Source organism: Bradyrhizobium sp. USDA 4451 (genome assembly GCF_054822585.1).
Genome location: NZ_JBTRCH010000001.1, coordinates 573,222 through 685,924 on the forward strand (window position 1 = coordinate 573,222; position 112,703 = coordinate 685,924).

The window sequence follows — 112,703 nt, forward strand, 5'->3', positions numbered from 1 at the left end:
CGCCTTGACGAGGCGATTCATCTCGGCGATCACGACCTCCGATTTCGACGTATCTCCCGTAATAGATCAGCACTCCGTCATCGATCGAGAGCAATCGTCGCCGAAGCTCCCTCGCGCCCACGAGGATACTTTGAGGGGGCCCCACACAGCACCCCTCAATTAATGGGCCGGCTAAGTTCTCTCCCCTCTGTCCGATGATTTCGAGCACGTTAGCCGGCTGCCTTGCAGACCACCCCGAAACTTCAAGAATGTACCTACCAGCAGGCGGGGGACTATTTTTGGACAGGTCTTCGACGAATGGTCCTGCCGCGAAATTCCCGTTGACCACGGTGGCGTTCACGCTTGCCACTGTCTCTGCTGAATCCGCTGGTGACATTAGCGGCCAGCAGTCGTCTCCGCAGGCTGCAAGTCCGGCAGCAAGTCGTCGCGATGCATCAGGACGCCATGCCTTTCGAACCCAAACATGCAAGTTTGTGCCGTCGGGGAGGTTTGTGGTCCCGCGGACCCAAGGTCGGGGCTCATCGGTCAAAGAGACATTAATCCGCACATTAAGCAGTGGGTGGGCTTTCTCATCTTGCTGCGACGGTGCCGGCGCGCGGGAGCCCGCCATCTGTCCAGCTCCGATATTCGGCTCCTGCGCTGGCTTGCCCGTTGGAGCCAAAGCGAGATGGGCAATGCGACTACGAATTGCATCGGCCATGCAAGTTCTGGCCGTCACCAGAACATCTGTTGCCAAGGTTTCTTTGCCATCGAGGCCGCAACGCGCGTTTCTGTCCCTGATCCAAGAAAGTTGATCGGCAACTAACTGCGACTGATCGGGTTCCGGAAGCTGTGCCTTCTGCCTCTGAAACGCAGCACCAAGCGCGCCGTCGAGGCGGGTCAATTCAACATCTGCGCAAATGAGCCGGGCAGCCGCCGTCCTCGCTGTTGCGCAATCGAAACTCGGCTGGTCGGTCCCGCGCGGCAACTGTCCCCGCTCCTGCGTTGCCCCGGTGCGGACCCCAACGACCGCCGTCACTAAAACCAGGGTGAGGCAGCCGATTCTGCTGCGCGCCGGTTGGCTAGCTGCACTCGCGATGACCAGGGCCAGAATGGACCAAACGAACACAATGAAAAACATGATTGCCTGCGAAATATGCGGTGCAATTCACCGGGGAAAGGCACAATCAGAAGGACACAACGGAGCCGATTTTCTCCTGTTTTGGGAGAATCCGCCAGCCTGATGTTCATCGGAAGCCCGGGCTCCTGGGGCTTCCGAGTTGCCAAAATCGATTTACACCGCGCGTCACATGAAGCTGTGCGAGCTGCTGAAGCAGCAGCGCAAGGCAGCTGGGTTGACGCAAACGATCGTTGCGGAGCGGCTTGGCAAGCCGCCGTCGTATGTCGCAAAATACGAGGGTGGGGATCGCCGGCTTGACGTCCTAGAGCTGATCGACGTCGCGGCAGCGATCGGCTTCGATCCTTGCAAGCTGATACGAGCCCTGCGCTAGCGGGCCAAAGCGAAATGCAGCCCCGTGGTTCCTCGGTGGTTCCGCGGATACCGACCTTCTCGAGAAGGCATCTGCCCGCTCAAGAGAAGTAACGCCTTTTCAGTTGCTTAGCTGGTACAGTTGGGTGGGCTCGAACCACCGACCTCCTGTTCCACAGACAGGCGCTCTAACCAACTGAGCTACAACTGCATCCTGACGCGCGGCCCGCTCAAGCGGGGCGGCGATTTCGGGCGGAAACTAGGTGCAACGCCCGCCTTTGGCAAGCGCTTAACACGCCGATTTCCGCTCTTATCTCGGGCCGCTTAACGGTCCCCGTCCAGCAAAAAGGCCCGGACCGTCAAGGGCCGGGCCTTTCGCTGAGATCCTGCAGACCGCGATCAGGCGGCGGGCTTGTAGAACTTCGAGGCGCTGGCCTTGATCGGCTCGGCGGTCTCGCTGGCGACCTTCTGGCCGAGCTCGGCCAGTTCCTTGGCCTGCGCAGTGTAGGTCTCGAACTGCTTGCGGGCGTGCGAGGTCCACAGCTCGACCGCTTCGGTCGGCGACTTCACGCTGAACAGTTCCTGGGCGAAGTCGAGCGACGAGGTGGTGTTGGCCTTGAAGAACTCGATCAGCTTGGCCGAGTAGGCGCTGGCGCCCTTGCTCACCGAGGTGAACACGGCTTCGACCGTCGAGTTGTGGGTCTCGGCAGCGTCCTTGAACTTGGCGTAACTGTCGCGAGCCTGCAGCACGCCCTTTTCGGCGAACGCGCGCATCTGCTCGGGAACCTCGAACGGGATAATGGAGGCGGAGAACGGATCGGACGGGTTGGTCATACGTGTAATCCTTCGCAACGGGTGAGTAGATGTGACCATTGCGAACGTCCCGGAGCCAGCAGGCCGGGAACGTTGAAATGGATCACGCTGCCTTGATTCACGGGATTGCCCTTCGTCGGGCGCGCCTAATAAACACCCATATCATGTCAATATTGTGCAACGCAACGTGAGATCGCGTGCGACGCCACATTTTTTACGTGACGGAATATGGGGTTACCGCACCCAACCAGGATTGGGGGCCAAAATCAGCCTGAGTTTGGCCCCCGGGCCAGTCCTTCCCAGTTCGTGCCTCAGCTCTTGGGTTTGACCGCATCCATCGCCGCGCGGCTGACCGCCTGGCCCATTTCGCTGGCCTGCTCGGCGAGCGAGCGCATCTGGCCCTGCACATATTCGCTGTGCAGCCGCATCACCTCGGTGAGGTCCTTCGCCTTGAGCAGCGACTGGGCGTAGTCGAGCGACGACTGCACGTTCTTTTCCGCATAGGACAACGCCTTGGCCGACAGGTCCTTGGCGCCGGCGCGCATCGTGGCGTTGCGCTCCTCGATCTTGCCGGCGGTGTCCCTGGCGTTGGTCACGAATTGCTCGAAAGCCTTGCGTGCCTGATCGAAGCTTGCTTCCGCCATCGACCGCATATCCTTGGGGATCTCGAACTTGGGGATCTCGAAATGGTCACGCCCGTTGTCACTCATGGTCGTTCTCCCTCGCTTGGTGATCTGCCCGCCGCTTGGCCTTGCGGGCGCGCGGCAGGAATATCGCGGCACTGCAACCGCAAGTGTGACGCGGTGCCACCAGGCGCCGCAACACGCTGTCGCAGCCACTGCCTCTGCCCCGACAACGCTAAACCGCTGTGGATCGTTCAGCCAAGTTAACGTTATCCCGGCTTTGGCGGGGGCAGTTTGGCCGCGGACATGGACCTGCCGCCCCCCGCTTGCGATACTAACCTTCTGTTAAGGCTGTCGTCCTGCGGCTGCCGGGCCTTCGGCAAAGCTAGGAAGAAAGCCAAACCTATGCGGTCAAATCGTGCGTGATGAGTGACGCGGAATTCCAGATCCAGGCGCTCGGCGATGTCAGGCTGGCGGACCATGCGACGAGCTCCCTGCCGGCATGGCTGTGGTCGGCCGACGGCGCACGGATTCTGTGGGCCAATCCGGCCGGTGCGCAGGTATTCGGTGCCGCTAACGGCACCGAGCTGGCGAAGCGCGTCTTCGGTCCGGCCGATCCGCATCGCCGCCAGCTCGCACGGCTCGGCCCGAGCCTCGGCAGCAACGGCGCGGTGCGGCTGGAACGGCTGCGCGGCTTCGGCGCGGCGCCCGGCATGCTCGCGACCTGCGGCTGCATCCGCATCGAGCTGCCCGTCGGCAGCCAGGGCATCCTGATCTCGGCGCTCGATGCGACCGGCCGCAGCATGCCGCTTGCCGAGCGCTTGCTGCGCCTGGTGCAGGGATTGCCGCGTCCCGCTGCCGCCTTCACCAGCGACGGACTGTTGATCGCAACCAACGAAGCGGCACGTGCGCTGCCCGGCCTGCACGATCTCGGCGAAGCCGGTCTCGATGCGGCGCGCGACGAGGCGCTGGCGCAGGGCCGCGCTGCGGCGAGCGTTGCGATCGGCCGCGTCGTGCTGCAACGGATCGGCCGCGGCGCCGATCGCGCGCTGATCGCGCTGATCAAGCCGGCGCCGCATGTCGCTGCAAGACCTTCGGGACCGATCGTGCCTCAACCAATTGAGCCCGAGACGGCTGCGCCGACCGCACCTGAAGCGCCGGTATTATCAGCGGTGACGCCGCCGGAGACCGCGGCGACCGAGCCGCCGCCAGCGCCGCTCGCCGTCGAACGGCAAGCGGCGCATCACGAAGCCCCCGTGCAGGCCAGCGACGCGTCGGCCACCTTCACGCTGTTCGACGCACTCAACCCGACGCCGGAAGAAACCGCCGAGCCGATCATCAGCGTGCCTGAATCCGAACACGCAGACGTTGCTCCATCGCTCGCGTCAGAAGTGACGCAGGCAGAAGAAGCTCCCATCGCGGCCGCACCTCTCGACACGACACCCGACGACACTCCGGCGGTCGAGGAGCCGTTGTCGGAGGCGCTGATCGAAGCCCCTGCCGAAGCGCAGGTCGAAGCCGCGACTCTCGACACCACGCCTGACGAAAGCCCCACCGTCGAGGAGCCGCTGTCGGAAGCGCTGATCGAGGCGCCCGCTGAAGCGCAGATCGCAGAGCCTGCAGCGGAGCCTACACCTGTTCTCGAAGAGATCGCGCTTGCGCCGGCCGCGGAAACACCGGCACCGCCGGCCGATCCCGCCCCCTCGCCCTATGCGATCGCGGATCTGCCCGCGCCGCCGGCCGCCGAGCCGGAGCCCGCGACGTCAGCACCGGCAAAGCCGCCCTCCTGGCTCGACGAGCCGTTGCCGGTGCGACGGCATCCGCTGCGCTTCATGTGGCAGATGGACCATGAGGCGCGCTTCTCGCTCGGCTCCGACGAATTCACCCGCCTGATCGGGCTGCACACCGCGGCCGGCTTCGGCCGGCTGTGGAGCGACATCGCCGACAGCTTCGGGCTCGATCCCGAGGGCCGCGTCATGCAGGCGTTCGCCAGCCACGACACCTGGAGCGGCATCACGCTGCACTGGCCGGTCGACGGCGGCGGCCGGCTGCCGGTGGAACTGTCCGGCCTGCCGGTATTCGACCGCAACCGGAATTTCGCCGGCTATCGCGGCTTTGGTGTGTGTCGCGATCTCGACGGGCTTGCGCGACTCGCCGCGTTGCGACGCTATGAGTTCTTCAGCGGCGCGGTCGCGCCGCAATCGCTGTCGGCCGATGTCGCGCCGGCGCCGCGCACCGCTGCGCCGCCCGGGCCCGCCGCGCCGCATGACGATCCTCCGCCGCATGCGGAGCCGCCGCCCGATACGACCGCAACAGCACCACCCGAGGAATTGACCGAGCCTGCAGCAGAGACTTCACACCAAGCCGATCCGGATCACGCCGTGGACACGCACGAGGACACGCACGAAGTGCGTCACGACCCGCCACCGAATGTGGTGCCGTTCCGCCCCGCCGGCGACGCGCGGCCGCCGTCGCTGACGCCGGTCGAGAACAACGCGTTCAACGAGCTCGCGCGCCAATTGTCGGCCCGGCTCGAAAGCGAGGCCGGCCTCACTGCTGCGACCAACGAGGCCGCCGCCACCGCGGAACCGGTTGCCGACGAGCCGCACGCGAACGAGTCGCAGCAGGAGCCGGAAACCGTGCTCCAGCACGAAAAGGCTGCACAGCAAGAAACCGCCGCGCAACGCGAGACGCCGGCAGAGTCGCCAAAGCCCGGCTGGCTCGCCGCCGCCGAGCCCGCGCCGCGCGCCGACTCCCGACGCGACCGCACGCTGCTCGATCTGTTGCCGGTCGGCATCCTGGTCTATCGGCTCGACCGCCTGCTCTATGCCAACCACGCTTTCCTCGCCCGCATGGGCTATGACAGCCTGCACGCGCTGGAAGCCGCCGGCGGGCTCGACGCGCTCTATGTCGAGCCCGGCGTCTCGCAGGCGAGCAGCACCTCCGGCACCGGCACGCCGGTCACGATCTCCGCCAACCAGAACGCCCAGGCCGAGCAAGTGTCCGCGGAAGCGCGGCTGCACACCATCAGCTGGGACGATGACGCCGCGCTTGCACTGATCTTCTCGCGCACGCTCGACGAGGACACCGCGGTCGCCGCCGCGCTCTCCGATCCCGAACCGGAGGCTGCAGCAGAGCCGCTGCTTGCGCCACCGCCGCCGCAGGCCGGCCACGCCGACGCCGAGGAGCTCGGCGCCATCCTCGACACCGCGGCCGAAGGCATCATCATGTTCGATGCCGAAGGCAACATCCATTCCTGCAACCGCAGTGCAGAAGCGCTGTTCGGCTATGACGGCAGTGAGTTCGTCACGCATAACCTCGCCGATTTGTTCGCGCCGGAGAGCCAGCACGGCATCTTCGACTATCTGGCGAGCGTGAAATCATCCGGCGTCGCCAGCCTGCTCGATCACGGGCGTGAGACGCTCGGCCGCGTCCGCCAGGGCGGCATCATCCCGCTGTCGGTGACGATGGGCCGCACCCGTGCCGACGGACCGAATTTCTTCGCCGTGTTCCGCGACCTCTCGCAAACCAAGAAGAGCGAAAGCGAGGTGCGCGAGGCGCGACGGCTCGCCGAGCGCGCGGCGAACGCCAAGACCGACATGCTGGCGCGGATCAGCCACGAGCTGCGCACACCGCTCAACGCCATCATCGGCTTTGCCGAGGTGATGATCGGCGAGCGCTTCGGCGCGCTCGGCAACGAACGCTATGTCGAATACATGAAGGACATCCGCGCCTCCGGCGAGCGCGTGATCGCGATCGTCAACGATTTGCTCGACCTGTCGCGGATCGAGACCGGCAAGCTCGACCTCGCCTTCACCAGCCAGAATCTCAACGAGATGGTGGAGAGCTGCGTCGCGGTGATGCAGCCGCAGGCCAATCGCGAGCGCATCATCATCCGCACCTCGCTCGCGCATACGCTGCCGCCGGTCGTCGCCGATGCCCGGGCGCTGCGCCAGATCACGCTGAACCTGATCGGCAACTCGATCCATCTCGCCAATGCCGGCGGCCAGGTGATCGTCTCGACCGCGCTGTCGGATTTCGGCGAAGTGATGCTGCGGGTGCGCGACACCGGCCAGAGCCTCAACGACAACGAGGTCGCCGCCGCGCTCGAGCCGTTCCGCGCGCCAACGCCATCCGATCAGGCCGGCTCCGGCGGCGTCAGCCTGTCGCTGACCAAGGCGCTGGTCGAAGCCAATCGCGCCAAATTCCAGATCCGAACCGGCGGCCGCACCGGCACCTTGATCGAGGTGACCTTCGCCCACGCCGCCGCAAGGGCGTGACCCTCGGCGACACGCGAGCGGTCAACAGCTTCCTCGCTTCAGCGTGAGAGACGCACCAGCGGACCTTCCCACCCTCCCCCGCAAGGGAGGAGGGAGCCTCACCGGCGTGCTCGCTTCACGAGAACGGAGCACGATAGCCGAGCCTGCTTGAAGCAAGGATGTCGCGTGCGCGATCGAGGTCGCCATAGATTGCTAACAGAGGAAGCGATTTGATCGACATGTCCGTGGCTCCGAGCCGCAGCTGCACGAGCCGAGCCATGCGTTCGAGAACCGCGATCGCGCGCTTTGCCGAGCGCCGATGCATGGCGAGGGCACAAAGCCCCCGCCATCACACGTTGCGCTACTCCGCGCCCGAGCCGCCCTGCACGATCTTCTCGTTCAGCTTCTGATCGACGGTCTCGACCGTGCGGTCGATCTCCGCGCTGGGCGTGCCGAGCTGATGCGAGATCAGCTTCACCAGCAGGTCGACGCGCTCGATGAACGGCGCGCCGGCGGCGACCGCGCGGGCCGCCGAGGACGGCTTGAGCAGGCTTTCCGCCGCCTTGGCATATTTTGCGAACGGCACCTGGTCCGCAGGATCGGCGCCGAGCTTGCGCGCGATGCCGTCGACATGGTCGTAGATCGCCTGCGAGCGGTTGAGATCGCTGTGCACGGCGTCGCGGATCGATTGCAGCTCTGTCGGCGTGATGCAGCGATAATTGCCGGTCAGCAGCATCGACCATTTCGCCAGCGGCACGAACAGCGACGAGAAGACCTTCAGCTTCACCGGCACGTCCTGGCCGTCGAGCGTCACCGCGTCGATGTCGGCTTCGAGCTCGCGCAGCACCTTGTTGTGCTTGTCGTCGGCGAAGGCGGAAGCCTTGAAGTTGGTCGGCAGGCCGACATGCAGCACATTGGCCTTCTCCTCCGGCGGCCGGAAGGCCTGCGGATCCGGCGAGCACAGCGTGACCAGGCCCGGATCGAAGCGCTCCCACACCTGGGCGTTGGTGTAGGCCTCCTCGAGGTCCATGCCGGCCAGCGTGGGAATCCGCTTCAGATACGGCAGCGGCGGCATGTTCATGATCGACAGGCACGGCAGCTTGGCTGCTGCGATCTTGATCATCAGCACGCGAACCGTGTGGTTGGTGTATTGCGGCTCCTGCATCGCAAGTCCAACCATGTCGTAGCGCGACACGTCGACATCGGCGGGCGTCACGGCGTCGAGCTTGCCGGGCAGGTCGCGCGAGAAGATCGAGCGGTGCTCCTTCTCGTCGCGCAGCTTGATGCGGACCTCCGTGCCTTCGCGATTGATCAGGTCGGCGGTGTTCTTGCGGCACACCAGGGACACGTTGTGCCCGGCCATCAAAAGCTTGGTCCCCAGCAGGGAGCCGTAGGAAGCTCCAAGGATCAGAATGTTGCGCGCCATGCTCTGTTAAGCCCTTCTCTCCAAAATTCTGCCCTGAGGGTGATGCCGGCTGCTGCCCGGTCGATCTTGGCCGTCCAGCGTGTCCCCGGTCCGGCGTCCGCCACATCACCCCTCGGACAACACGGTCCGGCTGGTGTATGGTATGCCACCGTCTATCGCAGATCGACAGGCGGCTGCCAAGGGGATTATCTCGGGGATTATCTCGCCTGCGGACTTTCGTTCCGCGACCAGGAAGGGCATTCGAGCTTGCAAGTCGCCGCCGATCCAACGGACCGGGCTGAAGAAATCCTCGTCTCAGCGTCCCGGCTGTTTGCCCGCCACTCCTATGCCAATGTGACGATGGAGCAGGTTGCGGCGTCGGTCCGGGCGGTGCCGGGCGCGCTGTACCACTATTTCCGCGACAAGGAAGATCTGATCTTCCACTGCTATCTACGGGGCCTCGCAATCTACCGGCACGAGATCGAGGCGGCCGCCGAGCCCGGGATCGACGGGCTCGAGATCGTCAGACGCTTCGTGCGCGGCCGGCTCAGGCCGGAAGGCCAGCGCATGATCCTGTTCAGCGATATCGATGCGCTGGCTGCGCCCTACAGCAGCGAAGTTCATGCCAGGCGCTGGCAGAACGCTGCACTGCTCGCGGACATTCTCAAGCGCGGCGTCGCCGACGGCTCGATCGCCTGCGACGAACCGCTGCTCGCGGCGGTGGCGCTGATCTCGATCCTGGACTGGGTTCCGTTCTGGCTGTCGGAACGCGATTATTACACGCGGCAACAGGCGATCGATGCGATCGACGACATCATCACCCACGGCGTGTACCGGCGCGAGATCGCCATGCCCGCAATGCCCGAACCGCTCAGCCTTGCACCGTTCCTGGAGTCCCGCGCCGCGTTGAACAAGCGGGCCGCGAAGTTCGACAGGATGCTGTCGATCGCCTCCGACAGCTTCAACCGGCGGGGTGCGTCGGGCACGTCGCTCGAGAGCATCGCGGTCGATGCCGGCATGACCCGCGCCGGCATCTACTATCATTTCAGCGAAAAGGAGAGCCTGCTGCTGGCGTGCCTGCGACGCGGGCTCGCCGGCGAGGTCAGCATCCGCGAGCATCTGCAAGCGCACAGCCTTGGCCCATTCGATCACATCGTGCAACGAATCCGCCTGCTGCTGATGCTGCACGACACGCCCTGCGGTCCAAAGGCGACCTACCACAACATCAACTATCTCAACGACGTCGACCGCAAAGCCTATGTCGGCGACGTGCTGGCAACGATCCGGCAGGACCAGAACAGCTATCAGCGCTGGATCGACGAGGGCCGCTTCCGCCGCATCGATACGTATTTCGCAGAACGGATTTTGACCGGAATGGGCCATTGGTATCCGATCTGGTTCAGGACCAGGCGCGACTGGACTCCGATGCAGATCGCCGATCATTTCGCGCGGCTGTTTCTGGCAGGCCTCAAGCCGCGCCGATATCCGGCCTGAACCGCTTCCCCCTTCCCTCTGAAAGGGGGGAAGGTCGGGATGGGTCAGCCCCGGGCGATGCTGTATGTTGAGAGAGCCGGTTTAGAGCGAGACAGCGCCGGCGTCAGTTCCAAACAGCGAAGCAATACGAACGCCGCCCTCTCATCCAAAAGTTTACCTGCAATTCAAAACAGCGACCAATTCCCAGCCGATTCCGGCTTCGTATAGCCTATAACATCATGGTACCGCCCGCTAAAACTTGACGCAGTATTCAAAGCGAAAGTTGCGAAGGCTCGGCAATTGGGGTTATGAGACGGCCTCGATCGCTCAAGATCAAGAAACACAAGCAAGGGAGAACGCAGGATGCATAGGCTGATCGTTGCCGCCGCGGCAGCGCTGACGGTGTTGGGAGGCGCGGCGTCCGCGCAGGAAAACCTCAAGATCGGCTATATCGATCCGCTCTCCGGCGGCGGCGCCAGCGTTGGCGAAGGCGGCCTGAAGACGTTCCAGTATCTTGCCGAAGAATTGAACGCCAAGGGCGGCATCCTCGGCCACAAGGTCGAGATCGTGCCGCTCGACAACAAGACCAATCCGCAGGAAAGCCTGGTGCAGGCGCAGAAGGCGGTCGACGCCGGCGTCCGCTACATCACCCAGGGCAACGGCTCATCGGTCGGTGCCGCGCTGGAAGACTTCGTCACCAAGAACAATTCGCGCAACCCCGGCAAGGAAGTGCTCTACTTCAACTACGCCGCGGTCGATCCGAGCATGACCAACGAGAAGTGCAGCTACTGGCATTTCCGCTGGGATGCGAACTCGGACATCAAGATGGAAGCGCTGACCAACTACATGAAGGGCCAGACGTCCATCAAGAAGGTCTACCTGATCAACATGGACTATTCGTTCGGCCAGTCGGTGCGATCAACGGCGCGCAAGATGCTGGGCGAAAAGCGGCCCGATATCCAGATCGTCGGCGACGAGTTGCACCCGATGCTCAAGGTCACCGACTTCTCGCCCTACATCGCCAAGATCAAGGCGTCGGGCGCCGACACCGTCGTGACCGGCAATTGGGGCCAGGACTTCGCGCTGCTGTTGAAGGCCGCGGCTGATGCCGGCCTGAAGGTCAACTGGTACACCTATTATGCCGGCGGCGCCGGCGGACCGACCGCGATCAAGCAGACCGGCCTCGAGAACCAGGTGTTCCAGATCAGCGAAGGCGTGCCGAACTCCGGCAACAAGGCGGCGATGGAATTCGAGAAGGACTTCCGCGCCAAGACCGGCATTTCCGTGTGGTATCCGCGCGCCGTCAACGAGATGCGGATGTTTAAGGCGGCCGCCGAGAAGGCCAACTCGATCGATCCGGTGAAGGTCGCGGCGGCGCTCGAAGGCCTGAAGTTCGAGGTGTTCGACGGCGGCGAGGGTTTCATGCGCAAGGACGACCATCAGTTCTTCCAGCCGATCTACATCTCCTCGTTCGGCGGGCTCACCGACAAGGCCAAGGAGCCGTTCGACGAGGAGAACACCGGCTGGGGCTGGCACATCGTCTCCAAGATCGACACCGAGCAGACGATGCTCCCGACCACCTGCAATATGAAGCGGCCCTGATCGGCCGCCTCTCTCTTCATTCCGGGGCGATGCGAAGCATCGAACCACAGATGCGCAATTGCGCATCGGGGAATCTCGAGATTCCGGGTTCGATGCTTTCGCATCGCCCCGGAATGACTGGTGAACTCCCTTTCCTCGACAGGTCTTTGATCACGTGAACCGTTCCCAGTCTCAAACGGGTGCCCCGTGGCTGAATTGATCGTCATCTCGACGCTCAACGGCGTCTTGTTCGGCATGCTGCTGTTCCTGCTGTCCAGCGGGCTCACCGTCATCTTCAGCATGATGGGTGTGCTCAACTTCGCGCATGCCAGCTTCTATATGCTCGGCGCGTTCTTCGGTTATCAGCTCACCCGCTGGATCGGATTCTGGCCGGCGCTGGTGATCGCGCCGCTCCTGGTCGGCGCGGTCGGCATGGCGGTCGAGCGCTACGGCCTGCGCAACACCCACAAGCACGGCCATGTCGCCGAGCTGCTGCTGACCTTCGGTTTGGCGTTCGCGATCGAAGAGATCGTCTCGATGATCTGGGGCAAAAGCCCGGTCGATTATCGCGTTCCGGCGGTGCTCGATTTTCCGGCCTTCACGGTGTTCTCGACCAATTATCCCGCCTACAAGATCTTCATGCTGGTGGTCTCGGTCGTGATCTTCATCGCGCTGCTGGTGACGCTGAAGCGGACCCGGGTCGGCCTCATCGTGCAGGCCGCATTGACTCATCCGAGCATGGTCGGTCATCTCGGCCACAATGTCGGCCGCGTCTTCATGCTGGTGTTCGGCGTCGGCAGCGCGCTTGCCGGCCTTGCCGGCGTGATCGCCGGTCCGTCGCTGGTGACGCAGTCCGATATGGCCGCGCTGCTCGGCCCGATCCTGTTCGTCGTCATCGTGTTCGGCGGCCTCGGCTCGCTGCCCGGCGCCTTCATCGCGTCGCTGCTGATCGGGCTGATCCAGACCTTTGCGGTCGCGCTGAACGGTTCGCTCGCCAGCGTGTTCGGCCCGCTCGATCCGAGCCTCGGCTCCACGCCGCTCACCGACATCTGGAACGTGACGATCGCGCAGATCGCGCCGATCCTGCCCTATCTGCTGCTGGTGCTGGTGCTGATCTTCCGCCCGATGGGCCTGTTGGGGACGCGTGAGTCATGACGAACGCTGCCACGCCCGTCTCCGCCGTGACCAAACAGGAATCCGGCGGCGCCCTCGGCTTCTATGGCGTCTGGCTGCTCGCGGCCATCGCGCTCATCGTGCTGCCGCTGGTGTTCTCCTCCGGCGGCTCGCTGACCTCGTTCAGCCTGATCGGCATCGCGATCATCTTCGCGCTGTCCTACAACATCCTGCTCGGCCAGACCGGCCTGTTGTCGTTCGGCCACGCCGTGCAATACGGCCTCGGCGGTTTCCTTGCCGTGCACGTCATGAACGCGGCCGCCAGCCACAACTGGCCGATCCCGCTGCCGGTGATCCCGCTGGTCGGCGGCATCGGCGGCATGGCGTTCGCGTTGCTGGTCGGCTGGGTCATGACCAAGCGCGCCGGCACCGTGTTTGCGATGATCTCGCTCGGCATCGGCGAGCTGGTCGCCTCGTCGTCGCTGATCCTGCGCAGCGTGTTCGGCGGCGAGTCCGGCATCACCACCGACCGCACGGGCCTGATGCCGCTGTTCGGCTGGACCTTCGGGCCGCAGATCCAGGTCTACTACCTGATCGCGTTCTGGGTGATGGTGTCGGCGATCGCGATGTACGCGCTGACCCGCACGCCGCTCGGCCGCATCTGCAACGCGGTGCGCGACAATCCGGAGCGCGTCGAGTTCATCGGCTACGATCCGCATGTGGTGCGCTATCTCGCCTACATGTTCGCCGGCTTCTTCGCCGGCATCGCCGGCGGGCTGACCGCGATCAATTTCGAGATCGCCAACTCGGCCTATCTCGGCGCGACGCAGTCGGGCCTGGTGCTGTTTTCCGCCTTCATCGGCGGCACCGCCTACTTCTTCGGCCCGATCCTGGGTGCCATCCTGGTGACCTATCTGCAACTCGGGCTGACCAGCGTCACCTCGGTCTGGCAGCTCTATTTCGGCATCATCTTCATCGGCATCGTGATGTTCGCGCCGGGCGGCATCGCCGGCATCCTGATGAAACACCGTCCGCTGATCCGCGCGGGCACGCTCGGCACCGTGATCCCGTCCTATCTGGTCGCGGCGATCCCGACGCTCGCGTTTGCGCTCGGCATCATCCTGACCATCGAAACCGTGGCACGCTTCTCGGGCGGCGACCCGATCAACCTGCTCGGCATTCCCTTCGTCGCCACCGCGCCGACGACCTGGGCGGCCGCGGCGGTTCTCTTGGTCGGCGGCTTCCTGGCCGCACGCCTCACCTGGCGGCGCGTTGCGGAGGCCTGGGATCGCGCCGCGACGGTGGCCCGTGATCGGGGGTATCTCGCATGACCGCTGCCATTCACGTCAACGCCGTCGAGAAGAGTTTCGGCAATGTCCGCATCATCCGCGACCTCAACCTGAGCGTCGCCAAGGGCGAGCGTCACGCCATCATCGGCCCGAACGGCGCCGGCAAGTCGACGACGTTCAACTTGATCTCCGGCCACATCAAGCCGACCTCGGGCGAGATCCGCCTGAACGGCGAAGTGACCTCGGGCTTGCGGCCATTCGAGATCAACCGGCGCGGGCTGTCGCGCTCGTTCCAGGTCACCAACGTGTTCGCCCGTATGACGGTGTGGGAGAACGTCCGTTGCGCCGTGCTGTGGGCGACCGGGCACCGCTACGCGTTCTGGAAGAACGTCGACGATCTGCCCGAGGTGAAGCAGCGCACCGCGCAGATTCTCGACGACATCCATCTCAGCCATCGCCGCGACGTGCCGGCGGGCCTTTTGACTTATGCCGAGCAGCGCGAGCTCGAGATCGGCATCACCATCGCCGGCGGCGCCAGCGTCATCATGCTGGACGAGCCGACCGCGGGCATGAGCCACGCCGAGACCGAGCGCGCCGTCGCGCTGATCCGCCGCCTCACCGAGGGACGCACGCTCGTCATCGTCGAGCATGACATGAGCGTGGTGTTCGGCCTCGCCGACCGCATCTCGGTCTTGGTCTACGGCCACATCATCGCCTCCGGCACCCCTGAGGAGATCCGCGGCAATCCGAAGGTCAAGGAAGCCTATCTCGGCGAGGAGGTCGACTGATGCTCGAGGTCAGGAATCTTCACGCCTATTACGGCAAGAGCCACATCCTGCAAGGCGTCGATCTCGACATCGCCGCCGGCGAGGTGGTGAGCCTGCTCGGGCGCAACGGCGTCGGCCGCTCCACCACCGTCAAGGCGATCATGGGCGAGGTGCCGCCGCAGGGCACCATCCGCTTCAAGGGCCAGGACATCGTCGGCCTGCCGAGCCACAAGATCGCCCGCCTCGGGCTCGGCTATGTGCCCGAGCACCGCGACATCTTCCCGGGGCTGACGGTGCGCCAGAACCTGATCCTCGGCATCAAGGACCCGCGCCGCCCGGGCAAGTGGCGGCTGCAGGAGATGCTCGACATGTTCCCCAATCTGGCCGCGCGCGCCGACACGCCGGCCGGCGTGCTGTCGGGCGGCGAGAAGCAGATGCTGACCACTTGCCGCACCCTGCTCGGCGATCCCGAACTGATGATGATCGACGAGCCGACCGAAGGGCTGGCGCCCTTGATCGTGCAGCAGGTCGGCGAGCTGATCGCACGGATCGCCAAGGCCGGCGTCGCCATCCTGCTGGTCGAGCAGAAGCTCTCGATCGCGATGAAGATCTCCAACCGCGTCTACATCATGGGCCACGGCCGCGTCGTGTTCGAAGGCACGCCGGAGCAGCTGAAGAACAACGCCGCCATCCGTGAGGAATGGCTGGAAGTGTGAAGCGGGAGCGGCCTCGTCATTGCGAGGAGCGTAGCGACGAAGCAATCCATGCTTCGGCACGGACGGAGCGATGGATTGCTTCGCTCGCAATGACGGGGAGGTATCGCAGCTCACACGGGTCGGCATGATTTACCCCGGCCGGATCAGCGCCACGACATCCCCCGCGCGCAATGTCTGCCCCGGTTTCACCGGCACCGACGCGATGCGGCCCGCGGCGGGCGAGAGCACCGAGATTTCCATTTTCATGGACTCGATGATGGCGAGCACGTCGCCGGCCGCGACCGCGGCGCCCTCCTCGACCAGGATCTTCCAGATATTGCCCGGTACTTCGGAGAACGCGCCGATCTGGCCGTCGGGAATGCCGGTCGTGACGGCACCGGCATCGACCTGTTCCGCCGGCGCTTCGTCGAGCTTCATCTCGCGCCAGCGCTGGCGCTCGGCGTCGAATGCGGCCTGCTGGGTCGCCTTGAACCCGGCGATCGATGGCTGCGTCGCAACCAACTGCTTCGCGTAGTCGGCGTAGGAGAATTCGCCCTGCTCGATCCTGATGTCGTATTGCCCGTGCGGGAATGCGGCGCGGGCGTCCAGCAATTCATCGGCATCGACCGGGAAGAAGCGGATCTTGTCGAAGAACCGCAGCAGCCAGGGGTGGCCGGGTTCGAACACGGGAGTGGTGCGCCAGGTGTTCCAGACCTGGATGGTGCGGCCGAACAGTTGATAGCCGCCCGGCCCTTCCATGCCGTAGATGCACATATAGGCGCCGCCGATTCCGACCGCGTTCTCCGGGGTCCAGGTCCGTGCCGGATTGTATTTCGTGGTCACGAGGCGATGCCGCGGATCGAGCGGGGTTGCCACCGGCGCGCCGAGATAGACGTCGCCGAGACCGAGCACGAAATAGTCGGCATCGAACACGATGTGGCGGACGTCATCCTCGCTGCCGAGCCCGTTGATACGCCGGATGAACTCGACATTCGAAGGGCACCATGGCGCATCCGCGCGCACCAGCTCCTGATACTTGCGCATCGCGAGCTCGGCTTGTGGATCGCGCCAGGACAACGGCAGATGCACGGTTCGGCTCGGCACCCGCATCGCATCGACTGGCGGCAGTTCGCGCTCGATCTTGCGCAACAGGTCGAGTAGCTTGCCACGCGACAGCGCGCTGCCGTCATAATGGATCTGCAACGAGCGGATGCCGGGCGTCAGATCGATCAGGCCGCCGAGCCTGGCCTCCTCCAGTGCCTGCGCCAGCACATGCACGCGCAGCCGCAGCGCGACGTCGAGCTCCATCGGTCCGTATTCGACCAGCAGATTGTCGTCGCCGGCGCGGCGATACACCACCGGGATCGGGCCGTCATCGTTGCGGCCGATGATCGCCGATCCCAACTCGGGCGCCTTCAGAACCGTCGGTCCTGCTACCGGATCGTCGCGCCTGACCGGTACGAAGCGAACAGTGTCGCCTGGCCGGAGCTGGCCGACCTTCCAGAGCTCGTCGCGCGCGACGACTGCCGGACAGACGAAGCCGCCGAGGCTCGGTCCGTCCGGCCCGAGGATGATCGGCATGTCGCCGGTGAAGTCGATCGAGCCGACCGCATAGGCGTTGTCATGGATGTTCGACGGATGCAGCCCGGCCTCGCCGCCGTCGGCCCGCGCCCAGCGCGGCTTCGGCCCGATCAGCCGGACGCCGGTGCGGGCGCTGTTGAAATGCACCGCGTAATCAGACGCGAACAGCGTCTCGATGTCGTCGTCGAGGAAGAAGTCCGGCGCGCCATGCGGGCCATAGATGACGCCGATCTGCCAGGCCGACGTCAACTCTGGCCGCTCGTCCGCCGTAGCCGGCCGCGGCGCCGCAAGGTCAGGCCTCCCCGCACCGACATGCAAGACATCACCGGCCTTCAGCGCGCCCGTCGCATGGCCGCCGAAGGCGCCGAGCGCAAACACCGCGCGTGATCCGAGGATCTCCGGGACGTCGATGCCGCCACGAACGGCGAGATAGCTACGCTGGCCCGGGCCCTTGATGCTGCCGATCGCAAGCGTCTGCCCCGCGCGGACCGCAACCGGTTCGTGATAGGCCACATCGGCGCCGTCCAGCGACGCCTTCATCCGCGCGCCCGACAGCGCGACGATCGCATCGGTGTTGAAGCGCAGGGTCGGACCGTTGACCGTCAGCTCCAGCGCAGTCGTCGTTTCCGGATTGCCGACCACGCGATTGGCGAGGCGGAACGAGCGTTCGTCCATCGGGCCGCTCGGCGGCACGCCGACGTGCCAGAGATGCAGCCGGCCGGGCAGTTCCTGCACTCCGCTCTGGGCACCGGGTGCAACGACATCGATGGTGTGCGGACGATAGGCGAAGGCGCCGAGCACACTGGTCGCGACCTGGCCGCTGCGGAACACGTCGGACGCAGCGATCGCGCGCAGATAATCGAGGTTTGTCTCGATGCCGGCGACGACCGTGTCATTCAGCGCATGCGTCAGCTTTGCAATCGCGGCATCGCGGGTCTCCGCCGACACGATGATCTTGGCCAGCATCGGATCATAGAATGGCGTCACCTCGGTGCCGGTCTCGATCCAGCCGTCGATCCGCGCGTCGCCAGAGAAAGCGACCTTCGTCAAGCGGCCCGCGCTCGGGCGAAAGGCGGCGCCCGGATTCTCGGCGTAGAGCCGCACCTCGATCGCCGCGCCCTTTGGCGTGAGCGCGCCGGCCTGAGCCAGCACGTCCTCGCCGGCGGCCTGGCGGATCATCCATTCGACCAGGTCGACGCCGGTGACCTGCTCGGTGACGGGATGCTCGACCTGAAGCCGGGTGTTGACCTCGAGAAAGTAAAAGTCCTCGCGCTCGACGTCGTAGATGAACTCGACCGTACCGGCGGATTCGTAATTGACCGCCTTGCCGAGCGACACGGCCGCGGCGTGCAGCCGCCGCCTGATCTCGGCGGAGAGGCCCGGCGCGGGGGTTTCCTCAAAGACCTTCTGGTTGCGCCGCTGCAGGGAACAATCACGCTCGCCGAGCGCGACCACATCGCCCTTGCCGTTGCCGAAGATCTGCACCTCGATGTGGCGCGCCCGGGCCACGAAGCGCTCGAGATAGACCCGCGCGTCGCCAAAACTCGCCCGCGCCGTGCGCTGCACGGATTCGAAGCGCTCGCGCAGCGTCGCCATGTCGTGGCAGAGCTGCATGCCGATGCCGCCGCCACCCGCCGTGCTCTTCAGCATCACCGGAAAGCCGATCCGCTCAGCCTCGCGCACCGCCTCGTCGATAGTCTCCAGCAGGCCGGAGCCCGGCAGCAGCGGCACGCCGCTGGTTTCGGCGATCTCGCGCGCCTTGTGCTTGAGGCCGAAGGCGTCAAGATGTTCGGGCCGCGGCCCGATGAAGGTGATGCCGTGCTCGGCCAGCCGCTCGGCAAAGCGGCGGTTCTCCGATAGGAAGCCATAGCCGGGGTGAACCGCCTGCGCGCCGGTGGCAAGGCACGCCGCCATGATGGCATCGACGTTGAGATAGCTCTCGGCCGCCGGCGCCGGGCCGATCCGCACCGCCTCGTCGGCATCGAGCACCGGCCGGGTGAAGCGGTCGGCGTCGGAATAGACCGCGACCGAGCCGATGCCCATATGACGCAATGTTCTGCCGATCCGCCCGGCGATCTCGCCGCGGTTGGCAATCAGGACCTTGCTGAACATGCCTCACGCCTCCGGCTCGAAGATCGTGGCATCGAAGATCGTGACCTGCACCGGCGTCGGGAAGAAGCCGTTGCAGGGATTGTTGATCTGCGGGCAGTTCGAGATCAGGCACAGCACGTCCATCTCGGCGACCAGCTCGATCGCGTCGCCCGGCTTGGAGACGCCGTCGACCACGGTGAAATTGCCGGCGGGATCGATCGGCACGTTCATGAAGAAGTTCAGGTTCGGCACGATGTCGCGCTTCGATAGGCCGTATTTCGCGGCTTCGATCACGAAATTCTCGCGACAGGCGTGCTGGTAGCGGGTCTGGTGCCCGAACCGCACGGTGTTGCTCTCGCAGGAGCAGGCGCCCGCCGAGGTGTCGTGCAGGCCGCAGCTGTCTGCCGTCACGCGCAGCATCACGCGGCCTTCATTCGACATGATTTTGGTGCCGAGCCCGACATAGGCCGAGCCTTGCGCGCGCAGCGTATCCTGGCCGCTGTAGCGCTCACCGAAATCATCGGCGCGATAGAACAGCGTATCCACCGCCTGCTGGCCGTGGGTATCGGTGATGCGCAGCGTCTGGCCCTTGCGGATGATCGCCGACCATGGCTGGCGCGCGGGAATTTCGACATCGAGCACGATGCGGCCGGTCGGAACGGATTGCGTGGTCATCGCACGGCTCCTTCGCTGGTCTCGCCGAAATACAGCGCGTTGTTCTCGTAGGCGCGGATCGCCTCGGCCGTCGCGGTCCGGCACAGATCGTCGGCAGCCGGCGCACCCGCGCGGCAGCGCACGATCTCCACACTCGCTTGCGGATAGGCCGCAGCCGGATCAAGCGGATGCGGGCAGTTCGACAACGCGATCAGCAGATTCATTTCCGCACGCAGATCGACGAAGTCGCCCTTCTCGCGCCGCCCCTCGGACCAGACGAATTTTCCGTCCGCATCGATCGCGACCGGGGCGAAGAAGCTGACGCAGGGATGCACGTCGCGGCGGTCGAGCCCGAGTTTCATCGCGGCGAGGATGAAATTGTCACGCGTGTTGCGGAAATTGCCGTCGCCGTACTTCGCCTGGTTGGCCGCCGCGGTCGAACCGCCGACCACGGCATCATGCGCGGCACTGGTATCTTCGGTGATGGCGAGCAATGCCCGCCCCATGTCCGACAGCAGCACGCGCCCTTTCTGCAGCCGCGCCGCCCATTGCACTTTGATGGTGTCGGCGTGGTTGAGCCGCTCGGTAGTATCAGCGCTGTTCCAGGCGAGCAGGCTGACGGTGGATGTCCCCTGCGTGTTGACGATGCGCAGCGTATCGCCGCGGTTCAGCCGCGTGGTCCAGTACCAGCCCGCCGGAATCACCTCGCGGTGGATGATCGCATCTGTGGCGATCGGTGCGGCATCGCGCGCGGTCGGCGCCGGGAGCGCCCGCGGCGCGTGCTCCTGCCCGGCCGATTTCAGCTCGTTGTAGCGTCGCGTATGCGCCGCGACCTCAGCCTTCTGTTCCGCTGTGAGGATCATGGTTGCTCCTTCAAGACGAGAGCGCCGGGCCGTCCCGGCTGGTGCTCCTTGTCTGACCGGGTCGTCCCGGCCGGAGCTGGTTGAACCGAGGACCGCAGCTCGGCGCTGCGGCGCGGGAAGATCTCGAGGTCGCGCGACACGGTGGCGCCGTAGCGATCGCGCTCCTCGGGCCGGTTGCGCGACCGCTCCAGCGCGATCACCCGCGTCGCGAGCCCGAATGCTTCGCTGAGATCATGCGTGACCATCATGACGGTCAGATGGGTCTCGTTCCACAGCCGCTTCATCAACAGGTGGATGTCGGCGCGGATGCCCGGGTCGAGCGCGCCGAATGGCTCGTCGAGCAGCAGGATCTTCGGCTCGCGCATGATCGCCTGCGCCAGCGCGAGGCGCTGCTGCATGCCGCCGGACAGTGAAGACGGATATTTGTTTTCCTGACCGGCGAGCCCGACTTCGGCCAAAAGCTTCATCGATTCATCCATGGCGGCGCGCCGTGCGGCGCCGAACAATCGCGCCGTGAACTTGGCATCGCGCAGCTCGCGGCCGAGCATCACGTTCTGCAGCACGGTCAGGTGCGGAAACACCGAGTAGCGCTGGAACACCACCGCCGCGGTCGGCGTCGGGCTCGGCGGGCAACGGCTTGCCGTCGACCAAAATCTGCCCCCGGCTCGGCTGCTCCTCACCGAGCAGCATGCGGAGCAGCGTGGTCTTGCCGCAACCGGACGGGCCGACCAGCGCGATGAATGCGCGCGGCTCGACCTCCATCGTGATGCGCTCGAGCACGATGTGATCGCCATATTCCTTCCAGACGTCGTCGAACCGGATCGCGCTCATTCCGCCCTCACCGAGGCAAACCAGGGAAACGCCTTGCGTTGCAGGACGCGCAGGCCGACATCGATCAGGAACGCCAGCAGCGTGATCCAGGCGACGTAGGGAATGATCACGTCCATCGCGAGATAGCGGCGCACCAGGAATATCCGGTAGCCGAGCCCGGAATCGGAGGCGATCGCCTCGGCGGCGATCAGGAACAGCCACGCCGGGCCGAGTTGCAGGCGCAGCACGTCGATCAGCCGGGGCAAGGTTTGCGGCATCGCGACCCGCAGCGCGATCTGCCAGGTCGAGGCGCCGAGCGTCTGCGCCTTGACGATCTGCTCGCGCGGCAGCTCCTGCACCTTCATGGCGAGGTCGCGAATCATGCAGGGCAGCGTCCCGATCACGATCAGCGCGATCTTGGAGTTCTCACCCAACCCCATCACGATGAACAGGATCGGCAACAGCGCCAGCGGCGGCACCATCGAGGTGACCGACACGAACGGCCCGAGCAGGGCATTGGCGCCCGGCAACAGCCCGATCACGATGCCGAGCACCAGTGCCGCCACCGTCGAGATCGCCAACGCCGACCCCAGCCGCCCGAGGCTCGCGACGGTGTCGGAGGCCATCAGATAGCCGCCGGTGCGGGGATCGACCTCGAACGCCATCTGCTTGACCGCCTGCACCATGCTCGGCAGCGCCGGCAGCAGCTTGTCGTTCGGGTTTTGCGCGAGCCGCGCGCTGGAACCGGCGAAGTAGGCGATTGCGACCAGGAGGAACGGCAGCGCGAGCAGATAGAAGCGCGTCTGCCGTCCCGGCCGTATGTTCACAAGTCGCATCGTCGGCTCCTGCGTGAGGTCGGCGTTGTGCGTGTCAGAGCTTGCCCTAGAGCTTTCCCTTGGCGGCTTCGTCCATGTAGGTCGGGTCGAAGCGCAGCTTGATGTTCGACTTGTCGCCCAGCACCGACTTGTCGGCGAGTTCGATCCCGACCGCGTCGGCCGACTTCGCGCCCTTGCCGAGCAGATCCTTCTCGAACAGGAACTTGCGCACCCGATCCATGGTCGTGCCGACGGTGTTGCTGCGCGTGAAGGCTTCGGCGTCGGTGGCCTTGTCGAACAGCTTGGTGGTCGAGAGCTGGCTGTCGAAGCCGGCGAGATCGGTGCCGGAGGCCTTGGCCATCGCTTCCTTGGCGGTCTTGGCGGCGGAATCGTTCGCGGTCATCTTGGACAGCGTCTCGTACCAGATGCCGACCAGCGCCTTGGCGAAATCCGGATTGTCCTTGGCGACCGCGGTGTTCACCACCATCAGGTCCATGATCTCGCCGGGGATCTGCGAGGAATCGAACACCTTCTTGGCATCCGGCGAGCCGAGGATTTCGGTCACGATCGGATTCCAGGTCACGACCGCATTGACGTCAGGCGTCTTGTAGGCCGCCGCGATATCGGCATCCGAGGTGTTGACGACCTTGACGTCCTTCTCGCTCAGCTTGCTGGTCTCCAGCGCCCGCGCCAGCAGATAATGCGACACCGAGAACTCGACCAGATTGACGGTCTGGCCCTTGATCGCGGCGAGGTCGGATTTGTTCTTCAGGATCACGGCATCATTGCCGTTGGAGAAGTCGCCCATCACGACCGCGGTGGTGTCGACACCGCCGGCTGCGGGAATCGAGAGCGCATCCATGTTGGTGATGGTGACGGCGTCATAGCCGCCGGCGGTGTACTGGTTGATCGATTCGACGTAGTCGTTGAACTGCTTGACTTCGATCGTGATGCCGTATTTGTCGGCCCATTTCTTGACGATGCCGGTGTCGGCCGCATAACCCCACGGCATCCACCCGACATAGATCGACCAGGCGACCTTGAAGCTTTTCTTCGGCGCGGCGTCGGCCGCAGGCGCCGCCGCGAGCACGATCGCGCAGCCGATGACAACAGAGCGAAGGAAGAAAGAGAACTTGTTCATTGCCGATCCCTCTTGCGAAACTTCACAAAAAGGGACTGGCGAAAAGACCATCGCTCCGCCAATCCCTTGGCTAACGAGGTCTCCCGGGCTTTTATCCCGCCGTGCACCTGCGGGGATGTCTCCCCCGCAAGCGGCTGCTCTCGGACCAGCATCTTGCCTGGCAAGATCGGAACCCTAGCGGCCAACTCAACGCCCTTGATGCATGAGCCGTGCCACGGTGGCGGTGTTTGAATCTCATGAGATTTTTCGGCGCGCGCGGTCCAGCCGCGCGGCCGTTCTGCTTAAAAACTGCGCAAGTCTGCTCAGAATTGGCTCTGTCATTTCGTCGTCGACACCAACAGGATCGCGTCATGGCTGACGCCGAGGGGGATGTTCGATGGGCAAGCTTCTGAGCGTTTTGTTCGCGAGCTTCTGGCGCGGACTGCACGGCCGGTTCGGCCTGGTGCCGCACCGCGATGCGCGAGGCCCGAGCGCCTAACCTGAGGCGCCGCTCCGGCTCCGCGTTAGCAATCAGCCGACGGTCCCGAGCTTGCGCATGATGCTGAGCTTGATGTTCTCGATATGCGCCTCGACGGCAGCGCGAACCGCGGCGGCATCCCTGGCGCGCAGCGCGGCGATGATCGCCAGATGCTCGTTGTGAACCGGGGCGAAGCGCTCCGGCAGTCGGCTGAGGTTGAACATCTGGGTCTTCAGCCTGAGATCGCGGATCAAGGCCGCCAGCACCGCATTTCCGCTGTTGTCGGCGACCAACTCGTGGAAGCGGCCGTCGAGCTCGCGGTTCTCCGGCGACTGCGGATCATTGCGCTCGCGCAGCTGCACGATCCTGGCCTGTAGCTCATCGAGCTCGGCCGGCGGTATGCGTTCGATCGACTGCACCGCCGCCTCGGCCTCGAGCACCCGCCGCACCTGCAGGATCTCGATGAACTCGCGCAACGAGAATTCCTTGACCACCAGGCTGTTGCCGGGCGCACGCGTGACCAGCCCTTCGGTCTCGAGCCGATAGAGCGCCTCGCGGATCGGCGTGCGCGAGATGTCGAGGAACTCGGCGAGCCGGCGCTCCTGCATCACCGTCCCGGCCGGCAGCTCGCGCTTCACCAAGAGATCGAGGATGCGCTCATACGCCAGCTGGCTCAGGCTCTTTTCGGTCGGGGCGAGCAGAAGGGAGACATCGGGTGCGGCTTGCGACCGGTTGGTCGCCTTGCCCGCTGCATTCGGCCTGCGCGGCATGTCCTGATCTTCCCTCGGATGACTTCTGCGGCGACATTCCGGTTGGCCGGAATGCCGCCTCAATGCGGACGACGATCGATCAATTGAGCTCGCTGCGAATCGGCTCCGCGGGGTGCGGATCAAATCCGATCAATTCGGTCGTGAGCTTGGCATAGGTACCGTCGGCGATCATGTCTGCCAAGGCCTTGTTCACAGCCCTGGTCAGGTTGGGCTTGCCCTTCTGAATCGCCAGCCCTTTCTGGATCTGGCTCAGCGTGCCTTCGCCGGTCACCAGCGGCAGCTTCTTGGCCTTGATCGCATAGTTGGCGGCGACGGCATCGGTGATCACGGCATCGAGGTTGTCATTGACGAGATCCTGCACCGCATCGACCTCCGCTTTGTAGCTCTTCAGTGACGCACCGTTCTGCTCGGCGATCTTGCCGAAGGTCGAGGCCGCGACGGCGCCAACATTCTTGCCCTTCAAATCGGCACCGGTCCGGATCCCGGTGTCCTTGCGAGTGAGGATCGTGGCGCCTGAAGCAAGCCAGCCGTCGGCAAAGGTCACCTGCTTCTGGCGGGCCGGAGTGATGTCCATCGACACGCTGGTCATGTCGAACTGACCGGCGAGAAGACCGACCAGCGCGGCGTCGAACTGCGTGATGACGGGCGTGTATTCGAGGCCAAGGCGGCGCGCGATCTCCTTGCCGATCCGGATTTCCAATCCATCGAGCTCGCCGTCCGGCCTGCGCATCGAAAATGGGGCAAACGTGCCCTGGGTCGCGACCTGCAGCTTGCCCGGCTGCAGCAGCTCGAGGTCGGACGCAACGGCGGGAACGGAGAACGTCAACCCGGCACCGAGCGCTAGATAGGCAAACTGCCGTCGCGAGATCATCAGTCGTGTCCTTTCATGGATGGAGGCGTTCACATTCGTCATGGGACGTTCCGATCAATAGCGCAGCGCGTAGCTGCGCTCGAGCCATTGTGCGAGTCTCGACAGCAACGTCGTCATGACCAGGTAGATGAAGGCGCTGGCGATGTAGAAGTCGAACGGACGGAACGTGCTGGCGATCAGCAATTGCGAGTAGAGCGTCAGCTCGACCACCGTGATGGTGGACAGCAGCGAGGTGTTCTTCAGCGCCGAGATCGCCTCATTGGTGAGGGACGGCAGGATGATGCGGAACACCTGCGGCAGGATGATCCGGTGCATGGCTCCGGCGCGGCTCATGCCGAGCGCGAGTGCCGATTCCATCTGTCCCTTGGGGATCGCGGTGAGGCCGGAGCGGATGGTCTCGGCGACATAGGCGCCGCTGGAAACGCCGAGCGCGAGCGTGCCGGCGACGAAGGGCGACAGTTTCAGGCCGAGCTGAGGGAAGCCGAAATAGACGATGAAGACCTGCACCAGGGTGGGCGTGCCGCGGATGAACCAGACGTAGAAATCCGCCGCCCCGCGCACGACCTTCAAGCGCGACTGCTTGCCGAGCGCGGCGATCAGGCCACAGATCCAGCTGACCAGGATGATCAGCACGGTCAGCGCCAGCACGATCCCTGCGGCCTTGCCGAAGCCGGGAAGATAGATCGCGAAATCGACGGCCCAGTCGTGGATCCTGGTCAGGAACATCGGCGTATCCAATCAAGCGATGCGATAGCGGTCATGCGGCGAAGTCCTGGTGCAGCACGCGCTTGAGGAACTGGCGCAGGCGGTCGCTGCTGGGATTAGCGAGGACGTCGCGCGGCGCGCCCTCTTCGGCGATCACTCCCTGATCGAAGAACACCACCCGTGACGACACATCGCGCGCGAACGCGATCTCATGGGTCACGAGCAGCATCGTCATGCCCTCGGCCGCGAGCGATCCCATCAGCTCCAGCACCTCGCCGACGAGCTCGGGATCGAGCGCGGAAGTCACCTCGTCGAACAGCATGACCGCCGGCTTCATCGCCAGTGCCCGCACGATCGCAACGCGCTGCTGCTGGCCGCCGGACAGTTTCGACGGATAGGCGTTGCGCTTCTCATAGAGCCCGATCCGGCGCAGCAACGCCTCGGCGTGCTCGGTCGCCTCCTTGCGCGGCACCTTCTTGACCCGGACCGGGGCCTCGACGACGTTTTCCAGCACCGTCATGTGCGGCCACAGATTGTAGCTCTGAAACACCATGCCGATCTGGGCACGCAATTCGCGCAGCTGCTGCGGCGTCGGTTGGCGTCGTGCACCCTCGGCGTAATCGAAGGCGAAACTGCCGAAGTCCATGAAGCCTTCGTCCGGAAGCTCCATCAGGTTGACGCAGCGCAGGAACGTGCTCTTGCCGGAGCCGCTGGCACCGATGATCGAGATCACCTCCCCGGCCCTGACGTCCAGCGACACGCCTTTCAGCACCTCGTTCGCATCGAAGCGCTTGCGGATGTCCTTCAGCTTCAGGATCGGCGCAGCGGCCGGCATCGCGGTCACATTAATCCTCCCGACGAACGACATGATCGTCTCGACGCACCGACTTTGCCGCCGGCGTTGGATCCGGACTTTTCAGCTATTGAAACGGCCGGCGCATTTAAGCTAATGGTATACCATTGGAGTTCCAATGGCATTTTTTAGGCTGCCTGTGCACAGGAATTAAGCATGGCCGAGACCTCGAAGACCTGCCTGATCGTCCAGCCGATTCATCAGGCCGGGCTGGACGTCCTGACACAGGGCGGCCTCGTGCTGCATCAGCTTGCGCGATCCGACCCGCAATCGCTGATCCGCGCGGCAGCGGATTGCGTCGCCGTCGTGACCCGAAGCGCAGGCTTTCCGGCCGCCGCGATCGAGGCCGCGCCGGCGCTGCGCGTGATCGGCTCGCATGGCGTCGGCGTCGACGCGATCGACGTCGCGCGTGCGACCGCGCGCGGCATCGTCGTCGTCAACGCCCCGAACAGCAATGTGCGCTCGGTGGCCGAACACGCCATTGCGCTGATCTTCGCGCTCGCCAAGTCGATCGTCAGCGCTGACCGCGCCGTGCGTGAACACGACCATGGCTTCAAATATCGCGCGCGGCTGACCGAGCTGGACGGACTGACGCTCGGCATTGTCGGCTTCGGCAATATCGGCCGCCAGACCGCTTCGCTTGCCAAAGCGCTGGGACTGCGGGTGATCGCGCATTCGCTGGAAACCGCGCCGGAGATCTATGCGGCTGCCGCCGTCGAGCCCGTCGCCGCGCTGCGCGACCTGCTGGCGCAATCCGACATCGTCTCGCTGCATCTGCCGCTGACGCCGTCCACCCGCGGGTTGATCGGCGCGGCCGAGTTGGCGGCGATGCGGCCGGGCGCCCTCCTCGTCAATACCGGCCGCGGCGGAGTGATCGATGAAGCCGCACTGCTCGACGCACTCGATGCCAACAGGTTCGGCGGCGCCGGGCTCAATGTCTTTGCGCGCGAGGAGATGCCGAAGGATCATCCGCTGCTGCGGCACGATCGCGTCATCCTGACCCCGCATATCGCGGGCTCGACGGAGGCAAGCCTGGCGCGGACCGCCGAGGATGTCGCGCGCGGCGTTCTTGCGGTGCTGGCGGACGAGCGGCCGCGCTTCCTCGTTAATCCGCTGGTCTGGCCGCAGCGTCGCGGAGCGCGCCCATGACCGCTCAGCGCATGCTGCACGCCGATCGCGAGCTCGCAATTCGCCTGTTCGATCGGTTGGCGGAGCAAAGCCGCGACGAACCCGGCGTCACCCGCGACGCCTATGGCACCGGTGAACAGCGCGCGCACGACCTTATTGGCCAGGAAGCGGCCGAGCTCGGGCTGTCCCGTGCCGTCGATGCCGCTGGCAATCTGCTGCTCACGCTCGAGGGCACCGATCCGGACCTGCCGGCCTGGGTGGTCGGCTCTCATCTCGACTCGGTGCCGCACGGCGGCAATTTCGACGGTGCCGCCGGCGTCATCGCCGGCCTTGCCGCGATCGCAGGACTTAGACGGAGCGGACTGCGGCCGCGACGCAGCGTCATCGTCGTCGCGACGCGCGCCGAGGAGAGCAACTGGTTTCCCGCTTCCTATATCGGCGGCCGCTCGCTGCTCGGCCTGCTGCCTGCCGATGTGCTCGATCTGCCGCGCTCCGACACCGGGCGGGCGCTGCGCGACCACATGCGCGATCTCGGCTTCGCGCCGGAACGGGTCGCGAGGGGCGAGCATCTGCTCAAGCCGGCGCAGATCCACGGCTTCGTCGAGACGCATATCGAGCAGGGCCCGACGCTCGAGGCCGCGAAGCTGCCGCTCGGCCTCGTCACCGGCATCACCGGCAGCTTCCGCTACCGCAAGGCGCGCTGCCTCGGCAGCTACGGCCATTCAGGTGCGGTGCCGCGCCAGCATCGGCACGACGCCGTGTTTGCGGTCTCGGATCTCATCCAGTCGCTCGATCGGCTCTGGGACGATCTCGATGCCGCGGGCCGCCCTGCCACCATCACGTTCGGCGAGGTCTTCACCGATGCCTCCCAGCACGGCTTCAGCAAGGTGCCGGGCGAACTGAATTTCTGCCTCGACGTGCGCAGCGTCGACCGCCAGCTGGTGGAGCACATCCACGACCGAACGATCGCTTTCGTCGCCGAGATCGAGACCAGGCGCGGCGTCCGTTTCGAGCTCGGCGAGCGCACCGGGAGCCAGCCGGCGGTGATGAGCGCGCACCTGCTGCGACAGCTCGGCCGCCTCGCCGATCGTCTCGAGATCGGCCATCTGACGATGCCGAGCGGCGCGGGGCATGACGCCGCGGTGTTTGCCAATGCGGGCATTCCCAGCGTCATGCTGTTCGTGCGCAATCAGAACGGCAGCCACAATCCGCACGAGGCGATGCGGATCGAGGACTTCCAGGCCGCCGCAACGCTGCTCGCCCACCTCGTGCTGGAGTGAGGAAGCGGTGAGCCGCGGCCAATCCTCACGCGCCGATCACTTCGGCCATCGGCGCCAGCTTGACGCCCGATGCGGCAAGGCGCTCGCGCAGCCGCTGCGCCATCGCCACCGCACCCGGCGTGTCGCCATGGACGCAGACGCTGTCGATCCGGGTTGGCAGGCGCGTGCTGGACAGACAGGTGATGGCACGGTCCTCGATCATGCGGATGACCCGTTCCGCCGCGACCTCGGCATCATGGATCACCGCGCCCGCGAGGCGGCGCGATACCAGATTGCCGTTGTCGGCATAGGCGCGATCGGCATAGATCTCGCGCACCAGCGGCAGCCCGAACTTCTCCCCTGCCCGCTCGGTCTCCTGGCCCGGCATCACGACGAAGATCAGATTGCGATCGACGGTGTGGATCGCCCGCGCCACCGCCTCCGCAAGGTCGCGGTCCTCGGCGGCGATATTGCCGAGCGCGCCATGCGTCTTGACGTGACGGATCGGGTGACCGGCGTCGGCGGCCAGCGCCATCATCGCGCCGATCTGGTAAAGCAAGATCTTCTCGATATCGGCCGGGCGTTCACCCTGGATCGGGCGGCGGCCGAACCCCCAGAGATCGAGAAAGCCGGGATGCGCGCCGGCCTGAACGCCGTTGGCCTTCGCCTCCGTCAGCGTGCGATGCATCACGAGGGGATCGCCGGCGTGAAAGCCGCAGGCGATGTTGGCCGACGTCACGGTGCGCAGCATCTCGGCATCGTCGCCGAGCGTGTAGACACCGAAGCCCTCGCCCATGTCGCAGTTCATGTCGATCAGCGCCATCGTCTTCCCTCTCTTGATAGTACAGGTCCGATATACACATCGCGCCCACGGCATGCCACGAGGAATTTTGGCGCAGGGATTGCAAAGGGTGTCTCGCGGGAGAGGCTCTCGCGCGATCACGTCCGCGTATTGCCGGACGATCGCAACAGAAGATGAGCGCACCGGATGAATGAAGCACTCTACGCGCAGCCGCGCTTTCGCAGGTCTGGCGATGCCGCGCTGACCATCGAGCTCGGCGACGGCATCGATGCAACGGTGAACGCCCGGGTCGTCGATCTCGACCAGGCGCTGACCGCACGCGCGCTGCCCGGTGTGGTGGAGATCGTGCCGACCTACCGCACCGTGCTGGTCTGCTTCGATCCGACCGTGGTGACGCGGCGCGAGATCGAAGCCGAAGTGATGGCGCTGTGGCCGCCGGCGCCGACCGGCCGGCTGCGCCATCGCTGGACCGTTCCCGTCATCTATGGCGGCGAACACGGAATGGATCTCGACTGGCTCGCACAACGTCTCGACACCACGACGGACGAGATCGTCGCGCGGCACGGCGCGGCGGAATACCGCGTCTACATGATCGGCTTCATGCCCGGACTGACCTATCTCGGCGGGCTCGATCCCGTGCTCCACATCGATCGGCGTCCCTCGCCCCGGCTGACGACACCGCCCGGCAGCGTCTCGGTCGGAGGCCAGCAGGCCGCGATCTCACCGCCGATCGCAGCACCAAGCGGCTGGCACATGCTGGGGCGCACGCCGGTGCGCTCCTACGATCCCCACCGCGAGCGGGCGCCGTTCCTGTTCAGTGCCGGCGACCTGATCCGCTTCCGGCCGATCGCGGCCGCCGAATTCGCCGCGCTCGAGCGCGCCGCGGACGCCGGAGAGATCGCCGCCGACAAAGAGGAGCTGCGGACGTGAGCGGCACGATGTCGGCGCATCTTGAAGTCATCGCGCCCGGTCTCGCCACCACCATCCAGGACCTCGGCCGTCACGGCTGGCAGCGGTTCGGCATCTCCGCGTCGGGCGCGATGGATACGGTCGCGCTGGCGACCGCCAACGCGCTGGTCGGCAATCCCGCGAATACCGCGGCGCTCGAGATCACGCTGACCGGGCCGGTGCTGGCCTGCACCGGCGGCGACATCCGCTTCGCGCTGGCCGGTGCCGATTTCGCCATGACGATCGACGGCCGAGAGGTCGCCGCGCACGAGACCCACGACTTGAAAGCAGGCCAACGCCTGTCGATCGGCTCGTCGCGCGACGGCGCGCGCGCCGTCCTCGCAGTCAGCGGTGGCTTCGCGATCAAGCCGATGCTCGGCAGCGTCGCGACGCATGCGCGCAGCCAGCTCGGCGGACTCAACGGCGGGCCGCTGCGCGACGGCGATCTGCTGCCGCTGGCAACGCCGGGTCTGCCGGACCGACCGCATCTGATGCTGTCTCCCGCGCATCGGATCCGGCATGACGGCCCGATCCGCGTGCTGCTCGGTCCGCAGGACGATGCGTTCAGCGCCGAGGGCATCACGACGTTCCTGACGTCGGACTATGAGGTGACCGCGCTGTCCGATCGCATGGGCTACCGGCTCGACGGGCCGCCCGTGGCCCATGCCGGCGCGGTCGGCATCGTGTCCGACGGCATCGTGTTCGGCAGCATCCAGGTTCCGGGCAACGGCCAGCCGATCATCCTGCTCGCCGACCGCCAGACCACCGGCGGCTATCCGAAGATCGCAACCGTCATCTCGGCGGACTTTCCGCGGCTGGCCCAGCTGCGCCCCGGCCAACGCATTCGCTTCCAGGCGATCGAGGAAGACGCGGCAATCGCGCTCGCGCGCGAATTGCGGCGGCGGCTCGATCGCATCGCCGATGCGCTGATCGAGATCCATCGCAACCTCGTGCCGACCTCCGAGCAGCTGCTGGCCGGCAACCTGATCAGCGGCATGATCTCCGCGCTCGACTGACACCGACCACACCAACCACCACAGGAAGACCAGTCATGACCTTGCTCAACGAAACCGCGAACGGTGTCTATGTGATCGCGGTGACGCCGTTCACCGACACCGGCGCGCTTGATCTCGACAGCGCCGATCGCATGGTCGATTTCTATCTCGAGAAGGGCGCGACCGGCCTCACACTGCTCGGCATGATGGGCGAGGCGCCAAAACTCACCGCGGCGGAATCCCGCACGCTGGTGCGTCGCGTGCTGGCGCGCGCGGCCGGACGCGTCCCGGTCGTGGTCGGCGTTTCCGCGCCGGGCTTCGCCGCGATGACCGAGCTCAGCCGCGCGGTGACGGACGACGGCGCCGCCGGCGTCATGGTCGCCCCGCCATCGTCGCTGCGCACCGACGACCAGATCGTCGGCTATTACGACATGGTCGCGGAAGCTATCGCCGGCGCGCCGCTGGTGTTGCAGGATTTCCCGCTGTCGACGCAGGTCCAGTTCACGCCGAAGGTGATTCTGGCGATCGCCGGGCGACTGTCCAACATGGTGATGCTCAAGCACGAGGATTGGCCGGGCCTTGCCAAGCTGTCGGCGCTGCGTGCGGCGAGCGACGCCGGCCGCGCCCGGCGGATCTCGATCCTGGTCGGCAATGGCGGCGTGTTCCTGCCCGAGGAGCTCAGCCGCGGCGCCGACGGCGCGATGACCGGCTTCGCCTATCCGGAGATGATGGTCGATGTCTGGCGCGCCCATGCCGCCGGCAACATCGAGCGCGCCCACGATCTGTTCGACGCCTATCTGCCGCTGGCGCGTTACGAGCAGCAGCCCGGCCCGGGCCTTGCGATCCGCAAATATGTGCTGGCCAGGCGCGGCGTGATCGCTTCAGCCACCTTGCGCAAGCCCGGCGCCGCGCTCGCACCTGCCGACATTGCCGATGTCGAGCGCTTGATCGCGCGTCAAACGCGGCGCCTCGCGGAGCTTGGTTGAGCCGGGCGTGAGGATTATCCCGCGAGGCGCAGCGCGGTCACCGCGACGCAGGCATTGCCGAACGGAAGCAGCACGACCTGCGCGCCGTTCGGCAGCGCGATCGTCGCGAGTTCGCCGAGCGCGCCGGTCTGGCCGTTGAGCTTGGCGAGCTCGGCGGCAACCGTCGGGCAGCTTTCCGCCCGCGGCGTGACCCGCACCAGATTGCCTTCGCAGGACGATCCGACCGGAGCGGCAAACACGATGCCGGCGGCCTGCTGAACGGCGGTCCCCTGCGGGGCCTGATTTCCCTGCGAGGCCTGGTTTCCCTGCGGGGCTTGGTTCGGTGCGAGCGCGACCAGCGACTGCACCGAATGCGAATTGCCGGCCTTGGCGTCCCACTGCGACTGCGCGGTGTAGTTGGAGTTCATCGCAAGTCCGCGGCCGAGCGTCCCGAACAGGTTGGCGCAGGTCACGATGTTGGCCTGCCGCGCCTGATCGTCGAACACGGTCGGTTGCTGCCCAGCCTGCTGCGGCGGAACGGCCGCGGCCGCCGGCGTCTGCGCCTCCTGCGGACGCTTGTGCGGCTGCGGCTTCGCGGCGACGGCGGGCTTCTTGGCCGGCGCCGGCGCGGCCGGCTGCAATGGGATTGGGGTCTGCTGCGCATAGACCACGACGCCGGCGGCACCGAGCGCAGCCACCACGACCGCAACAAAGATCAAGCCAAGGGTGCGCCGCATCGACCATCCGTCCTTTTCATTTAGCGTGTCAGTCTCGAGCCGGATCCCGGAATTCCGCATCCGCATCTCCGACCTCGCTTCACTTCAATTTCGCCAGCACGCCGGACAGTCCGTCGAGCGGCGCCTCCAGCATGACCGGCCCGGTCTGCGGGAGCTGATAGGACACCAGGCACGGCGTCGCCGCGCGGATATGCCGCCGCAGCACGTTGCCGATCGCGATCGTGGCGAAGCAGAAATTGGTGTCGCAGCGATCGGTCTGCGCAACGATGCGATCCGGACTGTCGCCCATCGCGAGCTCGATCTGCGCGCCGACGCCGGCGGCCGCGGGAATCCGCATCGCCATCAGCGGCTTGCCGTCGGCGGTCGCGACCAGCGACCAGTTGAAGGCGAGCGCGCCCTGCGCATTGACGATCGACTGCGTGACGTTGCAGACCCGACGCTTCGATCTGAGGCTCTCGTCGCAGATCAGGGTCCAGTTCTTGAACGGCTGGATCATCCGCCTGAACTCGCCGAGCGTCTCGCCTTCCGGCACCACGACATCAGACGGTTTCACGGAATAGGCAGGCGGCGGCGCGGGCTGCGCACCCGCGCTCGTCGCCGCCGCGAGCCAGACCAACCAGGCCAGACACGCCGGCCGCCTCGTCGCCGTCAGCGTCAATTGAGCGTCAGGCTCACGCCGGCGCTGACGCCCCAGTCGCTGCCGGCGGTGGTCGCCGCCAGGTTGCTGCGCAGCCGGCTGTTCTCGCTGGTGTAGCCGATGCCGAAGGCGAGCGCACCCTGGCTGCGCCAGACGCCGCCGCCGGCCGATGCGCTGATCTTGCCCGGCCGGTCGTCATAGCGCAGCGATGCTGCGGCCATGCCGATCGCGGCCGCACGCCAGGCGTCCTGCCGCACCTCGCCGATCTGGCCGTTGAGCTGCTGGAACGCGCTGTTGAGCTGGTTGACGTTGACCGCATCGGTGCCGGCCACACCGGCCGCGACGTTGCTGATGGTCACCGGCCCGCCATTGCCGCTGTTCAACGTCACCTTGTTGGTGGTGTTGCCGGAGGCGTCGGTGTCGTAGCGGATCGAGCTCGACGCAACCGCCTGCAGCTGGCTGACGTTGACCGCGTCGGTCGCGGCCGAGCCGGCGGCAACATTGGTGACGCGGCGCTCGGCCCCGGACGAGCCGACCGACACTTCGCCGGTCGCGACCCCCGCCACGCTCTTGCCGACCACGGGCGTATAGGCCGCATCGCTCAGATTGGCCGTGGTGGTGGAATTGGCGCCGAGCGCCAGCGAGTTGGCGGCCGTCGCCTTGGCGCCGGCGCCGATCGCCACCGAATTGTCGGCCGACGCGGCCGAGCCGTTGCCCATCGAGATCGCATTGGCGCCGCTTGCGACCGATTGCGGTCCGATCGCGACGCTCTCCGATCCGGTCGCGATCGAATCCGCCGCGGTCGAATTGGCGTGGAAGTATTTCACGCCGCCACCGCCGGTCGAGATGTTGTTGACCGTGGTGTAGAGAGCGGCGAGCGAGGTGTTGGTGGCCCAGAGCTGCGAGCCGTTGATCGCATCCGTCGAGGTCGAGCTGATCTGGCCCGCGGCCACGTTGGTGATGGTACGCTCGGCACCGGCGCTGCCGACGCTGACGGTCGAGGTCGGCGCGGTACCGGCGAAGTCGTAGGTGGTCCCGGCAATCGTGGTGCTCTTGGTCGCGACCACCGTCGAGGTGGTCGAATTGGCACCGAGCGCGACGTCGCCGGCTTGCGCGGTCGCCTTGGCGTTCGGGCCGAGCGCGACGCTGGTCGGGTTGGTGGTCTGGGATCCCGCGCCGATCGACACCGACTGGATGCCGTTGGCCGCCGCGCTGGTGCCGAACGCGATCGAATCGGCAAAGTTGGAGACCGAATTCTGGCCGATCGCGATGCCGCCGGGCGCGGTCTGCGCCACGGTCGCGCCATTGCCCATGCCGATGCCGTTGTCGCCGTTGACCACGGTCTGTGGTCCAACCGCGACCGAGTTGTTGCCGACCGCAAGCGAATCCGCGAGCGTCGAGTTGGCGTGGAAGTATTTCGTCGTCGTGGTCGCAAACGATTGCAGCGCGCCGGTCAGCTGCCGCACGGTGACGGCGTCGCTCGATTCGGTGCCGTCGGCGACATTGGTGATCTGCCGGTAGCTCGTCGCATTGCCGACCGACACCGCGCCGAGCAGCGTGAGATCGGTGGTGTTGTAGGGGATGATGGTGCCGCCGATGGTGCCCGATGCCGGCGCCAGCGCGCGGTTGGAGATCGAGCCCGAGCCGAGCGCGACGCCGTCGGCGACCGTCGCCTGGGTGTTGAAGCCCAGCGCGGTGGAATTCGCCGCGGTTGCCGACGCGGCAACGCCGGCCGCCATCGAGTTCGCGCCGGTCGCGCCGTTGTTGTTGTAGTTGGCCTGCTGGGTACCGCCGTCGTTGTAGCTATAGTAATGCGTCAGGCCATTATTGACGATGGTCGAGAGGCTGTCGATCGCCGAGGTGGCGGCAAACAGCTGCGAGCCGTTGATCGCGTCGGTCGAGCCGTTGCTGATCCGTCCCGCCGCGACATTGGTGATGGTACGCTCGTTGCCGACCGAGCCGACGCTGACCGTCGAGGTCGGGGTGGTGCCGGCGAAGCCGTAGGTGTTGCCGCCGATGACGATGCTGGCGGTTTGAACCGCCGCGCTGGTCTGGCTGCCGGAGCCGAGCGCGACCGCGTTTGCGTTCGTCGCGCTGGCATTGGCGCCGAGCGCGAGTGCATTGGCGGCACCGGCACTCGAATTGACACCGAGAGAGGTCGCCTGAACGTCGGATGCCGCCGCATTCTGGCCGATCGCGGTGCTTGATGTGGCCGAGGCCTGCGCATTGGGTCCGACCGCGGTGCTGTATTGCCCCGTCGCCTTGGCGATGTAGCCCAAAGCCACGGAGTCGAGCGCCGACGCACTCGAGGCGAAGCCGACGGCGACGGCATTGTCGGCCCCGGTGGACGAGGAGTTGCCGACGGCGATCGCATTCGTGCCGGTCGCGCTCGCCAGCGGACCGACCGCAACCGAGTCCGTTCCGACCGCGGAGGAATCGGCCAGCGTCGAATTGGCGTGGAAATACTTGATTCCGCTGGTGCTGATGTTGTTGACCGTGGTGGCGAGGCTGTCGACCGCCTGGTTGGTGGCGAACAGCTGCGAGCCGTTGATCGCGTCGGTCGAGGAGTTGCTGAGCCGCCCCGCCGCGACATTGGTGATGGTGCGCTCGGCACCAACAGCGCCAACGCTGACGGTCGAGACCGCTGTCGTTCCCGCGAAGCTGTAGGTGGTGCCGTTGATCACCGTGCTCGGCGTGTTGACAGCGGTCGCGGTGACGCTGCCGGAGCCGAGCGCGACATCGCCGGAGCTTGCCGCCGCCGTGGCGCCGTTGCCCAGTGCGACGTTGCCCACTAAGCCGGCGGCGCCTGCGGTCGAGCCATTGCCAAGCGCGACCGAGCCCTGCCCGATCGCCTTGTTGTTGTTGCCGATCGCAACCGCGCCGTTGGCCTGGTTGGCGGCGGTGGCGGTGGCCGTGCCGTCGCTGTTGGCGATGTTGTTGGCGCCGCCGGTGAAGGCGCCGGTGCCGCTGGCATAGCTGGGATCGCCGATCGCCACGGCACCGTTGCCAAAGGCAGTGTTGTTCGCACCGATCGAGACGGCCTGACCGCCGGCGGCCGCCGCATTGGTGCCCACGGCGACAGCATTGGCGGAACTGGCCGCGGCATTGGTGCCGAGCGCAATCGCGCTGACGGCGCTGGCAGCTGCCTGCCCGCCGATGGCGATGGCGTTATTCCCGGAAGCATTGGCGCCGGCGGTCGAATTGCCGCCGAGCGCGATCGATCCGACGCCTGAGGCGATCACCCGCGTCGCCACCGTGGTCCCGCCGGAGCCAATTGCAGTTGCATAAGTGCCCGTCGCTTGGGCCTGGGTGCCGAGGGCGGAGGCATTTCCGCCTGATGCGGACGCCCCAACGCCGACAGCGGCAGCAGACACACCGGTGGAGCTCGCATTATTGCCGACCGCGATGCCGCCCGTCGCCGTGCCGCCGACGATTGCACCCGATCCGATCGAAACCGCGCCCCCCGCGGCCAGCGCCTGCGCCTGGTTACCCAAAGCAACGGCGAAATTCCCGGATGCGGTGGCGAGATTGCCTCCGGCAAATGCGCTCGTTCCCGATCCCGCGGCGGAAGAGCCGATGGCAATCGCGTTTGCGCCCGATGCATTCGCGGTGTAGCCCAACGCGTTCGCGCCTTGGCCGGAGGCCGCCGCGCCGTTTCCGAGCGCAGTGGCCTGATTACCCGCTGCCGTGGCGGAGGTGCCGAGGGCGCTGGCGCCGGTGCCGGTCGCAGAAGCGCTCGAACCGACGCCGGTCGACCATGCCCCCGTCGCGGTGGAGCCGGTACCGAGCGCGACGGCCTCAAACGTGAAGCCGCTCGGTGCGGTCCCGCTGGCATTGGCATTCACGCCGATCGCGATCGGCGACCCGCCGCCGGTTCCGGCGTTGGCCTTGGAGCCGACCCCGATGGCCGTGCCCGAACCATTTGGAGACGAGGCGGCAGAAGACAATCCAATGGCGATCGAGGCACCGCCCGACGCGTTGGCCGATGAGCCGATGGCGACGGCACTCGCCCCGTTTGCAGTGGTGTTGACGCCGAAGGCGCTCGATCCGTCGCCGGTGGCGTGCGCGTTTCCGCCTACGGCAAGGGCATTGGTGCCGGTCGCGTTGGCAAACACACCCATGCCGATCGCATTGAGGCCGTTCACCGAGTTGGCATAGCCCACGATGATCGAGCCATCGCCGGTTGCGGTGTTGGCATCGCCGATCGCCAGGGAGTTCTGGCCATTCGCGGTGGTGCTGGTGCCGATGGCGGTTGAACTGGATCCGGCGGCGTGGGCGCCGCAACCCAGCGCAGTGCTGCCCGCGGTTGCAGCAGTGGGGTTGGTGCAGTTCGCGGGATTGCTCAAGACCCCGTTGCCGATGGCGACCTGCGCGAACGCCGCCTGCGGGCTCATGAGCCCCACGACAACAAACATCGCGCCGACCGCCCCACCGGCTCCGAGCGGGCCAAGTCCCAGCCGAGCGCGCTTCACGCCAAGGATTCGGTGTGCCTGCCGCAACACCGCCAGCAACCGGCGCCGCAGCGAACGGCTGTCCGCATCGCCCGACGCGATCCAGCAATGGACGAAGCCGCTGCGGCGCTGCGTCTTCAGAGATGTGGTTGAGTTGCGTGCGACAGCCATGGTGCGCCCCTTTCGCGACATCTGGTCCAGACGCCGGAGGCGACGCGCCATGGACCGTGCCGACGCGCGGGCCCCATGGCCGCGCACGCGGAGAGATGAAGACGATCGCGCGACACGCGCTCGGCTTCCAGTCCTGGCCAACGATGTGTCGAACTCAACGAGCGCATCTTGCCACCCCGCGCTCGCTCGACTGCCCCATCAATGTGCCCCGAGTCGTCATAACCGAAAATGATAGACACATATTTGGCAACGTCACTCAGCAGGCCGTCCAAATAACGCGCAGATCGTCTCACAAGTTGAATGATTGGCCGATGCACCGTGAGGTATTTTATCGCGCCTTCAACCGGCAGTTGATCGACGGCGCGTGCGTTCGCGCATTTCGCGCGGGCTGACGCCGAACTCGCGGCGAAACGCGCGCGTGAAATCCGACGCCAGCTTGAAGCCGTTGCGATAGGCGATCTCCTGCACCTGCCTGTCGTTGAACGCGACGAGTTCGGCATGAGCGGCGCGCAGCCGCTTGCGCAGGATGTAGCCGGCGACGCCGCCGACGCTCTCGAATGCACGGTAGAGGGCGGAGCGCGAAATGCGCAATTGCTGCGCGATGCGATCCGGCGTGAGGTCAAACTCGCCGAGATGCGTCTCTATATAGAGTCGCGCACGCTCGAACAGCACCGACTCGATCGCGCCGTGCGAAGACTCGAGCCGATCCGAGGACAGCTGGACGCAGGCGGCGATCATCTGTGCGGTCGCCCGCCCCGCTTGCCGCAACTCGTCCGGAGACATCAGCATGATGCGCGTCTCGAGCCTGTCGAGATAGTCGGCAAGCAGCGCGATCAGGTTGCCTTCGAGAAGAACATTGCAGAGCTCGTCGAGCTGATCGGCCACGTCGGCGAACGACCTGCGCGGCAAACCCAGCACCAGGCCCTCATAGTCCGTGATGCTGCCGCTGAAATCATCATCGAGCGAGATCAGGAACATGGCGCCCGGCCCGGCGTGAATTCGTCGCCCGGCGCTCTCGAAGCGGGCTTCGCCGGAGCGCACCCGGTACAGCCACCAGATATCGACGGGCGCCCCCTGCGACGGCTTGATGACACGCGCGAACGATTGCGCGGCGAATCGTCCCGACGTGAAGACGATTTCGGCCATGTTGCAGGTCAGGTACTCCACCAGGAACCCTTGTGCGGCGCTACAGCCTTCCGGCGGCGCGACCTCGACCAGCGAGGCCATCCGCGTCTTCCAGACCTCGAACTGCTCCGATAGCGGATACGGACGCGTCGAGAACAGCCGAGGCGGTGCGGGAGCTATGTCCCTGATGTTCCGCGGCTCGCGCGGCATTGGAACATGTTCGAGGAGCTGCGATGCGCGTGCCGGCGTGTCGTCGTCTTGTCGCATGTACTTCCGTTCCCCGTTTTCGCAGACGACAGACATCGGCTCAACGGAGGGGCATTCCAAAGGTTGCGTCGCCTGCACCGAAAGGCCGGCGAATTCGGGAGATAAAGAAGCGGCATCCGGGAAAGCGAAGATCAGCCTGCTTACGCCGGCCGCTCCCGATAGGGCTGATGCAGGTTGCTGAGGCAGTCGTGCTCACACATGCTTTTTTCATCATCGTGGCGTCATGGCCGTATCCGACCCGACTGATCTAGAGAACACTTTGCGCGATAGCCAGAGGAGCGGCAACGCGCGCCGCGAAGAATTGCAAGATTGCCTTCACGCGATGCGATCGCGCAACGCATCGTCCAGGAGACTTCAGAAAATGTTAGCGATCTCGGCGCTGTGGGACAGCGGATATAACGGCAGGAAGCAGAGGTAAGCACGGTAGATGACATATCGGGACCTCTGCGACGATCGCTGCGACCAGGCATGGGGACGTCTGCCTATTCCTGCGCCAATCCACCGCATGCGGCGTGACTGCAAACCCTGTGGCATGCGGCCGTACACACTGTCGCTGCTTGCGGCATTTACATATGAGTGTCGAGGTGGCGAAAGTCACAACGGCTCATCGAATTTTTTGGTTCACTGAATTTTTGCCGGGAGTGTTGCGCGCCAGATGGCACTGTCCCATCGCGCGGCTGTGCCGGCCCCTCGCGATCATTGACACGAGCAGCGTGAGGAAGCCACCGGCGGATGCGGGGGAGGGTTGGGGAGAGGGTGCCACACGGCGAACTCTCTCAATACTTCGCGCAGCACACGATCAGCGTCGAGAAAGTGATGCTCGTCTCGATCATCTCGCCCGAGGCGCCCCCCTCGCCCCGCCCTCTCCGCAACGCGGGGCGATCGCACATGTCTACGGCTCCGTCCCATCGGACGGAGTTAGGCGCACTGCACGTTTTCTGGATAATAGAATAATGCCGCTGATTTGCCCGACGTGTCAAGTCGACATATCGAATGCCGGCACGCCGACGGCTCCTTTGCATGGGGTTGTTTTGCAGGTTTTGATGCGCCCCTGCCGAGGCAGGCCAGATGCCATAGCCCTGCCTTAAAGGGGAGGCCGCCTCACTCGTCAGAGCGAGCAGGCGGGGACCTGCTCTCTCCGCTGACTGTGCAGTCCGCGGCCACCCATCCCGACCTTCCCCCTTGCGGGGGAAGGAGAAGTGGGAGGTTTTCGAAGCGCTGCCGATCGGATGGATAGAGCCTACTTCCGATCGGAACCCTGCGCCGGCGTCTGCGGGCTCGTGCTTGAGCCTGACGACGGCGGAGCGTTGTTTTGGTTCGGCTGACTGGGCGACGAGGTCTGGCCGGTGCTCGGCTGGTTGCCGCCGCTGCCCTGCCCGACAGTGGACTGGTTCTGCGGCGCGGACTGTCCCGTCGTATTCTGCTGCGGGGCCTGCTGCTGAGCCGACGGCTGGTTTCCGGCCTGGCCAGACGTCGACTGGTTCTGTGGCGCGTTCGCCTGACCCGTGGTCTGCCCTGTCGTGTTTTGCTGGGCAGGCTGCTGCGTGCCGGTCTGGTCGGTCGACTGGTTTTGCGGCACGTCGTTGGTCTGGCCGGTCGTCTGTCCCGTCGTGTTTTGCTGGGTGCGGCTCTGACCGACTGTTGACGATCCCCGCCCCGCGGCCTCGCCGATCCTGTCGGACAGGCCCAGTGCGGCCACCGTGCGGGTGTCGACGCTGCCGCTCGTCGTTAGGCCTTCTCGGCGCTGGAACGTGATCAGCGCCTCGCGGGTCCGCGAGCCGAGCACGCCGTCGGCCTCACCAACCAACAGGCCGCGGTCGATCAGCACTTGCTGCACCTCGCGGATCTGTTGCGGGCCGAGGTCCATCATCGCAACGCTGCCGCCACTGCGGCCGCGATGGCTGAAGCGCGTCCGCGGTCCGACCGGGACCACGTCGACGACCCGGCGATCGCGATCGAGAAATACGACCTCGTCCTCGACGATGAAGAAGCTGTCGTCGCGATAGTACGGGAATGCATCGATCAGCGCCGGGAAGGCGGCGACCGAAATTGCGTTGAACCTCCGCGGCACCGCCACGCCCGGATTGACCGCGAAATTGATCGCGTTGACATTGACGCGCGGCGCATTGCGCGCTGAGAGCACCGAGCGCTGGATCGTGCTCTGCTGCTCGGCGGTCACGGTGCGCCCGGCCTCCGTCTGGACCGCGGCGTTCGACTGGGTCTGGGCCGTTGTGTTGGCCTGCCCAGTGGTCTGTCCGGAATTGATCTGTCCGGATTTGGCGCCGGAGTTAACCTGGCCCTGCGTCGTGCCCGGTTGCTGGGTGGCCGCACCGGTCGTCTGGCCGGCTCGCGTGTTCGGGCTCGTGGTCGTGCTCTGGCCGGTTGTCGTGCTCGCACCTCTGCGCTGACCGGTCGTGGTGCCCTGATTGCGATTGGCGGCGTTGGCCCGGTCCTGCTGCTGCTGGCTTTGCCGCGTGGTGGCGCTGCCGCTTTCACGGGATTCCGATCGGCCGACCTGCTCGCGCTGGCTTCGGCTTTGCCCGATGGTCTGCTCCTGGCGGCCCTGATTGCGCTGGCTCTGCCGATCGCCTCGCTGCTCGGCGCGGCCGCTGTCGCGGGCCTGCCCGGTGGTCTCGCCGCGCATGTTCTCACCGCGCTCGGCTGCGCCGCGGTCCATCCGACTTTCAGCACGGCCGCTTTCCCCTGGCTCCTTTGGGCTCGCGCCCTGCCCTCGGCCGACGGTCATGCCCTCGCTTCGCGACGCCCCGGGACCTTCATGCATTGCACCGCCGGAACGCCCGCCCGACGGACCTGCAGACGGTGCGCGCTCGCTACCGCCGGCGCCGACGCTGCCGCCGCCACCGATGTTGCCTCCGCCACCGCCGCCCTCGCGCAGGCCCTGCGCCGATGCGAGACCGACGCCAGCCAACAGCACGGCTGTCGTCAGCAGAAACTTGCTCTTGATGATCTTGCTGTGCATTGCCGATTCCTCCTGATTCCTCCTGAGATTTGGCGTCTGTTCAGTTCGCGAAAGCTGCTGCCAATGTCTGGCGCTCACTCCGCCACGGCCGCTGCCCCGCGAAGCCGACGAAATCTGCGGCACCGCGCGCGCGATTCATCGGTGAACTGCCTTGCAGGAAAACAACGTCGCCGCCCTCGCCGTTCCTCGACCATCCGCTGCGCGACATTTCGCGCCGGGGGAACTGCGACAGGATCCCTTCTGAGCCGGCTGGCCGGTGTCCGATTCCGCTTGAGGAACCTTTCTGCAGGCGCGCTTCCGGCAGCAACCAACGCCGCTCCACTCCGTTGACCGGCTGGGCAATCACTATCGAGGAGGATCTGATGAGGAAGACAGCCCTTGTTCTTGCGACAGCCGGTGCACTCGGAGTGAGCGCGATTGCAGCGCCCGCACCCGCCGAAGCGCGCGGCGGGTTCGGTCCGGCGCTCGCAGGCGGATTGATCGCCGGCGCCGTGGTCGGCGGCCTCGCCTCATCCGCCTATGGCTACGGCTACCCGGGCTATGGCTACGGTTATGGCTACGCACCGGCCTACTATGCGCCCGGTTACGACGCATACGCCTATGATTACGACGACTACGGCTACGCGCCGTATCGTTGGGGCGGCGGATACACCACGACATATTATAGCGGCTACAGGCCGGCCTATTACGGCTACCGCTATCGTCACGTGGTGCGGCCGGCATACGCCTCGTACGCCTACTATCGCGGCGGCTACCCGCGTTGGCATCATCGCTGGCATCATTGGTGAGATCGGTCAGGCCGAGCGCGCGGTCGTGTGATGATCGGAAGCCGAGCCCTGCCGCTTCATTCCGAAGTATGGCGTGCCGAGCCGATGCTCGCAGCCAGGGCCCGCCTTCGCCCGGTGGCTTCGGCGCGACAGTCCGTCTTCGCCTTCACTGCGTTCAAGCTACGCCGGACACGCTTCGCACAGAAGGTCTCCGGCGTGGCTGCGCCACGCGAAGCCCGTCCATAGATGATATGAAGCGTGGCTTGCCGAGCCGAAGCTTGCGGCCAAAAGGCCCGCCTTCGCCCGTCGGGCTTCGGCGTGGCATCCTTCTCTCGCTGCGCGAGCGAAGGATGGTGGGTGCGACAGGGATCGAACCTGTGACCCCTACCATGTCAAGGTAGTGCTCTCCCGCTGAGCTACGCACCCAAAGCCATGTTTGGATCGGGTCCCTATAACGGACGGCGGCGGGGCAGGCAAGGACGCAAAGTGAAGGTTTTTTGGCGAATCAGGCCGCCAGCAACTTATTCACTTCGCTAACCAATTCCCTGAGGTGCACGGGCTTGGCCAGCACCTTGGCGTTTTTCGGCGCCTCCGAATCGGAATTGAGGGCCACGGCGGCGAAGCCGGTGATGAACATGATCTTGATGTCGGGATCGAGTTCCGAAGCACGGCGGGCAAGCTCGATGCCGTCCATCTCTGGCATCACGATGTCGGTGAGCAGCATTTCAAACGGCTCCTCGCGCAGCCGCTGGTAGGCCGACATGCCGTTGTCGTGCGGCGAGACCTTGAAACCCGCATTTTCAAGCGCCTTGACCAGGAAGCGGCGCATATCGGTATCGTCTTCGGCGAGGAGAATTTTCGGCATGGCAGGAATCGTCGAATCCGGCTGGAGGATCAGTCCGAACAGTAAGCCCGACAGACGGTAAATTTCGGGTGAAATTTGCGTCAAGCCTGAAGCGTCGGGCCAACGACTATTTGTGGACCGAACCACCCATGGAATCAACCGGCTGCGGCATTTGCTGCCTTTCAGACGCGTTCCAGCGGATACCGCACTCTTTTCACTTGGCAGAATGATCGCGATTACCGACAATGCCCGCCCATAAATCTCCGCTTTTCCGGCAGAATCAATTCTTGCGGGGCGAGGCGGACGCAAGGGACGGCGCCAAGGGAATGAGCGAATTTGCTGGCGAGTTGTCGCCCCCGTTCGAGATCGTTGAGCCGCAGGCCTGGCGCGCGCCGATCATCTTCAATTCTCCGCATTCAGGCTCGGTCTATCCGGCCGAGTTCCTGGAGGCGTCGCGAATCGACGTGACGTCGCTGCGCCGCTCCGAAGACAGTTTCATGGACGAGCTGATCGCGGGCTTGAGCGATCGCGGCTTTCCGATCGTCCGGGTCAACTTCCCGCGCTCCTATGTCGACGTGAACCGCGAGCCCTACGAGCTCGACCCGCGGATGTTCACCGGGCGGCTTCCGAGCTTTGCCAACACGCGCTCGATGCGGGTGGCCGGCGGGCTGGGCACCATCCCACGGGTGGTCGGCGACGGCCAGGAGATCTATCGCGAGCGGCTCGAGGTCGACGAGGCGCTGCGGCGGATCGAGCTGCTCTACAAGCCCTATCACCGCGCATTGCGCCGGCTGATCAACAAGGCGCACCAGGCGTTCGGCGCCGTGATCCTGGTCGACTGCCACTCGATGCCGTCGGTCGGCGTCTCGCGCGACGAGCCGCGCCGGCCCGACGTCGTGATCGGCGACCGCTACGGCACGAGCTGTGCGCCGCTGCTGCCCGATCTGGTCGAGGAGGTCATGGGTTCGCTCGGCCATTCGATCGGCCGCAACAAGCCCTATGCCGGCGGCTTCATCACCGAGCATTACGGCAACCCGGCGAGCGGCCTGCACACCGTGCAGATCGAGCTCAACCGCGCGGTCTATATGGATGAGCGCCGCCGCGAACGCGGACCGCGCTTCGCCCAGGTGGCGGACGATTTTGCAACGCTGGCGGACGCGCTCGCGAAAATCCCGTTCGGAGATCTCGGGCCGTTCCAGGCGGCGGCGGAGTGAAGGATCGTTCGTCGAGCCGCTGTGCCGATGAAGTCATGAACTGCGAATTCAGAATGGCGACGCGATAAGCGCCGAATTGGATTCCCAATTCACTTGCGAAAAGGTGGCCGAAGAAAAAAGGGCCGCTTGAATGAACAAGCGGCCCAAGTCTAGGGAGGAAACGCCCAAGGAGGGCAGCGATAGCGCGAGGCGCTACCGCACCGCAACAATATGCGACCGCGCTGCACAAAACGCAAGAACTTTCGAAACATTTCCTGGGAAATGTTGGAAGCTCTGGCAGATCTGCAACAGGTCAGCAGGAGCGGCTTTCCGCATGTAGGATCAATATCTTACAGGGGAAGGCCCGGGCGGCCAGCGTTCGGCGCATAGCTTGTATACCAGAACTCGCAACTTCGTGATCCGTCCTGAGGCCGGCCAGACTTTCGAATCCGAAGCCAAATCGAAAGCGCGAAGCCAAGCCAGAACCAAGTCAGAAACCAGGTCATCAGGCTGGGATAACACTCCGTTAATCGTGCGCGCCGCATTGGATTGAGCTAGAGCGTTTTCGAGCGAAGTGGCTACCGGTTCGCGTAAAGAAAACGCGTCAAAACAAGAATCCAGAGCCCCGTTCCGATTCCATCGGAACGGAAAAGGCTCTAGGCAAGAGCAGGATTCGAACTTCTATCGCCTCGTTTGCGCATTTCAGGGACATGCCGTGACGGTCATCGACTTTACCGCCTTCATCGGCCGCCTCGCGACGGCATCGGGCGAAACCATCCTGCCGTTCTTCCGCACCTCGCTCTCGGTCGACAACAAGAGCTCGAACGATTTCGATCCGGTCACCGAGGCCGATCGCGCCGCGGAAGCGGTGATGCGGCGGCTGATCAAGGCGAACTTCCCCCAGCACGGCATCGTCGGCGAGGAATTCGGCAATGAGCGAGAGGATGCCGACTATGTCTGGGTGCTCGATCCGATCGACGGCACCAAATCCTTCATCGCCGGCTTTCCGATCTGGGGCACGCTGATCGCGCTGCTGCACAAAGGTACGCCGGTATTCGGCATGATGCATCAGCCCTATATCGGCGAGCGCTTCTCGGGCGACAACGGCTCGGCGAATTACTCCGGGCCGTCGGGCGAACGACGACTTGCGGTGCGGCGCTGCGCCTCGCTGAAGGAGGCGACCGCCTTCACCACGAGTCCCCTTCTGATGAATCCGGAGGACCGCACCCGCTTCGGCCGGATCGAGAATGCGGTCCGCCTGTCGCGCTACGGCGGCGACTGCTACTCCTATTGCATGCTCGCAGCCGGCCATCTCGACCTCGTGGTCGAGACCGAGCTGAAGCCGTACGACATCGCCGGACTGATCCCGATCGTCACCGGTGCCGGCGGCATCGTCACCACCTGGGACGGCAAGCCGGCGCAAGGCGGCGGCCGCATCATCGCCGCCGGCGACCCCCGCGTGCACGAAGCCGCGATGAAGCTGCTGAACGCCTGATTCTCGAGTTGCCGAGCTATTGGCATGCCCGACCTCGTCATCGAGAACTGGTGCGGCATGATCTCGCCCGCAGCGGTTTTGGACAACCACACACAACTTTCCCGCGAATCGTGCATGTCGATTTAACCGATGTGTCAGGAATGCAGCCTAGCTTCGCTCTCGCGGCCGGGAGGTGGCCGTAGCACGTCCGTTTGGAGTTCATGATGCCGCTGCTGACCGATCGGCTGGATCCCGCGGCGCTCGCCGCGGAGCTTGACCAGAAGGGCTTCGTCTGCATCGAGAATGCGATCGATCCGGCCTGGATCGAACGCGCGCAGGGCTACGTCCACGGCCTGGTCGAGCAAAAGGGCAAGCGCTATTTCGCGCTGAACTGGCTGTCGCGCAACGAAGGCACGCCGCCACAGGAATTGACCGGCGATCCACAGATGCGCCGGCTCCTCACGAGGCTCGCGCAAATCGGCTGCCCGAGGGCGAAGCTGGACGAGGAAATCTATACCGGCCTGCGCGTCGTCGCCGGTCGCACCGGCGACGAGCGATCGTTGCTCTACCACTACGACAAGCATGTCATCACGGCGCTGGCACCAATCCTGATCCCGGACGGGCCGAAGCGGCGCGCCGGCGAGCTGATCATGTTTCCGAACCGGCGTGGCTATCGCCGGTTCACCTTCCTCAACATCGTCGAAAAGGCGATCACACAGAGCAACTGGTACCGCAACCGCGTCACGCGCGCCCTGGCGGAGGGCGACCTGCCGAACATCAAATATCTGAAGCCCGGCAACCTCTATCTGTTCTGGGGCTACCGGACCTATCATGCCAATTTCCCGGTCGCCAGCGACGCGGTTCGCGCGACGATGCTGCTCCATTACGGCGATCCGCATCCGGCCAGTCTGCTCCTGAAGGCCAACACGGTGCGGCAAAACCGCGACGAGCGCCGCATCGCGCAGGAAGCCTCGTAAGATTCTCAGCGTTGCGCTTCGGCCCGCAGATAGTCCACGAGCTGCTTGGCGGCGCGCGGCAGCGCCTTGAAGCTGCGGGCGCAGATCGTCAGCCGGCGGTTGGCCCAGCCGTCGCGGATCCTGATCGTCGTGATCGGCATCGCAGCCGCACAGCGCCGCGCGGCGGTTTCCGGGATCACCGCGATGCCGACATCGGCGGCGACCATCTGGCAGATGGCGTCGAAGCCGCGCAGGCGGGCGCGGAAACGCAGCCGCGCGCCGAGCTTGGCCGCATGCCGGGAAATATGCACCTGCAGCGCGGACGTTGCCGTCAGGCCGACGAAATCGCGGCCGACCACTTCCTGGAAGTCGATCTGGCGACGGCTGCCGAGATCGCTGCGCCGCGACGCCACCAGCATCAGGCGGTCCTCGCTGAACAGGAAGCGCTCGACGCTGTCGGGCAGCGCGTGTTCGGCGGCGAAGCCGAGATCGGCGGCGCCGCTCGCGATCGCGGTCGCGATATCGGTGCTCTCGCGCTCCTCGACATCGACACTGATATCGGGATGCTCGTGCAGGAAGGCCGCGAGCGCCCGCGGCAGATGTTCCGACAGACCCGAGGTGTTGGCGAGCAGCAGCACGTTGGCGCGGACGCCGCTGGCATAGGCGGCGAGGTCGCTCTGCAACGCCTCGACATTGTGGATCACGATGCGGGCGTGGCCGAGCAGGCTCTCGCCCGCCGCCGTCAATTCGACGCCGCGGCGGCCGCGCTTGAGCAGTGCGACGCCGAGCGCCTCCTCGAGGCCCTTGATCCGCTCGCTGGCCGAGGCCAGCGCCATGTTGGCACGCACCGCGCCCTGGGTGATGCTGTGCGCATCGGACACCGCGATGAACAATTGCAAATCGATCAGGTCGAACCGCATGACATGTTCCGCCCCATTTCTTCTTCCGCCCCGCGCCTTCGGACCGCCCGAAGGCTAACTCCGTAACCTCCAGATTGTGCCGATCGCGTCGATCGGTCAATGTGCCGTCATGGTCGGCCATCTCCTGATCTTCATTGCCTTCGCCTTCCTGCTGGCCGGCTTCGTCAAGGGCACGCTCGGCCTCGGCCTGCCGACGGTCGCGATGGGGCTGCTCGCAACCACCATGGCGCCGGGCCAGGCGATTGCGATCGTGATCGTGCCGGCGATCGTCACCAATATCTGGCAGACCTTCGTCGGCCCCTATTTGCGCGACATCCTCAGGCGGCTGTGGCCGCTGATGCTCGGCACCGTCGTCGGAATCTGGATCAATGCCGGGCTGTTGACCGGGCCATACGCGGCCTACGGCACCGTGGTGCTCGGCGTGCTGCTGGTGATCTACGCGATCGTTGGCTTGAGCAGGTTCAACTTCAAGGTCAGGCGGCGCGACGAGAAGTGGATCGGCGGCATCGTCGGCGTCGTCACCGGACTGATCTCGGCCGCGACCGGCGTGCAGGTCATCCCTTCGATGCCGTTCATGCAGGCGATCGGCATGGAGCGTGACGAGTTGGTGCAGGCGCTCGGCGTCTTCTTCACCACCGCAACGCTCGCACTCGCCTTCAACCTGACGGCCTCGGGCCTCTTGACGGCGGCCACCGCGCTGCCGGGGGCAGTCGCGATGGCGGCATCGTTCATCGGCATGTTCATCGGCCAGGCGGTCCGCACGCGGATGCAGCCTGACGTGTTCCGCCGCTGGTTCCTGATTTCGATGATCCTGCTCGGCCTCTATCTCGCCGGCAGCGCGCTGCTCAAGATCCACGGATAAGCGTGATCCGGAAACGTCTGAAGCCGTTTTCCGAACAGACCATGCACAAGTGATAGCTAGCGCGCCTCCAGCATGGCGACGCGGACGCCGAGATAGATGAAGAGCGCGCCGAGCGAGCGGTTGATCCAGGCGATCACGCCGCTCGATTGCCGGATGCGGCCGGCAGCCCTCGCCGCAAAGGCCGCGAGACCAAGGCACCACAGCGTGCCGCCGGTGATGAAGATCAGCCCGAGCACCAGGAAGGCGAGCGCCTTGTGGGCGGAGTCCGCCGCCACGAATTGCGGCAGGAACGCCAGGAAGAACAGCGCAACCTTGGGGTTGAGGATGTTGGTCAGCGCCCCCTGCCAGAACACGCGCGAGATCGAGGTCTCGCCGCCCTGCCTCGTGATCTCAGCGATCGGCTTGGCGCGCGACAGCAGCATCTGCAAGCCGGTCAGCACCAGATAGGCCGCCCCGATCAGCTTGACCGCCAGGAACGCGGTCGACGACGCCATCAGCAGCGCGGAGAGCCCGATCGCCGCGCCGAACACGTGGACCAGGCAGCCGCAACTGATGCCGATCGCGGCAGCCGCGCCGCCCCGCCATCCGAGCTGGATCGTGCGCCCGATGATATAGGCGGTATCCGGACCCGGCGTGACGTTGAGCAGCAGCCCGGACAGGACGAACAGCCAGAGCTCGTGAATTCCCAGCATGCCTGCGTTAACCTATCTAAGTAGCGGTCCGGAAAGGGCGATCGGCCGGCTTGCGCCATCGCGGCGACACACGAATTCCGTAGAGAAACGGTGGTACGATCCGTTGGTCGCATGCCAATTCCTGCTACTATGCATTATAGCTGCCCGTAAACCGAGCTTCCGCCGGACCCGGCCTGTCTTGTAAGTATCGGATTCGGTCACCTCGGCTAAGTGGCCATTCCAGGGCACAGGAGACATGGAAAGACGGCTCGCTGCCATTCTTTGCGCCGACATCGCCGGCTATTCCCGCATGATGGGTGCCGACGAGGCGGGGACGCATGCCTCGTTCAAGGCGCATCGCAGTGCGATCTACCCGATCATCCTCAACCATGGCGGCCGGATCGTCAAAAACACCGGCGACGGCTTCCTGCTGGAATTTCCGAGCATCATCGGCGCGATCGAGGCTGCCGTCGCGATGCAGACGCTGATGGCCGAGCGCAACGAGCACCTGCCGGCCGACCGCGCCATGCACTTCCGGATGGGCGTCCACATGGGCGACGTGATGGCCGACGAGGACGAGGTGTTCGGCGACGACGTCAATATCGCCGTCCGTCTCGAGACGGTGGCAAAGCCCGGCGGGATCGCGGTGTCGGACAAGGCCCGCACCGAATCGGGGCGACGGCTGGCCGTCACCCTGGTGGACGCCGGCCCGCACCGCTTCAAGAACATCGCCGAACCGATCCATGTCTGGACCTGGGCGCCAGCCGGATCCGATCATCAGGAAAAGACCCCGGACGACGGCCCGCATCTGCCGGGGCAATACCGGACCGCGATCGTCGGCGTGCTGCCGTTCGACAATCTCAGCGGCGGTGCCGACGAATATTTCTCGGACGGTCTGACCGAGGATCTGATCCACGCGCTGTCGCTGCAATCCTTCTACCGCGTGCTGAGCCGCAATTCGACCTTCGCCTACAAGGGCAAGAACGTCTCGACCCGCCTGATCGCACGCGAGATCGACGCCACCTATCTGATCCAGGGCTCGGTGCGCCGCGCCGGCAACAAGATCCGCGTCTCCGCCGAACTGATCGCGCCCGAGAAGGGCGAGCAGTTGTGGACCGGCCGCTACGACCGCGACATGGGCGACCTGTTCGCGATGCAGGACGAGATCACCGCCAATCTCTCTGCCGCTGTTGCCCAGGAAATCTACCGCGCCGAGGCCTCGGCACCGGCGCGCTCGCCGAATGCCGAAATCACGGCTTGGGATCGCTTCCTGAAGGGTCTGTCACACTACTATCACCAGACCAAGGACGATTGCGAAACCGCGATCGCGCTGTTCAAGGAAGCGATCCAGCTCGATCCCGCACTGTCGATCGCGCGCGCCTATCTGGCGCTGATCCAGATCCAGAGCATCCAGTTCGGCTGGATTCCGAGCACGCGCGAATTGTGGGCCTCGTCGGTCAGCCTGGCCGAGAGCAGCGTGCGGCTCGACCCGCGCTCCTCGTTCGCGTTTTCGCTGCTGGCCTACCTGCACGCGATGCAGGGCCACTACGAAGCGGCGATGGACGCCATCAAGCGGGCGATCGAGCTCAACCCCTACGATATGGGTGCGCGCGGCGTGCTCGGAATTTGCCACATGGTGATCGGCGACCACCGCAAGGCGGTCGATCTGTTCTCGACGGCGGTCCAGCGCGGCAACAGCGACCCGCGCTACCAGTGGGCGGCGCTGAACGCGTTCAGTCATTATCTGCTCGGGCAATATGACGCATCGCTGTCGTGGTCGCGGGAGGGGCTCTATCTCAACCCGAACCATCTGCAGTGCCTTGCGGTGCGCGCCGCAGCGCTCGCCCAGCTCGGACGCAAGGACGAGGCGGCCCAGGCTGCGGAGGCGCTGCTTGGCAACTATCCCGACCTGACCGTCAAACGCCATCTGCGCAATTTCCACTGGAAGAACCCGGACGATATCGCGCTTTATCGCGACGGCCTCTTGAAAGCCGGCGTCCCCTTCGGCAAACTCGTTCTGGTTGCATCCGGATCGAAACTCGCCGCCGACTCCTGAGCGAGTTCATTCACCGGTAATGGATGCTTTTTAAGCTGAAGCTTTTCAGGATGTGGTTTGATGTCCGATCCGGCTGCAAGCGCGGCACCCGCCCCGCAGGTTTCCCCTGACAATCCCTGCCCGTTCCTGCGCGCGCTGGTCGCCGGCAACTATGTCGGCGGCCATCTCGTGCCGCTGCCGGAGCTGACCGCAACCATCGACCGCGCCACCGGCAAGACCGGGCTTCCGGCGCTCAGCGCCGGCGCGAAGATCTTCATGGTCGCGCAGATGGCCAACGGCATCGGCCCGTTCAGCCAGATGCGAAGCCTGTTGCAAGGCGCCATCCTCGACGAATTGCGCAACGGCCCGCTCGACAAGCACGGCGCCGGCTCGCGCATCCTCGACCAGCATGCCGTGGTGCATGAGGACGAGATCGCGCGGCTCGCCACCTTCGGCAGTGACCGCAAGTCGCCCGACGGCAGCGTCGAGCGCGGATTGTCGGCCTCCGAGATCAAGACCTTCATGGCGGCGAACTTCCAGCGTGCCAAGGACGAGCATCCGCCGTCCTACGGCATGCTGCACTGCTACTATCCGCTCTTGATGCTCGGCGAGTGGCCGGTGCTGCTCGACATCATGGGCAAGGGCGAAGGCAGGGACCGCTATCTCAGCGTCGCCGAGGTCAGGACCCTGTTCGTCGAGAAGCGCTTTCCCGACCGGATCGTCGCGCTGCTCAACGGCTGAGCCGCAGACGCCGCGCCAGCAAATTGCTCACTTGAACAGCGGCGTGCCCGGCACGAAGGCGTCGAACGCCGCCCAGAATTGCGCCCGATAGCGGTCCTGCTCTTGCAGGATCTCGTGCTTGGCGCCGGCGATCACCAGATGCGAGCCGGCGCGCAGATGATAGGCGAACTCCTCGATCGCCGCGGTCGACACCACCTCGTCATTGCTCGCCGCCAGCATCAGGATCGGCTGGCGGATCTCGGACGGATACGACATGCCGCGGAAGGTGCGCATCGCGGTGAATGCGGTGTCGGCCCAGGCGATCGTCGGCGCCGCGATGCCGAGCGTCGGATCCTCTTCCAGGATCGCCGCGTTGCGGGCGTGGCGCACCGGATCGCTGGTCACGGGATTGCCGATGAAGGGCGCAAGGCCGACCAGTTCGTCGGTGCCGCCCGGCACGTAGCGGCCGCCCTGCCCGGCCAGTCGCATGATCCTGAGCAGCGCGCTCGGCAACAGCGACACGCGGCCGCGCGGCAGGTCGATCATCGGCGCCGACAGCACCATGCGGTCGAACCAGCGCTTGCCGGCATGTGCGAGGCGCAGCATCACCGCGCCGCCCATCGAATGCGCCAGCGCGAAATAGGGCGGCGGGCAATCCGGCAGCACCACCTGCTGCACGAAGGTCTCGACGTCGACCTCGTAGTCGGCGAAGTCGCGCACGTAGCCCTTGCGCGGATCGCGCAGCCGCCGCGACGAGTGGCCCTGCCCGCGCCAGTCGATCATCGCTACAGCAAAGCCGCGGTCGCGCAGGTCACGCACCGTCTCGAAATACTTCTCGATCATCTCGCCGCGCCCGGCAAACACGCAGACCGTGCCCTTGCGGCCGGGCGGCGGCGCCCAGCGCGCGAAGCGCAGCTCGGCTCCATCGGGGGTCTTGATGGTACCACTGACAACGTCGTCCGGAACCGGGTTGGCGGGGATCGAGACGAGCGTCATGCAGGAGACCGGACCGGTGAGACAGGGTGGAGATCAAGGACGCCGGCGCAAAAAAAGCGACGCGGTTTCCGCCCCTTGAACGCGACGTGACCCCTCCCATATCACCGGAGTGCAGGCCGCTACCAGTGTTTCGGACCCGGAACATCAGGCTGCACACATCTAAGCCCGGCCCGATGGCGGGCGGGTAACTGAAACAGTCGCTCACTGGAGGACTCATCCTATGCGTAGCTACGACCTCACTCCGTTCTATCGTTCCACCGTCGGCTTCGACCGCCTCTTCAACCTGCTCGATCAGGTGACCTCGGACGGCAGCCCCGGCTATCCCCCCTACAACATCGAGCGCACCGGCGAGAATGCTTACCGGATCAGCGTTGCGGTCTCCGGCTTCTCGCAGGCCGAGCTTTCGATCGTCGCGAAGGAGAATACGCTGACGATCAAGGGCGAGAAAACCGCCAACGAGAACTCGGGCAACGGCTCCGAAGTGCTCTATCGCGGCATCGCCTCCCGCGCCTTCGAGCGCGTCTTCCAGCTTGCCGATTTCGTGCAGGTCAAGAACGCCTCGCTCGAGAACGGCCTGCTCCACGTCGATCTCGTCCGCGAGATTCCCGAGGCCAAGAAGCCGCGCAGCATTCCGATCGGCGGCGGCGAGACGGCCCCGCAGGTCGTCGACGGCTCGGCCAAGGTCGCGGCCTAAGCAACACCTCCCGCGTCAGCGGATATTGGCTGCACGCGAAAACGCCCCGGGAAACCGGGGCGTTTTTTGTCGTGGCGCCGCAGTCCGTAGCCCGGATGGAGCCAACGGGTCGCGCGTACGCGCGCCCGATGACAGGCTCCGCGCAATCCGAGGCAAGTCCCGCCGCGGGAAAGAATCCCGGACGTCGCTCCGCTCCATCCGGGCTACGCAGCGACCTTGCTCACTCCAACCCCTGCACCTTCGGCATTTCCTGGGTGGGCAGGATCGCCGGCGGGGGCGCCGCTGGCGGTGGAGCGGCCTGACCGACGGTCGGGACCTCGGCCCGCGGAGCGGTCTGCTGCGCCGCCGTCTGGGTCTCGGCCGGCTTCGATGGTGCCGCCGCCTGCTCGGCCGGCGCCGGTGCGGCTGCCTCGGCGGGAGCCGGCTGCGGCGCGGCGGTCTGCGGGACGGCAGCCTGGGCCGCCGGCACGGGCGGCTGGACGGTCGCAGGGGCCTCGGCCAGACCTTGTGCAGATTTGGCTGAGAGCGGGCTTCGCTTCGGCACCGGCACGCGGCTCGCGACATGGGGGATCGGGAGCGGTGGCCGCGGCACCCTCGCCTGGATCGGCCGCGGCATCGGGCCGACCGGACCATAGGTCGCGCTCATCTCCTCCTCGTAATTGTCGCCGAGCCGATAGGCGGGGGTGAAGCGGATGATGTGCCCGTCGCGGGCATCGATCACCAGCCGGCCGTCATCGCCGCCCTGGTCGATCACCGAGATGGTGTAGACGAAGCCGCGCTGCTGCGGGGCGCCGAGCGGCAGATAGCCGTTCTCGCGTAGCACGGTGTAGACCTCGACCGGCGGCAGCAGGCTCGGGACCCGGCCATAGCGCGGCGGCGGTGGAACCTCGGGCATGGCGACGTAGGGCTCGCCGATGTCGGACACCCTGACCAAAAGCGGGCTGCCGATCCGGGCGGACGTCGCCAGCTGGGCCTGGGCCGAGCCCGCGCTGAGCGCGAAGGCGGCGGCTGCAACCGAACCTGTGAACAACTTCATCGCCGTAACTCCTGTCTGCCCCGCCCGGGAGCGTTTTCGCTCTCTTGCCGGCTTGCCCGGGGACAAAAATTCGGTTTGAAATTCGGCGGTCCTTGGTCGCTGCGTGGGCCAGATCACGGCGTGTTTGCTTCGAATCGGGGGCGCCAGCTGGCTGCCGAGCCGCCCGATCCAAACATGCAAGCGGGGACTTCCTCGCGCTTGTGTGATAGACAAAAATTTGGCAAGGTCGAGGTTATGACAGCAAGGCTGTCTCAATTTCGAGGCCATCCCGGCATGGGGATTGCAACGAGGACCTTCGTAAGGAGGACCTCGGCGCCCCGGGCTCCGAGAATGCTGCAGGCAGGGTCGTCCCCCAGGGGACGTTGAAACGCCCGTCGTCTGAATTTAGGAAAATGCGGCTCGCGGCGGACGAGCGGTGGCCCGGTGGGTGCCGCAACGTCCAAGGTGCGCCAAACAGGGTGAGACCCCTTACGCAAGGGAGAGGACACATGAGCGGGTCGGAATTCGAGCGCGAAATCATCGTGGCAGGTACGCTGTCGGCGACCGCGGACTCGAAAGCCGCCGAACCCGCGCGCGAGCTTCATACGCCTGAACTTCATACCTGGCGTCCTGAAGCCGAAGGCCTGTTCGATCCGAGCCTGGAAAAGGACTCCTGCGGCGTCGGCTTCATCGCCAACATCAAGGGCCAGAAGTCGCATCAGATCGTCTCCGACGCGCTGAACATCCTGTGCAACCTCGAGCATCGCGGCGCCGTCGGCGCCGACCCGCGCGCCGGCGACGGCGCCGGCATCCTGGTGCAGATCCCGCACACCTTCTTCGCGCGCAAGACCGCGGAGCTCGGCTTCAAGCTGCCGCAGCCCGGCGAATACGCCATCGGCGCGCTGTTCATGCCGCGCGATGCGGCGTGGCGGAACGTGATCAAGAGCATCATCGCCGACGAGATCAAGAACGAGGGCTTCAAGCTGCTCGGCTGGCGCGACGTGCCCAGTGACAATTCCTCGCTCGGCGTCACCGTGAAGCCGACCGAGCCCTACCACATGCAGGTCTTCATCGGCCGCAACGGCGCCGCCAAGACCGAGGACGATTTCGAGCGCCGGCTCTACATCCTGCGCAAGTCGATCTCGCAGGCGATCTATCAGCGCCGCGACCGCGGCATGGCGGGCTATTATCCGTGCTCGCTGTCGTGCCGCACCGTGATCTACAAGGGCATGTTCCTCGCCGACCAGCTCGGCAAGTACTATCCCGACCTGCATGAAGCGGACTTCGACAGCGCTCTGGCGCTGGTGCATCAACGCTTCTCGACCAACACCTTCCCGACCTGGTCGCTGGCGCATCCCTACCGGATGATCGCCCATAACGGCGAAATCAACACGCTGCGCGGCAACGTCAACTGGATGGCGGCGCGGCAGGCCTCGGTGCATTCGGAAGCTTACGGCAAGGACATCAGCCGGCTGTGGCCGATCTCCTATGAAGGCCAGAGCGACACCGCCTGCTTCGACAACGCGCTCGAATTCCTGGTGCAGGGCGGTTACTCGCTGCCGCACGCCGTGATGATGATGATTCCGGAAGCGTGGGCCGGCAATCCCTTGATGGATGAGCAGCGCCGCGCCTTCTACGAATACCATGCCGCGCTGATGGAGCCGTGGGACGGCCCGGCCGCGATCGCCTTCACCGACGGCCGCAAGATCGGCGCGACGCTCGACCGCAACGGCCTGCGTCCGGCGCGCTATCTCGTCACCAAGGACGACCGCATCGTGATGGCGTCCGAAATGGGCGTCTTGAAGATTCCGGAGGACCAGATCGTCACCAAGTGGCGGCTGCAACCCGGCAAGATGCTGCTCGTCGACCTCGAGCAGGGCCGCCTGATTCCCGACGACGAGATCAAGGCCGACCTCGCCAAGAGCCATCCCTACAGCGACTGGCTGCATCGCACCCAAATCCAGCTCGAGGAGCTGCCGGATGCGCCGGCCAAGGGCGTGCGCTCCAACCTGCCGCTCCTGGACCGCCAGCAGGCGTTCGGCTACAGCCAGGAAGACATCAACATCCTGATGACGCCGATGGCGTCCACCGGCGAGGAAGCCGCCGGCTCGATGGGCAACGATACGCCGATCTCGGCGCTGTCGGACAAGCCGAAGCAGCTGTTCACCTATTTCAAGCAGAACTTCGCCCAGGTGACGAACCCGCCGATCGATCCGATCCGCGAAGAGATCGTGATGAGCCTGGTCTCGATCATCGGGCCGCGGCCGAACCTGTTCGACCTGCAAGGCGTCGCCTCGACCAAGCGGCTCGAGGTGCGGCAGCCGATCCTGACCGACGCGGATCTGGAGAAGATCCGCTCGATCTCCGACGTCGCCGAGACCCATTTCAAGTCGCGCACGCTCGACACCACCTTCCACGCCGGATTCGGCGCGGCGGGCATGGAGCAGGTGCTCGACGAGCTCTGCGCGCGCGCCGAGGGCGCGGTGCGCGAGGGCATCAACATCATCATCCTGTCGGACCGCATGACCGGCACCGACCGGATCCCGATCCCGTCGCTCTTGGCCTGCGCCGCCGTGCATCATCATCTGATCCGCACCGGCCTGCGCACCTCGGTCGGCCTGGTGGTCGAATCCGGCGAGCCGCGCGAAGTGCATCACTTCGCCTGCCTCGCCGGCTACGGTGCCGAAGCGATCAACCCCTATCTCGCGTTCGAGACCATCCTCGCGATGAAGGACCGGCTGCCCGGCGCGCTCGACGACTACGAGATCGTCAAGCGCTACATCAAGTCGATCGGCAAGGGCCTGCTCAAGGTGATGTCCAAGATGGGCATCTCGACCTACCAGTCCTATTGCGGCGCGCAGATCTTCGACGCGGTCGGCCTCAAGGCGGACTTCGTCGCCAAGTATTTCGCCGGCACCCACACCCGCATCGAGGGCGTCGGCCTCGGCGAGATCGCCGAGGAGACCGTGCGGCGCCACACCGACGCGTTCGGTGACGGCCAGATCTACAAGAGCGCGCTCGATGTCGGCGGCGAATATGCCTACCGCACCCGCGGCGAGGACCATGCCTGGACCGCGGAATCGGTCTCGACGTTGCAACATGCCGTGCGCGGCAACTCGCAGGAGCGCTACCGAGCGTTCGCCAAGATCCTCAACGAGCAGTCCGAGCGTCTTTTGACGCTGCGCGGCCTGTTCCGGATCAAGAGCGCCGAGGACGACAAGCGCAAGCCGGTCAAGCTCGAGGAGGTCGAGCCGGCCAAGGAGATCGTCAAGCGCTTCTCCACCGGCGCGATGTCGTTCGGCTCGATCTCGCGCGAGGCGCACACCACGCTCGCGATCGCGATGAACCGGATCGGCGGCAAGTCGAACACCGGCGAAGGCGGCGAGGAATCCGACCGCTTCAAGCCGCTGCCCAACGGCGACAGCATGCGCTCGGCGATCAAGCAGGTCGCCTCGGGCCGGTTCGGCGTGACGACGGAATATCTCGTCAACTCCGACATGATGCAGATCAAGATGGCGCAGGGTGCCAAGCCCGGCGAAGGCGGCCAGCTGCCCGGCCACAAGGTCGACGCGACGATCGCGCGCGTCCGGCATTCGACGCCGGGCGTCGGCCTGATCTCGCCGCCGCCGCATCACGACATCTACTCGATCGAAGACCTCGCCCAGCTGATCTACGACCTCAAGAACGTCAATCCCGACGGCCAGGTCTCGGTCAAGCTGGTGTCCGAAGTCGGCGTCGGCACGGTTGCCGCCGGCGTCGCCAAGGCGCGCGCCGACCATGTGACCATCGCCGGCTTCGAGGGCGGCACCGGTGCCTCGCCACTGACCTCGATCAAGCATGCCGGCTCGCCGTGGGAGATCGGCCTTGCCGAAACCCATCAGACGCTGGTGCGCCAGCGGCTGCGCAGCCGCATCGCGGTGCAGGTCGACGGCGGTTTCCGCACCGGCCGCGACGTCGTGATCGGCGCGCTGCTCGGCGCCGACGAGTTCGGCTTCGCCACTGCGCCCTTGATCGCGGCGGGCTGTATCATGATGCGCAAGTGCCACCTCAACACCTGCCCGGTCGGGGTCGCGACCCAGGATCCGGTGCTGCGCAAGCGCTTCACCGGCCAGCCCGAGCACGTCATCAACTACTTCTTCTTCGTCGCCGAGGAAGTCCGCGAGATCATGGCGCAGCTCGGCTACAAGAAGTTCGACGACATGGTCGGCCAGGTCCAGATGCTGGACCAGACCGCACTGGTCTCGCACTGGAAGGCCAAGGGCCTCGATTTCTCCAAGCTGTTCGTGCGGCAGAAGGAGGAGAAGGGCCAGACGATCTATCACTCGGAACGCCAGAACCACCATCTGGAAGCCGTGCTCGACCGCCGGCTGATCGAGAAGGCGCAGGCTGCGCTCGATCGCGGCGCGCCGGTCAGGATCGAGGAAGAGATCAACAACACCGACCGTTCCGCCGGCGCGATGCTGTCGGGCGCGGTGGCCAAGATCTACGGCCATGCCGGCCTGCCGCTCGACACCATCCATGTCGGCCTGAAGGGCACCGCCGGACAGGCGTTCGGCGCCTGGCTCGCCAAGGGCGTCACCTTCGAGCTCGAGGGTGAAGGCAACGACTATGTCGGCAAGGGCCTCTCGGGCGGCTGCATCATCGTCAAGCCGCCGAAGATCTCCGGCATCGTGCCCGAGGAGTCGATCATCGTCGGCAACACCGTGATGTACGGCGCGATCGCGGGCGAATGCTACTTCCGCGGCATCGCCGGCGAGCGCTTCGCGGTGCGCAACTCCGGCGCGGTCGCGGTCGTCGAAGGCGCCGGCGATCATTGCTGCGAATACATGACCGGCGGCATCGTGGTGGTACTCGGCAAGACCGGGCGCAACTTCGCGGCCGGCATGTCCGGCGGCATCGCCTATGTGCTGGACGAGGCCGGCGACTTCAACAAGCTCTGCAACCTGTCGATGGTCGAGCTGGAGCCGGTGCTGTCGGAAGAGATGATCAACGCCGACACCTACCATCACTCCGGCGATCTCGAGGCGCATGGCCGGGTCGACGTGTTCCAGAACCTGCTCGACTCCGACGTGGAGCGGCTGCATGTGCTGATCACGCGTCACGCCAAGCTGACCGGCTCGAAGAAGGCGGCGGAGATCCTCGCCAACTGGAAGACCTGGCTGCCCAAATTCCGCAAGGTGATGCCGGTGGAGTACCGCCGCGCGTTGAAGGAAATGAAGGCCAACGCCGACGCCGAGCCGAAAATCGCGATCGGCGCGTAACGACACGAGCTCGTCATTGCGAGCGCAGCGAAGCAATCCATAGCGCCACAAGCCGAACGATGGATTGCTTCGTCGCTACGCTCCTCGCAATGACGGAAGATAACGAAACAGAACAGACGAACACATGATGCAGGGGCATCGGGTTTAAATGGGCAAGATCACAGGTTTCCTCGAGATCGAGCGGCATGACCGCAAGTACGAGCCGGTCGCCGATCGGCTCAAGAACTTCAAGGAATTCGTCGTTCCGCTGAGCGAGAAGGACACCCGCGACCAGGCGGCGCGCTGCATGAATTGCGGCATCCCCTATTGCCACGGCACCGGCTCGACCGTGCCGGGCACGCCGGGCTGCCCGGTCAACAACCAGATCCCCGATTTCAACGACCTCGTCTATCAGGGCAACTGGCAAGAAGCCTCGCGCAACCTGCACTCGACCAACAACTTCCCCGAATTCACCGGCCGGATCTGCCCGGCGCCGTGCGAGGCGTCCTGCACGCTGAACATCGACGACAACCCGGTCACCATCAAGACGATCGAATGCGCGATCGTCGACCGCGCCTGGGACAATGGCTGGGTCAAGCCGGAGATCGCCGCGCAGAAGACCGGCAAGAAGGTCGCCGTGATCGGCTCCGGTCCCGCCGGCATGGCCGCGGCCCAGCAGCTCGCGCGCGCCGGCCACGAGGTGCATGTCTACGAGAAGTTCGCCAAGGCCGGCGGCCTGCTGCGCTATGGCATTCCCGACTTCAAGATGGAGAAGGGCGTCATCGACCGCCGCGTCGCACAGATGGAAGCCGAGGGCGTCACCTTCCACTACGGCAAGGCCGTCGGCGGCTCGACCCCCGGCGCGATCGACCCGCAGGAGCTCGCCAAGCAGGTTGACGCGGTGGCGCTGACCGGCGGCGCGGAAGCCCCGCGCGACCTGCCGATCCCGGGCCGCGATCTTGCCGGCATCCACTTCGCGATGGACTTCCTGCCGCAGCAGAACCGCCGCGTCTCCGGCGAATCGCTGAACGGCGCCGTCGACATCCTCGCCGGCGGCAAGCATGTCGTCGTGATCGGCGGCGGCGACACCGGATCGGACTGCATCGGCACCTCGTTCCGGCAAGGCGCGCTCTCGGTGACCCAGCTCGAGATCATGCCGGCGCCGCCCGAGCACGAGAACAAGGGCGTGACCTGGCCGAACTGGCCGCTGAAGATGCGGACCTCGTCGAGCCAGGCCGAAGGCGCGGTGCGCGAATTCGCCGTGCTGACGACAAGGTTCGAAGGCAAGGACGGCAAGGTCAGCAAGCTGCATTGCGTCAAGGTCGACGACAAGTTCAAGCCGCTGCCCGGCACCGAGTTCACGCTCGACGCCGAGCTGGTGCTGCTGGCGATGGGCTTCGTCCATCCGGTGCACGAGGGCCTGCTCAAGACCTTGGGCGTCGACCTCGACCAGCGCGGCAATGTCCGCGCCTCGCTGCACGACTACCAGACCTCGCGCGCAAAGATCTTCTCCGCCGGCGACATGCGCCGCGGCCAGTCGCTCGTGGTCTGGGCAATCCGCGAAGGCCGCCAATGCGCGCGCGCGATCGACGCGTTCCTGATGGGGAAGACGGATTTGCCGGGGTAAGCGCCCGGCTGTTGCGGCAAACTGCAGCCTCACACACTCGCTGTCATCGCCCGCGAAAGCGGGCGATCCAGTATTCCAGAGGCGTCAGCGCTGGAATCGAAAAGCCGCGGCGTACTGGATGCCCCGCTTTCGTGGGGCATGACACCTCATGTGCAGTGCGACCTGCTTATGCGGAATCGCTAGTTCTGCACCCGCACGCCGAGCATCACCACCGTCGACGCCGAGCTCTGCAGCGGCTGGTTCGAATCCAGCCAGTCGCGGCGGATGGTGCCCTTGATCCAGAGGCTGCGGGTCATCTTGTAGATGATGTCGGTCGACACCGAGTAGACGGTGTCGTTGCGGTTGTCGCCCTGGTACTCGAGGGTGCCGTAGGTGAACTTGCCGATTGCGGTGAGCCAGCGGCGGAAGTCGTGATCGACCTCGATGGTGTAGCTGCGCGACAGCACGCCCGAGGTGCCGGGCAGCGTGGTCTCGCCGATCTGGGTGTCGGAATAGAACTTGGCCGTCGTCAGCGGCGTCGCGGTCCAGGTCAGCGAGGCCGTGGTGAGCAGGCCCTCGAGCCGGTTGAGCCGCGTGTCGGCATAGTCGCGCATCGCATAGCCGATCGAAATCTCGCCGAACAGCATCCGCGTGAACTCGAACGAGGTGCCGGCCTTGACGTAGCCGCCCGACGAATCGCGCGCGTAGCCGGCGCGGTCGAGATAAAGATCGTGGACGCGACTGTCGCCCTGCACCTCGACGAACGGCTTCACCGCCGGATTGAGCTCATAACTGACGCGGCCGATGCCGCCATATTGGCTGAAGTTGCGGTCGTCGTTCGACGACGAGGTGCCGTCGGTGAGCTTCGACCATTGGTAATCGGTGCGGTCGACGGTGGCGCCGAGCGAGACCTGCATGCGGTTGAAATGCTGGTCGATGCCGAAGGTGCCGCCGACCGTGCTGTAGATCGGATATTTGGCAAGACCCGCCTGCACGTTCGGGCTGCCGGGATTGTCGGTCGACACCAGCAGGCGGGCCTGCGCCGTCAGATGCGTGTCCTTTGAGACATCGAGACGGCCGTCGATATGGCCGGTGAAGTTCGGACGGTCGACATCGAGCGGCGCCGACAGCGGCGTGCCGTCGGCGTTCGGCGTCAGCTGCGAGCCGTAGCCGGTGAACGAGCCGCGCAGATCGGCGACGACGGCGTGGCGCTCCCAGTCCGACATCGCGACGAATTCCGGCGACACCATGTAGAACGCCTTGCCCTGCGGCTGAAACAGGCGGCCCGGATTGGTGTCGTAGCCGGCCATCACCTCGACCGCGGTCTTGACCATGAACGAGCCGGCGTAATCGCCGACCGCGCCGAACGGATCGTCGTCGAGCTTGAGCCGCCTGCGCGGCGGCTGGCCGACGATGGTACCGGCCATCGCCGGCGGCAGCGGCGCCTTGGCGGCAGCCTCCGACGGTGGGATCGACAGCCGCAGCTGCCCGGCCGCATTCAGCGGCGGTGGCGGCGGCACCGGCGAGCCCGGCCCCGGCGGCGGCTTCGGCTTGGCCTGGCCCGGATAATATTTCGGCTTGAGACGTTTGCGGTTGAGCGAGTCATAGCCGGACGTCGCGGCGCCGTTCGCGGCGGGGAGCCCATAGGTCGGGATTTGCCCGAGGCGCTCTGTGGTCGACGTCGATGACGAGGAACGCCGGGTGGGATCGGCATCCGGCAGCTTCAGGCCGTTGAGCGGATCCATGGCGTCGAGCTGGGTCCGGCGCAGCGGCGAATCCTGGGTGATCACCTGGCTTTGCCGGTTCGGGCTGAACAAATCCGGCGTCACGGTCTGGGCGGTGGCGAGGCCGCCGGTCGCAGTCAGCAAAAGAGCCGTTAGCAAAAGGCACGGCAAAGCCACGCGAACGAGGCGTCCGCGCCGATTTGGGCCGCTTGCTGGCCGCCGCACCACGATGGAAATACCCCAACGAATTCATGCACTTGACGCACGCATTCCACCGGGTGGCGGAAAACGTCGTTAATGGAGTTAAAACAATTATGGTTAATGAGCCGTTGAGGAACGGCGGCCGCGCGTCGCATCGCGGAATCGAACGTGCTAAGGGAGACGCCCGGGTGCAAAACCCCTCCCCTGGAATCCGAAATGGCCAAACCGAAACCGCTGATGACCAAATCATCCGGCCCCGATGACGGCGCCGTTCAGTCGGCGCTCCGCACCCTCGATGCCGAAGCCAGCGGTGTCGCTGCGCTGTCCGCGGCCCTCACGTCCGATCTCGGCGCGGCGTTCACGGCGGCGGCCGAGCTGATCCGCAAGGCCAAGGGGCGGCTGATCGTGACCGGACTCGGCAAATCAGGTCATATCGGCCGCAAGATCGCCGCGACTTTCGCCTCGACTGGCACGCCGGCGTTCTTCGTGCACTCGGCGGAAGCGAGCCACGGCGATCTCGGCATGATCACCGCCGATGACGTGATGCTGGCGCTGTCCTGGTCCGGCGAACAGGCCGAGATGCGCAACCTGATCGCCTATGCCGCGCGTTTCGGCATTCCGCTGATCGCGATGACTGCCGACAAGGAATCGACGCTGAGCAAGGCCGCCGACGTGCAGCTGACGCTGCCGAAGGCCCGCGAGGCCTGCCCACACAATCTGGCGCCGACGACCTCCTCGCTGATGATGCTGGCGCTTGGCGATGCGCTGGCGATCGCGCTGCTCGAGGGCCGCGGCTTCACCTCGACCGATTTCAGCGTGCTGCATCCGGGCGGCAAGCTCGGCGCGCTGCTGAAATATGCCCGCGACCTGATGCATAGCGGCGACGCGCTGCCGCTCAAGCCGCTCGGCACCAAGATGTCGGATGCGCTGGTCGAGATGACGTCGAAGGGTTTCGGCTGCGTCGGCATCGTCGACCGCCACGGCCATCTCGTCGGCATCGTCACCGACGGCGATCTGCGCCGGCAGATGCGGCCCGAACTGTTGACGCTGTCGGTCGACGAGGTGATGACCACCACGCCGAAGACGATCGGCCGCGACACGCTGGCCGGCGAAGCGCTCGAGCTGCTCAACGCCTCGAAGATCACCACGCTGATCGTGACCGACGCGAAGAAGCCGGTCGGCATCATCCATCTGCACGACCTGCTGCGCGCGGGCGTGGCGTAGGCCCTTTTTGTCATTCCGGGGCGCGCCACCGAACTCGGGTTTACCCGAGTTCGGAATTCTAGATTGGTCCAAGTCGGCAACAGCCGACTTGGATGCGCGAGCCCGGAATCCATACTCACGATGGTGGTTATGGATTCCGGGCTCGCCGCTTCGCGTCGCCCCGGAATGACGGTGATTACTTCGGAAACCGCGCCGCCGTCGCCTCCAGCGGCAAGGCCAGCGCGTTGGCGAGATATGAGACCGTGCGGTAGAAGCCGCACAGCAGGATGATCTCCAGGATCTGATCCTCATCGTAATGCGCCGACAGCGCAGCGAATTCCGCGTCATCCAGCGTCGCACGCTCATGCAGCGCGTCGACCGTCGCGATCAGCGCCTGTTCCGACGTTGACCAGCAATCGGCATCGGCCGCACCGTGCATGGTGGCGTGGATCTGCTGCGCGGACAGCTTGGCGGCGGCGCCGAACGCCGTGACATGCACGCCCCATTCGTATTCGCATCTGTTCAGCGCGCAGGTGCGGTCGATCACGATCTCCCGCTCGCGCAGCGGCAGCGGCCCGCGATCCAGCAGGCTGGCGCCGCGGAATTTCTCCCAGGCGCGCGGATGGGCCGCCATCATGCGGAACAGCACGAGCGGCGGCTTGCCGCGCATGATGCGGTCGAAATGCTGTTGAACGTCCGCCGCATAGGGCGGATCGAGCGGCGCGATGCGTGACATGGCTCGGTCTCATTGCTACATTTATTGTAGCGATACGCTACAATATCTGTAGCGATCGACGCAAGCGGGATTCGAGAGGGATTGGCGACATGGCGAAGCAAGTTCCGACAGCAAAACCCGGCGTCCGCGGCTCGCGGTCCGGCCGCCCGATCATGGCGCTGCTCGATCTGTTGGGGCGGCGCTGGACCTTGCGCATCTTCTGGGAATTGCGCGAGGGCGCGCTGACCTCGCGCGCGCTGCGCAGCGCCTGTGACGAAGCCTCGCCGACGATCTTGCAGACGCGACTAACCGAGCTGCGCGAGGCGGGCCTCGTCGAGCTGACCGATGATGGTTACGGCCTCACCGTGCTCGGAAGAGAGCTGTTTGCGACGTTCACGCCGCTGAACCGCTTCGCCGAGCGCTGGAGCAAGCGCGCTGGCAGCTAGACCGCGGCCACCGTCAGGCTGGCGCCGTCGGCGCGGACCACCTTGACCCGGCTGCCGGCCGGCGCATCGGGGCCGGCGACGCGCCACACCGTGTCGTCGATCCGCACCGTGCCTGCGCCGTCGATAATCGGCTTCTCCAGCGTGAATTCGCGGCCGACCAGCGCTTCGTTGCGGCGGTTGAGGAACGGATTGGTCTTGCTCGCCGCGGTCGCGCCCCTGGCAAAATGCCGCCAGGCCGGCACCGCCAGCGCGGCGAACACCGCGAACATCAACAGCTGTACCTGCCAGGACGGCGTGAACACGAAGGACAGCAGGCCGACCAAGAGCGCCGAAAGCCCGAGCCAGAACAGGAACACCCCGGGCGCCGCAAGCTCCAGCGCCATCAGGATGAAGCCGAAGATCAGCCAGTTCCAGGTACCCAATGTCGAAAACATCTCGGCCATGATACGACCTCTACCATTGCAGGCGTGACGTCGTCACGTCCTCACCGCTGCGGCGGCACCGGCGGTGGTGCCTGTGGACCGGCCGGCGGCACCGAGCCGCCGCGCCGCGCTGCGGCGCTGGCGGATGCCGCGCTCTCGCCGAAGGTGGCGCGGGCGATCTCGCCGATGCCGGCGAGCGAGCCCAGCACGCTCGAGGTTTCGATCGGCAGCATCAGGACCTTCTGGTTCGGCGATTCCGCGAGCTGGCCGAACGCCTTGATGTATTTGTCGGCGATGAAGTAGTTGAGCGCGGCGACGTCGCCCTTCGCGATCGATTCCGACACCATCTGGGTCGCCTTGGCCTCGGCCTCGGCGAGACGCTCGCGCGCCTCGGCGTCGCGGAAGGCGGCCTCGCGGCGCCCCTCGGCCTGCAAGATCTGGCCCTGCTTGGCGCCCTCGGCGCGCAGGATCTCCGACTGCCGCTGGCCTTCCGCCTGCAGGATATCGGCGCGCTTGACGCGCTCGGCCTTCATCTGCCGGCCCATCGCCTCGACGAGATCGGCCGGCGGCACGATGTCCTTGATCTCGATGCGGTTGACCTTGACGCCCCACGGCGACACCGCGGCGTCGACCACCCGCAGCAGCCGCTCGTTGATCTCGTCGCGATGCGACAGCACCTGGTCGAGGTCCATCGAGCCCATCACCGAACGGATGTTGGTCATGGTCAGCACCGTGATCGCCTGGTTGAGATTGGCGACCTCGTAGCTCGCCTTCGCCGCATCGAACACCTGGTAGAACGCGACGCCGTCCACCGTCACGGTGGCGTTGTCCTTGGTGATCACCTCCTGCTCGGGGATGTCGATCACCTGCTCCATCATGTTGATCTTGCGGCCGATGCGATCGAAATACGGCACGATCAGATTGAGGCCGGGCGACAGCGTGCGGGTGTATTTGCCGAACCGCTCGATGGTCCAGTCAAAGCCCTGCGGGACGGTCTTGATCCCGGCGAACAGCGTGACGATGACGAGAAGAACGAACGCAATCGCGAAAATGTCGAAGCCAGTCATGAAGTCCTCCAGAGCCGGCGAGACCGTCGCCAGGCGCGCTCGTGCATTGGTCGACACGACCGCGGCGCCGGTTCAGGCCGGCTGTCGTTCTACCTAGCACATTGGAAGCTGCTGTCGGACTACCAGATGCAACCGAATAGCCGGTCCTGCTGTCACCGATCGTTAACAATCCGATCCGGGCGTTGCTAGATCCAGCCTTGTTAAATCCAGCCTTGGAGCTCACGCAGCACGAGCTGGCGGATCACGGCCATGCCGGCGTCGCTGTCGTTGAGACAGGGGACCGCGGCGAACTGCTCGCCGCCATTGTGCCGGAAGATCTCAGCGTTCTCCTGCGCGATCTCCTCCAGCGTCTCCAGGCAATCGGCGGAGAAGCCCGGCGTGACCACGGCCACTCGCCGCACGCCGTCCTTGGCCAGCTTCTCGATTGTCTTGTCGGTATAGGGCTGCAGCCACTCGGCATTGCCGAAGCGCGACTGGAAGGTGAGGATCAGCCTGACGGCATCGAGCCCGAGCCGCTTGCGCAGCGCGTTTGTGGTGGCGATGCATTGCGCCTGATAGGGATCGCCCTTGTCGACATACTCCTTCGGCATGCCGTGGAACGAGGCGACGATGATCTCGGGCTGGAACGGCAGTGTCGCGAGATGCGCATTGATCGAAACCGCAAGCGCCTCGATGTAATCGGGATCGTCATAATAAGGCGGCGTCACCCGCAGGATCGGCTGCGCGCGCATGGCGGCCAGCACGCGAAACGCCTCGTCGCAGACCGTCGCCGACGTCGCCGCAGAATATTGCGGATAGAGCGGCACCACCAGGAGCCGGCCGCAGCCCTGCGCCGCCAGCCCCTCGATCCGCTCCTTGATGGAGGGATTGCCGTAGCGCATCGCCCAGTCGACCACGACGTGATCGTGATCGGCGATCGCCTCCGCCAGCTTGTCGGCCTGCGACCGCGTGATGGTCTTCAGCGGCGACTCGTTCCTCTCGGTGTTCCAGATCTTCAGATAGTCGCGCGCCTTGCGGGCCGGGCGGACGCGCAGGATGATGCCGTTGAGGATCAGCTTCCAGAGGAGGCCCTGATCCTCGATCACCCGCGGATCGGACAGGAATTCCCTGAGATAGACCCGCACGCCCGCGGCGTCCGCCGTATCCGGCGTGCCGAGATTGACCAGCAGCACGCCGACGCGTTCCGGCTTCGGCGCCGCAGCGGACTTCGGGCTCTCGAACGGAATTACCGTGCTCATGATGGCCTTGCAGCTAAAGTCCTTCGCCCTGGGGGCTTTGGGCTTCGCGCGTTGCTCCAACCTTGTCAAGCCGAGTGCGGGTTGGCTACGTTCCGCTCCGTGAATGAGGGGGAACCATGACGATCGCCGAATGGTGCGTCTTCGGGACGCTGATGCTCTCGCTGCTGACGGTCGTATCGGTGAAATGGATCGGCTTCCGCGGGTTCGACAATTCAAGACCGCGCGATCCCGACTTCTACGACGACCCGATCCGCTCGCGCGCGCTCGGCGCCCATCAGAACGGCCTCGAAGCGTTGCCGTTCTTCGCCTTCGCCGTGCTGCTCGCCGAATTCCGCGTCGGCCCGCTGCGGCTGATCGACGAGCTCGCCGTGCTGTTCCTGATCGTGCGGATCGCCTACGTCTTCACCTATATCGGCAATCGCCCGACCCTGCGCTCGATCCTCTGGAGCATCGGCTTCGCGATCAACATCGCGATCTTCTTCCTGCCGGCGATCCGGGGATATCTGGCGCGGTGAGCCCAACTCTCTTCCCGTCATCCTGAGGAGCCGCGAAGCGGCGTCTCGAAGGATGAATCGGCCACCGGCCGGGCCGTCCATCCTTCGAGACGGCGCTGACGGGCCTCCTCAGGATGACGGATAACTTGAAGTTAGGACCTCAAAGGCACGTCGCCCGTTCGGCCGCGACATAGCCGAACAGCAGCCCGAGCCCGAACAGCAGCACGAGACCCGCGGCGGCGAACTCCAGGCCGCGCATGATCAGCATGCCGCCGCCATCGCGCGCCGCACTCAGCCGCTCCGCGACGCCGCGCGCCGACACCGCGATGAGTGCGATCGCCGCCACCGTGATGGCGGTGCCGAGCCCCATCACGAAGGTCGCGGCGATGCCGGCCCAGAACAGGCCCTGCGCCAGCGCGAACACCAGGACCAGGATCGCGCCCGAGCAGGGCCGGATCCCGACCGTGAGGATCGCGCTGATGCCGCGCCGCCAGCCGCCGGGTCCTTCAAGCTCGGCCGGCGTCGGCCCGTGCGAATGGCCGCAATGCTCGTCATGGACGTGGCTCGCGTCATGCCCATGATCGTGGCCGTGGTGATGGTCGTGATCATCATGCGCGTGATGATGATGGTGATCATGGCCGTGGTGATGGTGGTCATGATCGTGCTGCTGCGCGCCGGCCAGCGCCAGCGCCGGGCGCGGCACCTGCAGCGCGCGGACAAAGCCGCCGCCCTTGACCCAGACCAGCCGGGCGCCGAACGCCGCGATCAGCGCGTAGCTTGCGATCTCGATCGCCTTCTCCGCTCCGCACATCGTCTTGGCTGTCGCGTTGAGCAGCCAGGCGCAGACGCCCACGATCAGGACGGCGACCAGCGACTGCATCAGCGCCGAGGCGAACGACAGCACGATGCCGCGCCGCGCGGTCTCGCGGTTGGCGACCATGTAGGACGAGATCACCGCCTTGCCGTGACCGGGCCCGGCGGCATGGAAAATCCCGTAGGCGAAGGAGATCGCTAGCAGCGTCCAGACCGCGGAGCCATCAGATTTCGCGGCGCGGATGGTCTGCGACATCTCGCGATAGAACTCCGACTGTTTGGCCAACAGCCAGCCGACCAGCCCGCCCTGCGGCTCGGCCGCGCGCGGCGCGCCGAACGGATTTTGCGCCAGCAGCGCATGCACCGTACCGTCGAGCAGCGCGAGCGCCGCGAGCACGGCAGCAGAGACGGCGAGGCCGCGCATCACGCGGGAGGCGATCGGCGTCATGGGCAATCCACCGTGATCTTGTTGGCGAACATCATCGCAAAATTGCCGGCACTGCCGTCGAGGAAGTTCTGCTCGCCGAGCTTCTGCGCGGCGGCGGTACCGTCGCTGTTCGGCCGCTCGAACTGCATCTTGCAGTCGGCCGCGGCGCCGACCAGCTTGACCGGCTCCTTCTCGGCGAACTGGAAGTCGATGAAATAGGTCGGGTCGAACACTTCGAGCGAGAGCTGTTTGGCCTTGAACGGCGTCTTCACCGGCAAAGTGAAGTGCAGCGTCAACGCCGAATCCTTGTATTCGAGGAAGTAGTCGACCGGCTCGGTGAACTTCTGCTTCTTGCCGTCGCCCTTGGCGAAGGTGAAGTAGGCGTATTCCTTCAGCGACTCGACGTTGGTCTGGGCCAGCGGCGCCAGCTCCTCGCGGCTGAAGGCGCCCTTCACCTTGGTCTCGATGCCCTGCAGCGCGTAGGTCGAGAACATGTCGTCGAAGGTCCAGGCATGCCGGACCGCGGTGATGGTGCCGTCGGGCGCGTAGATCAGCTCGCTTTTGGCTGTGATCCAGACATGCGGATGCGCCCAGGCGGCCGCCGTGCCGAGCACGACGGACACCGCCAACGCGAACCCGGCGATCATTCGGTTCAGGGACGGCCGCACCGTCAGGCCGCCTCAGGCGTCTCGAGTAGCCCGCGCCGGCGCAACAGCGCGTCCGGCTCGGGCTCGCGGCCGCGGAACGCGATATAGGCCTCCACCGGATCGCGCGAGCCGCCCGACGAATAGATGTCGTCATGCAGCCGCTTGGCGGTCGCCTGATCGAAGATGTCGCCGACCTCCTCGAACGCGCCGAACGCGTCGGCGTCCATCACCTCCGACCACATGTAGCTGTAATAGCCGGAGGCGTAGTGGTCGCCGGAGAAGATGTGGCCGAACTGGGTCGGCCGGTGCCGTAGCGAGATTTCGGCTGGCATCCCGATCTTCTCCAGCTCCTTCTGTTCGAAGGCGCGGACGTCCCAGCTCGCCGCCGCCGGCTGGGTATGGAACTCGAGATCGACCAGCGCCGAGGAGACGAACTCCACGGTGGCAAAGCCCTGGTTGAACTTGCGCGCGGCGAGGAAGCGCTTGAGCAAATCGTCCGGCAGTGCCTCCCCGGTCTGGTAGTGCCGGGCGAAGCGCTGCAGCACCTCGGGCCGCTCCTGCCAGTGCTCGTAGAGCTGCGACGGCAGCTCGACGAAGTCAGTGAAGACAGATGTTCCAGACAGTGACGGATAGGTCACGTCAGAGAGCATGCCGTGCAGGCCGTGGCCGAACTCGTGGAACAGGGTCCGCGCTTCGTCCGGCGACAGCAGCGCCGGCGCGCCGTCGGCGCCCTTGGCGAAGTTGCAGACATTGATGACCAGCGGCGCGACGCCGCCGTCGAGCTTCTGCTGGTCGCGCAGCGAGGTCATCCAGGCGCCGGAGCGCTTCGAGGGCCGCGCGAAGTAGTCGCCGTAGAACAGCGCCTTGTGTTTGCCGTCGCGGCCCTTGACCTCCCAGACCCGGACATCCGGGTGCCAGACCGGGACGTCCTTGCGCTCCGCGAAGGTGACGCCGAACAGGCGGGTGGCGCAGTCGAAGGCGGCCTCGATCATGTGGTCGAGCACCAGATAGGGCTTGATCGCGGAATCGTCGAAATTGGCGCGGCGCTGGCGCAGCTTTTCGGCGTAGTAGCGCCAATCCCAAGCGGCCAGGGCGAAATTGCCGCCCTCTTCCGCGATCAGCGCCTGCAGCGCGTCGCGATCGGCGAGCGCCCGGACCCGCGCCGGCTTCCAGACCCGCTCCAGCAGGCCGCGCACGGCCTCCGGCGTCTTGGCCATGGAATCCTCCAGGCGGTAGGCGGCATAGGTCGGGAAGCCCAGGATCTTGGCGGTCTCCTCGCGCAGCCTGAGGATCTCGACGATGGTCGCGTTGTTGTCGTTGGCGTTGCCATTGTCGCCGCGGGCAATGAAGGCCTTGTAGACCTTCTCGCGCAGGTCGCGCCTCTGCGAGCTCTGCAGGAACGGCTCGACCGAGGAGCGCGACAACGTCACGATCGCCTTGCCCGGCATGCCGCGCTCTTCCGCCGCAGCCTTGGCGGCCGCCACAAACGTGTCGGAGAGGCCGGCGCGGTCGCCCTCGCCGAGCTCCATGAACCACTCCTGCTCGTCGCCGAGCAGGTGGTGGCTGAACGTGGTGCCGAGATGGGCGAGCCGCTCGTTGATCTCCGCCATCCGCGCCTTTGCGGCCTCGTCGAGCCCGGCGCCGGAGCGGCGGAAGCGGGTGTAGGTGCGCTCCAGGAGCCGCATCTGCTCGCCGGTCAGGCCGAGCGAAGCGCGCTTCTCGTGCAGCATGGCGATGCGGCCAAACAGCACAGCGTTCATCATGATCGGATTCCAGTGCCGCGCCATCCGGGGCGAGACCTCCTTGTCGATCTCCAGGATCGCCGGGTTGGAATGGGCCGAAACCAGGTCGTAGAACACCGCCGAGACCTTCGACAGCAGCTTGCCGGAGCGCTCCAGCGCCGTGATGGTGTTGTCGAAGTCGGGCAGCGCCGGATCGTGGGTGATCGCAGCCACTTCGGCCGAATGGTCGGCGAAGGCCTGCTCGAAGGCGGGCAGGAAATGCTCCGGCTTGATCTCGGCGAAGGGCGGCGTCTCGAGCGGCGTCTGCCACGCCTTCAGGAGGGGGTTGGCAAGAACCTGATCGTTGGCTTCTGCGCTGGTTTCTGACATCGAAAATCCCGTTTTTCGCCCTGAAAATGCGGCCCACTCTATATCACGCGATACGGCATTTTTGGGCCTTTTGCGCTTGATAGATGGGCCCTTTTCGGAGAGATTGCGCCCCCTGAACAGGACCTATTTCATGACCATGCAGCCCACCGCCTCTGGCAATCGCACCATCGCCTGGCCGAGCGTCATCACCGTGATCTCGGCCGCGATCCTGATCGGCGCGGAAGTGTTCGGCGCGGCGTTCGCCGGCGGCTGGGCGCTCGCGATCCTGTTCGGGCTCGACGATGTCGCCGCGCACATCCTGCAGGCCGTGCTGTTCGGCATCGGCGTCCTGATCATGATCGCCTTCATCCGCGCAGCTCAACGCGTCGAGCCGTTCACGCGTCGCGCGTGAGCCTCGTGCGATTCGAGAAAGTGCTGCGGCACAGGGCTAAAACGCACACGCTTCGTTAGTCATTCTTAACAGCCGTTCATCTTCAACACGGGCTGCGCGCGAGATCGCAAGCACGCGTTAGGGAAATTTGCCGCTATCGCAAAAAAATTCTTGCGCCGCGAAGTCAAAAGACTTATTTCCTGCCTTGCCCAATTTCGCACGTGCCTGTGGTCGTGTGTCAGTCGGTAGGTATCCGGACAAGAGGCCGGACAGCCGCCAAGGGGTGGAAGAACCGAGGGTCGCTTACGTCCGAGAGGACACGAGGCGGCCAGCATCTCTCTCCAGGGATGCCGCGTTGAAGGTCTCGCCACTCTTTGCAACCGTGACTGGCAGCCGGAGGCGAACCGGCGCACCCCGCTCTCAACGGGGGACGCGACTTAAAGCAACGACGGATCGGGCTTTTTTGGTCTCTACCGGCATTCCAACGCCGGCGCGGGCTACTGAAAAGGCTTGTCCTTCATTGCCAGGTGTGCGGGCGGGAAACTCTCCCAACCAATCCACGGCAGCACAGTCTGGTTTGAGTTTTTCGGCTTCGTTGCGCCTCCATCGCGCGATGTGGCCGGAGCGCTCTTATCCGACGTCACGTTGATACGGATCCCGTCGCTGGGGCCGTTGGAGAGTGCCATGACTGAACGTATCCAGGAATTCCTGCGCAACCGCCGCAGCGAAGGTCTCGACACCGAGCCGTGCCTCGTCGTCGACCTCGAGGTCGTGCGCGACAACTACCAGACCTTCGCCAAGGCGCTGCCGGACAGCCGCGTGTTCTACGCGGTCAAGGCCAACCCGGCGCCCGAAGTGCTCTCCCTGCTCGCCTCGCTCGGCTCCTGCTTCGACACCGCGACCGTTGCGGAGATCGAAATGGCGCTGGCCGCCGGTGCGACGCCGGACCGCATCTCCTATGGCAACACGATCAAGAAGGAGCGCGACATCGCGCGTGCCTTCGCGCTCGGCATTCGCCTGTTCGCGGTCGATTGCGCCGCCGAGGTCGAGAAGGTCGCCCGCGCCGCTCCCGGCGCCAAGGTGTTCTGCCGCATCCTCTATGATTGCGCCGGCGCCGAGTGGCCGCTGTCGCGCAAGTTCGGCTGCGACCCGGAGATGGCGGTCGAGGTGCTCGACCTCGCCAAGCGCCTCGGGTTGGAGCCGTGCGGCATCTCGTTCCATGTCGGCTCGCAGCAGCGCAAGGTGAAGGCGTGGGACCGCGCGCTCGCGATGGCGTCGACCGTGTTCCGCGACTGCGCCGAGCGCGGCATCAACCTCACCATGGTCAACATGGGCGGTGGCTTCCCGACCAAGTATCTCAAGGACGTTCCGCCGGTCGTGCAGTATGGCCGGTCGATCTTCCGCGCGCTGCGCAAGCATTTCGGCAACCAGATCCCGGAAACGATCATCGAGCCGGGCCGCGGCATGGTCGGCAATGCCGGGATCATCGAGACCGAAGTCGTTCTGATCTCGAAGAAGAGCGACGAGGACGAGGTGCGCTGGGTCTATCTCGATATCGGCAAGTTCGGCGGGCTCGCCGAGACGATGGACGAGTCGATCCGCTACGCCATCCGCACCCCGCATGACGGGGCCGACATGACGCCGTGCGTGCTCGCGGGCCCGACCTGCGACTCTGCCGACGTGCTGTACGAGAAGCTGCCGTATCCGCTCCCGGTGACGCTCGAGATCGGCGACAAGCTGCTGATCGAAGGCACCGGCGCCTATACGTCGACCTACTCGTCGGTGGCCTTCAACGGCATTCCGCCGCTCCGAACCTACCACATCTGACCCGCCTCTTATTCGAGGCCTGAACCGGGAGCCGGCTCCGCCGGCTCCTCGCCGAACCATTTTTGAATTTTCGAACGACGCTTGCCGCGGCGTACGACCGGCCGTTGCGAGCGAGGACTGACGTGCCATGACTGCTAAACGGAACACCCCCGTTGCCCTCATCCGAAATGCCGCTCCGTTCGCGATCCGTGCGGAGCGGGCTTCGGACGTCGTCGCGCGCGAAGCGCTGCTGGATGCCTGCTTTGGCGACAAACGCCATGCGCGCACCTGCCAGCGCCTGCGCGACGGACGCGCGCCCGCCCAAGGCCTGAGCCTTGCGGCCGTGCGCCAGGACGGCCGGCTGGTTGGAACCGTGCGGCTGTGGCACGTCAGCGCGGGGGGCCGCAGCGCGCTGATGCTGGGGCCGCTGGCCGTCGATGACGACTGCCGCGGCCTCGGCGTCGGCGCCGCGCTGATGCAGCGCGCGCTGGCCGTGGCGAAGGCCCGCGGCCATGGCGCCGTGATCCTGCTTGGCGATGCACCCTACTACGCCCGTTACGGCTTCACCGCCGCCAGGACCGGCGAATTGTCGCTGCCCGGCGCGTTCGAGCGCGAGCGGCTGCTCGGCCTCGAACTGGTCGAGGGGGCGCTGGACGGCGTCTGGGGCATGATCACGCCGACCGGTGCGCCGCTGCCCAAGAAGGCATCTCGGACCCGCAAGGCACCGCTCGCCGTGCCGCACGCGGCGTAAGGCGGGCGCCATGACAGAGAACCTTCCCGCAATCGACGGCGCGCGCCCGCGGTGGCGCGGCCTCGTCACCACCGTCATGCTGATCCTGATCTCGGTCATGATCGTCAGGGACATCCTGATCAGGCGCTGGACCGGCTCGCCACCGTCGCCGCCGGACGCCACGCAGCAGTCGCACTAACCATCGGCCGCAGGGCGGAAATCCAAGCGCCGAATCCAAGGGGTTGCGCGGGCGGCAAGAATGCCCGTAAACCCCGCGCAAAGCCATTTTTCCGTCGAGGTCCAGCATGCCCCGCCGCCTGATTTCCACCGGCTCGCCGTTCGAAAAGACCGCCGGCTACAGCCGCGCCGTGATCGACGGCGACTTCGCCTTCGTCGCCGGAACCACCGGCTACGACTACACCACGATGACCATGCCGGCAGATGTCACGAGCCAGTCACGGAACTGCTTCAAGACCATCGAAGCCGCCCTCAAGGAGGGCGGCTTCGCGATGGCCGACATCGTGCGTGCGACCTACTACCTCACCGACGTCAACGATGCGGACGCTCATTTCGCGGTCTGCGGCGAAGTCCTCGGCGACATCCGCCCGGCCGCAACGATGCTGATCGTCGCGGGACTCTTGAAGCCCGAGATGAAGGTCGAGATCGAAGTCACCGCAAAGCGACGCAACCCCTGATCCACTCTACCCGCCGCTCGGCGCTCCTGGAGAAAATGATGAGCCCCTCCTCGCAGATCTACGCGAAAATCACCGGCCCCATTGTCATGATCGGCTTCGGCTCGATCGGCAAAGGCACGCTGCCGATGATCGAGCGGCATCTCGATTACGACAAGTCGCGGGTCACCGTGATCGACCCCAAGGACGAGGGCCGCAAGGCGCATTGCGAGAAGCAGAACGTCAAGTTCATCCAGAAGGCCGTGACCAAGGACAATTATCGCGAGTTGCTGACGCCGCTGCTCACCGAAGGCGGCGGCCAGGGTTTTTGCGTCAATCTCTCGGTCGACACCGGCTCGACCGACATCATGGAGCTCTGCAACGAGCTCGGCGCGCTCTATATCGACACCGTCAACGAGCCCTGGCTCGGCTTCTACTTTGATTCCTCAAAGGGCCCGGAAGCGCGCTCCAACTACGCGCTGCGCGAAGTGACGCTGGCCGCCAAGAAGGCGCGCCCGGCGGGTTCGACCACGGCGGTGTCCTGCTGCGGCGCCAATCCCGGCATGGTGTCGTTCTTCGTCAAGCAGGCGCTGCTCAATGTCGCCGCCGATCTGAAGCTCAATGCTCCCCGGCCGAAGACCAAGGCCGAATGGGCCGACCTGATGCGGCAGGCCGGCATCAAGGGCATTCACATCGCCGAGCGCGACACCCAGCGCTCCAAGACGCCGAAGGAGCCGGATGTCTTCGTCAACACCTGGTCGGTGGAAGGCTTCCTGTCGGAAGGCGTGCAGCCGTCCGAACTCGGCTGGGGTACCCATGAGAAATGGATGCCCGAGAATGCGCGGACCCACGAGGCCGGCTGCGGCGCGGCGATCTATCTGATGCAACCCGGCGCCAACACGCGCGTGCGCACCTGGTGCCCGACCCGCGGCGCGCAGTACGGCTTCCTCGTCACCCACAACGAGTCGATCTCGATCTCGGACTACTTCACGGTGCGTGACGCATCAGGCAAGGCGATCTACCGGCCGACCTGCCATTACGCCTATCATCCGGCCGACGACGCCGTGCTGTCGCTGCACGAAATGTTCGGCCGCGCCGCGAAGATGCAGGAGAAGCACCACATCCTCGACGAGAACGAGATCGTCGACGGCATCGACGAACTCGGCGTGCTGCTGTTCGGCCACGACAACAATGCCTACTGGTACGGCTCGCAGCTCTCGATCGAAGAGACCCGCGCCCTCGCGCCCTACCAGAACGCCACCGGCCTGCAGGTGACCTCCGCCGTGCTCGCCGGCATGGTGTGGGCGCTGGAGAATCCGAACGAGGGCATCGTCGAGGCCGACGAAATGGATTTCGATCGCCTGCTGGAGATCCAGCTGCCGTATCTGGGCCCGGTGAAGGGTTTCTACACCGACTGGACCCCGCTGACGGATCGTCCGGGACTGTTTCCGGAAGATATCGACACCAGCGATCCCTGGCAGTTCAAGAATATCCTGGTGCGCTAATAAGCGCGCCACAGCTGGAGACGGAAATGCCCGGCCTCGCGCCGGGCATTTTGCCATCTGGCGCCGCTCACCTCGCCATGTAGTCGAACGCCACCGAGCCGAGGCCGAGCGTCAGGTCCGCCTTGTAGTGCAGCGCCGACACCACCTCGCGCACCGGCAGGCGGGCGACGTCGCACAGCGCGTGCGGAAACAGGCCGAGCGCGGCGGGACCGGTCCAGGCCTCCTTCAGCACGATGTCGCCGAGCTGAAAGCGCACCAGCTCGCAGATCCGCGGGCTGCCGTCGACATGCGGGATGATCTTCAAAATGAAGTTCGGCGCCTTCATCGCATTCAGCACCGTGTCGTGATCGACCTTGCGGTACTTGTAGCCCATGGTGGCGGAAGCGCAGAGCACCGAGCCGTAATGCAGCGAGCCGACCAGGACGTCGCTCTCGACCGCGATCTTGGGCCGCGCCAGCTTCTTCGGAAATCCCCACAGCTCGCGGCCGCCGGCGATCGGGGCCTCGTCGTCGAGATACATCGCATGGGTATAGGCGCCGAGCTCGCCCTTGAAGCGCACCGGGATCACCTGCCCGGTCTCGGTATAGTCGCCGAAGCCGGTCGAGTCCGGCATGCGGATGAACTCGTACTTCACGACGGCCTCGGCAACCTCGAGCGGCTCCGGCACCACGGCCGCCAGCGCCTCCGGGTCGGTCTTGTAGGTGATGATGAAATATTCGCGGTCGAAGAACCGGTACGGCCCCGGCGGAAATGACGGGTTGGTGAGCGGCATCGAATAGGCGGTGCGCCGGACGTCTTCGATTTTCATGGAAGGCCCCATCTGTCGTTGGCAAGACGACGGATTATGGCGGGCAGGGATGACGGAGGCGAGACCGTATAATCGGCAGCATCAGTCAAATGCGCGTCACACGCTAGAGGCAGCGGCGCGGCTATTTCTTCTCGATCGGCGGCGCGGTCTTCTCGGCGGGCGCCGGCGGCAGCACCGGCTTGGCGCCGGCCTTCTGCGCCTCGTCGTCGGGGCGGGCCGGCTGCGGCGCCGGGGTGGTCGGCCGCTCGCCACCGGGCTTCGACTCGGCCGGAGCGGTCGTCTTCTGCGGCTCTGGCGTCGGCGTCGTCTGCAGCGGCTGGGTCGCTTGCGCCATCTCCTGCCGCGGAGCGGCGTTGATCGCGTGCAGCGACAGCGCCGCAATCCCGACGCCCGCCGCGACCAATGTCGAGGCGATCAGCACGTCTTTCCGCAGTTTGCGCCGATCAGCAGCCATCCCGTTCACCCGCATCATGTCAGCGGGGTCAACGATCCGGCCGACGCATGGTTCCTGCGCGCCGCCGCTGGGAACTCAATCCGTGGTGCTGATCTCCCAGGTCGCGTGGCGCACGCCGGGCAGATGCTGCAGGTCGACCACCACGGCATTGAGCTCGTTGGGTTCGACCGCGGTGGAGACCAGCTCCGCCACGATCTCGAGAAAGTCGTCGCCGGCCTCGACCACGTTGACATCGGCGACCGGATAATTCGCGGCCTCGAGCTTCTCGACCAGGCGATCGCGCATGTCGGGCAGCGCGTCGGGGGTGACCGCGAGCTTGAAGTAGTAGGTCGCCTCCAGCGCCTTCTCGTTCAGCGGGATTCGATTGATGGCGTTGACCAGCGGACGCAGCAGCGTGTTGCCGGCGATCACGAACACGGTCAGCGCCGCCGCCTGCGCCACCAGATCGGCGCCGGCACAGGAGCCGACCGCGGCCGAGGCCCACAGCGTCGCCGCGGTGTTGAGACCGCGCACGTCCATGCCCTGCTTCATGATGACGCCGGCGCCGAGGAAGCCGATCCCCGACACCACATAGGCGATCACCCGCACCGCGCCGTCGGCACCGGCGAGATGCATCGCGAGATCGACGAAGGCGGCCGCCCCGACCGCGACCAGCACATTGGTGCGCAGCCCCGCGGTACGCTGCCGGTACTGCCGCTCGGCGCCGATCAGCGTGCCGAGCACGAAGGCTGAGGTCAGGCTGACCAGCGTGTCGAGGAAGTCTGCGAGCTGGAATGTCGTCAGGAATCGCATGGCGCTGCCCCGGCGCGAGCTTCGGATGCAGCGATCTCTTACATTTCCAGGATGCCCGCGTCACCATCTTCCGTGCCGAAGGCGAGCAGCGTGCCCTTGGCATTCCATCCGAGCGCCGACACCGCCGCGCCGGTATTCCGGCGCACCAGGATCTCGGCGCCGTCCTCGAGGCGGACCATCAGCACGGTGCCGTCGGCATAGCCGACCGCCATGATGTCGTTCTTCGGATGGCAGGCGACCACCGCGACCCGCGCCGGCATCGGCGCCAGCATCGCCGGCTCCTTGCCCATCGGGCCGTCCTTGCTGGTGAACGGCCAGACGATCACGGTATCGGCGCCCGAGGTCGCGAGCCCCTTGCCGCCGACGCTCCACGACATCGAGCGGACCCGGCCGGGATAGCCGCTCATCCGCATGTGCCGGTTGTCCGCGAGCCGCCAGCCGTGCATCGCAGCCTCGTGCATCGCCGTGACCAAGAACTTGTTGTCGGGGCTGAAGGTGACCGCGAGATGCGAGCCGGCCCATTCCAGGAATTCCGGATTGGCCGCCATGTTGGGAAACCACAAGGTCACGCCGTTGTAATGCGCGATCGCAAGCCGCAGGCCCTTCGGCGCAAACGCCAGCCCGCCGACGGTCGACGGCACCTCGAAGGTTTTCTCCTCGCCCTTGGGATTGCGCACGAACGCGGTCTTGCCCGCCGACCACGCCACCGTGCCGTCGCTGTGCAGCGCGACATTGTCGATCCAGCGCCGCTTGGCGTCGGTCGCAATCGTTGCGGTCTCGCCCTTGGCGTCGATTGCGATCAGCTTGCCGTCATCGCCGCCGGTGACGAGCCGCTTGCCGTCGGAGGCTGCGCACAGGATGGCGCCGAAATGCGTCTCGGTGCGCGTGATCTCGCCGGCGGCGGTCGCGATCGCGACACGCTCCTCGGCGCCGACGAAGAACGCGCGGTCGCCGAGGAAATGCACCGAGCCGACCGCCGCGCCAAGCGGAAGCGGCTTGACGCGATCGGTGATCGAAACAATGGAGGAAGCGGCCTCGCCCGGATCGAACTCTTTCATCACGTGGTGATGCACTGCTCGAAGCCGTCGCGGATCGCCTGCTCCGGCAATTCACGACCGATGAACACGACGCGGCTTTCGCGCTTCTCGCCGTCCTTCCATTTCCGCTGGTGGTCGCCCTCCAGCATCATGTGGACGCCCTGGAACACGTAGCGATCGTCATCGCCGGTGAAGGCGAGGATGCCCTTCGAGCGCAGGATCTTCTGGCCCTCGGTGGCGACGAGGTTCTGCAGCCATGGCATGAACTTGTTCGGATCGAGCGGCTTCTCCGAGCGCAGCGACAGCGATTGCATGTCCTCGTCGTGATAGTGCTTCAGCCCGCCATGGCCATGGTCGTGATCATGGTGGTGGTGGTGATCATGGTCATGATGATGATCGTGGTCATGGTCGTGATCGTCGCCGGCTTCGAGGAAATCGGGCTCGATCTCCAGGATGCGGTCGAGGTCGAACGCACCGCGCTCCAGCACGTCCGTGATCCCGACCTGGCAACGCTCGGTGCGGTGCAGCTTGGCGTACGGATTGATGCCGCGGATGCGGGCCTCGACCTCGGCGAGCTCGGGCTTGGAAACCAGGTCGGTCTTGTTCAGCACGATGACGTCGGCGAACGCGATCTGGTTCTTGGCTTCCGGCGCGTCCTTGAGGCGGTCGCTCAGCCACTTGGCGTCGGCCACCGTCACCACGGCGTCGAGCCGGGCGTTCTTCTGCACGTCCTCGTCGACGAAGAAGGTCTGCGCGACCGGCGCCGGATCGGCAAGGCCGGTGGTCTCGACGATGATGGCGTCGAACTTGCCCTTGCGCTTCATCAACCCGTCCATGATGCGGACGAGGTCGCCGCGCACCGTGCAGCAGACGCAGCCATTGTTCATTTCGAACACTTCCTCATCGGCGCCGATGATGAGGTCGTTGTCGATGCCGATCTCGCCGAATTCGTTGACGATGACGGCGTATTTCTTGCCGTGGTTTTCCGACAGGATGCGGTTCAACAGCGTGGTCTTGCCGGCGCCGAGATAGCCCGTCAGCACGGTCACTGGAATTTTTTGCGAAGCTTCAGCCATAACAACTCCGAAGGAACTCTTTGTTTGAGCATGATCTTATCGGAAAACCGGACCCCACTTTTCCGGATCATGCGAGGCGGCGCTCGACTCGGCAAGGAGGCCCCTGCCCTAGTTCGCGAGCGCGCTGGTCAGGGCCTTTATATTGTGCCTGACCATATCAATGTAAGTGGGGGCATCGCCCTTTTCGCCCGTCAGACTGTCCGAATACAGCGTCCCGCCGACCCGGGCGCCGGTCTCGGCCGCGATCCGCTCGATCAGGCGGGGATCGCTGATATTTTCGAGAAAAACTGCCGGAATTTTCGCGACCTTGATCTGGGCGATGATGGCGGCGATATCGCGTGCGCTGGGCTCGGAATCGGTGGAGACCGAGAGCGGCGAGAAGAACGTGATCCCATAGGCGTCGGCGAAATAGCCGAATGCGCCGTGGGTCGAGATCACCTTGCGCCGCGGCTCCGGCACTTTGGCCACCGCCTCACGCACCTCGCGGTCGAGCGCCTCGAGCTTGGCCAGATAGGCATCGGCATTGGCCTTGAAGGCGGCCGCCTGGTCGGGCGCCACGGCGATCAGGCCGTCGCGAATATTGACGACATAGATCTTGGCATTGGCCACCGATTGCCAGGCATGCGGATCGTCATGGCCGCCCATCTTCCGGGGCATGATGCTCTTGGTCGCGACCGCGACCGGCGCCTTGCTGCCGGAGGCCTGCAACAGCCGCGGCATCCAGCCCTCGAAGCCGAGGCCGTTGATGACCAGCAGCCTGGCATCGGCGACCTTCTTGGCGTCGGCCGGCGTCGGCGCGTAAACATGCGCGTCGCCATCGGGCCCGACCAGTGCCGTCACGTCGACGCTGTTGCCGCCGACATTGCGCACCATGTCGGCGAGGATCGAGAAGCTCGCCACCACATTGATGCGATCGGCGGCGCGCGCCGGTCCGCCCGCCAGCACCAGCGCCAGACCGATCAATCCAAACAACCGCCGCATTGTCGTCATGCCTCGAGATGGCGGCCGGGGAACAGCTGCCGCACCAGGCCGCTGACATTGCCGAACAGCAGCGACACAACATAGAGCCCGGCCGCGACCAGGATGATCGCGGGGCCGGAGGGAATCCGGGTCTGGTACGACAGCACCAGCCCGGCATAGCCGGACAGCATCGCGCTCGCCACCGCGATGCAGATCATGGTGGTGATATCGCGCGACCAGAAACGCGCGATGCCGGCGGGCAGGATCATCAACCCGACGCCGAGCAGCGTGCCGAGCGCGTGGAAGCCGTTGACGAGGTTGACCACCACCAGCGCCAGGAAGGCGAGATGTGCCGGCGCGCCGGCCCGACTCACGGTGCGCAGGAACACCGGATCGACGCATTCGATCACCAGCGGCCGATAGATCACCGCGAGCACCAGCAGCGTGATGGTGGCATTGAACGCGATCACCAGCAATGTCTGGTCGTCCATCGCGAGGATATTTCCGAACAGCACGTGCAGCAGGTCGATATTGGTGCCCTTGATCGACACGATGGTGACGCCGAGCGCAAGCGAGACCAAGTAGAAGGTCGCGAGCGAAGCGTCCTCCTTGAGCTCCGTGGTGCGGGCGACGAGGCCGGCGAGCAGCGCGACGGCAAAGCCTGCGATCAGGCCACCGGTGGTCATCGCGAACAGATTGAGTCCAGAGATCAGGAAGCCGATCGCGGCCCCCGGCAGGATCGCATGCGCCATGGCGTCGCCGACCAGGCTCATCCGCCGCAGCATCAGGAACACGCCGATCGGCGCACCGCCGAGCGACAGCGCGATCACGGCCGCGAGCGCGCGGCGCATGAACTCGAATTCGGTGAAGGGCGTGATCAGCGCGTCGGTCAGCATCGGCATCAGGCGGCTCGCGAACGTGGATCGGCGGCGCAGGCGCCGGCCTGGTCGTCGAACGCCTCGCACATCCGCATCGCGACTGTCAGATTCTCAGGGGTCAGCGCCTCGGCGGTCGGCCCCCATTCCACCGGGCCGCGTGCCAGGAGCAGCGTCTCCGGGAAATTGTTGCGCACCATGTCGAGGTCGTGCAGCGCCGCCAGCACGGTACGGCCCTCGCCGTTCCAGCGCTTCACCAGCGCCAGGAGGTCGGCGGTGGTCTTGGCGTCGATGGCGTTGAACGGCTCGTCGAGCACGATCAGGCGGGCATCCTGCAGCAACACGCGCGCGAACAGCATGCGCTGGGTCTGGCCGCCCGACAGCGTGCCGATCGGGCGGTTCTCGAACCCGTTGAGGCCGACCGCGGCGAGCGCCGCCAAAATCTTGTCGCGCGCGGCCCTGCCGATGCCGCCGAAGAAGCCGGTCGAACGCCACAGCCCGGTGCCGACGAAATCGAACACCGAGATCGGGAACGTTCGGTCGATGTCGGCGGATTGCGGCAGGTAGGCGATGTCGCGGTGCTCGAGCCCGTCGAGATCGATCACGCCGGACAGCGGCTTCAGCACGCCGGCAATGCCGCGCAACAGCGTCGACTTGCCGGCGCCGTTCGGACCGATCACGGCAAGCAGCGCACCGGCCTCGACCGCACCATTGAGATGATGCACCGCCGGGTGGCGGTCATAGCCGAGGGTAACGTCGCGGAAGGTGACAAGCGGGCTCATCGGCTTACCTCATCGCCAGCCAGACGACGGCCCACAGGCAGGCCGAGACCGCGAGCGCGGCGGAGAACCTGGCCGGCACCGGCATGCGCAGGATCGACCAGTGCGCGGTCTGGGCCGGGTGCGCGTGGGGGCCATGGCCATGCCCGTGGGGATGTGCGTGGCCGTGATGGTGGTGGTCGTGGGTGTGCGTCTGCGCCATGGGGAGACTGTTATATTATAACATAACGCAAGTCCACCGACGAGGAACTCATGGCCGATCCGCAGAACCGGGGGAGATTTGCCCCATAAAGCCTGAATGGCGGTCCCTCCCCAAGTCGTCCCGGCGCAGACCGGGCGCAGACCGGGACCCATGACCACCGAATTTGATGGTGAGAGGGATCGCGGCCCCAGCATAGGGCAACTATCGAGAATTGGGGTAATGGGTCCTGGCTTTCGCCAGGACGACGATGGGGACAGTTCTGGATTCAAGATGCCTCACAACGCGGTGTCATCACCCGCGAAAGCGGGTGATCCAGTATTCCAGAGGCAGTTGTTGTTGAGCCGATGGGCCGCGGCGTACTGGATCGCCCGGTCGAGCCGGGCGATGACAGGTGTGGGTGGGACGCAGCTTCGCGTTCTCGCGACATGAATCGTCCGAGCTTTTGCATGTCGTTTTCGCCGCCCTGAAAGCAGAGGGCGCAGGGAAAGCCGGGTGCCGATCGCACCCATGGGTCCGGTGCAATAAAAAAGCACCGGAGGTCGGACCACAGGTGTAACCGGAAACATCCCGGCTTTCCCTGCGCGATGGTTTTACGGCTTATACGTGCTCGCCCCGGCGAGACTGGGCTTGTTTGTCACCGTCACCGCGAAACGCTTTCGCGTCTCGCGGGAGACACCTGCCGCTAGGGCGTCAGGTCTGCACGACTTCGCCGTCCGCCGCATTGTGCACGTCGTCAGTGCGCAAGCAGCGGCCACCGCATCTCACCGCAACACTCCTGACGATGCGCAGCGCCCCTCGATCGGGTGAGACGGACCCATTCAACACCTGAGTTGGGTCCGATGTCAAGTTAAATTCTGCAAATCGGAAGGAAAGCGCGTGCGGATCGAAGCACTATTTTGTTAACGCCTGCCCGGCATGATTTCCGCCTTGCCATTTGATGGGGCGAGGCATGTCGGACCAATGGACAACTTACGCATTGTGGCAAGCCGACCCTGAAGCTGCGCTGTCGGAAGCGGAGCGGCGCGTCGCGGTCTGCACCGAACGACATGATGAGGGTCTGACGCTCGGCGGCCTTGACCTCCAACGGCTTCCCGACGGTATTTCGGCACTGACATGGCTGCGCAATCTGGAGATCTACGGCGGCAGGGTCACTGATTTCTCGCCGCTCGCACCGCTGTCGAACCTGGAATCCTTGCAGATCGGATCGATGAAATGCCCGTTTCCGGGCCTCGACTTCATGTCGGGCTGGACCGGCCTGCAAGTGCTCGAAATCCTTACACCGTCGGCGATCGATCTGAAGCCCGCGGCCGATTGCGCGCCGCTGAAGCGCTTGCATGTCTGGTGCACCCAGGGTCGGATCGACCTGCTCAATCTCGATGCGCTCGCGACCCTGCAGGGACTCGAATTTCTATCACTCAATGGCGTGCAGTCGGCGCGCTTTGACGTGATCGGGCGATGGCGCGAATTGAAGGTCGTTCTGCTGTTTGGAACTGGGCTGTCCACGCTGGCAGGCTTTGAAAATCTGCATCGGTTGAACAGCCTGAGTGCCACCGAGTCGTCGGTCACCGACCTGTCGCCGCTCGCCGGCCTGACAACGCTCGAAGAACTGAACCTTCGCGGCACCCAGGTTAGCGATCTGTCGGCACTGGCCGGTCTGCCCTCGCTGAACAGCCTCGACGTCTCGAAGACCCAGGTTTCCGATCTGTCGCCGCTGCGGCCGTTGGCCGAATGTCAGCGCGAATTCGATCAAATGAAGCGTGCGGAGAATTCGTTCTGGGTGTTCAAGGGCCTGGAGCGGCTTAACATATCGAACAGCAAGGTCAGCGACATTTCCGCGATCGCGCATCTCGACGGCATCAGATACCTCGATCTCGGCGAGACGGCGGTTTCGTCGATCGATCCACTGCACGATTGCAGGACGTTGTGGAATCTGAACGTCGCGGGGAGCGCCGTAACCGACCTCGGACACCCCGGCTCGCTCTCCCAGCTGCAATCCATCAACGCATCGAAAACCCGGATCAGGAGCTTGCAGGCGCTCGCGCCTGCGTCATCACTGCAGACGTTGAACATCGCTGAAACTGATGTATCCGACCTGACGCCGATACGACGCGCCCATGAATGTCGATCGCTCGATCTGCGCGGCTCGCAGGTGGCCGATATCAGCCAGATCATCGATATCGGCAAGAATCAGGCGGACCATCGCTATTCGTCCGAAGCGCTGGATTTCCGCGATACGCCGGCCTCGCGCGCAAGCGAACGATATGCAGAGCTCGCTGCCCTGGCGGACGCCAACCCGACGACCTGCTTCTTTGAAACCAAACGCCATCTACAGGAGATGGCTCGCCCCCGCGCAGCACCGCCCCGGCGCGGATTCTGGAGCGCATTGATCGGCCGCCCGCGATCCTGACGTCCTTGGCGGGCCATGCTGTCAGCCGGAATGCCGTAGGACGCCGTCCGATCAGCGCCCTGTTTCCGGCTACAGAGAGCGGGGCATGGGAAAGCCGGGCGGAACAGCGTTAGGGCTCGACGTTATCCCCTCGTCATTCCCCGGTGCGCAATTGCGCACCTGAGGGCTCGCGAAGCGAGAGCCCGGAATCCACTCATCAACGGAGCATGCGGCCCGATGGATTCCGGGCTCGTGCTGCGCACGCCCCGGAATGACGACGGGGAGAGACGTGCTCACGCCTCGCGTGCGTAACCCTTCAACTTCGCCTGCAGCACCGCGAGCACCTGGTCGCGAACCGGGTCGCGGGAGCCTTTCAGCCAGGCGGCGGCGAGCGGCAGGCGGCCGGCGGGGCTGCCGCGCCTGAGCCTGAGGGGAACGAAACGCACGCCCGGAATCGCCATCCGCGCGGTCCAGCGCGGCACGATGGCGACGCCGAGCCGTGCGGCGACCATGTTGACGATGGTCTGCTTCTCGTCGGCGATCTCCTGGATGCGCGGCGTCAGCCCCGCCTCGTCGAACAGTTTTGTCGTGAGATCGTGGCTGTGCGGCCGCGAGCGGCGCTCCGGCACGATCAGGGGCTGATCGGCGATATCGGGCAGCACGATCTGCTTGCGACGCGCCAGAGGATGCTTGTGCGACAACGCCACCACCGCGGTCTCCTGCAGCAGCGGGACGAACTCGATACGGCGGTCGGGCCGCTCCGGCGGACGCACGAAGGCGAGGTCGAGCGCGCCCGACAACAGCTTCGGCAGCAGCCGGATGGTCTTCTCCTCGAGCAACTGTACGGCAACGTCTGGATGGGCAGCGCGGAGGTCGCGCAGCAGTGGCGGCAGCAGGCCGGCCGCGGCGCTGTCGATCGCGCCGATCCGGAAGCGCCGCGCCTGCGGCTTGCGCAGCCGGCGGCGAAAGCCGTCCTCGATCGCCTCAGCCCGGCCGAGCAGCGCGCGTCCTTCGCGCAGCAAAGTGGCGCCGTCCTCGGTCAACGACACCGCGCGCGTGGTGCGCGCGAACAGCCGCACCCCGAGATCCTCTTCCAGCAGCTTGATGTGGCGGCCGAGCGCCGACGGCATCATCTGCAGCCGCTGCGCCGCGCGGCCGAAATGCAGTTCCTCGGCAGCCGCCACGAAGCAGCGAAGCTGGTGCAGTTCCAAGACGTGTTCCTGTGCATTCCGATCCGCCGTTTGACGGCCGCGGCGATTATATCATTTTTTTGTATAAACCGGCGCGGATTGAACCGGAAGGGCCCGCCCCTCTAGGCTTCCCGGTGGCGCGGCGGAATGCGCCGTCCCAACAAACAACACGAACCCCCGAGGAAGCCCATGGAAAGCGAGCTTGGCACGCGCGTGTTGCGCAAGGTCACCCTGCGCATCGTGCCGTTCATCATGCTGCTGTACTTCGTGGCCTTCATCGACCGCGTCAATATCGGCTTCGCCGCGCTGACCATGAACAAGGACATCGGCCTGTCGCCGACGGTCTATGGCTTCGGCGCCGGTATCTTCTTCTGGGGCTACTTCCTGTTCGAGGTGCCTTCCAACATCATCCTGCACAAGATCGGCGCGCGGATCTGGATCGCGCGGGTGATGATCACCTGGGGCCTGGTCTCGGCGGCGATGGCGCTGGTGCAGGGCGCGACCAGCTTCTACGTGCTGCGCTTCCTGCTCGGCGCCGCGGAAGCCGGCTTCTTCCCCGGCATCATCCTCTATCTGTCCTATTGGTTCCCGGCGCGGCAGCGCGCCGCCGTCACCGCGTTGTTCATGGCTGCGGCACCGCTCTCGACCGTGCTCGGCTCGCCGCTGTCGGGCGCGCTGTTGGAGATGGACGGACTGCTCGGCTCCAAGGGCTGGCAATGGCTGTTCGTGCTGGAGGCAGTGCCCGCCGTGCTGCTCGGCCTGGTCGTGCTCGGCTTCCTCACCGACCGGCCGGAGCAGGCCAGATGGCTCGCCGATGACGAGCGCGCCTGGCTGGTCAGGACCATGAAGGCGGAGACTGACGGCAAGGCCACGACCGCGATCCACAGCATCTGGCGCGGCCTCGCCGACCCGCGCGTGCTGGCGCTGGCGCTGGTCTATTTCGGCACCTCGGCCGGGCTCTACACACTCGGCGTGTGGGCGCCGCAGATCATCAAGGCGTTCGGCCTGTCGTCGCTCCAGGTCGGATTCCTCAACGCGGTGCCGGCGACGGTCGCCGTGATCGCAATGGTGCTGTGGGCGCGGCATTCCGACCGCAGCGGCGAGCGCACCTGGCACGTGGTGCTGGCCTGCCTGACGGCAGCGGCGGGGCTCGCGCTTGCAGGACTATGGACCGGGCTTGCCGCGGTGATCGCGGCGCTGACGCTGGTCAATATCGGCATCTCCTCATCGAAGCCGCCGCTGTGGAGCATGCCGACCATGTTCCTGTCGGGCTCGGCCGCCGCGGCCGGGATCGCCACCATCAACTCGATCGGCAATCTCGGCGGCTTCGTCGGGCCTGCGATGATCGGCTGGATCAAGGACCGCACCGGCAGCTTCGACGGCGGTCTGTATTTCGTCGCCGGCCTCCTGGTGCTGTCGGCCGTGCTCACGCTGCTGCTGTCGCGTACGCAAAGCGCACCGGCGGCCACTCCCGAACCCAATCCCGTACGAACCCACTGACTGATCCGGAGAAACCCATGCGTACCCATTCCATCGCCGCCATTCCCGCCGACGGCATCGGCCCCGAAGTGATCTCCGCCGGTGTCCGCGTGCTGCAGGCGCTGGCCAAGCGCTCGGGCGACATCAGCTTCAACGTCAAGACCTTCGACTGGGGCTCGGACTATTACAAGAAGCACGGCGTGATGATGCCGGCCGACGGCCTTGCCGAACTGAAGAGGTTCGACGCGATCTATTTCGGCGCGGTCGGCGCGCCCGACGTGCCCGACCACATCACGCTGTGGGGCCTGCGGCTGCCGATCTGTCAGGGTTTTGACCAATACGCCAATGTGCGGCCGACCAAGATCCTGCCCGGCGTCGCCTCGCCGCTGCGCAATGTCGGCGTCGGCGATCTCGACTGGGTGATCGTGCGCGAGAATTCCGAGGGCGAATATGCCGGGATGGGCGGCCGCGCGCACAAGGGCCTGCCGGAAGAGGTCGGCACGGAAGTCGCCGTGTTCACCCGGGTCGGCGTGACGCGGATCATGCGCTACGCGTTCCAGCTGGCACAGTCGCGGCCGCGCAAACTGCTCACCGTGGTGACCAAGTCGAACGCGCAGCGCCACGGCATGGTGATGTGGGACGAGATCGCCGCCGAAGTGGCGAAGGACTTCCCCGACGTCAGCTGGGACAAGATGCTGGTCGACGCCATGACGGTGCGGATGACGCTCCATCCGAAGAGCCTCGACACCATCGTGGCGACCAACCTGCACGCCGACATCCTGTCGGATCTCGCAGGCGCGCTCGCCGGCAGCCTCGGCGTGGCGCCGACCGGCAACATCGACCCGCAGCGCCGCTTCCCCTCGATGTTCGAACCGATCCACGGCTCGGCCTTCGACATCACCGGCAAGGGCATCGCCAACCCGGTCGCGACCTTCTGGACGGCTGCGCAGATGCTGGAGCATCTCGGCGAAAAGGACGCCGCCGCGCGGCTGATGGCGGCCGTCGAGAAGGTGTGCGCGGCCGGCGTGCTGACGCCCGACGTCGGCGGCAAGGCGACGACCAAGGAAGTCACCGATGCGGTGATCGACGCGATCCATGGGTCGAATGTGTGAGACACGTTCGCGTTGCCCTGTGCAGTAAGGAGAGCACGCTAGTCTCCCCACCCTCTTCCGCAAGGGGAGAGGGAGCCTGAGAGAGTGCTCACCTCACAACCGTCGGGATACTCACCTCACGATGACACCCCCGCCTCGGCGCAATTGGTCAGCCGCGCCGGCACGCCGACGGCGGTGCAGCCGGCGGGCACGTCCGACGTGACCAGCGCGCCGGCGCCGATCCTGGCGAAGTCGCCGATCGAGAGATGTCCGATCACGGTGGCGCCGGCGGCGAGCAGCACGCCATGGCCGATCTTCGGTGCGTGGCGCGGGTCATCCTGATGCCGCGCGATGGTGACGTTCTGCAAAATCGTGACCTCGTCGCCGACGGTAGCCAGCGCGCCGATGATGATGCCGGTGCCGTGATCGAGGAAAACAGCGGTTCCGATTTGAGCCGACGGGTGAATGCTGATCTGCAACTGATCCGCCGTCGCGCTGTGCATCAGCAGCGCGAGATCCGGGCGGTCCTGGCGCCACAGCCAGTTCGACACCCGCCAGGCTTGCAGCGCGGCGTAGCCCTTGAAGTTGAGGAACGGCAATAGCAAGCCCGTGATCGCCGGGTCACGGCGCACGATCGCGGTGAGATCGACGGCTGCGGCATCGACCAGCGCTGGCTCGGCGGCAAACGCCTCGCGCGCCGTCCGCACGAATTGGGCGCGGTCGCCATCTTCGCGGCCGATGCGCCGGCCGATCAGGAAAGCCAGCGCGCCGCTGAACTCGCCCTGATCGAGGATGAAGGCGGCCGAGGCCTCAAGAAAGCGATCGGCGACGACAGCCGCCTGCGCTTCGCGCCGGATCGCGGACCAGAGATCGTCAGAACTCGCCATCGCAGCTTCGCCTCGTCGCGCGCAGTCAAACGATAGTGGGCATCACCGGGCCAAAATGCAAACCGCCCGCTTGCTCATCGCAAACGGGCGGCTCAGGGCCATCAGGTTCTATGGGGGCACATCGCCTGAAGGCTAGCTCGTGCCTCGCGCGATCAGCCTATTCAGATCAGCTCTGCGGCGGCTGGTCGTTCGGCGGGGTCGGACGGGTCTTGTGCTGCGCCATGAAGGCGTCGAACTCTTCCTTGTCCTTGGCGTGGCGCAGGCGATCGAGGAAGTTCTTGAACTCGACCTGCTCTTCCTCGAGCCGGCGCAGCGTGTCCTGGCGGTACTCGTCGAAGGCGCGGTTGCCGCTGGAGGGCGGGCCGAAGCCGCCGAACGGGAAGCCGCGGCGCTCCATGCGGCTCCTCATCCGCTCCATCTTGTCCTGCATGCGCTCCATCTTGTTCTGCCAGCGATCCATGTCGTTGTGACTCCAACAGGCCATTTTTCTGCTCCCGAGTGTGAAAAAGAGAAGGGCGAGGCCGATCGGCCACCAGATCATGAAGCCGAGGATGATCCCGGCGATCTTCAGGGGGTGCCACGGCGTCGCGTAGAAGTGCGGACGGTAGGGCTCTTCGACGGGGCCGCGCCAGCGATTGACATCAGCGGTGTAGGCCATTTCCTTCTCCATCACGGCATCACGCCGTTGTGAATGTAAATAACATTTACATAGGTAGCCCATCCCCCGGGAAAGTCAAGCAGCGCGGATGACGCACCCGGCCGATTATTTTTGGCTCAGCCTTTGAACCTTATTTCGCCTTGCCCCACGGACCGGACCTTTCACCCGCCGGCTTTTCGTCGGCCGAGCTGGTTCCAGGCCTGCGATCAGTCGGGAAGCCGAGGCCGCGCAGATAGATCAGCACCTCGGCCTCGAGCAGATCCTCCGCCGACATCGGCAGCTTGCGCCGCGCCGCATCGCCGCGGCCGAACAGCGAGGCGACGCCGTGCGACATCGACCAGATGTGCAGCGCCATCATCATCGCCGGGGGACGCGGCATGCCCGGCGGTGCCAGCGCGGCGAGCCGCTCGGCGGCGGCGCGGATGATCGCGAACGCGCGCTCGCTGGCGGCCATCAGCGTCGGATTGGCATCGGGCGGCAGGCCGGATTCGAACATCGCGGAATAGAATGCGGGCTCCTCGCGGGCGAAGGCGAGATAGGCCTTGCCGACCCGCTCGAACGCCGTGACGGTGTCGGGGCGGCCGTCGTCCCAGGCCTGGGTCAGCAGCGACTCGAACTGCTCGAAGCCGCGCTGCGCGATGCTGGCGATCAACTCGTCACGATCGCGGAAATGCCGGTACGGCGCGGCGGGGCTGACGCCGGCCATCCGCGCGGCATCGGCGAAGGTGAAGCCGGCCGGCCCCTTCTTCGAGATCAAATCGAGGGCGGCCTGCAGCAACGCCTCTTTGAGATTGCCGTGATGATAGCCGCGCTCGGCGCGGCCTTGGTCCTTGCGCCAGCTCATGTGAACGGCTTTTACATGAGCCGGCAGTAAAGGTCACTAGCGGGGCGGCGATGCGTTCATCAAGATTAACGGACCGCTCCCGCTGGATGCGGGCCTGACGGCCCGCAGCCCTATCGGCCCGGGATCGGCAGCACCGGCATGATCTCGACGGCTTCGCCGGGGAAGATCGAGAAATGCGGGTGGTTCTCGAACAGCTTGGCGGCCGCCTCATGCGAGGGCGCGCGCACCACCGTAAAGCCGGTGAGCTGGTTGGCGATGTCGGCGGTGCCGCCGGCACCGACCTGCTTGGTCTTGCCGAGCGGGCCGCCGATCTCGACGATCACGTCGTGGTGCTTCTCGACCCAGGCGCCCCAGGCCGCCATGCCCTGCTGCTCCTTGGCGCGCCGCTCGGCCTCGGGCATCGCGTTCCAGGCTGCCATGCGCGAGCCGTCCTTGCTGCCGAGATAGACGGCGAGGAAGGTGTTGGTGCTCATATTTCATCTCCGTTGTGCGCGTAGGTGGTTTGACGATCGATGGTTGGTGCGCTGACGCCGTGCGGCGGCAGCGCTTGTTGCAAGATTTAGCGCAGCGCCTTGCCCCAGCCGCCCTGCGGATGCTCGAAGATGGCAGCGGCCTCTCGCACTTCCTCCGAGAAGTCGCCGATCTCCTGGACCTGGCGGATCTCGATGATCTCGTTGGCCGAGGCCGGGCACTGCTTGGCCCATGCGATCGCGTCCGCACGCGAGGCGACCTCGATCATCCAGAAGCCGCCGATCACCTCCTTGGCCTCGGTGAACGGGCCGTCGATCACGACCGGCACGCCGGTGTCGAACTTGACGCGAGCGCCGGCAGCCGGCGGATGCAGGCCCTCCAGCGTGATCAGCACCCCGGCGTCCTTCAGCGCCTGATTGTATCGCATCATCGCGGCGACCCGTTCGGGATCGAGCTCGAGCTTGGCCGGCGCGGACTCGTAGCCGAGCGGGATCATCAGCATCATGAAACGCATGGGTCGGATTTCCTCATCTGTTGACGCACTCGCAATTCTCGTCTTCGTCATCCCGCGACCCGTCAGGCCCGGAATCCATGACTTGCGTCGATGGTTATCACCGCGTCGGCGATATCGCAGAATGACGTCGGGTGTCATGTCTTGCTCACCTGCTTGCGCAGGCGCTCTCCCTGCTCGCGCAGCTCGGGCGTCAGCGCCGCGCCGAAATCGTCCGGCGTGAAGACCTGGCGGATCTCGATCTCGGCGCCGCCATCGAACGGCGCGCGCTTCATCCAGTCGATCGCCTCATCGAGCGATTTGGTCTCGATCAGCCAGAAGCCCGCGACGAGATCACTGGTCACGCTGAACGGCCCGCGGCTCACCGTGCCCTGCCCGCCGGCATATTTGACCCGCGCGCCCTTGCTGGTCGGATGCAGGCCCTCGCCGGCCTGCATCACGCCGGCCTTGACCATCTCCTCGTTGAACTTGCCCATCGCGGCGAGCAGCTCGGTGCTCGGCATCACGCCGGCCTCGGTATCCTTGTTCGCCTTCACGATCACCATGAACTTCATCATCCTGCTCCGTCGCCTTGTTGTGTTTCCGGCACCGCCGGTGCTCGTCTCAAGGACGACGCCGGTCGTGCCACGCCGACAGGGCACGCGAAATTATTCCGGAGGTCATTGCATCGCGCGCCACGGCCTTCAGCGCTCCTGCCTGACGAGTTCGCCGTCCTGATGCGCGGGACCGAAATAGACGTCGATGCGCGACACCTTGTCGCCGTCGAACACGACGAACTCGGTGTTGCGGAAGCTCTTGCCGTCGCGCGCGATGCAGCGATAGGTGACAAAGGCATTGCTGCCCTCGACCATGATGCGCTCGATCTCGTGACGGCCGATCCAGCCGGAGTCGCGCCAGCACTCGGCGAAATAGCGCGGCTTGTCGATGTTCTCGCCATAGGGCGTCGAGAAGCGGAAGTTCTCCGCAAACGCCGCCTCGACGCTCGCGCGGTCATTGGCGAGATAGGCGGCGAAGAGGGAGCGGATGATCTCCGCCCTGTTGCCAGCTGCAGCCATGTCGTCTCCACATCATTCGCCCGGGCCTCCGGAGCGGTCAGCGCTCCAGAACCCGGACCTCAGGTGGAAGACGAATGGAGCGGCCCGAACGCGACATCGGGCCGCTATTTATTTTGGGAACCGGGCCGCCCCTTCGCTGGCTCCATTCTCAGGTTTCCTTGGGAAACATGCCGAAATAGGGCTCGGCCTCGCGGAGCACACGGGCGAAGGACGGCCGCGCCTTGAGCCGCTCGAGATAGGCTGCCAGATGCCGGTGTTCCTCCGCAAACGGCTCGACCTTGTTGCCATAGAACAGCGTCGGCGCCGCGGCGCAATCGGCCAGCGAGAACCGCTCACCCATCATCCAGCCGCCATGCGCGAGTTGCGGGTCGAGGATCGCATAGGAGGTGCGGAGCTGCGCCCGCGCCTCGGCGACGCCATGGGGATCCTTGCTGTCTGCGGGCCGCAGCCGGTCGCCGACGATTTTCTGCATCGGCAGATGGACGTAGAGATCGAGGAAGCGATCGCGCAGCCGGGTTTGCAGCGCGAGCTCCGGGTCCTCCGGGATCAGCCTGACGGCACCAGGGTAGTGCCGGTCGAGATATTCGATGACAATGCTCGATTCCGGCACCGTCTCGCCGCGCGCCTCGTCGCGGAGCACGGGAAAGCGACCGATCGGCGACAGCGCGAGCAGCGCCGCGCGCTCGGCGGGATCGCCGAGATTGACCAAGTGAGGCGTGAACGGCGCGCCATTCTCGTAAAGCGCCACCAACGCCTTCCAGCAGAACGACGACAGCGGGTGGTAATGCAGGGTAAGCGACATCAGAACTCCATCATAGAACCAGAGCCCGGAGGACGAAGCAGGGACCGTTCTTCCGACATCGCGCGCGCGATAAATTTTTGGTACGGCGATACTTTTCGTGCTCGGCGGGCGCGCGCAGACTCACGCATCGAGCACGATGCGGATTGGTCGCGGCCGCGAATCGCGACGCGAAATCGATCGGTGAAGCGATCAGCAATATCAGCGATCGTAATAGACCTATCAGCGACGCTGAAGTGCACGCGTTCCGATCGTCTGCATCAGACCAAAGTTGTCATCGATTTTCGTCCGTAAGATTACGGTGAACATCGCATGCCGACTCTGGATGATAACGTGCATATCGAAAAAATACCTCGCAAGTTGAAATAGATGCGCGCGTGCGTGATCGCTCTATGCAGTTCGTGCCACGCGCGTGCGAGCCGCAGGCTTTACCGATGCTAAACGGCTCGCTGCAACCTTTCCGTGAGTTGCAACGATCCGTTTTTCTCATCCCCTTTCATTGTTTGAACCTTCACGGAGCCCTGATGTTCAGTTTCAGCAACAAGGCAAAGATCGACAACGCGCTGGCGCAGGCCGCAGCGATCGGAAAATCGCAGGCGGTGATCGAGTTCAAGCTCGACGGCACCGTCGTCGACGCCAACGAGAACTTCCTGAACGCGATGGGCTACACGCTCGACGAGATCAGGGGCAAGCACCACAGCATGTTCGTCGATGCCGCCACGCGCGACAGCCACGACTATCGCCAATTCTGGGCGAACCTGAACCGTGGTGAGTACCAGACCTCGCAGTACAAGCGCGTCGCCAAGGGCGGTCGCGAGATCTGGATCCAGGCCTCCTACAACCCGATCCTGGACAAGAACGGCAAGCCGGTCGGTGTCGTCAAACTCGCCACCGACATCACCGCACAGAAGATCCACAGCATGGAAGATGCCGGCAAGATCGCCGCGATCGGACGTGCCCAGGCGGTGATTGAGTTCAATATGGACGGCACCATCGTCAACGCCAACGAGAACTTCCTCGGCGCGATGGGCTATTCGCTGGCCGAAATCCAGGGCAAGCATCACAGCATCTTCATATCGCCGGCCGACCGCGATAGTCCGGCCTATCGCGATTTCTGGGCGCGGCTGAACCGCGGCGAGTTCGAGACCGGCGAGTTCAAGCGGATCGCCAAGGGCGGCAGGGAAATCTGGATCCTCGCCAGCTACAACCCGATCCTCGACGATCGCGGCAAGCCGTTCAAGGTCGTCAAGTTCGCGACCGACGTCACCCAGCAGAAGCTGAAGGCCGCCGACAATGATGGCCAGATCGACGCGATCGGCAAGTCGCAGGCGGTGATCGAATTCAACATGGACGGCTCGATCCGCACCGCGAACCCGAACTTCCTCGCCGCGATGGGCTATTCGCTCGCCGAGATCCAGGGCAAGCATCACAGCATGTTCGTCGAGCCCGCCGAAGCGAGCGCGAACGGCTATCGCGAGTTCTGGGGCGCACTGAACCGGGGCGAGTTCCAGGCCGCCGAGTACAAGCGCATCGCCAAGGGCGGCCGCGAGATCTGGATCCAGGCCTCCTACAACCCGATCCTCGACCTCAACGGCAAGCCCTACAAGGTGGTGAAGTACGCCACCGACATCACCGCGCAGGCGATCGGCCGCAAGAAAGCCGACAGCGCGCGCGGCCTGATCGAGGCGGTCGCCGCCGGCAGCGAGGAGATGAGCGCCTCGATCCGCGAGATCTCGGAAACCATGACCAAGTCGAAGCAGAACGCCGCGGTCGCCACCGGCCGCGTCGAGGCTGCCGACGGCCAGGCGCAGAAGCTCAACGCCGCGGCGCAGGCGATGAGCGGCATCGTCGAGATGATCTCGAGCATCACCGGGCAAATCAACCTGCTCGCCCTCAACGCCACGATCGAATCGGCCCGCGCCGGCGAGGCCGGCCGCGGCTTCGCGGTGGTGGCCTCCGAGGTGAAGAGCCTCGCCAACCAGGCCAAGCAGGCGACCGACACGATTTCCTCGGAGATCGATGCGCTGAACTCGATCGCCGCCGCGGTGGTCACCTCGCTGTCGGAGATCAAGGCGGCGATCGCCGGCGTCAACGAGTACATCACCTCCACCGCCGCGGCGGTCGAGGAGCAGAGCATCGTGACGCAGGACATGTCGACCAACATGCAGCGCGCTTCCGCCGAGCTTGCGGCGTAGGACGCGGTGCGATCCTCGAAGGGTGCGCGGCCCGGGCTGGGGGCCGTGCATCCTTCGAGACGCGCTACGCGCTCCTCAGGATGACGGAGGAACGGCACGTCACTGGTTGTTGACAGCTCCACATAAAGGTCGCAGACGGTCGGGACTTTCCTGCCCGAACCGATGGACCGCCCGATGACTCCCTCCGAACAAAAAGTCGCCCTCGTGACCGGCGCCGCGCGCGGCATCGGGCTTGCCGCGGCGAAACGCTTCCTCGCCGACGGCTGGCGCGTCGCGCTGCTCGACATCGAGGGCGCGCTGTTGGAGAGCGCGGTCGCGGCCTTGAAGCAGCCCGACGACACAGTCGCGCTGACCTGCGACGTATCGGATGCCGCTGGCGTGGCAGCCGCGATCGCTGCGATCGCAAACGGCTTCGGCCGGCTCGACGCGCTGGTCAACAACGCCGGCACCGCGGTGTTCGCGCCGGTGCTGGAAACCTCGGACGCCGACTGGAGCCGGATCATGGCGGTCAACCTCACCGGCCCGTTCCTCTGCACCAAGGCGGCTGCGCCCCTGATGCGCGAGCATGGCGGCGCGATCGTCAACATCACCTCGATCTCGGCGGTGCGCGCCTCGACGCTGCGCTCGGCCTACGGCACCAGCAAGGCGGGGCTCGCGCATCTCACCAAGCAGCTCGCGGTCGAGCTCGCCTCGCTCGGCATCCGCGTCAACGGCGTCGCGCCGGGCCCGGTCGAGACCGCGATGGCCAAGGCTGTCCACACGCCGGAGATCCGCGCCGACTATCACGACGCGATCCCGCTGAATCGCTACGGGCTGGAGGAAGAGCTGGCGGAAGCGATCTTCTTCCTGTGCTCGGATCGCGCGAGCTACATCACCGGGCAGATTCTTGCCGTCGACGGCGGCTTCGACGCCGCCGGCATCGGCCTGCCGACCCTGCGCGGCCAGCGGCGGAATGGGTAGCCGTCCCGCGTTCTCACCGTCATCCTGAGGAGGCCGCAAAGCGGCCGTCTCGAAGGATCGACGGTCCCGCTATCACCGGTAGACGATCAACGTACGCCGAGCGATCGGGGGCCGTGCATCCTTCGAGACGCGGCCAAGAGGCCGCTCCTCAGGATGACGGAATTGACATTGCCGCATTGGCCTACCGCCCATTCACCACGACCACACGCCACGTATCACCCAACCGATCGATCCGGGTCAGCGACAGCGGGTCGATGACGAAGCGCAGTGCGAGCTCCGGCGCGAGTTCGAGCGCGATGGCGAGCACCGCGCGGATGGTGCCGGAATGCACGACCAGCACGACGTCGCCGGCCGGCAGGCGTGCCAGCCCGGCCTGCGCGCGACCGATCTGATCCGCAAAGCTTTCACCACCCGGCGGGCGGTTGATGCCCGGCGATTGCCAGAAGGCGCGGTAGGCCACGGCGCCGAGCTCGGCTTCGATCTCACTGTGGCGGCGGCCGGTCCAGTCGCCGAAATCCTGCTCGCGAAAGGCGTCGTCTTCCGTTGCGGTGAGGCCGAGCCGCGCTGCGGTCTCGCGTGTGCGCCGCGCCGGACTGCAAACCGCGATCGCATCCGCCGGAAGCCTCGCCTGCAACGCAGCCAAGGCCGCGGCATCGCTGAGGTCCGCCGGCGCATCCGGCGCATGGATCACGCCGCGTGGACCATCGACCGGCGCGTGACGGATCAGCCAGAAGCGGGTTTCACGATCCATCACCACTTGGCCTTTCATTGACGCGTTTTCTTCACGCGAACCGGGATCCACTTCGCTCGAAAACGCTCTAACCCAACCGCGCCGCGAGCAGCACCAGCATCGCGGTCTCCGCGACCTGCTCGGCGCCGCCGAGCACATCGCCGGTCTGGCCGCCGATCTGCCGCTTCGCCAGCAGCGCCATGATCAGCGCGCTCGCACCGGCCGCGATCGCCGCCAACAGCGCGCTGCTGAACGGCAGCGCGAGGATTGCGATCACCAGCGCGAGACCTGCTGCGACCGCGGCAATCATGCCGTCAGGCCGGCCGGCATTGGCCGCGAGCCCATCCGCGCGCGCATAAGGCAGGCTGATCGCGATCCACGGCAACGCGCCGCGGCCGAGCGCATGCGCCGCAATCAGGCTCTGCACCACGACGCCATCCGGAATGGCCGCAAGCGCCGCGAGCTTGCTGGCAAAGCTCACCACCAGCGCCAGCGCGCCATAGGTACCGAGCCGGCTGTCGCGCATGATTTCAAGCTTGGCCGCGACATCGCGGCCGCCGCCGAACCCGTCGGCGACATCGGCGAGCCCATCCTCATGCAGTGCCCCGGTCAGCAGCGCGCCGCCGCCGAGCGCGAGCGCCGCCGCGGCAAGGTCCGGCACGCCGATCGACCGCAGCAGCAGGCAGAACAGGCCGATCGCAGCGCCAATGCCGGCCCCGACCAGCGGGAACAGCCGCTGCGCCCGCGCAAAGCTCTCCGGCCGCGCGCCGTCCGGATGCGGCATCGGCAGCCGGGTCAGAAAGGCGGTGGCGGTCCTGAGATCGTCGAGCAATTCACGCATGGTCGCGGCCCTGGAATTGAGCTAAAGCGCGCTGAGATCGGGCTGAATCTCACCGCGCTTGAGCTTCTTGTTTGAGCACGATCCGTTCGGAAAACCGCTTCACAGGTTTCCGGATGGTGCTTTAGCTTGCGGCCCGCTCGACGAGGGAATCGCATGCAGTTCAGTACTCTAGACGACATCCGCAGCTTTTGTCGCGACCTGCCCCAGGGCGACGAGGCCAGTGCCGCGGCCGCTACGGTTCGCCAGCAGAACCTGACCAAGCCGCCGGGCAGCCTCGGGCGGCTTGAAGAGGTGGCGATCTGGCTGGCGCGCTGGCAGCAGCGCGAGATCCCCCGGCTCGATGAGATCACGATCGCGGTGTTCGCCGGCAATCACGGCATCGCCGAACGTGGCGTTTCCGCCTATCCGTCCGAAGTCACCGCGCAGATGGTGGCGAACTTCGCCGCGGGAGGTGCTGCAATCAACCAGATCGCCAAGCTTGCCGGCGCCGAGCTGCGCGTCGAGCCGCTCGAGCTGGCGCGCCCGACCCGCGATTTCACGATGGCGCCGGCGATGGACGGCGCCGATTTCCTCGTCGCGTTCGATACCGGCTGGCGCACCGTGCCGGAGCAATGCGACCTGCTGGTGGTCGGCGAGATGGGGATCGCCAACACCACGGTCGCAGCAACACTGTGCGCGGCGTTGATGGGCGGGCGCGGCGCGCGCTGGGCCGGCCGCGGCACCGGCGTCGACGATGCCGGCCTGCTGCGCAAGCGCACCACGATCGATGCCGCGCTCAAGATGCATCGCAGCCTGCTCGACGATCCGCTCGCAGTCGCGGTCGCGCTCGGCGGGCGCGAGCTCGCGGCGATCGCCGGGGCCGTGCTGGCGGCGCGTGCAAGGTCCATCCCGGTGCTGCTCGACGGCTTCGTGGCGACAGCGGCGGTGCTGCCGCTGGCGCGGCTTGCGCCCGGCGGTCTCGCGCATTGCCGCGCCGGGCATGTGTCGGCCGAACTCGGCCACCGCGAATTGCTGCGGGAGCTTGGACTCGCGCCCCTGCTCGATCTCGAGATGCGGCTCGGCGAAGCCTCCGGCGCCGGAATCGCGATCCTGCTGCTGCGCGCCGCGCTCGCCTGTCACGGCGGCATGGCGACCTTTGCCGAAGCCGGCGTCTCCGGCAAAGGCTGACAAACTCTCGCCGCAAGCGCTAGCCTAACTGGAGCCGGCAACGGAAGGAACGGCCGCATGCGCATCGGGGCGATCTGGACGATCTCGACGATCTTGGGCTTGGCGGCGCTCTTCGCCGACATCTCCGGCGCAGATGCCGAAGTTCGTATCCTCGCCAGCCCCGGCGGGCAGGTCGGCCCGTTCATCGACCTGTTCGACAAGGTGCGCGAGTCCGGCGAGCGCGTGGTGATCGACGGGCCATGCCTGTCGGCCTGCACGCTGGTGCTTTCGATGGTGCCAAGCGACCGCATCTGCGTGACGCGGCGCGCCGTGCTCGGCTTCCACGCCGCGCGCTCGATCGACCAGCGCGGCCGGACCTATGCCGAGCCGGAAGCGTCCGAGGCGGTGCTGGCCGCTTACCCTCCGCCGGTGCGCGGCTGGATCGTGCGCCGCGGCGGCCTGACCTCCCGCCTGCTGCTGCTGCGCGGCCGCGACCTCGCGGCGATCTATCCACGGTGCAGGTAGCGGCGATCGAGTCCGATCTGAACTGAGCAAGCGATGCTGCCAATCCCGTCATTCTGAGGAGCGCCAACGGGTCCGCGCGAAGCGCGGCCCGATGACAGGCTCCGCGCGTCTCGAAGGATGCACGGCCCGGATGGCTCAGCGCGCGCACGTTGGAACAGCCGGGCCGTCGATCCTTCGAGGGCCGCTGAAGAAGCGGCCACCTCAGGATGACGGCGATAGAACGAGAATCGCGGTGCTAGGCAGAAGTAACCTCGACCTACATCTGTGCCGGGCAGTTCACCATCCAGGGGATGCCGAACTGGTCGACGCACATGCCGAAGCCGTTGGAGAAGAAGGTCTTGCCGAACGGCATGGTGACGGTGCCGCCTTCCGACAGCGCCTTGAAGCGGCGTTCGGCCTCCGTGGGATCCTCGACCTGCAACGCGACGTGAAAGCCCTGCGGCTTCTGGAAATGGCCGGGCGGCGCGTCGGAGGCCATGATGATCTCGCCGTCGATCGTGAGGCGGGCGTGCATGATCTTGTCCTGCCAGCCGGGCGGCGTCTGCATTTCCGCGTTGCCCTCGCCATAGGGGAAGGATTCCTCGATCCGCGCGCCAAGCACCTTCTCGTAGAATTTCAGCGCGGCGCCGCAATTGCCGTCGTAGGACAGATACGGGTTGACCTGCATTGCATGCTCCCTTGGTTAGTTATTTTTCAATCGGCTCGGACGATACACTGTTCATGTGACGCTGGTCGCATGTCCCTGCGGCAGCATTGTGGATGAACGATCACTCAGCGGCGGAACGGCAGCAGCGCGCGCAGATCGCCGTCGCGCAGATAGAGCCCGCCCCACAGCATCAGGCCGAGATAAAGCCCGAACAGCGTGTGGGTGAACAGCGGGCTGCCGATCCGCACATGGGAAGCGATCGCGCCGCCGAGATAGCCTGTGAGCAGGATGGCGCCGAGGATCGAGGTCGGCGGCACCGAGTACAACAGCGTGCAGACGATGGTGATGATGCCGAGGCTGCGCGCCAGCGTATCGCTCGCGCCCCAGCCCATCTTGTCCATGGTCTCGGTGACGACCGGCAACGGCAGCAGCTTGATCGCGCCGTCGAACAGCAGGAACAGGATGACCACGCCGCTCATGACACGGCCGGTGATGCGGGCGGGCTTCGAGATTTCGGTGTCGACGATCGTCGGCATGACAGGCTCCGTGACGCTTGGTGATGCTCTCTGCCTTCATGACGAACGGGGGAATGCGGGGCCGACAAGATGGGTGAAGAATTTTTCGGAAGCACAACCGCGGTTGCACGAGCGACGCTCCCATCGATCAGCTCGCCCGGGGCCAGGCGAGCCGACTACTTCGCCTTCGCATTGCGCGGCTGGCTGTCGCGCATCAGGCGGTCGATATGCATGCGGATGTGGGCCGCTTCGGCCGTGGTGTTGGCGAGGGCGATGGCGCGGTCGAAGGCGACGCGGGCTTCCTCGTTGCGGCCGAGCTGCATCAGGAAGGCGCCGCGCACGCCGAAGTAATGGAAATAATTCGCAAGCCGCGGCGCCAGCGGCTCGATCATCTCGAGCGCGGCGTCTGGTCCCTTCACCTTGGAGACCGCAACCGCGCGGTTGAGTGTGATCACCGGCGACGGCTGCATGATTTCGAGCGCGCCGTAGAGCAGGTCGATCTGGGTCCAGTCGGTGTCCTCGGGCTTTTCCGCGCGGGCGTGCAGGGCGGCGATCGCGGCCTGCACCTGATAGGGTCCGCTGCGGCGATGGCGCATCGCCTTGTCGATCAGCGCGAGGCCCTCGGCGATCAGCTTCTGATTCCAGAGCGTGCGGTCCTGGTCGTCGAGCAGGATGACCTGGCCGTCGGCGTCGAAGCGCGCCTCGGCGCGGGCGTGCTGCAACAGCAAGAGCGCCGTCAGCCCCATGATCTCCGGCTCGCTCTGGAACAGCCGCAGCAGCAGCCGCGCGAGCCGGATCGCCTCCTCGCACAGCGGCGCGCGGATTTCGGCGGTGTCGCCGCTCGCCGAATAGCCCTCGTTGAAGATCAGATAGATCATCGCCGCGACCGAGGCGAGCCGCTCGCTGCGCTCGACCGCGCCCGGCGTCTCGAACGGCACGTTGGCATCGGCGACGCGAGCCTTGGCGCGGGTGATGCGCTGCTCCATCGCGGCTTCCGAGACCAGGAAGGCGCGCGCGATCTGCTTCACCGAGAGGCCCGAGACGATGCGCAGCGCCAGCGCGATCTGCTGGGTCGCCGGCAGGTCCTTGTGACAGCAGATGAACAGCAGCCGCAGGATGTCGTCGCGATAATGTGAGCCGTCGAGCCGCTCGGCGATCTCGTCCTCGGCATCGTCGAGATCGGAGATCGCCTGGTCGTCATCGGGCAGCGCTTCCTGCTTCTTGCTGCGCCTGATGTCGTCGATCGCGACGTTGCGGCCGACCATGATCAGCCACGAGGCGGGATCGCGCGGCGGGCCGTTCTGCGGCCAGCTCTTCAGCGCCCGCAGGCAGGCGTTCTGGAACGCCTCCTCGGCGGTATCGAGATTGCGGAAGTAGCGCAGCAGTGCGCCAACCGCCTGGGGACGCGCCGACGTCAGCGCGGCATCGATCCAGGCGGTGTCGGTCACGCTCACGCTTTGGTACCCCCCTGATTGAAGTAGCCGACCGGGCGGATCTCATAGGTGCCGCCGGGATTGGCCTCGCCGAGGTCGCGCGCGATGTCGAGCACCTCGTCGAGGTTCTTGCCCTCGACCAGATAGAAGCCGAGCAGCTGCTCCTTGGTTTCGGCGAACGGGCCGTCCAGCACCACCGGCGGGTTTTCCTTGCGCAGCGTGGTCGCCGCGGTGGTCGGCAGCAGCCGCGCCACCGGGCCGAGCTTGCCCTGCCTGGCGAGCTTGTCTTGCACGACGGACAATTTCTGCATGACCGAGGCGTCGTGTTCCTTGCTCCAGGAACCGACCATGTCTTCGTCATGATAGCAGAGGATGGCGTACAGCATCGAAAAGGCATCTCCGTTCATTGCAAGAACGAACGATTATGCCCGCTGCCGACAGGCGGCGCGAAAGAAATTTGGGTTCCTGATGCGGCGCTCGATGTCGATCACATGCCGGGACGTCGGACGCGGCGATGACGCGTCACGCCATCACCGCGACGATCATGGTGCCGTCACCAGTAGACGCCGTAACGCGCGGCGATCCGGCGCGCCTTGGCTTCATCGCTCTCCCGGTGATGGACGTGGCTCTTCTGCAACGGCTGGGACGCCTGCTGCCGCGGAGCCTCCGCCGGCTGCGCCTGCGACGGCGCCGGCTGGGCCTCGGCCTGGGCCGGAGCAACGGCCGGTTGCGCCTGGGCGGGCGTATCGGCATTTGCGAGCACCAGGCCGCGGCTCTGGCCGGCGTGCGCGGTGGCGATGGCTGCGAGGATGAAAGCCGAGCTCAGGATCAGTTTGCGCATGGAAGTTCTCCCCCGTTGATGGCAGGAGACTAGGACGCGGGTTACGCCCGCTCTGTGACATAAGTCACATTGGCTTTGGAGGTATCTGAATGGGTAAAGGCGCGCTCGCGCTGCTGATCAATGGCGGCTCGGAAAACTGGTCGCCGGCGCGCTGGAAGGCGCGGTTCGACACCGTCTGCGCCGACCGGGCGGTGGTGCTGCTGCCGGACGGCGCGCTCGATCCGGCGGAGGTGCATTACGCCGCGGTGTGGAAGCCGAAGCCGGGCGAACTCGCGGCGTTCAAGAACCTGCGCGTGATCTTCAATCTCGGCGCCGGGGCCGACGCGCTGATGGCCGACCGCTCGCTGCCCGACGTACCGCTGGTGCGGGTCTCGGTCTCCGATCTCACCGACCGCATGACCGAATATGTCGTGCTGCACGTGCTGATGCATCACCGCCAGGAGCTTTACCTGCGCGAGTCGCAGCGCAAGAAGTACTGGGCGCCGAACTATCAATGGGCGGCGAACGCGATCACCGTCGGCGTGATGGGGCTCGGCACGCTGGGCGCGGCCGCGGCGCAGGCGCTGCGCGCGCTCGGCTTCCGCGTCGTCGGCTGGAGCCGCAGCGAGAAGCGGATCGACGGCATCACCTGCCATCACGGCAGCGACGGGCTCGACGCGTTCCTGCGCGCGACCAACATCCTGGTCTGCCTGCTGCCGCTGACGCCGGATACAAGGCATGTGCTGAACCGCGATGCGTTCGCCAAGCTGAACCGCGAGAGCCCGCTCGGCGCGCCCGTCATCATCAATGCCGGCCGCGGCGGCTTGCAGAACGAGGCGGATATCCTGCGCGCGCTCGACGACGGCACGCTGGGCGCCGCCTCGCTCGACGTGTTCGAGACCGAGCCGCTGCCCGAAGCGAGCCCGTTCTGGAGCCACCCGAAGGTGGTGCTGACCCCGCACAACGCCGCCGACACCGACGCCGACGAGATCTCGAAATACGTCGCGCAGCAGATCGCGCGCTTCGAGCAAGGCGGGGAGCTGGACAACGTGGTCGATCGCAAGCGGGGCTATTGAGGCCCGGCGCGTAGCCCGGATGCAGCGAAGCGAAATCCGGGGTCCTTGCTACGGGCAGACCACTCCCGGATTGCGCGGAGTTTGTCATCGGGCGCGCATTCGCGCGACTCGTTGGCTCCATTCGGGCTACGAAGCCAGCGCTCGCCTCCCGTCATTGCGAGCGAAGCGAAGCAATCCATACCTCCGCATGTGCGGTACGATGGATTGCTTCGTCGCGTTGCTCCTCGCAATGACGACGTACAACGTCACCCCATCCCGGCAACGATCTCGGCGAGCCGGTCGTAAGCCGGCTCGACGCCCTTCTCGATGCCGGAATTGAGATGGCCGTCGCGCGCTTCCTTGGTCGGATGGCGGATCGTGGTGGTCAAGGTGGTGGTGCCGGCTTCCTCGACGAAGGTCGAGATCACCAGATACTCGTCGCTGGTGAAGCCCGGCATCGAGAAGGTTTCGCCGAACGCCAGCCGCTCCGGACGCACCACCTCGCGATAGGTGCCGGTGAGTTCGTGCTCGATGCCCTCGGACGAGCGGAACACGAACCGATAGGCGCCACCGACGCGCAGGTCGACTTCGCACACCGGCATGGCCAGCGTCTCGCAGCCGAGCCAGCGCACCAGAAATTCCGGCTTGGTCATCGCGTCGAACACAAAGCGCCGCGGCGCATCGAACTGGCGCGTCATGGCGAATTCGAAATCCGACGGGGTCGTGATCCTCAGCGTCTTATCCACGCGTGCGTCCACGTTGCTTCTCCTCGGTTACTCTGACTTTACGGTTGGTGACTTTGCGGTTGCTGCGCGGCGGGGCCTTCGCGGCCTCCTCCGCCTTCATCTCCTCGAGCAGGCCGTCGAGGCGGTTGAAGCTCTCGTCCCAGAAGCGGCGGAAATTGCCGAGCCAGCCGTCGACCTGTTTGAACGAGGCCGGCGCGATGCGGCACGGCCGCCACTGCGCCTCGCGCCCGCGCGAGATCAGCCCGGCATGTTCCAGCACCTTCAGGTGTTTCGAGATCGCCGGCAGGCTCATGTCGAACGGCTTCGCCAGCTCCATCACCGAGGTCTCGCCAAGCGCGAGCCGCGCCAGGATCGCGCGCCGGGTCGGATCGGCCAGCGCCGCGAAGGTCGAACTGAGGGGATCGGGCGGCATCTACTTAGCTCATAGGTTAAATAACCTTTGGGTTAAGTACGCCGGAACGGCGTTGGCGTCAACGGCCGATTTCGGCCGCTGACGCAGGCGTGAACGATCTACGATTTGCGCGCGAAGGTGACGTGCGTGGCGTTCGGGCTCGCGACGTGCGAAGCGACGCCATAGCCGAGCGCGGGCAAATCGAGCCCGGCAAACAGGTTCTCGCCGCCGCCGAGCAGCACCGGCGCCAGCGCCAGTTGCACCTCGTCGAGCAGCCGCGCCTCAAGGAATTGCCGTACCAGCGACACGCCGCCGCCGACCCGGATGTCCTTGTCGCCCGCCACCGCGCGCGCCCGCGCCAGCGCGGCGTGGATGCCGTCGGTCACGAAATGAAACGTGGTGCCGCCTTGCATCTCGATGTCGGGCCGCGCGTGATGCGTCAGCACGAACACCGGCGTGTGATACGGCGGATTGGGGCCCCACCAGCCTTTCCAGGCATCATCCGGCCACGGCCCGCGGATCGGGCCGAACATGTTCCGCCCGAGGATCCAGGCGCCGATATTTTCCATCGACTTGCGCGCGATCTCGTCATCGAGCCCGGTGCTGCCGCCCTCCTTGCCGACCATCGCGCGAAATGCCCGCGTCTCGAAGAACCAGGAGGCCGGCAGCGCCAGGCCGCCCTCGCCGAATGGATGTTCGAGGCTCTGACGCGGCGCCGCGCCAAATCCGTCGATCGAGACCGTAAAAGCTGAAGTCCTGACTTTTCCCATGAGCTTCCACTTCCGTGATTGAGACAACTTACGGAAGACGGGCGGGAAAACCAGCACCCGACATTTGGTCAGCAAGAAATTTGCCGCCGCTATTTGGCCCCGCACATCACGTCGATGGCGCCCTGCACGATCGCCTCGAGCTCCTTGCGCGGCACGCGGGCACGGGCGCGGATCGCGATGGTGTGGATGGTGGCGGAGGCAAGATGCGCCAGCGCCGCCGGATCGGCGCCGTCAGGCAGCTCGCCGCGCTCCCTGGCATGGCGGAAGCAGATGCCGAACGCCTTGTCGAGCTCGGTCAGGCCCTCCAGCACCATGGCGCGGATGTCCGGATCCGACACCGCCTCGGACGCCGCTGTCATCACCGTGAAGCAGCCGCGCGGGCCGGATTCGCCGGAGAGATAGATGTCGAGCGCGATGCGATAGATGCGCTCGAGCCGCTCGCGCAGCGGCGCATCGGCGCGGAAGATGTCAGCCATCGCGGCGCGCGCCTCGTCGCGATAACGCTGGTAGCTCTTGATGTAGAGCTCGCGCTTGTCGCCGAACGCGCCATAGAGGCTCGGCCGGTTCATGCCGGTCGCGGCACTGAGATCATCGAGCGAGGTCGCGGCAAAGCCGTCGCGCCGGAACAGATCGAGCGCCTTGCCGAGCGCGACATCGGGCTCATAGGCGCGCGGCCTCCCGCGGCGCTTCGGCGCGACCGGCGCCTCGATTTTGGCAGCAGATGGCGGCTTCTTAATTTTTTGTACCATTTCGCACTAAATTCCTTGACCGGACAAATATTATCCAGGACAGTACAAAAATCAACAACGGCCGGGCACCCGCGCCAACACCGCCAAGGAGGCACCAATGGACCTTTATTTCTCGCCGCTCGCCTGCTCGATGGCGACCCGCGTCGCGCTCTATGAGGCCGGCCAGCCGGCCAATTATCTCGAGGTCGATCCGAAGACCAAGCAGGTGCGCAACGACGGCTCCGACTTCAACACGGTCAACCCGCTCGGCCTGGTGCCGACGCTGCGCACCGACGATGGCGTCGTGCTGACCGAGAATGCGGCGATCCTGCAATATGTCGCCGACCAGTTCCCGCGCGCCGGCCTCGGCACCGCATCGAACGCCGAGCGTTCGAAGCTGCATCAATGGCTGTGCTTCATCGGCACCGAATTGCACAAGGGCCTGTTCCTGCCGCTGCTCGACAGGAAGGCACCACCCGAAGCCAAGACCTATGCGCTCGAGAAATACGTTTCGCGGCTCGACTATGTCGAGGATCATCTGAAAGGCCGCGAGTATCTGCTCGACCATTTCAGCGTCGCCGACGCCTATCTCGTCACGGTCATCAACTGGACCATGGCGACGCCGCCGATCGAACTCGCAAGATGGCCGGCGCTGAAGGCCTATTACGAGTGCCTGCGCACCCGGCCTTCGATCGCAAAGGCG

The 112,703-nt window shown here is 65.6% G+C and carries 102 protein-coding genes, 2 tRNA genes, 1 pseudogene and 1 riboswitch (2 of these 106 cut by a window edge); of the genes and pseudogenes, 41 read left to right on the forward strand and 64 right to left on the reverse strand.

Annotated features, from left to right (window positions below):
• Window positions 1-1,120: the 5' portion of a lysozyme inhibitor LprI family protein gene (locus tag ACVMB0_RS02550; RefSeq protein ID WP_461345221.1), read on the reverse strand. 446 nt of this gene lie to the left of the window's left edge; 1,120 of the gene's 1,566 nt are visible here — the first part of the coding sequence; its start codon is at window positions 1,118-1,120; its stop codon lies off the left edge, out of view.
• Between the two features lie 139 nt (window positions 1,121-1,259).
• Here ACVMB0_RS02550 and ACVMB0_RS02555 point away from each other — a divergent pair, with 139 nt between their 5' ends.
• Window positions 1,260-1,490, forward strand: coding sequence for a helix-turn-helix domain-containing protein (locus ACVMB0_RS02555; protein WP_461345222.1), 231 nt, complete (start codon window positions 1,260-1,262; stop codon window positions 1,488-1,490).
• A 112-nt stretch (window positions 1,491-1,602) separates the two neighbouring features.
• Here ACVMB0_RS02555 and ACVMB0_RS02560 read toward each other — a convergent pair.
• The 3 genes from ACVMB0_RS02560 to ACVMB0_RS02570 all read right to left on the reverse strand — a co-directional run bounded on the left by ACVMB0_RS02560 (window position 1,603) and on the right by ACVMB0_RS02570 (window position 2,991).
• Window positions 1,603-1,679: transfer RNA gene (locus tag ACVMB0_RS02560), tRNA-His, on the reverse strand.
• Between the two features lie 188 nt (window positions 1,680-1,867).
• Window positions 1,868-2,302 (reverse strand): phasin, encoded by a 435-nt coding sequence (locus ACVMB0_RS02565; protein ID WP_456752361.1) that lies wholly within the window; start codon window positions 2,300-2,302, stop codon window positions 1,868-1,870.
• A 290-nt stretch (window positions 2,303-2,592) separates the two neighbouring features.
• Window positions 2,593-2,991 carry a phasin family protein gene (locus ACVMB0_RS02570; RefSeq protein ID WP_456752360.1) on the reverse strand — a complete coding sequence of 133 codons (399 nt, stop codon included), beginning with the start codon at window positions 2,989-2,991 and terminating at the stop codon, window positions 2,593-2,595.
• Window positions 2,992-3,329: 338 nt separating this feature from the next.
• Here ACVMB0_RS02570 and ACVMB0_RS02575 point away from each other — a divergent pair, with 338 nt between their 5' ends.
• A complete protein-coding gene (locus tag ACVMB0_RS02575; protein ID WP_461345223.1) occupies window positions 3,330-7,184 on the forward strand; it encodes a PAS domain-containing protein in 3,855 nt (1,284 codons plus the stop codon).
• Window positions 7,185-7,524: 340 nt separating this feature from the next.
• On the opposite strand, the gene ACVMB0_RS02580 is transcribed toward ACVMB0_RS02575, so the two are convergent.
• Window positions 7,525-8,589, reverse strand: a complete 1,065-nt coding sequence (locus ACVMB0_RS02580) for a ketopantoate reductase family protein (RefSeq protein WP_461345224.1) — start codon at window positions 8,587-8,589, stop codon at window positions 7,525-7,527.
• A gap of 246 nt (window positions 8,590-8,835) precedes the next feature.
• Here ACVMB0_RS02580 and ACVMB0_RS02585 point away from each other — a divergent pair, with 246 nt between their 5' ends.
• The 6 genes from ACVMB0_RS02585 (at window position 8,836) to ACVMB0_RS02610 (ending at window position 15,507) form a co-directional block, all read left to right on the forward strand.
• A complete protein-coding gene (locus ACVMB0_RS02585) occupies window positions 8,836-10,062 on the forward strand; it encodes a TetR/AcrR family transcriptional regulator (RefSeq protein ID WP_461345225.1) in 1,227 nt (408 codons plus the stop codon).
• Window positions 10,063-10,404: 342 nt separating this feature from the next.
• The gene (locus ACVMB0_RS02590; protein ID WP_461345226.1) at window positions 10,405-11,643 is read left to right on the forward strand and encodes a branched-chain amino acid ABC transporter substrate-binding protein; all 1,239 of its coding nucleotides are present in this window, start codon (window positions 10,405-10,407) and stop codon (window positions 11,641-11,643) included.
• Window positions 11,644-11,829: 186 nt separating this feature from the next.
• Complete coding sequence (locus tag ACVMB0_RS02595) at window positions 11,830-12,777, forward strand: branched-chain amino acid ABC transporter permease (RefSeq protein WP_456752354.1); 948 nt, start codon at window positions 11,830-11,832, stop codon at window positions 12,775-12,777.
• Window positions 12,774-14,066 carry a branched-chain amino acid ABC transporter permease gene (locus tag ACVMB0_RS02600; RefSeq protein ID WP_461345227.1) on the forward strand — a complete coding sequence of 431 codons (1,293 nt, stop codon included), beginning with the start codon at window positions 12,774-12,776 and terminating at the stop codon, window positions 14,064-14,066. The genes ACVMB0_RS02595 and ACVMB0_RS02600 overlap by 4 nt, the downstream gene beginning before the upstream one ends.
• Window positions 14,063-14,812, forward strand: coding sequence for an ABC transporter ATP-binding protein (locus ACVMB0_RS02605; protein ID WP_456752352.1), 750 nt, complete (start codon window positions 14,063-14,065; stop codon window positions 14,810-14,812). Before ACVMB0_RS02600 ends, ACVMB0_RS02605 begins: the two co-directional genes overlap by 4 nt.
• Window positions 14,812-15,507, forward strand: coding sequence for an ABC transporter ATP-binding protein (locus tag ACVMB0_RS02610; protein ID WP_212011943.1), 696 nt, complete (start codon window positions 14,812-14,814; stop codon window positions 15,505-15,507). The genes ACVMB0_RS02605 and ACVMB0_RS02610 overlap by 1 nt, the downstream gene beginning before the upstream one ends.
• A 129-nt stretch (window positions 15,508-15,636) precedes the next feature.
• Here the strand turns inward: ACVMB0_RS02610 and uca are convergent, their stop codons facing one another.
• The 10 genes and pseudogenes from uca to ACVMB0_RS02660 form a co-directional block, all read right to left on the reverse strand.
• The gene (gene uca, locus ACVMB0_RS02615) at window positions 15,637-19,179 is read right to left on the reverse strand and encodes an urea carboxylase (RefSeq protein WP_461345228.1); all 3,543 of its coding nucleotides are present in this window, start codon (window positions 19,177-19,179) and stop codon (window positions 15,637-15,639) included.
• Between the two features lie 3 nt (window positions 19,180-19,182).
• Window positions 19,183-19,833 carry an urea amidolyase associated protein UAAP2 gene (locus ACVMB0_RS02620; protein ID WP_461345229.1) on the reverse strand — a complete coding sequence of 217 codons (651 nt, stop codon included), beginning with the start codon at window positions 19,831-19,833 and terminating at the stop codon, window positions 19,183-19,185.
• Window positions 19,830-20,675, reverse strand: coding sequence for an urea amidolyase associated protein UAAP1 (locus ACVMB0_RS02625; protein WP_461345230.1), 846 nt, complete (start codon window positions 20,673-20,675; stop codon window positions 19,830-19,832). Before ACVMB0_RS02625 ends, ACVMB0_RS02620 begins: the two co-directional genes overlap by 4 nt.
• A 77-nt stretch (window positions 20,676-20,752) precedes the next feature.
• Window positions 20,753-21,506: pseudogene (locus ACVMB0_RS02630) on the reverse strand (ABC transporter ATP-binding protein); the annotation flags it as partial.
• Window positions 21,503-22,321, reverse strand: coding sequence for an ABC transporter permease (locus tag ACVMB0_RS02635; protein ID WP_244066466.1), 819 nt, complete (start codon window positions 22,319-22,321; stop codon window positions 21,503-21,505). The gene ACVMB0_RS02635 and the pseudogene ACVMB0_RS02630, both read right to left, overlap by 4 nt.
• Window positions 22,322-22,367: 46 nt before the next feature.
• Complete coding sequence (locus ACVMB0_RS02640) at window positions 22,368-23,441, reverse strand: putative urea ABC transporter substrate-binding protein (protein WP_461345231.1); 1,074 nt, start codon at window positions 23,439-23,441, stop codon at window positions 22,368-22,370.
• Window positions 23,442-23,519: 78 nt separating this feature from the next.
• Window positions 23,520-23,630: riboswitch (guanidine-I (ykkC/yxkD leader) on the reverse strand.
• A 321-nt stretch (window positions 23,631-23,951) separates the two neighbouring features.
• Entirely contained in the window at window positions 23,952-24,668 is a 717-nt protein-coding gene (locus ACVMB0_RS02645; protein WP_461345232.1) for a GntR family transcriptional regulator, read from the reverse strand.
• 79 nt (window positions 24,669-24,747) lie between these two features.
• Window positions 24,748-25,539, reverse strand: a complete 792-nt coding sequence (locus ACVMB0_RS02650) for a transporter substrate-binding domain-containing protein (protein ID WP_461345233.1) — start codon at window positions 25,537-25,539, stop codon at window positions 24,748-24,750.
• A 54-nt stretch (window positions 25,540-25,593) separates the two neighbouring features.
• Complete coding sequence (locus ACVMB0_RS02655; protein WP_461345234.1) at window positions 25,594-26,265, reverse strand: amino acid ABC transporter permease; 672 nt, start codon at window positions 26,263-26,265, stop codon at window positions 25,594-25,596.
• Window positions 26,266-26,296: 31 nt separating this feature from the next.
• Entirely contained in the window at window positions 26,297-27,112 is an 816-nt protein-coding gene (locus ACVMB0_RS02660) for an amino acid ABC transporter ATP-binding protein (RefSeq protein WP_461345235.1), read from the reverse strand.
• A gap of 141 nt (window positions 27,113-27,253) precedes the next feature.
• Between ACVMB0_RS02660 and ACVMB0_RS02665 the strand changes: the two genes are divergently transcribed.
• Together ACVMB0_RS02665 and ACVMB0_RS02670 are read left to right on the forward strand one after the other, a co-directional pair.
• Window positions 27,254-28,246, forward strand: a complete 993-nt coding sequence (locus ACVMB0_RS02665) for a hydroxyacid dehydrogenase (RefSeq protein WP_461345236.1) — start codon at window positions 27,254-27,256, stop codon at window positions 28,244-28,246.
• Complete coding sequence (locus ACVMB0_RS02670) at window positions 28,243-29,505, forward strand: Zn-dependent hydrolase (protein ID WP_461345237.1); 1,263 nt, start codon at window positions 28,243-28,245, stop codon at window positions 29,503-29,505. The genes ACVMB0_RS02665 and ACVMB0_RS02670 overlap by 4 nt, the downstream gene beginning before the upstream one ends.
• Before the next feature lie 25 nt (window positions 29,506-29,530).
• Here the strand turns inward: ACVMB0_RS02670 and ACVMB0_RS02675 are convergent, their stop codons facing one another.
• Entirely contained in the window at window positions 29,531-30,307 is a 777-nt protein-coding gene (locus ACVMB0_RS02675) for a LamB/YcsF family protein (RefSeq protein ID WP_461345238.1), read from the reverse strand.
• A 165-nt stretch (window positions 30,308-30,472) separates the two neighbouring features.
• On the opposite strand from ACVMB0_RS02675, the gene pxpB reads away from it, so the two are divergent.
• The 3 genes from pxpB to ACVMB0_RS02690 are packed head-to-tail and all read left to right on the forward strand — an operon-like array spanning window position 30,473 to window position 33,215.
• Window positions 30,473-31,216 carry a 5-oxoprolinase subunit PxpB gene (pxpB, locus tag ACVMB0_RS02680; RefSeq protein ID WP_461345239.1) on the forward strand — a complete coding sequence of 248 codons (744 nt, stop codon included), beginning with the start codon at window positions 30,473-30,475 and terminating at the stop codon, window positions 31,214-31,216.
• Between the two features lie 8 nt (window positions 31,217-31,224).
• On the forward strand, window positions 31,225-32,250 hold the full coding sequence (locus ACVMB0_RS02685) for a 5-oxoprolinase subunit C family protein (RefSeq protein WP_461349581.1): 1,026 nt from the start codon (window positions 31,225-31,227) through the stop codon (window positions 32,248-32,250).
• A 35-nt stretch (window positions 32,251-32,285) separates the two neighbouring features.
• Window positions 32,286-33,215: a dihydrodipicolinate synthase family protein gene (locus ACVMB0_RS02690; RefSeq protein ID WP_461345240.1), complete on the forward strand. Its 930-nt coding sequence runs from the start codon at window positions 32,286-32,288 to the stop codon at window positions 33,213-33,215.
• Window positions 33,216-33,229: 14 nt separating this feature from the next.
• On the opposite strand, the gene ACVMB0_RS02695 is transcribed toward ACVMB0_RS02690, so the two are convergent.
• The 5 genes from ACVMB0_RS02695 to ACVMB0_RS02715 all read right to left on the reverse strand — a co-directional run bounded on the left by ACVMB0_RS02695 (window position 33,230) and on the right by ACVMB0_RS02715 (window position 43,562).
• On the reverse strand, window positions 33,230-33,931 hold the full coding sequence (locus ACVMB0_RS02695; protein WP_461345241.1) for a hypothetical protein: 702 nt from the start codon (window positions 33,929-33,931) through the stop codon (window positions 33,230-33,232).
• A gap of 79 nt (window positions 33,932-34,010) precedes the next feature.
• On the reverse strand, window positions 34,011-34,589 hold the full coding sequence (locus tag ACVMB0_RS02700; protein WP_456752335.1) for an invasion associated locus B family protein: 579 nt from the start codon (window positions 34,587-34,589) through the stop codon (window positions 34,011-34,013).
• Window positions 34,586-39,190 carry a beta strand repeat-containing protein gene (locus tag ACVMB0_RS02705; protein ID WP_461345242.1) on the reverse strand — a complete coding sequence of 1,535 codons (4,605 nt, stop codon included), beginning with the start codon at window positions 39,188-39,190 and terminating at the stop codon, window positions 34,586-34,588. Before ACVMB0_RS02705 ends, ACVMB0_RS02700 begins: the two co-directional genes overlap by 4 nt.
• A 339-nt stretch (window positions 39,191-39,529) precedes the next feature.
• On the reverse strand, window positions 39,530-40,582 hold the full coding sequence (locus tag ACVMB0_RS02710; protein ID WP_461345243.1) for a helix-turn-helix domain-containing protein: 1,053 nt from the start codon (window positions 40,580-40,582) through the stop codon (window positions 39,530-39,532).
• A 1,240-nt stretch (window positions 40,583-41,822) separates the two neighbouring features.
• Window positions 41,823-43,562: a peptidoglycan-binding domain-containing protein gene (locus ACVMB0_RS02715; RefSeq protein ID WP_461345244.1), complete on the reverse strand. Its 1,740-nt coding sequence runs from the start codon at window positions 43,560-43,562 to the stop codon at window positions 41,823-41,825.
• 362 nt (window positions 43,563-43,924) lie between these two features.
• On the opposite strand from ACVMB0_RS02715, the gene ACVMB0_RS02720 reads away from it, so the two are divergent.
• Complete coding sequence (locus ACVMB0_RS02720; RefSeq protein WP_461345245.1) at window positions 43,925-44,350, forward strand: hypothetical protein; 426 nt, start codon at window positions 43,925-43,927, stop codon at window positions 44,348-44,350.
• Between the two features lie 330 nt (window positions 44,351-44,680).
• On the opposite strand, the gene ACVMB0_RS02725 is transcribed toward ACVMB0_RS02720, so the two are convergent.
• Window positions 44,681-44,755, reverse strand: a tRNA-Val gene (locus ACVMB0_RS02725).
• 79 nt (window positions 44,756-44,834) lie between these two features.
• On the reverse strand, window positions 44,835-45,194 hold the full coding sequence (gene cpdR / locus ACVMB0_RS02730; protein ID WP_016843340.1) for a cell cycle two-component system response regulator CpdR: 360 nt from the start codon (window positions 45,192-45,194) through the stop codon (window positions 44,835-44,837).
• Between the two features lie 305 nt (window positions 45,195-45,499).
• Here cpdR and ACVMB0_RS02735 point away from each other — a divergent pair, with 305 nt between their 5' ends.
• The 3 genes from ACVMB0_RS02735 (at window position 45,500) to ACVMB0_RS02745 (ending at window position 48,817) form a co-directional block, all read left to right on the forward strand.
• Complete coding sequence (locus ACVMB0_RS02735; RefSeq protein ID WP_456752330.1) at window positions 45,500-46,387, forward strand: N-formylglutamate amidohydrolase; 888 nt, start codon at window positions 45,500-45,502, stop codon at window positions 46,385-46,387.
• Window positions 46,388-47,081: 694 nt separating this feature from the next.
• A complete protein-coding gene (gene hisN / locus ACVMB0_RS02740; protein ID WP_456752329.1) occupies window positions 47,082-47,861 on the forward strand; it encodes a histidinol-phosphatase in 780 nt (259 codons plus the stop codon).
• A 203-nt stretch (window positions 47,862-48,064) separates the two neighbouring features.
• A complete protein-coding gene (locus ACVMB0_RS02745; protein WP_461345246.1) occupies window positions 48,065-48,817 on the forward strand; it encodes a hypothetical protein in 753 nt (250 codons plus the stop codon).
• A gap of 5 nt (window positions 48,818-48,822) precedes the next feature.
• Here ACVMB0_RS02745 and ACVMB0_RS02750 read toward each other — a convergent pair whose 3' ends face one another.
• A complete protein-coding gene (locus ACVMB0_RS02750) occupies window positions 48,823-49,716 on the reverse strand; it encodes a LysR substrate-binding domain-containing protein (RefSeq protein WP_461345247.1) in 894 nt (297 codons plus the stop codon).
• Window positions 49,717-49,825: 109 nt separating this feature from the next.
• Here ACVMB0_RS02750 and ACVMB0_RS02755 point away from each other — a divergent pair, with 109 nt between their 5' ends.
• Window positions 49,826-50,578, forward strand: coding sequence for a sulfite exporter TauE/SafE family protein (locus ACVMB0_RS02755; protein ID WP_461345248.1), 753 nt, complete (start codon window positions 49,826-49,828; stop codon window positions 50,576-50,578).
• Window positions 50,579-50,634: 56 nt separating this feature from the next.
• On the opposite strand, the gene ACVMB0_RS02760 is transcribed toward ACVMB0_RS02755, so the two are convergent.
• Window positions 50,635-51,270, reverse strand: coding sequence for a LysE family translocator (locus ACVMB0_RS02760; RefSeq protein ID WP_461345249.1), 636 nt, complete (start codon window positions 51,268-51,270; stop codon window positions 50,635-50,637).
• A gap of 235 nt (window positions 51,271-51,505) precedes the next feature.
• On the opposite strand from ACVMB0_RS02760, the gene ACVMB0_RS02765 reads away from it, so the two are divergent.
• Together ACVMB0_RS02765 and ACVMB0_RS02770 are read left to right on the forward strand one after the other, a co-directional pair.
• Window positions 51,506-53,305 carry an adenylate/guanylate cyclase domain-containing protein gene (locus ACVMB0_RS02765; RefSeq protein ID WP_456752324.1) on the forward strand — a complete coding sequence of 600 codons (1,800 nt, stop codon included), beginning with the start codon at window positions 51,506-51,508 and terminating at the stop codon, window positions 53,303-53,305.
• Between the two features lie 60 nt (window positions 53,306-53,365).
• On the forward strand, window positions 53,366-54,025 hold the full coding sequence (locus ACVMB0_RS02770; protein ID WP_461345250.1) for a hypothetical protein: 660 nt from the start codon (window positions 53,366-53,368) through the stop codon (window positions 54,023-54,025).
• A 27-nt stretch (window positions 54,026-54,052) separates the two neighbouring features.
• Here the strand turns inward: ACVMB0_RS02770 and ACVMB0_RS02775 are convergent, their stop codons facing one another.
• Window positions 54,053-55,000, reverse strand: coding sequence for an alpha/beta fold hydrolase (locus tag ACVMB0_RS02775; protein ID WP_456752322.1), 948 nt, complete (start codon window positions 54,998-55,000; stop codon window positions 54,053-54,055).
• 220 nt (window positions 55,001-55,220) lie between these two features.
• On the opposite strand from ACVMB0_RS02775, the gene ACVMB0_RS02780 reads away from it, so the two are divergent.
• Complete coding sequence (locus ACVMB0_RS02780) at window positions 55,221-55,694, forward strand: Hsp20 family protein (RefSeq protein ID WP_456797198.1); 474 nt, start codon at window positions 55,221-55,223, stop codon at window positions 55,692-55,694.
• Between the two features lie 220 nt (window positions 55,695-55,914).
• Here the strand turns inward: ACVMB0_RS02780 and ACVMB0_RS02785 are convergent, their stop codons facing one another.
• Window positions 55,915-56,730: a hypothetical protein gene (locus ACVMB0_RS02785; protein WP_456797197.1), complete on the reverse strand. Its 816-nt coding sequence runs from the start codon at window positions 56,728-56,730 to the stop codon at window positions 55,915-55,917.
• A gap of 488 nt (window positions 56,731-57,218) precedes the next feature.
• Here ACVMB0_RS02785 and gltB point away from each other — a divergent pair, with 488 nt between their 5' ends.
• Window positions 57,219-61,970 carry a glutamate synthase large subunit gene (gene gltB / locus ACVMB0_RS02790; RefSeq protein WP_456752319.1) on the forward strand — a complete coding sequence of 1,584 codons (4,752 nt, stop codon included), beginning with the start codon at window positions 57,219-57,221 and terminating at the stop codon, window positions 61,968-61,970.
• 148 nt (window positions 61,971-62,118) lie between these two features.
• The gene (locus tag ACVMB0_RS02795; protein WP_456797196.1) at window positions 62,119-63,576 is read left to right on the forward strand and encodes a glutamate synthase subunit beta; all 1,458 of its coding nucleotides are present in this window, start codon (window positions 62,119-62,121) and stop codon (window positions 63,574-63,576) included.
• Between the two features lie 179 nt (window positions 63,577-63,755).
• Here the strand turns inward: ACVMB0_RS02795 and ACVMB0_RS02800 are convergent, their stop codons facing one another.
• Entirely contained in the window at window positions 63,756-65,507 is a 1,752-nt protein-coding gene (locus ACVMB0_RS02800) for an outer membrane beta-barrel protein (protein ID WP_461345251.1), read from the reverse strand.
• A gap of 189 nt (window positions 65,508-65,696) precedes the next feature.
• Between ACVMB0_RS02800 and ACVMB0_RS02805 the strand changes: the two genes are divergently transcribed.
• Entirely contained in the window at window positions 65,697-66,704 is a 1,008-nt protein-coding gene (locus tag ACVMB0_RS02805; RefSeq protein WP_456752315.1) for a KpsF/GutQ family sugar-phosphate isomerase, read from the forward strand.
• Window positions 66,705-66,879: 175 nt separating this feature from the next.
• Here ACVMB0_RS02805 and ACVMB0_RS02810 read toward each other — a convergent pair whose 3' ends face one another.
• The gene (locus tag ACVMB0_RS02810; protein ID WP_456752314.1) at window positions 66,880-67,419 is read right to left on the reverse strand and encodes a carboxymuconolactone decarboxylase family protein; all 540 of its coding nucleotides are present in this window, start codon (window positions 67,417-67,419) and stop codon (window positions 66,880-66,882) included.
• A gap of 89 nt (window positions 67,420-67,508) precedes the next feature.
• Here ACVMB0_RS02810 and ACVMB0_RS02815 point away from each other — a divergent pair, with 89 nt between their 5' ends.
• On the forward strand, window positions 67,509-67,844 hold the full coding sequence (locus tag ACVMB0_RS02815) for a winged helix-turn-helix transcriptional regulator (protein WP_456752313.1): 336 nt from the start codon (window positions 67,509-67,511) through the stop codon (window positions 67,842-67,844).
• Here the strand turns inward: ACVMB0_RS02815 and ACVMB0_RS02820 are convergent.
• From ACVMB0_RS02820 to hemH, 3 genes are all read right to left on the reverse strand, one after another.
• The gene (locus tag ACVMB0_RS02820; protein WP_461345252.1) at window positions 67,841-68,287 is read right to left on the reverse strand and encodes an NfeD family protein; all 447 of its coding nucleotides are present in this window, start codon (window positions 68,285-68,287) and stop codon (window positions 67,841-67,843) included. The genes ACVMB0_RS02815 and ACVMB0_RS02820 overlap by 4 nt on opposite strands.
• A 41-nt stretch (window positions 68,288-68,328) precedes the next feature.
• On the reverse strand, window positions 68,329-69,333 hold the full coding sequence (locus ACVMB0_RS02825; RefSeq protein ID WP_456752312.1) for an SPFH domain-containing protein: 1,005 nt from the start codon (window positions 69,331-69,333) through the stop codon (window positions 68,329-68,331).
• A gap of 200 nt (window positions 69,334-69,533) precedes the next feature.
• Entirely contained in the window at window positions 69,534-70,571 is a 1,038-nt protein-coding gene (gene hemH, locus ACVMB0_RS02830; RefSeq protein ID WP_461345253.1) for a ferrochelatase, read from the reverse strand.
• 116 nt (window positions 70,572-70,687) lie between these two features.
• On the opposite strand from hemH, the gene ACVMB0_RS02835 reads away from it, so the two are divergent.
• On the forward strand, window positions 70,688-71,086 hold the full coding sequence (locus ACVMB0_RS02835; RefSeq protein WP_461345254.1) for an MAPEG family protein: 399 nt from the start codon (window positions 70,688-70,690) through the stop codon (window positions 71,084-71,086).
• A gap of 139 nt (window positions 71,087-71,225) precedes the next feature.
• Here ACVMB0_RS02835 and ACVMB0_RS02840 read toward each other — a convergent pair whose 3' ends face one another.
• The 3 genes from ACVMB0_RS02840 to ACVMB0_RS02850 are packed head-to-tail and all read right to left on the reverse strand — an operon-like array spanning window position 71,226 to window position 75,063.
• Window positions 71,226-72,326: a nickel/cobalt transporter gene (locus ACVMB0_RS02840; RefSeq protein ID WP_456752309.1), complete on the reverse strand. Its 1,101-nt coding sequence runs from the start codon at window positions 72,324-72,326 to the stop codon at window positions 71,226-71,228.
• Window positions 72,323-72,952: a DUF1007 family protein gene (locus ACVMB0_RS02845; RefSeq protein ID WP_461345255.1), complete on the reverse strand. Its 630-nt coding sequence runs from the start codon at window positions 72,950-72,952 to the stop codon at window positions 72,323-72,325. Before ACVMB0_RS02845 ends, ACVMB0_RS02840 begins: the two co-directional genes overlap by 4 nt.
• 23 nt (window positions 72,953-72,975) lie before the next feature.
• On the reverse strand, window positions 72,976-75,063 hold the full coding sequence (locus ACVMB0_RS02850) for a M3 family metallopeptidase (RefSeq protein WP_461345256.1): 2,088 nt from the start codon (window positions 75,061-75,063) through the stop codon (window positions 72,976-72,978).
• A gap of 130 nt (window positions 75,064-75,193) precedes the next feature.
• Here ACVMB0_RS02850 and ACVMB0_RS02855 point away from each other — a divergent pair, with 130 nt between their 5' ends.
• Window positions 75,194-75,454 carry a hypothetical protein gene (locus ACVMB0_RS02855; RefSeq protein ID WP_461345257.1) on the forward strand — a complete coding sequence of 87 codons (261 nt, stop codon included), beginning with the start codon at window positions 75,194-75,196 and terminating at the stop codon, window positions 75,452-75,454.
• Between the two features lie 476 nt (window positions 75,455-75,930).
• On the opposite strand, the gene ACVMB0_RS02860 is transcribed toward ACVMB0_RS02855, so the two are convergent.
• Window positions 75,931-76,119 carry a hypothetical protein gene (locus ACVMB0_RS02860; RefSeq protein WP_212012021.1) on the reverse strand — a complete coding sequence of 63 codons (189 nt, stop codon included), beginning with the start codon at window positions 76,117-76,119 and terminating at the stop codon, window positions 75,931-75,933.
• On the opposite strand from ACVMB0_RS02860, the gene ACVMB0_RS02865 reads away from it, so the two are divergent.
• The 5 genes from ACVMB0_RS02865 to ACVMB0_RS02885 all read left to right on the forward strand — a co-directional run bounded on the left by ACVMB0_RS02865 (window position 76,118) and on the right by ACVMB0_RS02885 (window position 80,145).
• Window positions 76,118-77,260: a type III PLP-dependent enzyme gene (locus tag ACVMB0_RS02865; protein ID WP_456752306.1), complete on the forward strand. Its 1,143-nt coding sequence runs from the start codon at window positions 76,118-76,120 to the stop codon at window positions 77,258-77,260. The genes ACVMB0_RS02860 and ACVMB0_RS02865 overlap by 2 nt on opposite strands.
• Window positions 77,261-77,387: 127 nt before the next feature.
• Window positions 77,388-77,990 (forward strand): GNAT family N-acetyltransferase, encoded by a 603-nt coding sequence (locus tag ACVMB0_RS02870; RefSeq protein WP_461345258.1) that lies wholly within the window; start codon window positions 77,388-77,390, stop codon window positions 77,988-77,990.
• Between the two features lie 10 nt (window positions 77,991-78,000).
• Complete coding sequence (locus ACVMB0_RS02875; protein WP_461345259.1) at window positions 78,001-78,168, forward strand: hypothetical protein; 168 nt, start codon at window positions 78,001-78,003, stop codon at window positions 78,166-78,168.
• A gap of 106 nt (window positions 78,169-78,274) precedes the next feature.
• Window positions 78,275-78,664, forward strand: a complete 390-nt coding sequence (locus tag ACVMB0_RS02880) for a RidA family protein (protein WP_456752303.1) — start codon at window positions 78,275-78,277, stop codon at window positions 78,662-78,664.
• Between the two features lie 38 nt (window positions 78,665-78,702).
• On the forward strand, window positions 78,703-80,145 hold the full coding sequence (locus tag ACVMB0_RS02885; protein WP_456752302.1) for a homospermidine synthase: 1,443 nt from the start codon (window positions 78,703-78,705) through the stop codon (window positions 80,143-80,145).
• A gap of 67 nt (window positions 80,146-80,212) precedes the next feature.
• Here the strand turns inward: ACVMB0_RS02885 and ACVMB0_RS02890 are convergent, their stop codons facing one another.
• The 8 genes from ACVMB0_RS02890 to ACVMB0_RS02925 all read right to left on the reverse strand — a co-directional run bounded on the left by ACVMB0_RS02890 (window position 80,213) and on the right by ACVMB0_RS02925 (window position 86,929).
• Window positions 80,213-80,953 carry an acetoacetate decarboxylase gene (locus tag ACVMB0_RS02890; RefSeq protein ID WP_461345260.1) on the reverse strand — a complete coding sequence of 247 codons (741 nt, stop codon included), beginning with the start codon at window positions 80,951-80,953 and terminating at the stop codon, window positions 80,213-80,215.
• A 121-nt stretch (window positions 80,954-81,074) separates the two neighbouring features.
• A complete protein-coding gene (locus ACVMB0_RS02895; RefSeq protein ID WP_461345261.1) occupies window positions 81,075-81,407 on the reverse strand; it encodes a hypothetical protein in 333 nt (110 codons plus the stop codon).
• Window positions 81,408-81,482: 75 nt separating this feature from the next.
• The gene (locus ACVMB0_RS02900; RefSeq protein ID WP_461345262.1) at window positions 81,483-82,199 is read right to left on the reverse strand and encodes an MgtC/SapB family protein; all 717 of its coding nucleotides are present in this window, start codon (window positions 82,197-82,199) and stop codon (window positions 81,483-81,485) included.
• Window positions 82,200-82,237: 38 nt separating this feature from the next.
• Complete coding sequence (locus ACVMB0_RS02905; RefSeq protein ID WP_461345263.1) at window positions 82,238-83,257, reverse strand: WD40 repeat domain-containing protein; 1,020 nt, start codon at window positions 83,255-83,257, stop codon at window positions 82,238-82,240.
• Window positions 83,257-84,312: a CobW family GTP-binding protein gene (locus ACVMB0_RS02910; protein ID WP_461345264.1), complete on the reverse strand. Its 1,056-nt coding sequence runs from the start codon at window positions 84,310-84,312 to the stop codon at window positions 83,257-83,259. The genes ACVMB0_RS02905 and ACVMB0_RS02910 overlap by 1 nt, the downstream gene beginning before the upstream one ends.
• 108 nt (window positions 84,313-84,420) lie before the next feature.
• Entirely contained in the window at window positions 84,421-85,293 is an 873-nt protein-coding gene (locus ACVMB0_RS02915; RefSeq protein ID WP_456752296.1) for a metal ABC transporter solute-binding protein, Zn/Mn family, read from the reverse strand.
• 5 nt (window positions 85,294-85,298) lie between these two features.
• Window positions 85,299-86,168: a metal ABC transporter permease gene (locus ACVMB0_RS02920; RefSeq protein ID WP_456756414.1), complete on the reverse strand. Its 870-nt coding sequence runs from the start codon at window positions 86,166-86,168 to the stop codon at window positions 85,299-85,301.
• A gap of 5 nt (window positions 86,169-86,173) precedes the next feature.
• Window positions 86,174-86,929: a metal ABC transporter ATP-binding protein gene (locus ACVMB0_RS02925; RefSeq protein WP_456752295.1), complete on the reverse strand. Its 756-nt coding sequence runs from the start codon at window positions 86,927-86,929 to the stop codon at window positions 86,174-86,176.
• 1,436 nt (window positions 86,930-88,365) lie between these two features.
• On the opposite strand from ACVMB0_RS02925, the gene ACVMB0_RS02930 reads away from it, so the two are divergent.
• Window positions 88,366-89,535: a leucine-rich repeat domain-containing protein gene (locus tag ACVMB0_RS02930; RefSeq protein ID WP_461345265.1), complete on the forward strand. Its 1,170-nt coding sequence runs from the start codon at window positions 88,366-88,368 to the stop codon at window positions 89,533-89,535.
• Window positions 89,536-89,807: 272 nt separating this feature from the next.
• On the opposite strand, the gene ACVMB0_RS02935 is transcribed toward ACVMB0_RS02930, so the two are convergent.
• A complete protein-coding gene (locus ACVMB0_RS02935; protein WP_456752293.1) occupies window positions 89,808-90,725 on the reverse strand; it encodes a LysR family transcriptional regulator in 918 nt (305 codons plus the stop codon).
• Between the two features lie 168 nt (window positions 90,726-90,893).
• Here ACVMB0_RS02935 and ACVMB0_RS02940 point away from each other — a divergent pair, with 168 nt between their 5' ends.
• Both ACVMB0_RS02940 and ACVMB0_RS02945 read left to right on the forward strand, forming a co-directional pair.
• Window positions 90,894-92,204: an MFS transporter gene (locus ACVMB0_RS02940; protein WP_461345266.1), complete on the forward strand. Its 1,311-nt coding sequence runs from the start codon at window positions 90,894-90,896 to the stop codon at window positions 92,202-92,204.
• A 17-nt stretch (window positions 92,205-92,221) separates the two neighbouring features.
• Window positions 92,222-93,295, forward strand: a complete 1,074-nt coding sequence (locus ACVMB0_RS02945; protein WP_461345267.1) for a tartrate dehydrogenase — start codon at window positions 92,222-92,224, stop codon at window positions 93,293-93,295.
• A gap of 116 nt (window positions 93,296-93,411) precedes the next feature.
• Here ACVMB0_RS02945 and ACVMB0_RS02950 read toward each other — a convergent pair whose 3' ends face one another.
• From ACVMB0_RS02950 to ACVMB0_RS02985, 8 genes are all read right to left on the reverse strand, one after another.
• The gene (locus ACVMB0_RS02950) at window positions 93,412-94,161 is read right to left on the reverse strand and encodes a serine O-acetyltransferase (protein ID WP_461345268.1); all 750 of its coding nucleotides are present in this window, start codon (window positions 94,159-94,161) and stop codon (window positions 93,412-93,414) included.
• Window positions 94,162-94,327: 166 nt separating this feature from the next.
• Window positions 94,328-94,819: a DUF2852 domain-containing protein gene (locus ACVMB0_RS02955; protein ID WP_456752290.1), complete on the reverse strand. Its 492-nt coding sequence runs from the start codon at window positions 94,817-94,819 to the stop codon at window positions 94,328-94,330.
• A gap of 130 nt (window positions 94,820-94,949) precedes the next feature.
• Complete coding sequence (locus ACVMB0_RS02960; protein WP_461345269.1) at window positions 94,950-95,663, reverse strand: TetR/AcrR family transcriptional regulator; 714 nt, start codon at window positions 95,661-95,663, stop codon at window positions 94,950-94,952.
• A gap of 110 nt (window positions 95,664-95,773) precedes the next feature.
• Window positions 95,774-96,136 carry a YciI family protein gene (locus ACVMB0_RS02965; RefSeq protein ID WP_461345270.1) on the reverse strand — a complete coding sequence of 121 codons (363 nt, stop codon included), beginning with the start codon at window positions 96,134-96,136 and terminating at the stop codon, window positions 95,774-95,776.
• Window positions 96,137-96,222: 86 nt separating this feature from the next.
• Window positions 96,223-96,648, reverse strand: a complete 426-nt coding sequence (locus ACVMB0_RS02970; RefSeq protein WP_456752287.1) for a YciI family protein — start codon at window positions 96,646-96,648, stop codon at window positions 96,223-96,225.
• Between the two features lie 134 nt (window positions 96,649-96,782).
• Window positions 96,783-97,199 carry a YciI family protein gene (locus ACVMB0_RS02975; RefSeq protein WP_456752286.1) on the reverse strand — a complete coding sequence of 139 codons (417 nt, stop codon included), beginning with the start codon at window positions 97,197-97,199 and terminating at the stop codon, window positions 96,783-96,785.
• Between the two features lie 129 nt (window positions 97,200-97,328).
• The gene (locus ACVMB0_RS02980; protein ID WP_456752285.1) at window positions 97,329-97,700 is read right to left on the reverse strand and encodes a nuclear transport factor 2 family protein; all 372 of its coding nucleotides are present in this window, start codon (window positions 97,698-97,700) and stop codon (window positions 97,329-97,331) included.
• A 148-nt stretch (window positions 97,701-97,848) separates the two neighbouring features.
• Entirely contained in the window at window positions 97,849-98,502 is a 654-nt protein-coding gene (locus ACVMB0_RS02985) for a glutathione S-transferase family protein (protein WP_456752284.1), read from the reverse strand.
• 521 nt (window positions 98,503-99,023) lie between these two features.
• Between ACVMB0_RS02985 and ACVMB0_RS02990 the strand changes: the two genes are divergently transcribed.
• Window positions 99,024-100,694: a methyl-accepting chemotaxis protein gene (locus ACVMB0_RS02990; RefSeq protein WP_456752283.1), complete on the forward strand. Its 1,671-nt coding sequence runs from the start codon at window positions 99,024-99,026 to the stop codon at window positions 100,692-100,694.
• 174 nt (window positions 100,695-100,868) lie between these two features.
• The gene (locus ACVMB0_RS02995; RefSeq protein ID WP_456752282.1) at window positions 100,869-101,654 is read left to right on the forward strand and encodes an SDR family NAD(P)-dependent oxidoreductase; all 786 of its coding nucleotides are present in this window, start codon (window positions 100,869-100,871) and stop codon (window positions 101,652-101,654) included.
• A gap of 181 nt (window positions 101,655-101,835) precedes the next feature.
• Here the strand turns inward: ACVMB0_RS02995 and ACVMB0_RS03000 are convergent, their stop codons facing one another.
• Both ACVMB0_RS03000 and cobS read right to left on the reverse strand, forming a co-directional pair.
• Window positions 101,836-102,405 carry a histidine phosphatase family protein gene (locus ACVMB0_RS03000; protein WP_456756413.1) on the reverse strand — a complete coding sequence of 190 codons (570 nt, stop codon included), beginning with the start codon at window positions 102,403-102,405 and terminating at the stop codon, window positions 101,836-101,838.
• A gap of 67 nt (window positions 102,406-102,472) precedes the next feature.
• Window positions 102,473-103,225: an adenosylcobinamide-GDP ribazoletransferase gene (cobS, locus tag ACVMB0_RS03005; protein ID WP_461345271.1), complete on the reverse strand. Its 753-nt coding sequence runs from the start codon at window positions 103,223-103,225 to the stop codon at window positions 102,473-102,475.
• 153 nt (window positions 103,226-103,378) lie between these two features.
• On the opposite strand from cobS, the gene cobT reads away from it, so the two are divergent.
• Both cobT and ACVMB0_RS03015 read left to right on the forward strand, forming a co-directional pair.
• Entirely contained in the window at window positions 103,379-104,392 is a 1,014-nt protein-coding gene (gene cobT, locus ACVMB0_RS03010) for a nicotinate-nucleotide--dimethylbenzimidazole phosphoribosyltransferase (RefSeq protein WP_456752280.1), read from the forward strand.
• Window positions 104,393-104,449: 57 nt separating this feature from the next.
• Entirely contained in the window at window positions 104,450-104,896 is a 447-nt protein-coding gene (locus tag ACVMB0_RS03015) for a hypothetical protein (protein ID WP_456752279.1), read from the forward strand.
• Window positions 104,897-105,152: 256 nt separating this feature from the next.
• Here the strand turns inward: ACVMB0_RS03015 and ACVMB0_RS03020 are convergent, their stop codons facing one another.
• The 5 genes from ACVMB0_RS03020 to ACVMB0_RS03040 all read right to left on the reverse strand — a co-directional run bounded on the left by ACVMB0_RS03020 (window position 105,153) and on the right by ACVMB0_RS03040 (window position 108,331).
• Window positions 105,153-105,563: a VOC family protein gene (locus ACVMB0_RS03020; RefSeq protein WP_456752278.1), complete on the reverse strand. Its 411-nt coding sequence runs from the start codon at window positions 105,561-105,563 to the stop codon at window positions 105,153-105,155.
• A 104-nt stretch (window positions 105,564-105,667) separates the two neighbouring features.
• Window positions 105,668-106,078: a DoxX family protein gene (locus ACVMB0_RS03025; protein WP_456752277.1), complete on the reverse strand. Its 411-nt coding sequence runs from the start codon at window positions 106,076-106,078 to the stop codon at window positions 105,668-105,670.
• A 155-nt stretch (window positions 106,079-106,233) separates the two neighbouring features.
• Window positions 106,234-107,511 (reverse strand): RNA polymerase sigma factor, encoded by a 1,278-nt coding sequence (locus ACVMB0_RS03030; protein WP_456752276.1) that lies wholly within the window; start codon window positions 107,509-107,511, stop codon window positions 106,234-106,236.
• On the reverse strand, window positions 107,508-107,876 hold the full coding sequence (locus tag ACVMB0_RS03035; RefSeq protein WP_461345272.1) for a YciI family protein: 369 nt from the start codon (window positions 107,874-107,876) through the stop codon (window positions 107,508-107,510). The genes ACVMB0_RS03030 and ACVMB0_RS03035 overlap by 4 nt, the downstream gene beginning before the upstream one ends.
• Before the next feature lie 167 nt (window positions 107,877-108,043).
• Window positions 108,044-108,331 carry a hypothetical protein gene (locus ACVMB0_RS03040; RefSeq protein WP_461345273.1) on the reverse strand — a complete coding sequence of 96 codons (288 nt, stop codon included), beginning with the start codon at window positions 108,329-108,331 and terminating at the stop codon, window positions 108,044-108,046.
• An 89-nt stretch (window positions 108,332-108,420) separates the two neighbouring features.
• On the opposite strand from ACVMB0_RS03040, the gene ACVMB0_RS03045 reads away from it, so the two are divergent.
• Window positions 108,421-109,386, forward strand: coding sequence for a 2-hydroxyacid dehydrogenase (locus ACVMB0_RS03045; protein ID WP_461345274.1), 966 nt, complete (start codon window positions 108,421-108,423; stop codon window positions 109,384-109,386).
• A 245-nt stretch (window positions 109,387-109,631) separates the two neighbouring features.
• On the opposite strand, the gene ACVMB0_RS03050 is transcribed toward ACVMB0_RS03045, so the two are convergent.
• The 4 genes from ACVMB0_RS03050 to ACVMB0_RS03065 form a co-directional block, all read right to left on the reverse strand.
• Window positions 109,632-110,111 carry an SRPBCC domain-containing protein gene (locus tag ACVMB0_RS03050; protein ID WP_461345275.1) on the reverse strand — a complete coding sequence of 160 codons (480 nt, stop codon included), beginning with the start codon at window positions 110,109-110,111 and terminating at the stop codon, window positions 109,632-109,634.
• The gene (locus ACVMB0_RS03055; RefSeq protein WP_456752271.1) at window positions 110,104-110,523 is read right to left on the reverse strand and encodes an ArsR/SmtB family transcription factor; all 420 of its coding nucleotides are present in this window, start codon (window positions 110,521-110,523) and stop codon (window positions 110,104-110,106) included. The genes ACVMB0_RS03050 and ACVMB0_RS03055 overlap by 8 nt, the downstream gene beginning before the upstream one ends.
• A 98-nt stretch (window positions 110,524-110,621) precedes the next feature.
• Window positions 110,622-111,272: a dihydrofolate reductase family protein gene (locus ACVMB0_RS03060; protein WP_461345276.1), complete on the reverse strand. Its 651-nt coding sequence runs from the start codon at window positions 111,270-111,272 to the stop codon at window positions 110,622-110,624.
• An 89-nt stretch (window positions 111,273-111,361) separates the two neighbouring features.
• On the reverse strand, window positions 111,362-112,021 hold the full coding sequence (locus tag ACVMB0_RS03065; protein WP_461345277.1) for a TetR/AcrR family transcriptional regulator: 660 nt from the start codon (window positions 112,019-112,021) through the stop codon (window positions 111,362-111,364).
• 97 nt (window positions 112,022-112,118) lie between these two features.
• Between ACVMB0_RS03065 and ACVMB0_RS03070 the strand changes: the two genes are divergently transcribed.
• Window positions 112,119-112,703, forward strand: the 5' portion of a protein-coding gene (locus ACVMB0_RS03070; RefSeq protein WP_461345278.1) for a glutathione binding-like protein. Its footprint extends 60 nt past the window's final position; only the first 585 of its 645 coding nucleotides appear in the window; the start codon lies at window positions 112,119-112,121; the stop codon falls past the right edge of the window.

Bases quoted from the DNA above. Each gene is read 5' to 3' on its own strand.
- ACVMB0_RS02565 (WP_456752361.1), bottom strand. From the start codon at position 2,302: ATGACCAACCCGTCCGATCCGTTCTCCGCCTCCATTATCCCGTTCGAG.
- ACVMB0_RS02570 (WP_456752360.1), bottom strand. From the start codon at position 2,991: ATGAGTGACAACGGGCGTGACCATTTCGAGATCCCCAAGTTCGAGATC.
- ACVMB0_RS02575 (WP_461345223.1), top strand. From the start codon at position 3,330: ATGAGTGACGCGGAATTCCAGATCCAGGCGCTCGGCGATGTCAGGCTG.
- ACVMB0_RS02580 (WP_461345224.1), bottom strand. From the start codon at position 8,589: ATGGCGCGCAACATTCTGATCCTTGGAGCTTCCTACGGCTCCCTGCTG.
- ACVMB0_RS02590 (WP_461345226.1), top strand. From the start codon at position 10,405: ATGCATAGGCTGATCGTTGCCGCCGCGGCAGCGCTGACGGTGTTGGGA.
- ACVMB0_RS02600 (WP_461345227.1), top strand. From the start codon at position 12,774: ATGACGAACGCTGCCACGCCCGTCTCCGCCGTGACCAAACAGGAATCC.
- ACVMB0_RS02605 (WP_456752352.1), top strand. From the start codon at position 14,063: ATGACCGCTGCCATTCACGTCAACGCCGTCGAGAAGAGTTTCGGCAAT.
- ACVMB0_RS02610 (WP_212011943.1), top strand. From the start codon at position 14,812: ATGCTCGAGGTCAGGAATCTTCACGCCTATTACGGCAAGAGCCACATC.
- uca (WP_461345228.1), bottom strand. From the start codon at position 19,179: ATGTTCAGCAAGGTCCTGATTGCCAACCGCGGCGAGATCGCCGGGCGG.
- ACVMB0_RS02620 (WP_461345229.1), bottom strand. From the start codon at position 19,833: ATGACCACGCAATCCGTTCCGACCGGCCGCATCGTGCTCGATGTCGAA.
- ACVMB0_RS02625 (WP_461345230.1), bottom strand. From the start codon at position 20,675: ATGATCCTCACAGCGGAACAGAAGGCTGAGGTCGCGGCGCATACGCGA.
- ACVMB0_RS02635 (WP_244066466.1), bottom strand. From the start codon at position 22,321: ATGCGACTTGTGAACATACGGCCGGGACGGCAGACGCGCTTCTATCTG.
- ACVMB0_RS02640 (WP_461345231.1), bottom strand. From the start codon at position 23,441: ATGAACAAGTTCTCTTTCTTCCTTCGCTCTGTTGTCATCGGCTGCGCG.
- ACVMB0_RS02645 (WP_461345232.1), bottom strand. From the start codon at position 24,668: ATGCCGCGCAGGCCGAATGCAGCGGGCAAGGCGACCAACCGGTCGCAA.
- ACVMB0_RS02650 (WP_461345233.1), bottom strand. From the start codon at position 25,539: ATGATCTCGCGACGGCAGTTTGCCTATCTAGCGCTCGGTGCCGGGTTG.
- ACVMB0_RS02655 (WP_461345234.1), bottom strand. From the start codon at position 26,265: ATGTTCCTGACCAGGATCCACGACTGGGCCGTCGATTTCGCGATCTAT.
- ACVMB0_RS02660 (WP_461345235.1), bottom strand. From the start codon at position 27,112: ATGTCGTTCGTCGGGAGGATTAATGTGACCGCGATGCCGGCCGCTGCG.
- ACVMB0_RS02665 (WP_461345236.1), top strand. From the start codon at position 27,254: ATGGCCGAGACCTCGAAGACCTGCCTGATCGTCCAGCCGATTCATCAG.
- ACVMB0_RS02670 (WP_461345237.1), top strand. From the start codon at position 28,243: ATGACCGCTCAGCGCATGCTGCACGCCGATCGCGAGCTCGCAATTCGC.
- ACVMB0_RS02675 (WP_461345238.1), bottom strand. From the start codon at position 30,307: ATGGCGCTGATCGACATGAACTGCGACATGGGCGAGGGCTTCGGTGTC.
- pxpB (WP_461345239.1), top strand. From the start codon at position 30,473: ATGAATGAAGCACTCTACGCGCAGCCGCGCTTTCGCAGGTCTGGCGAT.
- ACVMB0_RS02685 (WP_461349581.1), top strand. From the start codon at position 31,225: ATGTCGGCGCATCTTGAAGTCATCGCGCCCGGTCTCGCCACCACCATC.
- ACVMB0_RS02690 (WP_461345240.1), top strand. From the start codon at position 32,286: ATGACCTTGCTCAACGAAACCGCGAACGGTGTCTATGTGATCGCGGTG.
- ACVMB0_RS02695 (WP_461345241.1), bottom strand. From the start codon at position 33,931: ATGCGGCGCACCCTTGGCTTGATCTTTGTTGCGGTCGTGGTGGCTGCG.
- ACVMB0_RS02705 (WP_461345242.1), bottom strand. From the start codon at position 39,190: ATGGCTGTCGCACGCAACTCAACCACATCTCTGAAGACGCAGCGCCGC.
- ACVMB0_RS02710 (WP_461345243.1), bottom strand. From the start codon at position 40,582: ATGCGACAAGACGACGACACGCCGGCACGCGCATCGCAGCTCCTCGAA.
- ACVMB0_RS02715 (WP_461345244.1), bottom strand. From the start codon at position 43,562: ATGCACAGCAAGATCATCAAGAGCAAGTTTCTGCTGACGACAGCCGTG.
- ACVMB0_RS02720 (WP_461345245.1), top strand. From the start codon at position 43,925: ATGAGGAAGACAGCCCTTGTTCTTGCGACAGCCGGTGCACTCGGAGTG.
- cpdR (WP_016843340.1), bottom strand. From the start codon at position 45,194: ATGCCGAAAATTCTCCTCGCCGAAGACGATACCGATATGCGCCGCTTC.
- ACVMB0_RS02735 (WP_456752330.1), top strand. From the start codon at position 45,500: ATGAGCGAATTTGCTGGCGAGTTGTCGCCCCCGTTCGAGATCGTTGAG.
- ACVMB0_RS02745 (WP_461345246.1), top strand. From the start codon at position 48,065: ATGCCGCTGCTGACCGATCGGCTGGATCCCGCGGCGCTCGCCGCGGAG.
- ACVMB0_RS02750 (WP_461345247.1), bottom strand. From the start codon at position 49,716: ATGCGGTTCGACCTGATCGATTTGCAATTGTTCATCGCGGTGTCCGAT.
- ACVMB0_RS02755 (WP_461345248.1), top strand. From the start codon at position 49,826: ATGGTCGGCCATCTCCTGATCTTCATTGCCTTCGCCTTCCTGCTGGCC.
- ACVMB0_RS02760 (WP_461345249.1), bottom strand. From the start codon at position 51,270: ATGCTGGGAATTCACGAGCTCTGGCTGTTCGTCCTGTCCGGGCTGCTG.
- ACVMB0_RS02765 (WP_456752324.1), top strand. From the start codon at position 51,506: ATGGAAAGACGGCTCGCTGCCATTCTTTGCGCCGACATCGCCGGCTAT.
- ACVMB0_RS02770 (WP_461345250.1), top strand. From the start codon at position 53,366: ATGTCCGATCCGGCTGCAAGCGCGGCACCCGCCCCGCAGGTTTCCCCT.
- ACVMB0_RS02775 (WP_456752322.1), bottom strand. From the start codon at position 55,000: ATGACGCTCGTCTCGATCCCCGCCAACCCGGTTCCGGACGACGTTGTC.
- ACVMB0_RS02780 (WP_456797198.1), top strand. From the start codon at position 55,221: ATGCGTAGCTACGACCTCACTCCGTTCTATCGTTCCACCGTCGGCTTC.
- ACVMB0_RS02785 (WP_456797197.1), bottom strand. From the start codon at position 56,730: ATGAAGTTGTTCACAGGTTCGGTTGCAGCCGCCGCCTTCGCGCTCAGC.
- gltB (WP_456752319.1), top strand. From the start codon at position 57,219: ATGAGCGGGTCGGAATTCGAGCGCGAAATCATCGTGGCAGGTACGCTG.
- ACVMB0_RS02795 (WP_456797196.1), top strand. From the start codon at position 62,119: ATGGGCAAGATCACAGGTTTCCTCGAGATCGAGCGGCATGACCGCAAG.
- ACVMB0_RS02805 (WP_456752315.1), top strand. From the start codon at position 65,697: ATGGCCAAACCGAAACCGCTGATGACCAAATCATCCGGCCCCGATGAC.
- ACVMB0_RS02810 (WP_456752314.1), bottom strand. From the start codon at position 67,419: ATGTCACGCATCGCGCCGCTCGATCCGCCCTATGCGGCGGACGTTCAA.
- ACVMB0_RS02815 (WP_456752313.1), top strand. From the start codon at position 67,509: ATGGCGAAGCAAGTTCCGACAGCAAAACCCGGCGTCCGCGGCTCGCGG.
- ACVMB0_RS02820 (WP_461345252.1), bottom strand. From the start codon at position 68,287: ATGGCCGAGATGTTTTCGACATTGGGTACCTGGAACTGGCTGATCTTC.
- ACVMB0_RS02825 (WP_456752312.1), bottom strand. From the start codon at position 69,333: ATGACTGGCTTCGACATTTTCGCGATTGCGTTCGTTCTTCTCGTCATC.
- hemH (WP_461345253.1), bottom strand. From the start codon at position 70,571: ATGAGCACGGTAATTCCGTTCGAGAGCCCGAAGTCCGCTGCGGCGCCG.
- ACVMB0_RS02835 (WP_461345254.1), top strand. From the start codon at position 70,688: ATGACGATCGCCGAATGGTGCGTCTTCGGGACGCTGATGCTCTCGCTG.
- ACVMB0_RS02840 (WP_456752309.1), bottom strand. From the start codon at position 72,326: ATGACGCCGATCGCCTCCCGCGTGATGCGCGGCCTCGCCGTCTCTGCT.
- ACVMB0_RS02845 (WP_461345255.1), bottom strand. From the start codon at position 72,952: ATGATCGCCGGGTTCGCGTTGGCGGTGTCCGTCGTGCTCGGCACGGCG.
- ACVMB0_RS02850 (WP_461345256.1), bottom strand. From the start codon at position 75,063: ATGTCAGAAACCAGCGCAGAAGCCAACGATCAGGTTCTTGCCAACCCC.
- ACVMB0_RS02855 (WP_461345257.1), top strand. From the start codon at position 75,194: ATGACCATGCAGCCCACCGCCTCTGGCAATCGCACCATCGCCTGGCCG.
- ACVMB0_RS02865 (WP_456752306.1), top strand. From the start codon at position 76,118: ATGACTGAACGTATCCAGGAATTCCTGCGCAACCGCCGCAGCGAAGGT.
- ACVMB0_RS02860 (WP_212012021.1), bottom strand. From the start codon at position 76,119: ATGGCACTCTCCAACGGCCCCAGCGACGGGATCCGTATCAACGTGACG.
- ACVMB0_RS02870 (WP_461345258.1), top strand. From the start codon at position 77,388: ATGACTGCTAAACGGAACACCCCCGTTGCCCTCATCCGAAATGCCGCT.
- ACVMB0_RS02875 (WP_461345259.1), top strand. From the start codon at position 78,001: ATGACAGAGAACCTTCCCGCAATCGACGGCGCGCGCCCGCGGTGGCGC.
- ACVMB0_RS02880 (WP_456752303.1), top strand. From the start codon at position 78,275: ATGCCCCGCCGCCTGATTTCCACCGGCTCGCCGTTCGAAAAGACCGCC.
- ACVMB0_RS02885 (WP_456752302.1), top strand. From the start codon at position 78,703: ATGAGCCCCTCCTCGCAGATCTACGCGAAAATCACCGGCCCCATTGTC.
- ACVMB0_RS02890 (WP_461345260.1), bottom strand. From the start codon at position 80,953: ATGAAAATCGAAGACGTCCGGCGCACCGCCTATTCGATGCCGCTCACC.
- ACVMB0_RS02895 (WP_461345261.1), bottom strand. From the start codon at position 81,407: ATGGCTGCTGATCGGCGCAAACTGCGGAAAGACGTGCTGATCGCCTCG.
- ACVMB0_RS02900 (WP_461345262.1), bottom strand. From the start codon at position 82,199: ATGCGATTCCTGACGACATTCCAGCTCGCAGACTTCCTCGACACGCTG.
- ACVMB0_RS02905 (WP_461345263.1), bottom strand. From the start codon at position 83,257: ATGAAAGAGTTCGATCCGGGCGAGGCCGCTTCCTCCATTGTTTCGATC.
- ACVMB0_RS02910 (WP_461345264.1), bottom strand. From the start codon at position 84,312: ATGGCTGAAGCTTCGCAAAAAATTCCAGTGACCGTGCTGACGGGCTAT.
- ACVMB0_RS02915 (WP_456752296.1), bottom strand. From the start codon at position 85,293: ATGCGGCGGTTGTTTGGATTGATCGGTCTGGCGCTGGTGCTGGCGGGC.
- ACVMB0_RS02920 (WP_456756414.1), bottom strand. From the start codon at position 86,168: ATGCTGACCGACGCGCTGATCACGCCCTTCACCGAATTCGAGTTCATG.
- ACVMB0_RS02925 (WP_456752295.1), bottom strand. From the start codon at position 86,929: ATGAGCCCGCTTGTCACCTTCCGCGACGTTACCCTCGGCTATGACCGC.
- ACVMB0_RS02930 (WP_461345265.1), top strand. From the start codon at position 88,366: ATGTCGGGCTGGACCGGCCTGCAAGTGCTCGAAATCCTTACACCGTCG.
- ACVMB0_RS02940 (WP_461345266.1), top strand. From the start codon at position 90,894: ATGGAAAGCGAGCTTGGCACGCGCGTGTTGCGCAAGGTCACCCTGCGC.
- ACVMB0_RS02945 (WP_461345267.1), top strand. From the start codon at position 92,222: ATGCGTACCCATTCCATCGCCGCCATTCCCGCCGACGGCATCGGCCCC.
- ACVMB0_RS02950 (WP_461345268.1), bottom strand. From the start codon at position 94,161: ATGGCGAGTTCTGACGATCTCTGGTCCGCGATCCGGCGCGAAGCGCAG.
- ACVMB0_RS02955 (WP_456752290.1), bottom strand. From the start codon at position 94,819: ATGGCCTACACCGCTGATGTCAATCGCTGGCGCGGCCCCGTCGAAGAG.
- ACVMB0_RS02960 (WP_461345269.1), bottom strand. From the start codon at position 95,663: ATGAGCTGGCGCAAGGACCAAGGCCGCGCCGAGCGCGGCTATCATCAC.
- ACVMB0_RS02965 (WP_461345270.1), bottom strand. From the start codon at position 96,136: ATGAGCACCAACACCTTCCTCGCCGTCTATCTCGGCAGCAAGGACGGC.
- ACVMB0_RS02970 (WP_456752287.1), bottom strand. From the start codon at position 96,648: ATGCGTTTCATGATGCTGATGATCCCGCTCGGCTACGAGTCCGCGCCG.
- ACVMB0_RS02975 (WP_456752286.1), bottom strand. From the start codon at position 97,199: ATGAAGTTCATGGTGATCGTGAAGGCGAACAAGGATACCGAGGCCGGC.
- ACVMB0_RS02980 (WP_456752285.1), bottom strand. From the start codon at position 97,700: ATGGCTGCAGCTGGCAACAGGGCGGAGATCATCCGCTCCCTCTTCGCC.
- ACVMB0_RS02985 (WP_456752284.1), bottom strand. From the start codon at position 98,502: ATGTCGCTTACCCTGCATTACCACCCGCTGTCGTCGTTCTGCTGGAAG.
- ACVMB0_RS02990 (WP_456752283.1), top strand. From the start codon at position 99,024: ATGTTCAGTTTCAGCAACAAGGCAAAGATCGACAACGCGCTGGCGCAG.
- ACVMB0_RS02995 (WP_456752282.1), top strand. From the start codon at position 100,869: ATGACTCCCTCCGAACAAAAAGTCGCCCTCGTGACCGGCGCCGCGCGC.
- ACVMB0_RS03000 (WP_456756413.1), bottom strand. From the start codon at position 102,405: ATGGATCGTGAAACCCGCTTCTGGCTGATCCGTCACGCGCCGGTCGAT.
- cobS (WP_461345271.1), bottom strand. From the start codon at position 103,225: ATGCGTGAATTGCTCGACGATCTCAGGACCGCCACCGCCTTTCTGACC.
- cobT (WP_456752280.1), top strand. From the start codon at position 103,379: ATGCAGTTCAGTACTCTAGACGACATCCGCAGCTTTTGTCGCGACCTG.
- ACVMB0_RS03015 (WP_456752279.1), top strand. From the start codon at position 104,450: ATGCGCATCGGGGCGATCTGGACGATCTCGACGATCTTGGGCTTGGCG.
- ACVMB0_RS03020 (WP_456752278.1), bottom strand. From the start codon at position 105,563: ATGCAGGTCAACCCGTATCTGTCCTACGACGGCAATTGCGGCGCCGCG.
- ACVMB0_RS03025 (WP_456752277.1), bottom strand. From the start codon at position 106,078: ATGCCGACGATCGTCGACACCGAAATCTCGAAGCCCGCCCGCATCACC.
- ACVMB0_RS03035 (WP_461345272.1), bottom strand. From the start codon at position 107,876: ATGCTGTACGCCATCCTCTGCTATCATGACGAAGACATGGTCGGTTCC.
- ACVMB0_RS03040 (WP_461345273.1), bottom strand. From the start codon at position 108,331: ATGCGCAAACTGATCCTGAGCTCGGCTTTCATCCTCGCAGCCATCGCC.
- ACVMB0_RS03045 (WP_461345274.1), top strand. From the start codon at position 108,421: ATGGGTAAAGGCGCGCTCGCGCTGCTGATCAATGGCGGCTCGGAAAAC.
- ACVMB0_RS03055 (WP_456752271.1), bottom strand. From the start codon at position 110,523: ATGCCGCCCGATCCCCTCAGTTCGACCTTCGCGGCGCTGGCCGATCCG.
- ACVMB0_RS03060 (WP_461345276.1), bottom strand. From the start codon at position 111,272: ATGGGAAAAGTCAGGACTTCAGCTTTTACGGTCTCGATCGACGGATTT.
- ACVMB0_RS03065 (WP_461345277.1), bottom strand. From the start codon at position 112,021: ATGGTACAAAAAATTAAGAAGCCGCCATCTGCTGCCAAAATCGAGGCG.